General features: G+C 63.2%; 107 protein-coding genes and 1 pseudogene (1 of these 108 only partly in view). 51 read left to right on the top strand and 57 right to left on the bottom strand.

The window, feature by feature from the left end; translation table 11 throughout:
* Nucleotides 1–95: 95 nt before the first annotated feature.
* The 4 genes from FXB41_RS35865 to FXB41_RS35880 all read right to left on the bottom strand — a co-directional run bounded on the left by FXB41_RS35865 (nt 96) and on the right by FXB41_RS35880 (nt 5237).
* A complete protein-coding gene (locus FXB41_RS35865) occupies nt 96–1820 on the bottom strand; it encodes an FAD-dependent oxidoreductase (RefSeq protein ID WP_219685103.1) in 1725 nt (574 codons plus the stop codon).
* Between the two features lie 59 nt (nt 1821–1879).
* Nucleotides 1880–2899: a S1C family serine protease gene (locus tag FXB41_RS35870; protein WP_219685105.1), complete on the bottom strand. Its 1020-nt coding sequence runs from the start codon at nt 2897–2899 to the stop codon at nt 1880–1882.
* Nucleotides 2900–2990: 91 nt separating this feature from the next.
* Complete coding sequence (locus FXB41_RS35875) at nt 2991–3440, bottom strand: gluconate 2-dehydrogenase subunit 3 family protein (RefSeq protein WP_219685107.1); 450 nt, start codon at nt 3438–3440, stop codon at nt 2991–2993.
* Between the two features lie 198 nt (nt 3441–3638).
* Complete coding sequence (locus FXB41_RS35880) at nt 3639–5237, bottom strand: GMC family oxidoreductase (RefSeq protein ID WP_219685110.1); 1599 nt, start codon at nt 5235–5237, stop codon at nt 3639–3641.
* A 196-nt stretch (nt 5238–5433) separates the two neighbouring features.
* On the opposite strand from FXB41_RS35880, the gene FXB41_RS35885 reads away from it, so the two are divergent.
* Nucleotides 5434–6222, top strand: coding sequence for a thermonuclease family protein (locus tag FXB41_RS35885; RefSeq protein ID WP_007594078.1), 789 nt, complete (start codon nt 5434–5436; stop codon nt 6220–6222).
* A 219-nt stretch (nt 6223–6441) separates the two neighbouring features.
* Here the strand turns inward: FXB41_RS35885 and cyoD are convergent, their stop codons facing one another.
* Genes cyoD through FXB41_RS35905 form a run of 4 tightly spaced genes read right to left on the bottom strand, consistent with a single transcriptional unit; the run spans nt 6442 to nt 10292 of the window.
* Nucleotides 6442–6831 (bottom strand): cytochrome o ubiquinol oxidase subunit IV, encoded by a 390-nt coding sequence (gene cyoD, locus FXB41_RS35890; RefSeq protein WP_007594086.1) that lies wholly within the window; start codon nt 6829–6831, stop codon nt 6442–6444.
* On the bottom strand, nt 6828–7469 hold the full coding sequence (locus FXB41_RS35895) for a cytochrome (ubi)quinol oxidase subunit III (RefSeq protein WP_007594087.1): 642 nt from the start codon (nt 7467–7469) through the stop codon (nt 6828–6830). The genes cyoD and FXB41_RS35895 overlap by 4 nt, the downstream gene beginning before the upstream one ends.
* Entirely contained in the window at nt 7469–9469 is a 2001-nt protein-coding gene (cyoB, locus tag FXB41_RS35900; RefSeq protein WP_007594088.1) for a cytochrome o ubiquinol oxidase subunit I, read from the bottom strand. The genes FXB41_RS35895 and cyoB overlap by 1 nt, the downstream gene beginning before the upstream one ends.
* Entirely contained in the window at nt 9459–10292 is an 834-nt protein-coding gene (locus FXB41_RS35905) for a cytochrome ubiquinol oxidase subunit II family protein (RefSeq protein WP_007594089.1), read from the bottom strand. The genes cyoB and FXB41_RS35905 overlap by 11 nt, the downstream gene beginning before the upstream one ends.
* A gap of 224 nt (nt 10293–10516) precedes the next feature.
* Between FXB41_RS35905 and FXB41_RS35910 the strand changes: the two genes are divergently transcribed.
* Genes FXB41_RS35910 through FXB41_RS35920 form a run of 3 tightly spaced genes read left to right on the top strand, consistent with a single transcriptional unit; the run spans nt 10517 to nt 12714 of the window.
* Nucleotides 10517–11338: an SDR family NAD(P)-dependent oxidoreductase gene (locus FXB41_RS35910; RefSeq protein WP_246649457.1), complete on the top strand. Its 822-nt coding sequence runs from the start codon at nt 10517–10519 to the stop codon at nt 11336–11338.
* Nucleotides 11339–11357: 19 nt separating this feature from the next.
* Complete coding sequence (locus tag FXB41_RS35915; RefSeq protein ID WP_007594091.1) at nt 11358–11912, top strand: carboxymuconolactone decarboxylase family protein; 555 nt, start codon at nt 11358–11360, stop codon at nt 11910–11912.
* Nucleotide 11913: 1 nt separating this feature from the next.
* Nucleotides 11914–12714 carry an SDR family NAD(P)-dependent oxidoreductase gene (locus FXB41_RS35920; RefSeq protein WP_219685112.1) on the top strand — a complete coding sequence of 267 codons (801 nt, stop codon included), beginning with the start codon at nt 11914–11916 and terminating at the stop codon, nt 12712–12714.
* A gap of 182 nt (nt 12715–12896) precedes the next feature.
* On the opposite strand, the gene FXB41_RS35925 is transcribed toward FXB41_RS35920, so the two are convergent.
* Nucleotides 12897–14207: a PQQ-dependent sugar dehydrogenase gene (locus tag FXB41_RS35925; RefSeq protein ID WP_246649458.1), complete on the bottom strand. Its 1311-nt coding sequence runs from the start codon at nt 14205–14207 to the stop codon at nt 12897–12899.
* 262 nt (nt 14208–14469) lie between these two features.
* Here FXB41_RS35925 and FXB41_RS35930 point away from each other — a divergent pair, with 262 nt between their 5' ends.
* The 3 genes from FXB41_RS35930 to FXB41_RS35940 all read left to right on the top strand — a co-directional run bounded on the left by FXB41_RS35930 (nt 14470) and on the right by FXB41_RS35940 (nt 17018).
* Nucleotides 14470–15660, top strand: a complete 1191-nt coding sequence (locus FXB41_RS35930; protein ID WP_219685117.1) for a urate hydroxylase PuuD — start codon at nt 14470–14472, stop codon at nt 15658–15660.
* Nucleotides 15661–15805: 145 nt separating this feature from the next.
* Nucleotides 15806–16663, top strand: coding sequence for a VOC family protein (locus tag FXB41_RS35935; protein WP_219685120.1), 858 nt, complete (start codon nt 15806–15808; stop codon nt 16661–16663).
* 79 nt (nt 16664–16742) lie between these two features.
* Nucleotides 16743–17018: a hypothetical protein gene (locus tag FXB41_RS35940; protein ID WP_007594098.1), complete on the top strand. Its 276-nt coding sequence runs from the start codon at nt 16743–16745 to the stop codon at nt 17016–17018.
* Here the strand turns inward: FXB41_RS35940 and FXB41_RS35945 are convergent.
* Entirely contained in the window at nt 17015–18049 is a 1035-nt protein-coding gene (locus FXB41_RS35945) for a L,D-transpeptidase family protein (protein WP_219685122.1), read from the bottom strand. The genes FXB41_RS35940 and FXB41_RS35945 overlap by 4 nt on opposite strands.
* Nucleotides 18050–18249: 200 nt before the next feature.
* Here FXB41_RS35945 and FXB41_RS35950 point away from each other — a divergent pair, with 200 nt between their 5' ends.
* On the top strand, nt 18250–19206 hold the full coding sequence (locus tag FXB41_RS35950; RefSeq protein WP_219685123.1) for a lytic transglycosylase domain-containing protein: 957 nt from the start codon (nt 18250–18252) through the stop codon (nt 19204–19206).
* Nucleotides 19207–19255: 49 nt separating this feature from the next.
* On the opposite strand, the gene FXB41_RS35955 is transcribed toward FXB41_RS35950, so the two are convergent.
* The gene (locus FXB41_RS35955; RefSeq protein ID WP_219685124.1) at nt 19256–20380 is read right to left on the bottom strand and encodes a DUF1236 domain-containing protein; all 1125 of its coding nucleotides are present in this window, start codon (nt 20378–20380) and stop codon (nt 19256–19258) included.
* 102 nt (nt 20381–20482) lie between these two features.
* Between FXB41_RS35955 and FXB41_RS35960 the strand changes: the two genes are divergently transcribed.
* Complete coding sequence (locus tag FXB41_RS35960) at nt 20483–20968, top strand: NUDIX hydrolase (RefSeq protein WP_219685125.1); 486 nt, start codon at nt 20483–20485, stop codon at nt 20966–20968.
* Here the strand turns inward: FXB41_RS35960 and FXB41_RS35965 are convergent.
* On the bottom strand, nt 20955–21929 hold the full coding sequence (locus FXB41_RS35965; protein WP_219685126.1) for a Bug family tripartite tricarboxylate transporter substrate binding protein: 975 nt from the start codon (nt 21927–21929) through the stop codon (nt 20955–20957). The two genes, FXB41_RS35960 and FXB41_RS35965, sit on opposite strands and share 14 nt — an antisense overlap.
* Before the next feature lie 441 nt (nt 21930–22370).
* On the opposite strand from FXB41_RS35965, the gene FXB41_RS35970 reads away from it, so the two are divergent.
* Complete coding sequence (locus tag FXB41_RS35970) at nt 22371–22973, top strand: hypothetical protein (RefSeq protein ID WP_219685127.1); 603 nt, start codon at nt 22371–22373, stop codon at nt 22971–22973.
* A 29-nt stretch (nt 22974–23002) separates the two neighbouring features.
* Entirely contained in the window at nt 23003–23260 is a 258-nt protein-coding gene (locus FXB41_RS41615) for an HGGxSTG domain-containing protein (RefSeq protein WP_007594111.1), read from the top strand.
* 52 nt (nt 23261–23312) lie between these two features.
* Here FXB41_RS41615 and FXB41_RS35975 read toward each other — a convergent pair whose 3' ends face one another.
* Complete coding sequence (locus FXB41_RS35975) at nt 23313–23489, bottom strand: hypothetical protein (RefSeq protein ID WP_007594113.1); 177 nt, start codon at nt 23487–23489, stop codon at nt 23313–23315.
* The gene (locus tag FXB41_RS35980; RefSeq protein WP_219685128.1) at nt 23486–23749 is read right to left on the bottom strand and encodes a hypothetical protein; all 264 of its coding nucleotides are present in this window, start codon (nt 23747–23749) and stop codon (nt 23486–23488) included. Before FXB41_RS35980 ends, FXB41_RS35975 begins: the two co-directional genes overlap by 4 nt.
* A gap of 372 nt (nt 23750–24121) precedes the next feature.
* Between FXB41_RS35980 and FXB41_RS35985 the strand changes: the two genes are divergently transcribed.
* From FXB41_RS35985 to FXB41_RS35995, 3 genes are all read left to right on the top strand, one after another.
* The gene (locus FXB41_RS35985) at nt 24122–25633 is read left to right on the top strand and encodes a CYTH and CHAD domain-containing protein (RefSeq protein ID WP_219685129.1); all 1512 of its coding nucleotides are present in this window, start codon (nt 24122–24124) and stop codon (nt 25631–25633) included.
* Nucleotides 25634–25702: 69 nt separating this feature from the next.
* A complete protein-coding gene (locus tag FXB41_RS35990) occupies nt 25703–27322 on the top strand; it encodes an inorganic phosphate transporter (protein WP_219685130.1) in 1620 nt (539 codons plus the stop codon).
* Between the two features lie 715 nt (nt 27323–28037).
* A complete protein-coding gene (locus tag FXB41_RS35995) occupies nt 28038–28448 on the top strand; it encodes a hypothetical protein (protein WP_007594128.1) in 411 nt (136 codons plus the stop codon).
* Nucleotides 28449–28531: 83 nt separating this feature from the next.
* On the opposite strand, the gene FXB41_RS36000 is transcribed toward FXB41_RS35995, so the two are convergent.
* On the bottom strand, nt 28532–29671 hold the full coding sequence (locus FXB41_RS36000) for a lysozyme family protein (RefSeq protein ID WP_219685131.1): 1140 nt from the start codon (nt 29669–29671) through the stop codon (nt 28532–28534).
* A 251-nt stretch (nt 29672–29922) separates the two neighbouring features.
* Here FXB41_RS36000 and FXB41_RS36005 point away from each other — a divergent pair, with 251 nt between their 5' ends.
* Together FXB41_RS36005 and FXB41_RS36010 are read left to right on the top strand one after the other, a co-directional pair.
* Nucleotides 29923–31200 carry a L,D-transpeptidase gene (locus FXB41_RS36005; protein WP_311985943.1) on the top strand — a complete coding sequence of 426 codons (1278 nt, stop codon included), beginning with the start codon at nt 29923–29925 and terminating at the stop codon, nt 31198–31200.
* A gap of 368 nt (nt 31201–31568) precedes the next feature.
* A complete protein-coding gene (locus tag FXB41_RS36010; RefSeq protein ID WP_219685132.1) occupies nt 31569–32543 on the top strand; it encodes an alpha/beta hydrolase family protein in 975 nt (324 codons plus the stop codon).
* A gap of 268 nt (nt 32544–32811) precedes the next feature.
* Here FXB41_RS36010 and FXB41_RS36015 read toward each other — a convergent pair whose 3' ends face one another.
* From FXB41_RS36015 to xylB, 4 genes are all read right to left on the bottom strand, one after another.
* On the bottom strand, nt 32812–33759 hold the full coding sequence (locus FXB41_RS36015; RefSeq protein ID WP_219685133.1) for an ABC transporter substrate-binding protein: 948 nt from the start codon (nt 33757–33759) through the stop codon (nt 32812–32814).
* Nucleotides 33760–33857: 98 nt separating this feature from the next.
* On the bottom strand, nt 33858–34913 hold the full coding sequence (locus FXB41_RS36020; RefSeq protein WP_219685134.1) for an ABC transporter permease subunit: 1056 nt from the start codon (nt 34911–34913) through the stop codon (nt 33858–33860).
* Nucleotides 34906–36435 (bottom strand): sugar ABC transporter ATP-binding protein, encoded by a 1530-nt coding sequence (locus FXB41_RS36025; RefSeq protein ID WP_219685135.1) that lies wholly within the window; start codon nt 36433–36435, stop codon nt 34906–34908. The genes FXB41_RS36020 and FXB41_RS36025 overlap by 8 nt, the downstream gene beginning before the upstream one ends.
* Nucleotides 36436–36645: 210 nt before the next feature.
* Nucleotides 36646–38091: a xylulokinase gene (xylB, locus tag FXB41_RS36030; protein ID WP_219685243.1), complete on the bottom strand. Its 1446-nt coding sequence runs from the start codon at nt 38089–38091 to the stop codon at nt 36646–36648.
* Between the two features lie 111 nt (nt 38092–38202).
* Between xylB and FXB41_RS36035 the strand changes: the two genes are divergently transcribed.
* The 6 genes from FXB41_RS36035 (at nt 38203) to FXB41_RS36060 (ending at nt 44730) form a co-directional block, all read left to right on the top strand.
* Nucleotides 38203–39453, top strand: coding sequence for an MFS transporter (locus FXB41_RS36035; protein WP_219685136.1), 1251 nt, complete (start codon nt 38203–38205; stop codon nt 39451–39453).
* 31 nt (nt 39454–39484) lie between these two features.
* Nucleotides 39485–40312 (top strand): PhzF family protein, encoded by an 828-nt coding sequence (locus FXB41_RS36040; RefSeq protein ID WP_219685137.1) that lies wholly within the window; start codon nt 39485–39487, stop codon nt 40310–40312.
* Between the two features lie 108 nt (nt 40313–40420).
* Nucleotides 40421–40780 (top strand): Rid family hydrolase, encoded by a 360-nt coding sequence (locus FXB41_RS36045; protein WP_246649460.1) that lies wholly within the window; start codon nt 40421–40423, stop codon nt 40778–40780.
* Between the two features lie 137 nt (nt 40781–40917).
* On the top strand, nt 40918–42111 hold the full coding sequence (locus tag FXB41_RS36050; RefSeq protein WP_219685138.1) for a M20/M25/M40 family metallo-hydrolase: 1194 nt from the start codon (nt 40918–40920) through the stop codon (nt 42109–42111).
* Between the two features lie 115 nt (nt 42112–42226).
* Nucleotides 42227–43315, top strand: a complete 1089-nt coding sequence (locus tag FXB41_RS36055; protein WP_219685139.1) for a mandelate racemase/muconate lactonizing enzyme family protein — start codon at nt 42227–42229, stop codon at nt 43313–43315.
* Between the two features lie 266 nt (nt 43316–43581).
* Nucleotides 43582–44730 (top strand): amidohydrolase, encoded by a 1149-nt coding sequence (locus FXB41_RS36060; RefSeq protein WP_219685140.1) that lies wholly within the window; start codon nt 43582–43584, stop codon nt 44728–44730.
* A gap of 184 nt (nt 44731–44914) precedes the next feature.
* On the opposite strand, the gene FXB41_RS36065 is transcribed toward FXB41_RS36060, so the two are convergent.
* Entirely contained in the window at nt 44915–45499 is a 585-nt protein-coding gene (locus FXB41_RS36065; RefSeq protein WP_007594171.1) for a DUF1349 domain-containing protein, read from the bottom strand.
* A 320-nt stretch (nt 45500–45819) separates the two neighbouring features.
* Entirely contained in the window at nt 45820–46035 is a 216-nt protein-coding gene (locus tag FXB41_RS36070; protein WP_007607539.1) for a hypothetical protein, read from the bottom strand.
* A 94-nt stretch (nt 46036–46129) separates the two neighbouring features.
* On the opposite strand from FXB41_RS36070, the gene FXB41_RS36075 reads away from it, so the two are divergent.
* On the top strand, nt 46130–46915 hold the full coding sequence (locus FXB41_RS36075; protein ID WP_219685141.1) for a DUF72 domain-containing protein: 786 nt from the start codon (nt 46130–46132) through the stop codon (nt 46913–46915).
* On the opposite strand, the gene FXB41_RS36080 is transcribed toward FXB41_RS36075, so the two are convergent.
* Nucleotides 46912–48099, bottom strand: a complete 1188-nt coding sequence (locus FXB41_RS36080; protein WP_219685142.1) for a CaiB/BaiF CoA transferase family protein — start codon at nt 48097–48099, stop codon at nt 46912–46914. The two genes, FXB41_RS36075 and FXB41_RS36080, sit on opposite strands and share 4 nt — an antisense overlap.
* Before the next feature lie 163 nt (nt 48100–48262).
* On the opposite strand from FXB41_RS36080, the gene FXB41_RS36085 reads away from it, so the two are divergent.
* Entirely contained in the window at nt 48263–49150 is an 888-nt protein-coding gene (locus FXB41_RS36085) for a VOC family protein (RefSeq protein ID WP_219685143.1), read from the top strand.
* A 151-nt stretch (nt 49151–49301) separates the two neighbouring features.
* Here the strand turns inward: FXB41_RS36085 and FXB41_RS36090 are convergent, their stop codons facing one another.
* The 4 genes from FXB41_RS36090 to FXB41_RS36105 form a co-directional block, all read right to left on the bottom strand.
* Nucleotides 49302–50648 (bottom strand): carbohydrate porin, encoded by a 1347-nt coding sequence (locus FXB41_RS36090; protein ID WP_219685144.1) that lies wholly within the window; start codon nt 50646–50648, stop codon nt 49302–49304.
* Nucleotides 50649–50786: 138 nt separating this feature from the next.
* On the bottom strand, nt 50787–51848 hold the full coding sequence (locus FXB41_RS36095) for an ABC transporter permease (RefSeq protein ID WP_007594180.1): 1062 nt from the start codon (nt 51846–51848) through the stop codon (nt 50787–50789).
* Nucleotides 51845–53371, bottom strand: coding sequence for a sugar ABC transporter ATP-binding protein (locus tag FXB41_RS36100; protein WP_219685145.1), 1527 nt, complete (start codon nt 53369–53371; stop codon nt 51845–51847). The genes FXB41_RS36095 and FXB41_RS36100 overlap by 4 nt, the downstream gene beginning before the upstream one ends.
* A gap of 51 nt (nt 53372–53422) precedes the next feature.
* Complete coding sequence (locus tag FXB41_RS36105; protein ID WP_007594182.1) at nt 53423–54388, bottom strand: sugar-binding protein; 966 nt, start codon at nt 54386–54388, stop codon at nt 53423–53425.
* A gap of 254 nt (nt 54389–54642) precedes the next feature.
* Between FXB41_RS36105 and FXB41_RS36110 the strand changes: the two genes are divergently transcribed.
* On the top strand, nt 54643–55905 hold the full coding sequence (locus tag FXB41_RS36110; RefSeq protein WP_219685146.1) for an ROK family protein: 1263 nt from the start codon (nt 54643–54645) through the stop codon (nt 55903–55905).
* A 394-nt stretch (nt 55906–56299) separates the two neighbouring features.
* Here FXB41_RS36110 and FXB41_RS36115 read toward each other — a convergent pair whose 3' ends face one another.
* From FXB41_RS36115 to FXB41_RS36135, 5 genes are all read right to left on the bottom strand, one after another.
* Nucleotides 56300–57631: an LLM class flavin-dependent oxidoreductase gene (locus tag FXB41_RS36115; protein ID WP_219685147.1), complete on the bottom strand. Its 1332-nt coding sequence runs from the start codon at nt 57629–57631 to the stop codon at nt 56300–56302.
* Nucleotides 57632–57634: 3 nt separating this feature from the next.
* Nucleotides 57635–58060, bottom strand: a complete 426-nt coding sequence (locus FXB41_RS36120; RefSeq protein ID WP_219685148.1) for an OsmC family protein — start codon at nt 58058–58060, stop codon at nt 57635–57637.
* Nucleotides 58061–58090: 30 nt separating this feature from the next.
* On the bottom strand, nt 58091–59173 hold the full coding sequence (locus tag FXB41_RS36125; RefSeq protein WP_219685149.1) for an ABC transporter substrate-binding protein: 1083 nt from the start codon (nt 59171–59173) through the stop codon (nt 58091–58093).
* A 20-nt stretch (nt 59174–59193) separates the two neighbouring features.
* Nucleotides 59194–59853, bottom strand: a complete 660-nt coding sequence (locus FXB41_RS36130) for an ABC transporter ATP-binding protein (protein WP_311985940.1) — start codon at nt 59851–59853, stop codon at nt 59194–59196.
* 65 nt (nt 59854–59918) lie between these two features.
* Nucleotides 59919–60848, bottom strand: a complete 930-nt coding sequence (locus tag FXB41_RS36135; protein WP_219685151.1) for an ABC transporter permease subunit — start codon at nt 60846–60848, stop codon at nt 59919–59921.
* Between the two features lie 458 nt (nt 60849–61306).
* Here FXB41_RS36135 and FXB41_RS36140 point away from each other — a divergent pair, with 458 nt between their 5' ends.
* Genes FXB41_RS36140 through FXB41_RS36155 form a run of 4 tightly spaced genes read left to right on the top strand, consistent with a single transcriptional unit; the run spans nt 61307 to nt 66558 of the window.
* Nucleotides 61307–62959 carry an ABC transporter substrate-binding protein gene (locus FXB41_RS36140; protein ID WP_219685152.1) on the top strand — a complete coding sequence of 551 codons (1653 nt, stop codon included), beginning with the start codon at nt 61307–61309 and terminating at the stop codon, nt 62957–62959.
* A 40-nt stretch (nt 62960–62999) separates the two neighbouring features.
* Nucleotides 63000–64010 (top strand): ABC transporter permease, encoded by a 1011-nt coding sequence (locus FXB41_RS36145; protein WP_219685153.1) that lies wholly within the window; start codon nt 63000–63002, stop codon nt 64008–64010.
* Nucleotides 64007–64855, top strand: a complete 849-nt coding sequence (locus FXB41_RS36150) for an ABC transporter permease (RefSeq protein ID WP_219685154.1) — start codon at nt 64007–64009, stop codon at nt 64853–64855. The genes FXB41_RS36145 and FXB41_RS36150 overlap by 4 nt, the downstream gene beginning before the upstream one ends.
* Nucleotides 64834–66558 carry an ABC transporter ATP-binding protein gene (locus FXB41_RS36155; RefSeq protein ID WP_219685155.1) on the top strand — a complete coding sequence of 575 codons (1725 nt, stop codon included), beginning with the start codon at nt 64834–64836 and terminating at the stop codon, nt 66556–66558. The genes FXB41_RS36150 and FXB41_RS36155 overlap by 22 nt, the downstream gene beginning before the upstream one ends.
* A 25-nt stretch (nt 66559–66583) precedes the next feature.
* On the opposite strand, the gene FXB41_RS41255 is transcribed toward FXB41_RS36155, so the two are convergent.
* Complete coding sequence (locus FXB41_RS41255; protein WP_311985941.1) at nt 66584–67597, bottom strand: DUF2891 domain-containing protein; 1014 nt, start codon at nt 67595–67597, stop codon at nt 66584–66586.
* Complete coding sequence (locus tag FXB41_RS41260) at nt 67594–68517, bottom strand: bile acid:sodium symporter family protein (RefSeq protein ID WP_246649461.1); 924 nt, start codon at nt 68515–68517, stop codon at nt 67594–67596. The genes FXB41_RS41255 and FXB41_RS41260 overlap by 4 nt, the downstream gene beginning before the upstream one ends.
* A gap of 89 nt (nt 68518–68606) precedes the next feature.
* Between FXB41_RS41260 and FXB41_RS36165 the strand changes: the two genes are divergently transcribed.
* On the top strand, nt 68607–69500 hold the full coding sequence (locus FXB41_RS36165; RefSeq protein WP_219685157.1) for a LysR family transcriptional regulator: 894 nt from the start codon (nt 68607–68609) through the stop codon (nt 69498–69500).
* A 178-nt stretch (nt 69501–69678) separates the two neighbouring features.
* Entirely contained in the window at nt 69679–71037 is a 1359-nt protein-coding gene (locus FXB41_RS36170) for an FAD/NAD(P)-binding protein (protein ID WP_219685158.1), read from the top strand.
* On the opposite strand, the gene FXB41_RS36175 is transcribed toward FXB41_RS36170, so the two are convergent.
* The 4 genes from FXB41_RS36175 to FXB41_RS36190 all read right to left on the bottom strand — a co-directional run bounded on the left by FXB41_RS36175 (nt 71030) and on the right by FXB41_RS36190 (nt 74909).
* The gene (locus tag FXB41_RS36175; RefSeq protein WP_219685159.1) at nt 71030–71812 is read right to left on the bottom strand and encodes a class II aldolase/adducin family protein; all 783 of its coding nucleotides are present in this window, start codon (nt 71810–71812) and stop codon (nt 71030–71032) included. The genes FXB41_RS36170 and FXB41_RS36175 overlap by 8 nt on opposite strands.
* Before the next feature lie 16 nt (nt 71813–71828).
* Nucleotides 71829–72821 (bottom strand): NAD(P)-dependent oxidoreductase, encoded by a 993-nt coding sequence (locus FXB41_RS36180; RefSeq protein ID WP_219685160.1) that lies wholly within the window; start codon nt 72819–72821, stop codon nt 71829–71831.
* Between the two features lie 136 nt (nt 72822–72957).
* On the bottom strand, nt 72958–73341 hold the full coding sequence (locus FXB41_RS36185) for a 4Fe-4S dicluster domain-containing protein (protein ID WP_219685161.1): 384 nt from the start codon (nt 73339–73341) through the stop codon (nt 72958–72960).
* The gene (locus tag FXB41_RS36190; protein WP_246649462.1) at nt 73338–74909 is read right to left on the bottom strand and encodes an FAD-dependent oxidoreductase; all 1572 of its coding nucleotides are present in this window, start codon (nt 74907–74909) and stop codon (nt 73338–73340) included. Before FXB41_RS36190 ends, FXB41_RS36185 begins: the two co-directional genes overlap by 4 nt.
* 490 nt (nt 74910–75399) lie before the next feature.
* Here FXB41_RS36190 and FXB41_RS36195 point away from each other — a divergent pair, with 490 nt between their 5' ends.
* From FXB41_RS36195 to FXB41_RS36205, 3 genes are read left to right on the top strand one after another with little or no spacing between them, the layout of a single operon-like run.
* Complete coding sequence (locus FXB41_RS36195) at nt 75400–76407, top strand: ABC transporter substrate-binding protein (RefSeq protein ID WP_246649463.1); 1008 nt, start codon at nt 75400–75402, stop codon at nt 76405–76407.
* Nucleotide 76408: 1 nt separating this feature from the next.
* Complete coding sequence (locus FXB41_RS36200; RefSeq protein ID WP_219685163.1) at nt 76409–77224, top strand: ABC transporter ATP-binding protein; 816 nt, start codon at nt 76409–76411, stop codon at nt 77222–77224.
* Nucleotides 77217–78041 carry an ABC transporter permease gene (locus FXB41_RS36205; protein WP_219685164.1) on the top strand — a complete coding sequence of 275 codons (825 nt, stop codon included), beginning with the start codon at nt 77217–77219 and terminating at the stop codon, nt 78039–78041. The genes FXB41_RS36200 and FXB41_RS36205 overlap by 8 nt, the downstream gene beginning before the upstream one ends.
* Here FXB41_RS36205 and FXB41_RS36210 read toward each other — a convergent pair.
* From FXB41_RS36210 to FXB41_RS36235, 6 genes are all read right to left on the bottom strand, one after another.
* Nucleotides 78038–78439 carry a DUF3088 domain-containing protein gene (locus FXB41_RS36210; protein WP_219685165.1) on the bottom strand — a complete coding sequence of 134 codons (402 nt, stop codon included), beginning with the start codon at nt 78437–78439 and terminating at the stop codon, nt 78038–78040. The two genes, FXB41_RS36205 and FXB41_RS36210, sit on opposite strands and share 4 nt — an antisense overlap.
* 27 nt (nt 78440–78466) lie before the next feature.
* Nucleotides 78467–78787 (bottom strand): 4Fe-4S dicluster domain-containing protein, encoded by a 321-nt coding sequence (locus FXB41_RS36215; protein ID WP_219685166.1) that lies wholly within the window; start codon nt 78785–78787, stop codon nt 78467–78469.
* A complete protein-coding gene (locus FXB41_RS36220) occupies nt 78784–80412 on the bottom strand; it encodes an FAD-dependent oxidoreductase (protein ID WP_219685167.1) in 1629 nt (542 codons plus the stop codon). The genes FXB41_RS36215 and FXB41_RS36220 overlap by 4 nt, the downstream gene beginning before the upstream one ends.
* A 62-nt stretch (nt 80413–80474) precedes the next feature.
* Nucleotides 80475–80726, bottom strand: coding sequence for a hypothetical protein (locus FXB41_RS36225; protein ID WP_219685168.1), 252 nt, complete (start codon nt 80724–80726; stop codon nt 80475–80477).
* 29 nt (nt 80727–80755) lie between these two features.
* Nucleotides 80756–81553, bottom strand: coding sequence for a MetQ/NlpA family ABC transporter substrate-binding protein (locus tag FXB41_RS36230; protein WP_219685169.1), 798 nt, complete (start codon nt 81551–81553; stop codon nt 80756–80758).
* 34 nt (nt 81554–81587) lie between these two features.
* A complete protein-coding gene (locus tag FXB41_RS36235; RefSeq protein ID WP_219685170.1) occupies nt 81588–82913 on the bottom strand; it encodes an O-acetylhomoserine aminocarboxypropyltransferase/cysteine synthase family protein in 1326 nt (441 codons plus the stop codon).
* 254 nt (nt 82914–83167) lie between these two features.
* On the opposite strand from FXB41_RS36235, the gene FXB41_RS36240 reads away from it, so the two are divergent.
* A complete protein-coding gene (locus tag FXB41_RS36240) occupies nt 83168–84577 on the top strand; it encodes an LLM class flavin-dependent oxidoreductase (protein ID WP_219685171.1) in 1410 nt (469 codons plus the stop codon).
* Between the two features lie 13 nt (nt 84578–84590).
* Here the strand turns inward: FXB41_RS36240 and FXB41_RS36245 are convergent, their stop codons facing one another.
* Nucleotides 84591–84764 carry a hypothetical protein gene (locus FXB41_RS36245; RefSeq protein WP_219685172.1) on the bottom strand — a complete coding sequence of 58 codons (174 nt, stop codon included), beginning with the start codon at nt 84762–84764 and terminating at the stop codon, nt 84591–84593.
* A 5-nt stretch (nt 84765–84769) separates the two neighbouring features.
* Between FXB41_RS36245 and FXB41_RS36250 the strand changes: the two genes are divergently transcribed.
* Nucleotides 84770–85735, top strand: coding sequence for an aliphatic sulfonate ABC transporter substrate-binding protein (locus tag FXB41_RS36250; protein ID WP_219685173.1), 966 nt, complete (start codon nt 84770–84772; stop codon nt 85733–85735).
* A 43-nt stretch (nt 85736–85778) separates the two neighbouring features.
* Complete coding sequence (locus tag FXB41_RS36255; RefSeq protein ID WP_219685174.1) at nt 85779–87119, top strand: LLM class flavin-dependent oxidoreductase; 1341 nt, start codon at nt 85779–85781, stop codon at nt 87117–87119.
* A gap of 13 nt (nt 87120–87132) precedes the next feature.
* On the opposite strand, the gene FXB41_RS36260 is transcribed toward FXB41_RS36255, so the two are convergent.
* Nucleotides 87133–88224 (bottom strand): LLM class flavin-dependent oxidoreductase, encoded by a 1092-nt coding sequence (locus tag FXB41_RS36260; protein ID WP_219685175.1) that lies wholly within the window; start codon nt 88222–88224, stop codon nt 87133–87135.
* 345 nt (nt 88225–88569) lie between these two features.
* Between FXB41_RS36260 and FXB41_RS36265 the strand changes: the two are divergent.
* From FXB41_RS36265 to epsC, 6 genes and pseudogenes are all read left to right on the top strand, one after another.
* Nucleotides 88570–89367 (top strand): annotated as a pseudogene (locus FXB41_RS36265) (ABC transporter permease subunit).
* Nucleotides 89364–90092 (top strand): ABC transporter ATP-binding protein, encoded by a 729-nt coding sequence (locus tag FXB41_RS36270; protein ID WP_219685176.1) that lies wholly within the window; start codon nt 89364–89366, stop codon nt 90090–90092. Before FXB41_RS36265 ends, FXB41_RS36270 begins: the two are co-directional and overlap by 4 nt.
* A gap of 18 nt (nt 90093–90110) precedes the next feature.
* The gene (locus tag FXB41_RS36275; protein ID WP_219685177.1) at nt 90111–91115 is read left to right on the top strand and encodes an NrtA/SsuA/CpmA family ABC transporter substrate-binding protein; all 1005 of its coding nucleotides are present in this window, start codon (nt 90111–90113) and stop codon (nt 91113–91115) included.
* 24 nt (nt 91116–91139) lie between these two features.
* Nucleotides 91140–92372 carry an acyl-CoA dehydrogenase family protein gene (locus tag FXB41_RS36280; protein WP_219685178.1) on the top strand — a complete coding sequence of 411 codons (1233 nt, stop codon included), beginning with the start codon at nt 91140–91142 and terminating at the stop codon, nt 92370–92372.
* A 45-nt stretch (nt 92373–92417) separates the two neighbouring features.
* Nucleotides 92418–92978 (top strand): flavin reductase family protein, encoded by a 561-nt coding sequence (locus FXB41_RS36285; protein ID WP_219685179.1) that lies wholly within the window; start codon nt 92418–92420, stop codon nt 92976–92978.
* Nucleotides 92968–93885, top strand: a complete 918-nt coding sequence (epsC, locus tag FXB41_RS36290; protein ID WP_219685180.1) for a serine O-acetyltransferase EpsC — start codon at nt 92968–92970, stop codon at nt 93883–93885. The genes FXB41_RS36285 and epsC overlap by 11 nt, the downstream gene beginning before the upstream one ends.
* On the opposite strand, the gene FXB41_RS36295 is transcribed toward epsC, so the two are convergent.
* Genes FXB41_RS36295 through FXB41_RS36310 form a run of 4 tightly spaced genes read right to left on the bottom strand, consistent with a single transcriptional unit; the run spans nt 93882 to nt 97605 of the window.
* Nucleotides 93882–94748, bottom strand: a complete 867-nt coding sequence (locus FXB41_RS36295; RefSeq protein WP_219685181.1) for an ABC transporter permease — start codon at nt 94746–94748, stop codon at nt 93882–93884. The two genes, epsC and FXB41_RS36295, sit on opposite strands and share 4 nt — an antisense overlap.
* Complete coding sequence (locus tag FXB41_RS36300; protein ID WP_219685182.1) at nt 94741–95601, bottom strand: ABC transporter ATP-binding protein; 861 nt, start codon at nt 95599–95601, stop codon at nt 94741–94743. Before FXB41_RS36300 ends, FXB41_RS36295 begins: the two co-directional genes overlap by 8 nt.
* Nucleotides 95598–96656 carry an ABC transporter substrate-binding protein gene (locus FXB41_RS36305; protein ID WP_246649464.1) on the bottom strand — a complete coding sequence of 353 codons (1059 nt, stop codon included), beginning with the start codon at nt 96654–96656 and terminating at the stop codon, nt 95598–95600. Before FXB41_RS36305 ends, FXB41_RS36300 begins: the two co-directional genes overlap by 4 nt.
* 22 nt (nt 96657–96678) lie before the next feature.
* Nucleotides 96679–97605: a TauD/TfdA dioxygenase family protein gene (locus tag FXB41_RS36310; RefSeq protein ID WP_219685183.1), complete on the bottom strand. Its 927-nt coding sequence runs from the start codon at nt 97603–97605 to the stop codon at nt 96679–96681.
* Between the two features lie 502 nt (nt 97606–98107).
* Here FXB41_RS36310 and FXB41_RS36315 point away from each other — a divergent pair.
* The 6 genes from FXB41_RS36315 (at nt 98108) to FXB41_RS36340 (ending at nt 102625) form a co-directional block, all read left to right on the top strand.
* Entirely contained in the window at nt 98108–99451 is a 1344-nt protein-coding gene (locus tag FXB41_RS36315) for an LLM class flavin-dependent oxidoreductase (RefSeq protein WP_219685184.1), read from the top strand.
* Nucleotides 99452–99496: 45 nt separating this feature from the next.
* Nucleotides 99497–100312 (top strand): MetQ/NlpA family ABC transporter substrate-binding protein, encoded by an 816-nt coding sequence (locus tag FXB41_RS36320; RefSeq protein WP_219685185.1) that lies wholly within the window; start codon nt 99497–99499, stop codon nt 100310–100312.
* Between the two features lie 38 nt (nt 100313–100350).
* Nucleotides 100351–100677, top strand: coding sequence for a hypothetical protein (locus FXB41_RS36325; RefSeq protein WP_219685186.1), 327 nt, complete (start codon nt 100351–100353; stop codon nt 100675–100677).
* Nucleotides 100678–100876: 199 nt separating this feature from the next.
* A complete protein-coding gene (locus FXB41_RS36330; RefSeq protein ID WP_219685187.1) occupies nt 100877–101029 on the top strand; it encodes a hypothetical protein in 153 nt (50 codons plus the stop codon).
* Between the two features lie 55 nt (nt 101030–101084).
* Nucleotides 101085–101594 (top strand): Lrp/AsnC family transcriptional regulator, encoded by a 510-nt coding sequence (locus FXB41_RS36335; protein WP_219685188.1) that lies wholly within the window; start codon nt 101085–101087, stop codon nt 101592–101594.
* Between the two features lie 638 nt (nt 101595–102232).
* Entirely contained in the window at nt 102233–102625 is a 393-nt protein-coding gene (locus tag FXB41_RS36340) for a RidA family protein (RefSeq protein WP_219685189.1), read from the top strand.
* Nucleotides 102626–102699: 74 nt separating this feature from the next.
* Here the strand turns inward: FXB41_RS36340 and FXB41_RS36345 are convergent, their stop codons facing one another.
* From FXB41_RS36345 to FXB41_RS36375, 8 genes are all read right to left on the bottom strand, one after another.
* Nucleotides 102700–103119, bottom strand: a complete 420-nt coding sequence (locus tag FXB41_RS36345) for a cupin domain-containing protein (RefSeq protein WP_219685190.1) — start codon at nt 103117–103119, stop codon at nt 102700–102702.
* A gap of 50 nt (nt 103120–103169) precedes the next feature.
* A complete protein-coding gene (locus tag FXB41_RS36350) occupies nt 103170–104153 on the bottom strand; it encodes an ABC transporter substrate-binding protein (RefSeq protein WP_219685191.1) in 984 nt (327 codons plus the stop codon).
* 56 nt (nt 104154–104209) lie between these two features.
* Nucleotides 104210–105004 carry a creatininase family protein gene (locus tag FXB41_RS36355; RefSeq protein ID WP_219685192.1) on the bottom strand — a complete coding sequence of 265 codons (795 nt, stop codon included), beginning with the start codon at nt 105002–105004 and terminating at the stop codon, nt 104210–104212.
* 203 nt (nt 105005–105207) lie between these two features.
* Nucleotides 105208–106023, bottom strand: coding sequence for an ABC transporter permease (locus FXB41_RS36360; RefSeq protein WP_246649465.1), 816 nt, complete (start codon nt 106021–106023; stop codon nt 105208–105210).
* Entirely contained in the window at nt 106020–106853 is an 834-nt protein-coding gene (locus FXB41_RS36365) for an ABC transporter ATP-binding protein (protein WP_219685193.1), read from the bottom strand. Before FXB41_RS36365 ends, FXB41_RS36360 begins: the two co-directional genes overlap by 4 nt.
* Before the next feature lie 78 nt (nt 106854–106931).
* Complete coding sequence (locus FXB41_RS36370; protein ID WP_219685194.1) at nt 106932–108050, bottom strand: hypothetical protein; 1119 nt, start codon at nt 108048–108050, stop codon at nt 106932–106934.
* Nucleotides 108051–108286: 236 nt separating this feature from the next.
* A complete protein-coding gene (locus FXB41_RS42105; protein WP_376707536.1) occupies nt 108287–108535 on the bottom strand; it encodes a 2OG-Fe(II) oxygenase family protein in 249 nt (82 codons plus the stop codon).
* Nucleotides 108487–109299 carry a 2-oxoglutarate and iron-dependent oxygenase domain-containing protein gene (locus FXB41_RS36375; RefSeq protein WP_219685195.1) on the bottom strand — a complete coding sequence of 271 codons (813 nt, stop codon included), beginning with the start codon at nt 109297–109299 and terminating at the stop codon, nt 108487–108489. The genes FXB41_RS42105 and FXB41_RS36375 overlap by 49 nt, the downstream gene beginning before the upstream one ends.
* A gap of 147 nt (nt 109300–109446) precedes the next feature.
* On the opposite strand from FXB41_RS36375, the gene FXB41_RS36380 reads away from it, so the two are divergent.
* Together FXB41_RS36380 and FXB41_RS36385 are read left to right on the top strand one after the other, a co-directional pair.
* Nucleotides 109447–110361, top strand: coding sequence for a LysR family transcriptional regulator (locus tag FXB41_RS36380; RefSeq protein WP_219685196.1), 915 nt, complete (start codon nt 109447–109449; stop codon nt 110359–110361).
* A gap of 529 nt (nt 110362–110890) precedes the next feature.
* A protein-coding gene (locus FXB41_RS36385) for an FAD-binding oxidoreductase (protein ID WP_219685197.1) crosses the window boundary here: on the top strand, nt 110891–112026 show its 5' portion. It continues 202 nt past the right edge of the window; 1136 of the gene's 1338 nt are visible here — the first part of the coding sequence; its start codon is at nt 110891–110893; its stop codon lies off the right edge, out of view.

A 112026-nucleotide genomic window follows, 5' to 3' on the forward strand; every position in this document is an offset into this window, starting at 1 on the left:
GGGCGATCCAGTACTCCGAGCCGGTTGTGATTAGTCGATGGGCTGCGGCGTACTGGATGCCCCGCCTTCGCGGGGCATGACAGCGGTGGTAAAGGCTAGACCAACGCTGTGGCCGCACTCGCCCCGGCCACACTCCCCTCCGCCAGATGCCTTCCCGCGATGTAGCCGAATGTCAGCGCCGGCCCGAGCGTGATGCCCGGCCCGGGGCAATTGCCGTTCATGATCGAGCCCATGTCGTTGCCGCAGGCGTAGAGGCCCGCAACCGGCGTGCCATCCTCGCGCAACACGCGGGCCTGGGCATCGACCTTCATGCCGATCGCCGTGCCGAGATCGGCTGGATAGATGCGCATCGCAAAGAACGGCGCGCAGAGGATGGGCGCGACGCAGGGGTTCGGCTTATGGCTGATATCGCCGAGATATCGCTGATAGATGGTGCTGCCGCGACCGAATTCCGGATCTCGGCCGTCCTTCGCATCGGAATTGTAATTTGCGATCGTCGCCGCGAGTGTCGACGGCTTGATGCCGATCCTCGCTGCGAGCTGCGCGATATCAGCGGCCTCGATTAACTCGCCGCCCGCCGCATAGCGCCTGATATTGCGCGTGAACGGCCTGATACGGCCTAGGCCGTAGCTCCACAGGAACGGACGGTCGCAGATCAGATAGAACGGCCGGTCCGGGTCGCCATTGCCATCGCGCAGCATGGCGAGCACGAACTCGTGGTACGACAGCGCCTCGTTGACGAAGCGCCGGCCGGCTGCATTGACCGCGATCACGCCGGGCTTGGCGCGGTCGGTCACAATGTGCGGGAAAACGCCTCGGCTCCCATCGGCGCGCCGGAGCAGCGAGGCCGGCACCCAATAGGCCGGGCTCGTCGCATCCGTATTGAGCGCGGCGCCGGTTGCAGTCGCAAGGCGGAGCCCGTCGCCAGTAGCGGACGTGTGGGTCGCCGAGATGAATCCGGCCGCGGGTGGGAAGAAGTGTTTTCGCAAGGTCGCGTCGTGCGAAAAGCCGCCGGTCGCGAGCACCACACCGCGCCGCGCGGCGATCAGGCGATCGCGCGCGCCATGACGGATAATTACACCGCCGACGCGCTCGCCCTGCATCGACAAATCCTCGACGTCCGCACTGAAGAGAATCTCGACCTGCCGCGCCAGCAGCGAGGCATACAGTCGTGCGGCGAGCGCATTGCCGAGATGCAGCGTCGTGCCGCGCGAGCTCCGCAGCCGCTGCCACGCATACTCCGAAACCAGCCGCATCGCGCGAACAGTCGAGCGCAGCGATCTTCCGGCCCGGCGCAGATGCGGGATGTCGAGGCGGTTGACCATCATCCCGCCGAATCGCGTGAACTCCGGCAGCGGTGCGCGCAGCCGCGCGAAATGCGCGCCCAGCCGCGTGCCGTCGAAGACGACCGGCTCGAGCACGCGCCCGCCCGCGGTCGCGCCCAGCCGCTCCAGATAATAGTCCGGACAGGCTTTCACCGGCTGGAGCCGCACTTGCGTGTTGGCTTCGAGATAGGCGACCGCCTCCGGTCCGCGCGCGAGGAAAGCGGCGCGGAGACCCGCATTGGCGGGCTCGGGCACCGTGTTCGACAAATATTGCACGGCGTCTGTGACGCTATCGGAGAGCCCCGCCTCTTTCATTTTGGCATTGGCGGGAATCCAGATCATGCCGTCGGACCAAGCGGTGGTGCCGCCGGCGAAAGCGGTCTTCTCGATCACTAGCACGCGCAGGCCCTCAGCGGCGGCGACGGCCGCAGCCGTCATGCCACCGGCGCCGGCGCCGACGACGATGACGTCGTAGGTCTCATGTGCCGGCATCATGCGGCGGGGTTCCCGAAGCGAGGCATGACACCGTCATACCTCGCTTCGGCGCCCGCACGCTAGCGGGCCGGCTTGCGCTCGACCGGGTCGATCTCGATCGCCCGCAGACGGCCGAGCCGCAGCACGTCCATAGCCAGCCGCCGGCCGATCCGGTCGCGGTCGAGCACACGGATCAGATCGTCCACGCCGTTGATCTCGACGCCGTCGAGGCCGATCACGACATCGCCGGACAACAGGCCCGCCTTCGCCGCCGGCCCGTCCGGCTCGATCTGCGCCAGCAGCGCGCCCATTTTGTTCTCGACGCCGGCCAGCACCGCGTGCCGCCGCGGGATCGGCGCGGTCTGGCCGGCCACGCCGATATAGGCGCGACGGACATAGCCGTGGCGGATGATCTCCGACAGCACGAACTGCGCGGTGTTGCTGGCGACCGCAAAGCAGATCCCTTGCGCGCCATTGATGATCGCGGTGTTGATGCCGATCACCTCGGCATTCGACGACACCAGCGGCCCGCCCGAATTTCCGGGATTGAGCGCAGCATCGGTCTGGATCACGTCCTCGATGGTGCGGCCACTGACCGAGCGGATCGAGCGCCCGAGCGCCGAGACCACGCCGGCAGTGACGGTCGATTCAAAGCCGAGCGGATTGCCGATCGCGATGACGAGCTGGCCGCGCCGCAAGGTCTTGGAGTTGCCGAGCGCCGCATAGGGCAAGTCCCGCACACCGTTGGCGCGAAGCAACGCAAGATCAGTGTCGGGATCGACGCCGAGCACCCGGGCGTCGCCGACATGGCCCTCAACGTCGCGTAGCCGGATCTCCTTCGACGAGCCGACCACGTGGCTATTGGTGAGCACGAGCCCGTCCGGCGAGATCACGATGCCCGAGCCGAGCCCGCCGCGCTCGCGGCCGTTCGGCACCTTAGGCCCGGTCTCGACGCGCACGACGGCCGGACCGACGCGGTCGGTCACGTCGATCACAGCATTTGAGTAGGCGTCCAGCAGGGCCCGGTCATCGACCGGAGCGGCCGCTTCCGTTCGCGATGACGCGGCGCCATCGACGATATCTGAGGTGAAATCCAGCATGATGGGAGTCCTTGAGGCTCACACAGATGGTGGCCTGCTCCGTCAGGCGCAAGGGACCCGTCCGGGGCGCAAGGCTGGACTGCCCAGGTGGCTAGGGCACTCGCCGCAGCGTGCCTGCCCTTGCCTTGACCGGATCGAGCAGCGACCAGTCGCCGTCAGGGAGCACGTAGCCCTTGGGAAAAGGTGCGCGCAGTTCGAGACCGAGCGAGCGCAGCACCCGATCGTCGCGGTAGTAGCATTGCAGCACCACGCGGACGAGCGTGGCCGCAGCCGCACCGCCGGAACTGCGAAACTCCTGCGCCACCGCGTCGCGCTTCGCCGCATCGAGCTCAGTCAACGGCTGGCCCGCGAGCCGCGCCAGATAGTCCAGCGCCGCCACCACCAATTTGGCGTCACGTCCGAGCGTCGCCAGCATGTCGGCCTGGATCGCGGGGTCGTCGGCGCCCGGCACCTTGTACTCGTCGCTGGCGGGAACGATCATCGCGGCGATAGCGCGGAGGTCGTCGCGCTGCCGCGGCGAGAGGGAGAATTGATCAGGCATTGTGTCCTCTCGTCAGAACTCTACAGCTGCGGTGACGGTGCGCTCCCTCCCCCGCTTGCGGGGGCGGGTCGGGGAGAGGGTCTCTCCGCAGAGAGACTCCCGCAGAGGAGAGAACCCTCACCCGGCCCTTTGTGCCGACCTCTCCCGCAAGCGGGAGAGGTGCATCGAGCGCGCGGTCAGGTTTGAACATCATCTTTCTCAATCGAACAAATTGGCGAGGCGCTGCTTCATCTGGTCGGCGATGTAGAGCGCGAGGGCCTGAATGGTGGACGTTGGATTCACGCCGCCCGAGGTGACGAAGATGCTGCCGTCGACGATGAAGAGGTTCTTCACGTCGTGCGTGCGGCCCCATTCGTTGACGACGGAGCGTTCGGGGTCGGTGCCCATGCGTGCCGTGCCGAGCAGGTGCCAGCCGCCCCACGGGATCGGCGAGTTGACGCAGATGTCGCTCGCCCCCGCGGTTTCGAGAATCTCGCGGCCGTGCGCCAGCGCATGCTCCATCATCTTCCGGCTGTTCTCGCTGATCGTGTAATTGATCTTCGGGGCGGGAATGCCGTGGCCGTCCTTTAAGACCGGATCGAGCGTAACCTGGTTATGCTCCTCCGGCAGGTCCTCGCAGATCGCGGAAAAGCCGAGCCGGTGGCCGTTGAGCTTGCGGAAGACGCGGTGGTGATCGGCGCCCCACGGCAGAATGCCCTTCTGCTCGCTGACGACAGCCTCGAACACCGGCCCGGCGCCGCGCACGAACTGAACGCCATAGCCGCGCACGAACCCGCGCGAGAGGTCCGTGTCATACCATTCCTTGCTCCACAGGCAGGTCGGCGGTGCGCGGTTGCTATCGGTCGGCTCCTTCACATAGCCGTAGATCTGCGCATAGGGGTGGAACATCAGGTTCTTGCCGACGAGGCCGGAGGAATTGGCAAGCCCGTTCGGAAAGCGGTTCGACGCCGAGTTCAGCAGCAGTCGCGGCGTGCCGACGCCGTTGCAGGCGATGATGACGACATGCGCCGGCTGGAACTGCTCGGCACCGTCCTTGTCGTAATAGACCACGCCGGTGGCCATGCCGCTCTCATCGGTGGTGATCTCGCGCACCCGGCAGTGCGTACGCAGCTCGACGCCGGCGCGGACCGCGTGCGGCCAATAAGTGATGTCGGTCGAGGATTTTGCGCCCTGCGCGCAGGCCGGCGTGCAATGGCCGAGATTGATGCAGCGCGCGCGGCCCTCGTAGTCCATGGTCGCGACCGTCGTGTCCGAGGGCCACCAGTGCCAGCCGAGCTTGTTCATGGCCTTGCCGATGATCGCACCGGATAACCCCATCGGCTGTTGCGGCATCGGCGGATGCGTCAGCGGCGAGAGCGGGTCGCCCGACAGGCCGGACGTGCCCATCATCCGGTCGTTCTCTTCAAAGAACGGGGTCAGCGCGTCGTAGTCGATCGGCCAGTCGTCGGCGACGCCGTCGAGCGTCCTCACCTTGAAATCGGAGGGATGCAACCGCGGCCAGTGCGCGGTGTACATCACCGTCGAGCCACCGACCGCATTGTAGTTGACGACCTTGATCGGCGAATTGTCGTCGTTGATCGGATAGTCCTCGGGCCGACCGCGGACGTTGGGGCTGGACGACCACTCGCCGTAGAACTTGGCCTCCCAGTCCCGGCCCGTGCTGGGATATTCCGCCGGGTTCATCCAGCCGCCCTGCTCCAGGCAGAGAATGTGCATCTTGGTCTCGGCCAGTGACCACGCCACCGCCGCGCCTGAAGCGCCGGCGCCGATGATCAGGACGTCCACGGGGTCTTTCATCGCGAAATTTTCCTCCCTTCGCCGCTTCCCGGGCGATTCGGCCTCCGCTCTGCAAGGCCGGCGAACGATAGGATCAGAGCTACGGCCGAGTAAAGCCACGAGGCCGGAATGTCGCACTTCGCGGGGCGCAGACCATTGGTATCGCCACATCCGGATGCTAGGAACAAGGCGCACGAGCCATCGATAGCGAGACCTTATGTCCTTCCGAAACTCCTTTGCCAGCGCCCGCGCTTTTGCGTTCGTTTCCTTTCTCGCCCTGTCCGGATTTCTGGGCACCACCGGCCCCGCCTCCGCGCTGACCGCCGCAGCGACGGTCCGCGACGGCAACGCCATCCAGCTCGGCGACGTCACCTATCGTCTCGACGGCGTCGACGCGCCCGAGCTGGACCAGGTCTGCATCGACGATCACGCCGATCCCTGGACCTGCGGCATCGAGGCCCGAGATCAGCTCGCCAAGCTGATTGGCAAGCGATCGGTGCGTTGCGACGATGTCGGACCGGAAAAGAGTTTCGGCAAGCGGCACCGCGCGATCTGCACGGCCGAAGGCGACAAGACCAGCTTGAACGAGCAGCTGGTCAAGCTCGGCTATGCCATTGCCCGCGAGCCGGTCAAGGCGAACGTCAAGTCGGCCGCGGCCGACGCAAAATCGACCTCGGCCGGAATTTGGAAGGGCTGTTTTGTCGCACCGCAAGAATTCCGCACCGGCAAGAAGGATGGCGCGCTGCTGGGCGCCGCCTGCCGCGCCGACCGCGACAAGGAGATTCGCGCGGCGTTATTTCCCGAGGATCTGACGATGCCGCCGAGCTGTGGCATCAAGGGCAAGCTTGCGGTGCGCGCGCGCGTGACCGGCAATATCGGCATCTACCATTTACGGGGCTGCCCGAGCTACCCCGCGACCACCAAGCCGGATCGCTGGTTCTGCTCGGAAGACGACGCCCAGGCTGCGGGCTTCCGCAAGGCCTACAATTGCCGACGGCCGAAATGACGAAGCTCATCACGCAGCCGTGAGCGCAAGCCGGAGACAGTATTCATCCGGAATTGAACTCCATCGAGAGTTTCTGCATTTGTAAGCGTACGCGAGCGCTTTGCGCGAGCGTTTCCTTGGCGGCAATCCGGCTCTGGCCCGATTGCTTTGCTCGGGCGTTTCCTCCCTAGACTTGGGCCGCTTGTCACAACAAGCGGCTCTTCTTTTTTGCATAATGCGCTAGCGGCGCATTGGCATGATCTGATCCATGGCTGGCATGTTCGCATTCAGATGCGCCATGATCCAGACGGTGCCACCGACCACCAGGAACACGACCAGCAGCCCGAAGGCGAGCGCCAGCACGTTGTTGGTGTTATCGGGGCCGGTGGTGATGTGCAGGAAGAACACAAGGTGCACGCCCATTTGCGCGATCGCCAGCACGATCAGCGCGACGGGAATGGAAGGCTGCCAGACCAGATCCGTGCCGGCGATGAAGAACGAGGTCGCCGTCAGCAGCAGCGCAAGCACGAGACCGACCACATAGCCGAGAATCCTGGTGCCGACACTGTGTTGCTCTTCCTCGCCCGGCGCGAGGTCGTGTTCGGTCCGCATATGTGCCTGATCGCTCATACGCCACTCCCAAGCAAATAGACGACGGAGAAGACCCCGACCCAGACAATGTCGAGTGCATGCCAGAACAACGCAAAGCACATCATCCGGCGCAGCACGTCGGCACGAAAACCCTTTGCGAAGACCTGGGCCATCATGGTGAGGAGCCACAATATGCCGGCCGAGACGTGGAGGCCGTGGCAGCCGACCAGGGAGAAAAACGCAGTCAGGAACGCGCTGCGCGATGGGCCATAGCCTCGCGCGACGAGATCGGCGAACTCGCGAAACTCGATGACCAGAAAGATGAGGCCGAGCAAACACGTCACGGCCATCCCGAGATAGAACCAGAGCCGGTTGCGCACATCGGCCGCGATACTTGCCATGCCACAGGTGAAGCTCGACAGCAGCAGGCAGACCGTCTCGATCGCGACGTTTCGCTGCTCGAATATCTCCGAACCCTTCGGGCCGCCGGCGGTCTGGTCGGCCAGCACCGCATAGGCCGCGAAAAAGCAGGAGAACATCACGATGTCGGAGAGCAGGAAGACCCAGAAGCCATAGGCGGTCACGATGCGCTTCGGCGCCGGGCCGGGATGCTCGATGACGAGCCCGATGTGGTGGGGATCGGCGTGCGCACGGCCGGCGGTCGCGGTCATTGACATCAGACTGTCCCCGCCATGCTGACAAGACTGCGCCGCTCCTCGAGATTGACGCGGTCTATCGCTGCGACTTCCTCGGCCGGAATGACGTATTCGTCATGGTCGCGCCAGGCGAACACGACGAAGGTCGCGAACGCTCCGATACCGCCCAAAATCACCATCCACCAGATGTGCCAGATCAGCGCAAAGCCCATGACCGTGGCGAAGAACGCGCAGACGAACCCGGTCGGCGAGTTCCTGGGCATCTCGATGTCATGATACTCGGGCGCATCATGCTGGAGCGATTGCTGCTTGGCATGGGCCTTCAGATCCCAATAGGCATCCTCGCCGCGCACATCGGGATTGAAAGCGAAGTTGAAGACCGGCGGCGGCGACGACGTCGCCCATTCCAGCGAGCGGCCGTCCCAGGGATCGCCAGTGTGGTCGCGCAGGGCCTCGCGGTTGCGGATGCTGACCACGAGCTGCATGATCTGGCAGATCACGCCGATCGTCAGCACGGCCATGCCAACGGCTGCAACCAGCATCCAGGGCCGCCACGCCGCGACGTCATAGTGCTGCATGCGCCGCGTCATGCCCAGCATGCCGGCGACGTAGAGCGGGATGAAGGTGACATAGAAGCCGAGGAAAGTGAACCAGAACGCGAGCTTGCCCCAGCGGTCGTTGAGGCGAAAGCCGAACGCCTTCGGAAACCAGTATTCGAAGCCGGCGAAAGCGCCGAACAGCACGCCGCCGATGATGACGTTGTGGAAGTGCGCGACCAGGAACATGCTGTTGTGGAGGATGAAATCGGCCGGCGGCACCGCGACCAGCACGCCCGTCAATCCGCCGATAATGAAGGTGACCATGAAGCCTATCGACCACAGCATCGGCGTCTCGAAGCGGATGCGGCCGCCATACATCGTGAACAGCCAGTTGTAGATCTTCACCCCGGTCGGTATCGCGATGATCATGCTGGCGATGCCGAAGATGGCGTTGACGTCGGGGCCCGCGCCCATCGTGAAGAAGTGATGCAGCCAGACCATGAAGGAGATGACGCAGATCGCCATGGTCGCCAGCACCATCGAACGATAGCCGAACAGCGCCTTGCCGGAGAAGGTCGAAACCACCTCGGAGAAGATGCCGAAGGCCGGCAACACCAGGATATAGACCTCGGGATGTCCCCAGGCCCAGATCAGGTTCATGAACATCATGACATTGCCGCCGGCCTCGTTGGTGAAGAAGTGGAAGCCGAGATAGCGGTCGAGCAGCAGCATCGCGAGGGTGGCGGTCAAAATCGGGAAGGCCGCGACGATGAGAAGATTCGAGGCCAACGTGGTCCAGCAAAACATCGGCATGCGCAGATAGTTCATGCCTTTGGTGCGCAGCTTCAGCACCGTCGTCACGAGATTGATACCGGCCACCAGCGTGCCGACGCCGGATATCTGCAGCGACCACGCGTAATAGTCGACACCGACGCCCGGCGAGTAGGACAGCTCCGACAGCGGTGGAAACGCGAGCCAGCCGGTGCGGGCGAACTCGCCAATCACGAGCGAGAGATTGACCAGCAGCGCACCGGTCGCTGTCAGCCAGAAGCCGACCGAATTGAGCGTCGGGAAAGCGACATCCCGCACGCCAAGCTGGAGCGGCACGATGAGATTCATCAGCCCGATGACGAACGGCATCGCCACGAAGAAGATCATGATGGTGCCGTGCGCGGAGAATATCTGGTTGTAGTGCTCCGGCGGCAGATAGCCCTGCGACTGGTACGCGACAGCCTGCTGAATCCGCATCATGATGGCGTCGCTGCCGCCGCGCAGCAGCATCACCGAGGCCAGCAGGATGTACATCACGCCGATTCGCTTGTGATCGACGCTGGTGATCCACTCGTGCCAGAGATAGGGCAGATGCCCCTTCACCACGACCCAGGCCAGCACCGCGAGAATCCCGACCAACACCACCGCGCCAGCGATCAGGGGGATCGGCTGATCGAACGGAATGGCCGACCAATCGAGCTTACCGAGCATCATGGCCTCCACTTTGCGACCGGCCTGCTTCGGATGCGAGCTCTGGGCCCGGCCCCGGCGGAATGTGCTGGGTCGCGATCAGGTCGAACAGCCGGGGATCGTCGAGCCGGTAGGTCGGCCTGCCCTTCTCGACGCCCTGCTGCATCAGCTTCTTGTAGCTGTCCTCATTGAGGACGGCATCGCTTTTCGCCGTGGTCGCCACCCAATCCGGAAAGGCGAGCGGCGAGATCACGTTGACGTCGAACATCATGTCCGGAAACCCGTCGCCGGAGAAATGCGCCGACAGGCCCTGCAGCTTGCCCTCGTTGTCGGCGCGCAGGTTCAGCTTCGTCACCATTCCGTTCATGGTGTAGATCATGCTGCCGAGCTGCGGGATGAAGAACGTGTTCATCACGCTTGACGACGTCAGCTGGAAATTCAGTTCGGCGCCCGCCGGCACCGTCAGGGTGTTGACGGTGGCGATGCGCTGGTCCGGATAGATGAACAACCATTTCCAGTCGAGCGAGACGGCCTGAATGCGGACCGGGCTGCCGGTGCCAGGCACGGGTGCTGCGGGATCGAGCTGATGCGAGCCGATCCAGGCGACGCCGCCGAGCAGGATCACGGTGAGCGCGGGGATCGCCCACACCACCATTTCCACCCGCCCGGAATAGACGAAGTCCGGCTGAAATTTTGCTTTCGGATTCGAGGCGCGAAACCAGAATGCAAAAGCCAGGATCGCGAAAATGGTCGGCACCACGATCGCGAGCATGATGAAGACGGAATCGACCAGGATGGTGCTGTTGGCCGCAGCCACAGGCCCTTGTGGATCGAGCAGATTCATCGGCAAGCCACTGGCGGTTGGGAAGCCCCGGGACAGAGCCTAACGTGGGAACGGTTCCGGCAGCAAACGCGATCGTGTGAGGTCGGTTCCTAACGGGGCAGGTCGATCGTTCGCCCTTCTCGCGCGGCGGCATGCAATTCCATGCGATGTCAATGACATGAAAGCTGGAGCCCGGCCCTTCTCTCCGCTCGGGGCGATTGCTAGAGTGCACGAAAATATTCGGGATGAACGACATGCAGGGGCTCGAGGACGATCCCGGTCTCGCCGGCAAGGTGGCGCTGGTCACCGGCGGCGGCGCTGCGGGCGACGGCATTGGCAACGGCCGCGCGGCCGCAATTCTGCTGGCCCGCGCCGGCGCCAAAGTTCTGGTGGCCGATCGCGAGCTCAAGCTCGCTGAACGAACCGTCGAGATGATCGCAGCCGAAGGCGGCACGGCCGCGGCGCATGGCGGTGACGTCACCAGCGAGAGCGATTGCAGGACGCTGGTCGAAGCCACGCTTGACCATTGGGGCCGGCTCGATTTCCTCGACAACAATGTGGGCATCGGCAGCCGCGGCAGCGTGGTGGACGAAGCGCCCGAGCAGTATCGCCGCGTCATGCAGGTCAATGTCGAGAGCATGTTCCTGCTCTCCAAACACGCTATCCCTGCGATGATCAAGACCGCGCGGGGCGGCGCGATCGTCAACATCTCGTCGATCTCGGCGCTGCGGCCGCGCGGGCTCACGAGCTACACGACATCGAAGGCCGCCATCATCGGTCTCACCCGCGCGATGGCGGTCGATCACGGCCGCGACAACATCCGCGTCAACTGCATCTGCCCCGGGCCGATGTACACGCCGATGGTCTATGGCCGCGGCATGAGCGAACAGGCGCGCGCTCAGCGGGCCAAGGCGTCTTTGCTGAAAACGGAAGGCACCGGCTGGGACGTCGGCCACGCCGTCAAATTCCTGCTCAGCAATTTTGCGCGCTATATCACCGGACAGGTGCTGCTGGTGGACGGCGGGGTGACGCTGCAAGCGCCCGAACGCGAGTCACAAGAACACTAGCAAGGAAGGAAACACAGGGATGGCCCGCCTGCCCTATCTCGAGGCCGACCAGGTCGCGCCCGAATATCGCGACATGCTCAAGCGCAACACCAATTTGCACAAGCTGTTGGTCAACTCGCCGGAGATGGCGCGCGCCTTCAACGGCATCGGCGGATACATTCGCTTCAAGAGCAAGCTCGACCCGCGCCTGCGGGAGCTTGCGATCCTCCAGGTCGGCTGGATGGAGAAATCGGAATACGAGTTCACTCACCACGTGAAGATCGGCAAGGAGTTCGGCGTCACCGACGATGACATCGCCGGCCTGATGGCTGAGACCGACGGCAAACCCTCGACGCTCGAGCCACAGGCGAAGGCGATCCTGAAAGGTGCCCGCGAGATGGTACGCGAGCTCGCGATGTCGGACGCAACCTTTACCGAGATCAGGCAGCATCTCTCGGACGAGCACATGGTCGACCTCGTGCTGACCATCGCCTTCTATTGCGGCGTGGTGCGCGTGCTCGCCACCATGAAGATCGACAACGAGCCATATTACAAAGAGGTACTCCAGCAGTACCCGATCCCGGGAGTGAACTGACATGCGCGTGAAGGACAAGGTTGCGATTATCGTCGGCGCCGGCCAGAGCCCCGGCGAAGGCATGGGCAACGGCCGCGCCACCGCACTGACCTTCGCGCGCGAGGGCGCCAAGGTGCTGTGCGTCGATCATCATCTGGAATCGGCACAGGAAACCGCCGCCATGATCGCCGCGAAGCATGGCACCGCCGCGGCGTTCAAGGCCGACGTGACCAAGATCGCCGACATCGAGGCGATGGTCGCGGACGCGCAGGCGCGCTGGGGCCGGATCGACGTGCTGCACAACAACGTCGGCGTCAGCCTGTCCGGCGGCGACGCCGAGTTGCTTCAGATCACCGAGGAAGCCTTCGACCGTATCGTCGCGATCAATCTGAAGAGCTGCATTTGGGCGGCGAAAGAGGTGGTCCCGATCATGCGCGCGCAAGGAAGCGGCGCGATTATCAACATCTCCTCGATGGCGGCGATCACCACCTATCCCTATGTCGCCTACAAGGCGACGAAGTCGGCGATGATCGCCTTCACCGAACAGCTCGCCTACCAGAACGCGGAACACGGCATCCGCGCCAACGTCATCCTGCCGGGCCTGATGAACACGCCGATGGCCGTCGACACCCGCGCCCGCGAATGGCACAAGACCCGCGCCGAAGTCGAAGCCGAGCGCGACAGCAAGGTGCCGCTGCGCAGGAAGATGGGCACGGGGTGGGACGTCGCGAATGCCGCGCTGTTCCTGGCGTCGGACGAGGCCAATTTCATCACGGGCGTGACATTGCCGGTGGATGGCGGGGCGAGTGTGAGACGGGGGTAGGCGCCGCAAGCGCAGTGCCTCTTCCTTCTCCCCTTGCGGGAGAAGGTGGCGCGAAGCGCCGGATGAGGGGTTCTCTCCGCACATGCACAAGGAGTTCGCGGATAGAACCCCTCACTCGTCTCGCCGCTATGCGGCGAGCCACCCTCTTCCCGCAAGGGGCGAGGGTACACCTCCACCGCGGCTCAGCGCACGCTTGTCACCCGCCAGATTGTCCCGTTGCCATCCTCCGACACCAGCAGCGATCCATCCTTCGCCACAGCAACACCGACCGGCCGCCCCCACACCTCGGTGTCGCTCACCACGAATCCCGTGACGAAATCCTCGTACTCGCCGGTCGGCTTGCCGTCCTTCATCCGGATGCGGATCACCTTGTAGCCGGTGCGCTTCGACCGGTTCCAGGAGCCGTGCTCGGCCGCGAAAGCATCGCCCTGGTATTCGGATGGAAACTGCGTGCCCTGATAAAAGGTCATGCCGAGCGAGGCCGAGTGCGGTTGCACCAGCACATCGGGTATCGTCACCTTGTCCTTGAGGTCCGGCCGCGCGCCGGCATGGCGCGGGTCTTCGTTGCCGCCGATATAGAACCACGGCCAGCCGTAGAACGCGCCTTCCTTCACGCTGGTCACATAGTCAGGCACGAGATCGTCGCCGAGCCCGTCGCGTTCGTTGGTCGAGCACCACGGCAGCCCGGTCTGTGGCTGGACCGCGAGTCCGACGCAGTTGCGGATACCAGTGGCGTAGATCTTCCGCTCCTTGCCATCAGGATTGAAGGCCAGCACGGCGGCGCGCTCGGTCTCGCTCGCCCACGCCGCACCAAGCGGATGGGTTTTCGACCACACATCCAATCCGCCCGGCGGCGTGCCCATGCCCTCGGCGACGTTGCTGAGCGAGCCGACCGACACCAGCATGCGCTTGTTGTCGGGCGTAAAGACGATGTCGCGGGTGGAATGACCGCCGTCGTGGGGCAGGCTTGCCACGATCGTCTCCGCCTTGCCACGCGCCTTGAGATCACCGGCCTGATAGGGAAAGCGGACGATGCTGTCGGTGTTGGCGACGTAGACCCACTGCGGATTGTCGCCGTTTGGGAAGAAGGCGATGCCGAACGGCTGCCGCAGCCCACTGGCGAACACCTCGTTGGTCGCGGCCTTGCCGCCTTCGCCGGCGCGCAACACGCGGATGTTGCCCGCGCGCGTCTCAGCGACGAAGACATCGCCGTTCGGCGCCACGCGCACGATGCGCGGGGCGCGCAGCCCTTCGGCGAACAGCTCGATCTTGAAGCCGGCCGGCACCTGAAGCGCCCCCTCCGGCGGGCGCGGCACCACGCGCGACGAGCTCGCAACCGACCGCGTGGCGCCGGGCCTGACCAGATCCTGCGGCCGGATCAACCTGACCGTGCCAGGCTTGTCGGCCTGCCAATCGCCGTAGGCATCCTTGCCCTGCAGCACCGGCTCCGCCTGGGCGCAGCTCGCGACCGCGACCAGCCACCCGGCGGACATCGCTACGAACGAAATCCTGTTCCTCAAATCGTTTCCTCCCGGCCGTCACGTCTGGCGCACCAACGCCGATCGACGCGCAAACGTTCTGCGACAGGCCAAATGCCTGCCGAATCCCACGTCAGCTCATGCCCGCACGATGTGCATCAGCCGCAGCCCATCGTACTGGAAAATGCGGCTGATCGGTGCGACACATTGTAAGGGCGGGGCCGCCGGTTGCGGTCATCAAGGCTGCGGCATTGGGGCTGCATCTGTTGGGGTGATCATGTGGGGATCCATCATATCGGAATGGGCGAGCCTGCTGCTCCGCTGGCTGCACGTGGTCGCCGCGATCGCCTGGATCGGCAGTTCCTTCTATTTCATCGCCCTCGACCTCAGCCTTAGGCCCCGGCGCGATCTCCCCGACGGCGTGCAAGGCGAGGCCTGGCAAGTCCATGGCGGCGGCTTCTACCGGATCATGAAATATCTGGTCGCGCCTGCCCAGATGCCGGACGAGCTGACCTGGTTCAAATGGGAGGCCTACACCACCTGGCTGTCCGGCTTCGCGCTGATGGTTGTGGTGTATTATCTCGAGGCCGATTTGTTCCTGGTCGACAAGTCAATCCTCGACCTCACGCCATTCCAGGCCGGCCTGTTCAGCCTCTGCAGCCTCGCGCTGGCATGGCTGCTCTATGAAGGCGCCTGCCGCACCGGGCTCGCGCAACGCGAACTGCCCTTCGCCATCGGCGGCTATCTGTTCCTGGTCGCATTGACCTATGCTTTCACCCACGTGCTGAGCGGGCGCGGCGCATTCAACCAGATCGGGGCGATCATCGGCACCATCATGGTCGCCAACGTCTTCACGCTGATCATCCCGAACCAGAAGAAGATCGTAGCCGCCCTGCTCGCGGGACAGGCGCCCGATCCGAAGCTCGGCAAGTCAAGCAAGGAGCGCTCGGTTCACAACAACTATCTAACGCTGCCTGTCGTCGTGCTGATGATCAGCAACCACTATCCCCTGCTCTATGCCACGCGCTTCAACTGGATCATCGTTGCCATCATCCTGGCGCTCGGCCCCGTGATCCGGCACTTCTTCAACGAGGGGCATGCCGGGCGCAAATCGCCGTGGTGGGTGTGGGGCATCGCAGCGGCGGGCGTGATCGCGATCCTCTTCCTCTCCGCGGCCGGCCCGCGCGAGGTCAAGACAAGCGCGCTGTCGGCGCCGGTCACGGTGGCCAATGTCGAGGAGATCGTGATGTCCCGCTGCAGCATGTGCCACGCCGCCGAGCCGGTCTGGGCCGGCATCGTCACCGCGCCGAAGGGCATCTTGCTCGACGCGCCCGAGCACATCCATCGCAACATCCGCTTGATCGGCCGCGTCGCCGCCTGGTCCAATGCCATGCCGCCGGGCAACATCACCGAAATGACCAGCGAGGAGCGCGCCATCCTCGCCGCCTATCTCGAGCAGGCGCGCTGACACCATTGCGCGTCGATATCGCCTTTCGCGGAATGAAATTTCCGCATGTCCCGCCGATTTGAAAATGACTTGACCGCCTATCCGGCGTAGACAGGATTTGTGGCCGTCAACGGCGGTCCAGTCAGTTTGCATCCGGGGAAGAACAGTGGCTCTCAAGAACGTCATCGGTATCGACCACGCCGTGGTCATGGTTCAGGACCTCGACAAGGCCGCCGAGAATTACCGGCAGCTCGGCTTCACCATCTCGCCGCGCGGCACTCACAGCGCACATATGGGCACCGGCAACTACACCATCATGTTCGACCCGGATTATATGGAGCTGCTCGGCGTGCTCGCGGCGACCGAGCACAACGCGCCGGCGCGTGCCTTCCTCGACAAGCGCGGCGAAGGCATCGAGCGCATCGCCTTCACCGCGGTCGATTCCACCGCCGGCGCAGAGGAAATCCGCGCACGCGGCCTGGAGCCGATCGGCCCGACCGATTTCGAACGGCCCGTGACGCTGCCTGACGGCACGATCTCGGCAGCGAAATTCCGCACCTTTATGTGGCCGACCGCGGAAGCGCCCGGCGGCGTGCGCATTTTCGCCTGCCAGCACAAGACGCGCGAGACGGTGTGGATTCCCGCGCTGATGAAGCACGCCAATGCGGCCAAGCGGATCAAGCAGACATTGATCGCAGCGCCCGAACCCGCGAAGGAAGCCGCGCATCTGGGGCGGCTGATCGACCGCGAGCCGAAGAATGAAACCGACGACGCTGTGACCGTGGCCTCCGGTGGCGATCGGGCCGATTTCGTTTACTTGACGCTGGAGCAGCTCGGCAAACGCTATCCCGGCGTGCCGCTCGCGGGTCTTTCCGAACGCGGAGGCGCTGCCCTGGTGCTCGTGAGCGGCGATCTCGCGGCCACCGAGAAGGCGCTTGGTTCGGCAGCGGTGCGCAGCGGGTCTGCGATCTGCGTGCCGCCGGCCAAGGCGAACGGCACTCTGCTCGCCTTTGTTGCCGGCTGATTTGAACTAATTCTTTAACAAGCGTTTTACCGGGCCGTCCTAGGCTTCTGGGCTACCCGCGCCTTCAGGGGCCAAGCGCATGTTCAAAGAGAAATCGCCGATCGCCTATGACGCGCCGGCCGAACTGAAGAAGTGGCCGTCGCTGAAAGGCGAGAGGCAGAAGGATCGAGGTCCGCCCTATCTCGTCTACGACGGCACGCTCGCCGACTGCGTCCGCGAGCTCATGGGCAAGCCGATCAAAGGCATCTCGCTTTACGACATCATGACGAGGCCGCAAGCAGCGTTCGACCAGACCGTGCTATCGCCCGGCGATGCCGCCGAGATCGCGATGCGCAAGGACTTTCCCAAAGACTAGTTCGAGGCGCGCCTGCCGACGGACTTCCGCCGCTGCTCGGACGAGGAGTCCGTCGGCGCATCCAGGAAGACCACCGGTGTGCCGCGCTTGACGTGCTCGCCCAGCGCGCGCACGTCCCAATTGGTCAGCCTGACGCAGCCATGCGACGCCGACTTGCTGACCCTGTCGGGCTCCGCCGTTCCGTGGATGCCGTAACCCTGCGCGGACAAGCCGATCCAGTATGCTCCTACCGGATTGTTCGGGCCCGGCTGAACATCGAACGGCTTTTTCGATTTGACGCTTCTGAACTTGTAGTCGGGGTTGTAGTGATAGACCGGATTCTCGTGGGCGCTGGTGACCTTGAGCGTACCGCTCGGCGTCGGACGATCCGGACTTCCGATTGACGCAGGATAGAATGCGATGAGGGTGCCGCCCTCGTCGAATGCTTTCAGCGTGCCGTTCTTCTTGTCGATGTCGAGCCGCGCGATGTGCGGCAGCTCTCGCCGCGCCGGAACGTTTGCAACGACGATGGTCACTCCGGCCTTGTCGAAGGCCTTGTCCGGGTTGAGCGCCCTGAGCAGATCTGCGCTCATGTGGAATTTCTCGGCAAGCCCTTCGAGCGGACTGGTGTAGCTCAGCGCCTTCAGCGGCTTCATGTCATCAAGCTTGCCGGGCAGCTCCTTCAGAAACGGCCCCTTCACATCCGCATCCGTGATCTTGTATTCGATCAGGACCGGGCCTTCGCTCGCGGCGTTCAACTTATCCCAAAGCTCCGGTGCGATCGTTTTGTCGGATGCAACGCCGTTCTGCTCGGCGAATGCCTTCAGCGCCTTCTGCGCGTTCTCCCCGAGCTTGCCGTCGATCTCCCCCGGCGAGAACCGCGCACGGTCGAGCAAAATCTCAAGCTTCACGATCGATGCGTTGAGCTTATCGGCAGCAATTTGCTTTGCGGGACGCGCAGCGTCGTTCACCGCTGCTGCATCGAGGTTGCCTGCAAGCGCCGCAGAGATCACCGACAGCGAAATCACCGCGCCAAGCATCCATTGCATCATCTCGCTCGTCCCAATTCGCCATGCCCGCAAATTCGCGGAGACAGCAAATTCGCGGAGACAAGAGTTTTCCCGGCGGGAACACCGTAGTAACACCGGCGGAACCGGTGAGACCGCAGCTTTGCCGCAATCGCACGGTTAAGAACTCCTTATCGCCGGCGCACCGCTGGCCGTTCACCCACAGTTCGAGGTTGCTCCAGCAAATGCGATTTGTCGTCGCGGCTTGCGCCGCGTTCATGATTCTGATGTGCGACTTCGATCCGTCGGTGTCCCGCCAAACGTCAGCCTTCGATCACACCGTTCTTCAAAACACTCAGGCCTCGCCACTTGTTCCGGTGGTCGAACTGTTCCTCGCAAGCGTGCAGGCGCTTGAGCTCGCCAATGCGCGTGCGGCCTATGAGGAGATACCCGAGCCGCCGGATACGGTCGAACCCGTCGCGCAGGCGCCGGTTTCGCCGACGGAGCGCTTCTGCCACGCGCTTCGCGGAGCGGCCGAAGCCAGCGGCATTCCGGTGCCGTTCTTCGCACGTTTGATCTGGCAGGAGAGCCGCTTCAAGTCGAACGAGGTCAGCCAGGCCGGCGCGCAAGGCGTCGCACAGTTCATGCCGCAAACGGCAGCGGAGGTCGGGCTGGATGATCCGTTCGATGCGATGAAGGCGCTGCCGGCGTCGGCCAAATTCCTGCGCAAGCTACGCGACGATTTCGGCAATCTCGGACTTGCCGCAGCCGCCTACAACGCAGGCCCCGGCCGGATCCAGAAATGGCTTGCCAAAGAGAGCGAGCTGCCGCGTGAGACACGCGACTATGTCCGCATCATCACCGGCACCAGGGCCGAGGACTGGACCGAGCGCGCGGAAGCCCTCGCGATCCGGATCGACCTGCCGCGCGAAGCTCCCTGCGAGGGCATCGGCAGCCTGTCCAAGACGAAAGACGTCGCCTGGGTTCCGGTGAACCTGACGCCCTCGGTCACGACCATCATTCGCAAGGCGGAGCAACTGGCGGCGCGATTGACGGCCAGCCGCGCACGCAAGCGGCTCGCGTCCCTGATCCGGAAGAGCACCCACGGCAAGGCACGCAACATGATCGCCGCGCGCGCGGCGGGAAAGAGCGCGAAGGCCCGCGCCATCCGTTTTGCAGCGCGCGAACGATCTTCGGGCTGATGCGAAATCCGGAAGCCGCTCGATGGAGCGGCTTCCGGTGGTCCGCGAACTAGTCGATCTCCTCGATGATGCGGCGTTCGCTGGGCTCGACGACATAGGTCCGTGTATCGCGGTGAATGTAGCGGTATTCGCGCAGGTCGGGGGCGTCCCGGTAGACGCTGCTCGGGAATTCCTCGACCTCGACACTCTCGGGAACGCGGTCACCAACATGGATTTCGGACCGCGCAGTGCTGCCGGTGGTCTGTCGTTCGCTCCGTCCCTCGGTGCGGGTCTTCGCATGCTTGCGGATCACTTCGCGATCGCGATCCGAAAACTTGCTGGCGCTGCGCTCGCGCGTGGTCGTCGTTGTCGCGGTGGATTGTCCCGAGTAAGGCAGCACCGTCACGATCTTGTATGTCGCCGGATCGACCACCACGATCTCATCCTTCACCAGCGCAAAGCTGTAGCCGCGATATTGCGGCACGATCTCGACCACGTCGGGCGGCAGCGTCGACAGCTGGACATCGCGCGGCACCACCGTGCCGACGTTGAGCGAGAAATTGACGCTGGTCAGCGGCCGCACGTTGAGATGGGAGATGGACGCGCTGATCTTGGTCTCCTGCTGCTTGTCGAGGTTGACGTTAGTGCGGGCGGCGGTCTGTGAATTGGCGCCGGTCCGCTCGCCCTGCGCCTGATTGCTGCTCGGCGCGTTTGGCGATTGCTGGGCCTGGTTGGTTCCAGATGCACCGGGCGCCTGCTGTGCCTGATTGGTATTGTTCGACGGAGGATTGGAGCGATCCTGCGTCTGGTTCGCGTTCGCCGCCGGCGGATTGGCGCTCTGCTGCGAGGCGGGCTGGTTGCCGGCCGCGTTCGAGTTTGCCGTACCGCTGGGCGGCCGGGAGGACGTGTCCGCGCTATTGGTAGCGTTGGTCCCGGACGGGGAATTGGCCGACCCGGAAGACGGAGTGGTCGCCTGGGTATTCTGTGTCGATGCTCCCGGCGTTGATGATTGCTGCGGCTGCGACGTGGTCTGTTGCGTTTGTGCCGCGCCAGAGGGCGACGTGTTGGACGGAGCTGCGGAATTCGACTGGGATTGCGGCGTCTGCTCGGATTTGGTGTTCGTGCTTGGCGATTGCGCAAAGGCGGCGTTCGCCAGCACCAGCCCTAAGGCTGTCGTTGCCAACAGGCGGATCATGGTTCACTCCCTTGTTCGGTCAAAGCGTTGGCTATTAACCTGCGCTAAAACCGTCTGTTCCACTTTTTCCCGGGCGAATGCGCCGCCTGCAGGGAACCTGCGATGCCATCGAAAAGCGCCGGGATCATTGCCTATCGGAAGCGCCGGGGAATCGAGGTTCTCCTCGTTCATCCCGGAGGACCGTTCTGGCGCAACAAGGACCTCGGTGCCTGGTCGATCCCGAAGGGCGAGTATGCGGACGAAGAAGACGCAGACATCGCGGCGCGACGGGAGTTTGCCGAGGAGCTTGGACTTGAGCTGTCCACGCCGCTGACTTCGCTTGGTCAGGTCAAGCAGCGCGGCGGCAAGATCGTCACCGCGTTCGCAGCCGAGTTCGACATCGATTTGCGCAGCATTCGCAGCAACAGTTTCGAGATGGAATGGCCGCCGCGCAGCGGCAAACGTCAGACCTTCCCGGAGGTCGATCGTGCCGAATGGTTCACGCTCGAAGCAGCGCACGAGAAGATCAACGCGGGACAGCGCCCGCTGCTCGAGCGGCTGGCTGAGGTGGTCGGCATCACGCCAAGCAGACGCCCTACTCCGCCTTGATGTTTGCCGCCGCCACGACTTCGGCAAGCTCCTTGGTCTCCTTCGCGATCTTGGCGGCATACTCGGCCGGACTGAGCACGCTGACGACGCCCTGCGTCTCCAGCCGCTCACGTAACACGGGATCGTTGGCGGCGGCGACGATCTCCCGGTGCAGCATGTCGAGCGTCGGCGCGGGCGTTGCCTTCGGCATGAAGAAGCCGACCCAGAACGAGATGTCGAAACCGGGATAGCCGGCTTCCGCGACGGTCGGCACATCCGGCAGCGCCGGCAGCCGCTCGGCTGAGGACACCGCGAGCGCGCGCAGCTTGCCGGCCTTCACCAGCGGCACGGCGGACAAGGGATCGAACACCGCCAGGACCTCCTGCGCGAGGATGCCGACCTCGGACGCCGCACCACCGCGATAAGGCACGTGGATCATCCTGACGCCGGCTTTCTGGCTGAGCAGCTCCATGGCGAGATGGGCAAGGTTGCCGTTGCCGCCCGAGCCGTAGGCCAGCGCGCCGGGCGCAGCCTTTGCCGCGGCGACGAGATCAGCGACGGTGTTGATGTTGGCCGTCTTGGGATTCTCCGGGTTGACCACGAGCACGAGCGGCGCCGACACGACGGTGGTGAGCGGCGCGAAGTCTTTTTCCGGGTCGTAGCGGATATCCCTGAACAGCGTCTTGTTGAGCGTGATCGTGGATGAGTTGCAGGCCAGCATCGTGTAGCCGTCGCCTTCTGCACGGGCGAAGCCTTCGGCTGCGATCATGCCGTTGGCGCCGGCGCGGTTCTCGACCACGAAGGCTTGCCCGAGCTTGTTGCTCAGCCGATCGGCGACGATGCGCGCGACGACGTCGACCGGGCCGCCCGCGCTGAAGCCGACCATGATCTTGACCGGCCGCACCGGATATTTTTGCGCAAGGGCCCCCGTCGGGGCGCACAATCCGGCGACGATCGCCAGCAGGCGAAGCGTTCGTTGCATTCGTTCTCTCCCCAGACGAATCGCGCCGCTTTGTCATGACGCGGCGGATTCGCGAATCATGATGAGCGGCCGTGCCGGATTTCGCAATCGCGTTTGCAGGCCGGCATTCCGTCGCGCGGCAGGTTGGAGCCGCTTCGAAACAAAAAACGCGAAAACAACCCCATGCACAGTAGCCGGCACCTGCAAGAACAAGGACTTGCACGAACGAGGATTTGTACGAACGAGGATTGCGCGCTTCGCAATCTTCGTTTGACTCGTCGGGCAAAACACCGGCAGAATGCCATCATCGCAACAATCGTCAGCGTCCACGCCGCCCGTCCACGGGGCGCCTCGCGGCGATTGCGCGTAAGCCCTTCATCAACATCCTGAAAATCCCACAGGCGCGCGAGCCGAGCGATCGATGTCGCGCGCAATGAGCCCGCTCGGGCAAGGACACAGCACATGACGACATCTGCGAAACGCCACAGCACGCTGCCGGTTGCGGCAAACGATCGCAGCGGCCCCGCCGCGAGCCCGCGGATCAAGCTCTACAAGCGGGGGATTGCGATCCTTCATGCCGACCCGCAAGCCGGCGAACGGCTGCTGGCCGATGCGCTCGGCGCCGCCGACCGCGACGCGCTGCATGGTCTGCTCAGCCAATTGGTGAAGGCCAGCGTGATCGGGCGCAAGCCCGATGAAGCCAACCTCGCCTTCCTGATCTCGCTGGTGAAGAATATCGCGCCGAAGGACTCGATCGAGGCCATGCTCGCAGTGCAGATGGTGTCCGTTCACGCCGCAGCGATGCGCTCCGCCTGCCGCCTCGCCCTCACCGATGACATCCCGCAGCAGGAGAGCCTCACACGCGCGCTGACCCGGCTGGCCCGCACCTTCGCAAGCCAGATCGAGGCACTGAGCCGCCACCGCAACAATGGCGAGCGCGCGATCACGGTCCGGAATTTGTCGGTGCAGGACGGCGGCAGGGCGATCGTAGGCAACGTCACGCAACACGCCAGCATGATCGTCGCGGAGCCGAACGTTGACGTAGAGGACGGCGCCATCGCATGAGCAGCGATCACGTTCGCAACACCAGCCCGATGCAAGCGAGCCGCCGCTGCGGCGCAAGGGCTCGTAGTGGTACCCCCTGTTGCGCGCCGGCGGTGCGCGGCAAGAGTCGATGTCGCATGCATGGCGGCGCCGCAAGGACAGGCGCGCCGCCCGGCAACCGCAATGCGCGGAAGCATGGGATGTTCACGGGGGAAGCGGTCGCGGAGCGGAACAACGTTCGGACGCTGCTGGATCAGGCAGGCGAACTGCTTCGCGAACTAAGCCGCGCCAGTCCGTCGGCGGAATGACAGCGAACGGCTGTTGCGCGTAGCGTCGATCGCGACCGTGGATATCCGGAGGTCACGGCGACCATCGATCGTGCTCCTCGCGGTAGGCATGCTCGTTGAGACGGTCGGCGATCTCCTCCGCCACCGGCTCGCTTTCGGCGTCCGCAAGCGGTTCGCCCTTGTTGGTCTTGACGGTCGTCTTGCTGGTCTCAACCGGGAAGTCATCTGGATGGATCGCGGGCTTTTTCATGGCTCGTCCTTCGGTGGCGGTTCGTCAACCAATTCAAACATCGGCTCGAGATCGTCTCTCGCCTGCCTCAAGACGCTGGCCGCGCGCTGCACATCGGCGCCGCCGCTGTCGACGAGATTCGCGTGCCAAGTCCTTCCCACGCCGGTGATCTCAACCGGCGTGATCGCGATCTCCTTCACGAGCTCGCAGTCTGGATGCGCATGGACAATGGCAAGCACCCCGGCCGTGAGGTCTCGAACGGTGATCGCGGTTCTGGACATCGACGTATTTGCTCTCCGGTCAATCGCTGCAGCAAGCCTGGCTCTCGGCAGGATCCGCCCGGCTCAATCCGACGCCGTCCTTGCCGAATCCGCGCGACTGGTACGGGTTCCTTCGCCGGTATCCAGACGATAAAGCGCAGCAGCACCGCCAGCGAGGATGAGCACGATGATCAGGATCGCAATTGCGTTCGTTCGCCTCAAGGCTGCCTCCTTCAATCGTGGTGCTGCTCCTCAATCGAGCACGCTGGCGCCGGGTTCCGTGAAGTTTCCATGACTTGCGGCGCCCCTAATCGCCAGCCGCTTTGAAATGCTCGCAGCATCGGAACTTCCCGCGGGTGCGCCACTTTGAATGGGCAACGGAAAGATCCAGCCATGAATGCAGAAACGGAACTGAAATTCCGGATTTCACCGCACAAACTGTCGTCGATTTTGCGGAGCGGCGCTGCGGGCCAGCGCCGCGACAAATCCGAGCAGACGCTGGTGTCGACCTACTACGATACGAACAGGCACAAGCTGAGGCGCCACGGCCTAACGCTACGCGTTCGCAAGATCGAGGACCGCTACGTGCAAACCGTCAAAGCAGGCAGCGCGGGCGGCATAAGGCGCGGAGAATGGGAGCACGAGGTCTCCGGCGCAAATCCCGATCTTGCCAAGACCAGCCATACACCGCTCCGGCGCCTTGCTACGGGGAAACTTCCCCGCAAGCTGAAGCCGGTATTCCAGACCGACATCCGTCGGATGGCGCAGGCCCGCCGCGTACGAAAGAGCCAGATCGAACTCGCCGTCGACCGGGGCCGCATCAGCGCCGGGCGGCGGTCACGGCCCGTTGCCGAACTGGAGCTGGAACTCAAATCCGGACATGTCGCGGACCTGTTCCGCCTCGCGCGCCATCTCGAACGCCGAACGGGGGCCGAGCTTGATCTGCGCTCCAAGGCCGAGCGCGGTTACCAGCTCGTCGCGAACAGCGGCGGCGGCGCGCAACATGCCGAGGCGATCGAGCTCATTCCCGAGCAATCGCCGCACGAGGCATTCCGCGTGATCGCGCATTCGACGCTGCGTCACATCACGGCGAACGCCGATCCGGTGCGTGACCTCGATGCCGAGGGCGTTCATCAGATGCGCGTCGGGCTGCGGCGCCTGCGCGCGGCGATTTCGCTGTTCGGCGACATCCTGCCGCGAGCAAGCACGGCGCGGATCAAGGCCGAGCTGAAATGGCTCACCGACGAACTGGCGCCTGCGCGTGAAATCGACGTGTTTCTGAAGGAGAGCATACAGCCGATCACCAGGCACGGCGTCCCGGCACGCGGCGCACGGGCGATCCGCGAGAGGTTCTCAAGGCAAAGGATGGCGGCTTTCAAGCGCGCCCGCGACGCGGTCGCGGCGGCGCGTTACCGCCGCCTGCTGATCGATACGATCGAGTGGACCGAAGCCGGACGGCCTCGCGTCGATGACGACCGCTCGATCGCCGCCTACGCCGCGGAGGTGCTGGATCGGCGCATCAGGAAGGCGCGAAAGCAAGGCAAGCGACTGAATGATCTCGATCCGGTGCAACGCCACAAGCTGCGGATCAAGATCAAGAAGATTCGCTATGCAACCGACTTCTTCAGCAGCCTTTACGGCGATCGCGGCCAGAGGGAGCTTGCAGCTCTTTCCGGCCGGCTGAAGCAGATTCAATCGGCCCTGGGATCGCTGAACGACTTCATGACACACCGCAAACTGGCGACCGAGGCTGCGCTGGCGGCGCCGCCTGCACACCGCCGCGCCCAGGCTTTCACATCGGGGGTCATCGTCGGCCAGGAACGCGAGGCCGCCGATGGCCTGATGAAGGACGCGGCAAAGGAGCTGCACCGGTTGCGCCGGCTGCGCGCCGTGCCCAGCGGCTGAGCTGAGGCTCCCATGGATTTCCTGATCCGCCGGGATCATCGCTGACAGACTGACCGCCGAGCAATCCCCATGTCCGATCTCGCACTCAACGATGCACGTCCGGCCGCGCAAGCCGCCGCCAAACCCGACCTCCACAAGAAACCCCATGTCAGCATGGTGGCGGTCTTCCTGCTCTTCCTCGTCAGCGGCATCGGCTATGCCGCCTACGGCATCTTCACCGATACGCAAAGCGTCGGCGAGCCACTCGCGATCAGTGCGCTGCTGCTGCTGGGCGTCGCCCTCATGATCGCACTCGGCTTCGAATTCGTGAACGGCTTCCATGACACCGCCAATGCAGTCGCGACCGTCATCTACACCCACAGCCTGCCGCCGCTGACCGCGGTGATCTGGTCGGGCGTGTTCAACTTTCTCGGCGTGCTCGTTTCCACCGGCGCGGTGGCCTACAGCGTGATCACGCTGTTGCCGGTCGACCTGATCCTCCAGGTCGGCAGCGCCGCCGGCTACGCCATGATCTTCGCCCTGCTGATCGCGGCAATCATCTGGAATCTCGCGACCTGGTCGATGGGCATCCCGAACAGCTCGTCGCACTGTCTGATCGGATCGATCATGGGCGTCGGGCTTACCAACGAGCTTCTCGCCCCCGCCGGGCAGGCCACGTCGGGGGTCGACTGGACCCAGGCCATGAGCGTGGGCAAGGCGCTGCTGTTCAGTCCGGTGGTCGGCTTCGCGTTGTCGGCCTTGCTGCTGCTGTTGCTGAAGGCCGTCGTTCCGGTGCCGAAGCTGTACCAGGAGCCGAAGGGCAAGACGCCGTGGTGGATCCGCGGCATCGTGATCCTGACCTGCACCGGCGTGTCCTTTGCGCATGGCGGCAATGACGGGCAGAAGGGCATGGGCCTCATCATGCTGATCCTGATCGGCGTGGCGCCGACCGCCTACGCTCTGAACCGGACCATGCCGGATTCGAGCACGCCGGCGTTCGTCGACATCACCAGCAAGGCGAAGTGGGTGTTCGCGGCGCATGCACAAGGCGCTCAGCAGGTCAGTCCGAACGATGCACGCGGCCTGATCGGGACCGCGCTCAAGACCCGGAACCTGAACCGGCCGGACGTGTTCGCAGCGCTCGCAAGCCTGTCCGACGAGGTCGCCAATGGCGTGAAGAGCTACGGATCGATCAGCCGGGTTCCGGCGGCGGCGACGGCCAATATGCGCAACGACATGTACCTGGCGGCCGACGCCATCCGTCTGCTGCCCGAGGCGGGCGCCAAGCTCGAGCCGGGCGATGCCGCGATCCTGAAGAACTATCGCACCAGCCTGGAAGACGGCACGCGCTTCATTCCCACCTGGGTCAAGGTCTCGGTCGCGATCGCGCTTGGCCTCGGCACCATGGTCGGCTGGCGGCGGATCGTCGTGACGGTCGGTGAGCGCATCGGCAAGCAGCACCTGACCTACGCGCAAGGTGCTTCGGCCGAGCTGGTGGCCGCCGGCACCATCCTCGGCGCTGAGTTTTACGGCATGCCGGTGTCGACCACGCATATCTTGTCAAGCGGCGTCGCCGGCACCATGGCGGCCAACGGCTCGGGGCTGCAGACGGGCACGATCAGGAACATCGTGTTGGCATGGGTTCTGACATTGCCCGCGGCCATGCTGATCGCCGGCCTGCTGTATATGATGTTCCACGCCGTGATCTGACCGTTCGCCATCTGCAACGATGGTCTGTCGGCGCGCCACTTGCGCACGGGCCGCCCGATCGTGTAACGCCACCGAAAAGCTGATCGGGACGGGACGCTGATGGGGACCGCGCCACCAACGACGCGGGCGGTGCCCGCGCGCTGATCCTTGCGTTGCTCGCATTGGAGCGAGATCAAAATAGCTGTCTTCTCACCCGCCGTGCACGGCAAGTCTCGCTGGCGCATGCACGGCGGCGCACGGAGATCAGGCGCGCCGAAAGGAAATCAGAATGCGCAAACGCACGGCGCATTCACGCGTGATGCGGCCGCTGAACGAAGGCAGCTTCACGAGGTGCTGGATGATGCGTTGAAGCTACTTGGGGAGCTGTCGCGAGTTGCCGAATAGATTCTCAAGCCAGCGTAGATCGCAATTGTTATTGACGAGGACGCTTGCAGAGACCCGCAACAGATGCCCTGCAGACTTGCACCGTGGGTCATTTTCTTAGAATCCCTGAGGGCTTTGCTCGGCTACGCCGTCACGAGCGGACAAGCTCGGCGCCAGCCTGGAGATCGGCTAAGGGTTGAAAAGCAGCAGTGGGCGCCAAGCAAATGCTGTTGGTCCACGCCTGGGCGCGGGCTACGCTGCGCTGGCGCGCCAGAAAGCCCTTGACGCAACAGAACACCATGGATTTGGATCGGTCGGAGGGCCTTGATTAGTCGATGGACGGAGCCGACCCTTGGGATTTTTGCTGAGAATTATGCTCGCAACCGCTTTCGTGAACCTTGCTCCAGCCGTTGTACAAGCGAAGAAAGCCGTCGCTTCTCCTGCCTTGCAGAAGGAATTCGATGCCTTCATCGAGAGGTTTCGCGCGGCGCTGAGGACAAACGATTCCGCCGCCGTCGCCGGTATGACACGATTGCCGTTCATGAACGACAGCGCAATTCGTGACGCCGCGCAATTTCGCGCCAAGACCTATCCGACCTCGTTCACGGCGAAAAACCGCGCGTGTATCCAGCGCGGCAAGGCCGTCTACGACCGCGATCAAGAGAACAATGACACTTACTTCGTCTTCTGCGGCGAGGTCATCTTCGTCTTTACCAAGACGCCGGCGGGGTTCCTTTTTACCGATGTCGGCGCGAATGACTGATCAGGCAACAATGTAAAGCGCATCCGCGCGACCAGCGACGGAAGGCCCGCTCGCCCGCGGGTGCGGCAACTCCTGCTAACCACTCAACGGGAGTTCACTGGTGCCTGCGCCCGCTCGGCGTCGGCGGTCGCGGTGCCCATGTATTTCGATTGGAAATGAGCAACCCGCTCGCGCCACATTCCGACGAACGCCTCCGACGTCAGCTTCTCCACGGATTTCCACGCCTCTTTGACGGCCGGAAGCGTATTGCCCCAGATCGCGCGCCTGCACCATTTTTCGCCCTTCTCCCTGCCTTCGCCGGTGGCGCACATCGATTTCCAGGCGATGCGATTGGGTTGGCTGAGGTGCTCCGCGGCGCCTTCCCAGCCCTGCTGATGGATCAGGTAAAGATCGTTCAAGTCCGGCTTCCTGTGCGTCACCCACTGGAATAGAATGCCTTCCGTGATGACCTTGTAGGCTGCCGCAACGGCATTATCGCGGGGGCTAAGAATGTCTCCGGAGCCGAATTTTCTGAACTCGTATTTGCTCAGCTGGAACAGCCCGATATATGACCCGGTGCGCTGCTTGGGATCGAAACCGGACTCGACCTTGGCCACGGCCTTCATGAAAGTGAAATCCAGACCGAAAGCGTCGGACGCGCGCTTGATCTCTTCCACCGGCGTTCCGACCGGGATGTCCTTGAACGAACGCAAGACGATCGCCGCCGGCTTCTCGGCAGGCGGCAGTTCGGACCAGACATAACAAATGAGATACCGGAAATCCTGCGGCCCCGTGCTGGAGGCACCGCCGGATGCACCGCACGTGGTCGGCGCCAGCTGGGCGACATCGTGGTGGCCCAAGTCCACCGAGTCCTGCGCAGGCGGTAAATCGGCCGACAGCGTTTGTGACGAATCGTGCAACGCGGCCACGACGATCGATTCCGATTTATCCGAGGCCGCCGTCGTGTCGGTGGCCGTCCCCGCCGCGGGCTCAGCGGCCGTCGCCACTTCGGCGCTAGCAACAGCGGCGTTCGCGGGTCCGGTGTTGCCCATTGCGATTGCCTGCGGTTCATCCGCGAGCATCGCGGTGGCGGCGAGAGATGCTGCGCGGTCCTGGATGGTCACTGCGCGGGCGTTCTCGGTGCCGGCCGGACCCAAGCCAGCCAGCCAGCCAGCGATCCACCCCGCGAGAACGACCGTTCCGCAAAACGTCGGCGCCACTATCGCAAATCGCCGCGGGTTCATGATGCCGTCGCCCCCATAGGCTCCACCGGAGCCGTGTAGAAAAGCCAAGCATGCGAAGAGGCTCATTCTTGGGTTCAATGTGGGTCGCGCAATGGCGCAAACGGCCGCTCGTCAATTTTTCCGAAACGTGTTGCCCGATTGCAACGCGTCGATCGCAAGCAATCGCGCCCGTCTCAGCGGCAACTCCCACGGTAATTGTGAGTACGGTCCAATTTTCGACCCACTGCGACCAGATTTGGAGGAGAGGCTTGGTGCGCTGTCAGGATGACGCATCAGGCTTCGGCTTCGCGCATCGTCTCGAAACGATGGAATCGCGCCTACGGGACCGGGCGATGCTCGTTAAGGAATTACCAGCAATGCAGCGCGCGATAACAACCGCTGTACTCGCCATTTTCATGCTCCCTGCGGGGATCGCACACGCTCAATTTCTGTTTGGACCCCAACACACGTTCTGGCGAAGCCAATACGCTCCGTACAAAGACAAGCACCACCACCGGCAGACAAACTCTGAAACGGCCAAGAGCGTTCGGCCCGAGCCCCTTCCGAAGGGCCCGCTCCAGATCATCATCTCGCTCGCAGACCAACGGGTCTCGCTGTTTGACAACGGGGCCCTGATTGCACGCTCTTCGGTGTCCACGGGAATGGAGGGGCATCCGACTCCCCTCGGCGTGTTCAGCGTCATCAGCAAAGAACGATGGCACCGTTCAAATATTTATAGCGCCGCCCCCATGCCCTACATGCAACGCATCACCTGGTCAGGGATAGCGTTGCACGCCGGTGTCGTGCCCGGGCATCCAGCGTCACACGGCTGCATCCGTTTGAAAAATGATTTTGCCGTTCGACTCTGGCATCTCACGAAGCGCGGCACGCGCGTGATCATTGCGCATGGTGATGTCCAGCCGGTCGAGATAACCAATCCGCATCTTTTTCAACCGAAAGCCGCGTCCGGTTCGTCCGAATTCCAGAGTGCCACCGTCGCAACCAAGAGCATCGGTGCAGCCGCGGCAACGCAGGGATCACTGGTGTCAAGCGCCGAGACTCCAGAAGCCGCCAGTCTCCAGGAGCCGGGCTCGGCTCCCGCTGCAAGCGTGCCTAAAAAGATCGTCCCGATCTCCATCTTCGTCAGTCGTAAGTTGAGCAAGCTGTTCGTGCGTCAGGGCTTCACGCCGTTGTTTGATGTCCCGGTCAAGATCGAAAATCCGGAGGAGCCGCTGGGAACGCACGTGTTTACCGCAATGGAATTCCAGAACGAGGGAACGGCTATTCGCTGGAGCGTCGTGTCGATTCCAGAGGAATTGCCCCGTATGTCCGAAGCTGCCACGAAACGGCGAGAAGCGCCCGCGAAGCAAACCGCGCCGGAACCGTTACCCGACAAAGCCAACGCGGCGCTCAACCGCATCGAAATGCCCCAGGATACGGTTGAGAAGATCTCTGAACTCCTGACGCCGGCCTCTTCGTTGATTGTTTCCGACAACGGAATTAGCCAGGAGACGGGAAAAGACACGGATTTCATCGTGGTAACGCATTGACGCGGCGGCGCACCCCACCAACACACGATGTCGCTGCGCAAGCCGGTGGAATTGTCCGATCGCAATTCTGGTGCAACTTGATGTCCGCACCTGAGCCAAAGCGGCGCGAGGTCGGCTAAGGGTCACAAGCGGTCATGGACCGGCTGCGCGGGACAGGTCAGCTATGGGCCAACATGCGACATTACAGGCCACCGGCTATCAACTCGTCCGCGATTCTGACAAAATACCTACGCTTGGCTGAATACATCTGACGCAACGATGAGGCAGCAATGGTGCAATGCGTTTTAGGCCGGCCTGGCCCGGTAGGCGACCCTTCGGTCGTCCGATCGCTGGGTCTTGATCGGATAGCCGGCTGTGTTGCTGTGCACATGCGTGCCCTGTTTCTCGTGCTCGCACTACTGGTCGCGGGCACATCCGCCCAAGCGGATCCGCAGCGCTTTCGCGCTGGCATCACGCGCATCACCGTGCAGGACGCCGTCCCGTTCGATGCATTGGTTGCGTATCCGACAGACGCGGCCGAAGTCTCCTTTCAGGATGGGCCATTCACAATCACTGCCAGTCGCGATGCGCAGATCGCTTCCGGGACGCGCTCTCCAGTTATCCTCTTCTCGCATGGTGGTGGGGGAACGATCAAAGCGGGGGGCAGTCCGTTCCCTTATGCCGCTCTTCTCACGTCCTTGGCGCGCGAAGGTTTTGTGGTGATCGCGCCGTTTCATCCTGGATCCAAGCGCCCTCGCGAAGCTCTCGAAGATCGACCACGTCAGATCCACAAGGCTCTTGATGCTATGTTGGCCGATCCACGCTTCGCGACGCATGCCGATCCTAATCGTCTTGGCATGATGGGATTTTCTTACGGCGGAGCCGTCGCGCTGATCGTCGCGGGCGGGGCTCCTAGCCTAGCTCACCTAGCGGCCTATTGCCGAGACCGGACAGACGATCCGATGGCCTGCGACGGCGTGCCGACCGATGGCTCCTTGGCCAACGCGGTCGGCAAGAGATCGGCGGATGCGCTCGCCGTGAAAACTCTCGTCCTGTTGGAACCGTTTGGTTCCTTGTTCGGTCGGGACGGGTTAACATCGGTCGACATGCCGACGCTCCTCTATCGCGCGGAAAGCAGCGCTCTCAAAGCTGAGGGCAATATCATCGCTCTCGCGGCGGCATTGCCCCATCCGCCTCGACAGGAGACCGTACCGGGCGGCCATTTCATATTCTTCGGTCCATGCCCTCCCGCGGTGGAAGCTGAGGCGCCTGCGGCCTGCAAGGATGCTCCCCGCGTCGACCGTGCATCGGTCCATCGACGTATCGAGGGTGAGATTGGATACTTCCTGCGTCGGAATCTATAGCAGCGCAGTATAGACCCCGGTGTCCGCTTTGGATCACAAGCTGAACTGGTGCATTGAAAGCCAGGGGCCCGCTTCGTGTCGAAAAGCGGACGTCGGGTGGTTGAGTCTGCGGGTATGATTAGGGACAGGATTTGAACCTGCGACCTCAAGATCATGAGCCTAACGAGAGCGCGGTCGACCCAGCCCCGGTCAAACGCTGCATGCCGAGCTAGCACCACGCCACGCAAGCCGGCCAGCGCCACATCCGGCGCCGGCCGTCTCGCGCCCGCTACTGCGACCGGTCCGAGGTCCAGCCCTTGTACTCGCCGACATTGTCGCGCGTCACGAGTTTCGACGGCAGCAGCTCGACCGTGGACGCCGGCTTCTGGCCGTTGAGGATGTTGACGCCGACCTGCACGGCGCGGCGGGCCATGAAGAACGGGTCCTGCGAGGCGGAGGCCTGGATCTGCGCCGCCTGCGGATCCTTGAGGGCTGCTTCGATATCGGGTGCGCCGTCGACCGCGGTGATGATGATGCCGGTGCGCTGCTGCTGGCGCGCGGCAAGGTCGGTGCCGATCGCCTGCGGATCGTTGATGGCGAAGATGGCGTCGATCTTGGCAAAGCGGGTCAGATAGCCTTGCGCCACCGTGAGGCCGCCTTCGCGCGAGCCCTTGCCGTCCTGGTCGTTGGACAGGACCTTGATGCCGGGGTTCTTGCCGAGCACGTTCTTGCAGCCGACGACGCGGTCGATCACCGCGGAGACCTGCGGGCCGTTCTCGATGATGACGTCGCCTTTGCCTCCCAGCTTGTCGACGATGTACTGGCAGGAGATCTCGCCGGCCTGGACGTTGTTGGTGGTCACCGTGGCGTCGGCGCCTTCGGCCGCGGTGTCGACGGCAACCACGACGATGCCGGCGGCCTGCGCCTTCTTGATCGCCGGTCCGACCGCCTTGGGATCGCCGGGGTTGAGCAGGATCAGGTCGACGCCGGCGGCGATGAAATTGTCGATCTGGGTGACCTGCTTGCCGAGATCATATTCGAAGCCGACGGTGGTGATCTTCACGTTGGGGTTGGTCTTCTTGGCCTCGAATTCGGCGCCCTTCGACAATGCGACGAAGAACGGATTGCCGAGCGAGCCCAAGGAAACGCCGATCGACTTGAGCTCCTTGGCGCCGGACGGCGCGGAACTCAGGACGAGCGCCATCGCGGCGCCGGCAAACGAGATCGACTTCAACATTGGCTTCCTCCCTGGTCTGTTTGAAGCTCCGGCACGGCGACCAGTTGCCGTGACGAAATGAACATGACGCTGCAGCGCCCGCTGCATTTTTTCCGCGCTCACGTGCGGGCCGAGCCCTGCAGCCGATAGCGGTCCAGCGCCACCGCGCCGATGATCACCAGGCCCTTGATCACATATTGCCAGACGTCGGACACGCCGATCAGGATCAGGCCGTTCGACAACACCGCAATGATCAGCGCGCCGACCAGCGTTCCCCAGATCGAACCGATGCCGCCGACGAAGGAGGTGCCGCCCAGGATCACGGCGGTGATGGCGTCGAGCTCGTAGGACTGGCCGAGCTGCAGGCCATTGGCGGCGTAGAGCCGCGCCGCCTGCATCGCGCCGCCGAGGCCCGCGAGCAGGCCGGACACGCCATAGACGAAGATCAGCACGGCCCAGACCTTGATGCCGGCGAGTCGCGCCGCGCTCTCGTTGCCGCCGACCGCGTAGATGTGGACGCCGAGCACGGTGCGCTTGAGCACCAGCCACGACACCAGGATGACCAGCAACGCGATCACCCAGAGCCAGGGAATCGACAATACGCCGGGAATGAGGGTCAAGGCGCCGTTGCCGATGAAAGCATAGGGGATCGACGGATTGAACACCGTGGTGTCGGCGCCGAGCAGCCGCGCCGCGCCGCGCACGGCGGTCAACGACCCCAGCGTGACGATGAAGGGCGGCAGGCGCAACAGCGCAATCAAGCCGCCATTGAGAATGCCGAAGACGGCGCCGGTGAGCACCGCGGCCGGCAACCACAGCACCCCGAGATCGGGGAATTTGGAGATGATCAGCCCGGCCATCGCCGACGCCGCCAGGATGGAGCCGACCGACAGGTCGATGCCGCCAGTGAGGATGACGAAGGTCATGCCTGCGGCCAGTACGGTATTGACCGCGGACTGCTGCACCACGATGCCGATGTTCTGGCCGGTGAAGAAGCGGCCGTCCGACAGCACGTGAAAACCGATGCACAGCAGCAGCAGCACCGGCAGCATGCCGACCGCGCGAATGATCATCCGCGTCCGCTGCCGCTTCGTCTCCTGCGCGGCGGCAAGACCGGGCGCGACGGGGACGGCTTTGGCGGGGGCGGTGGTGGAGGAAGCGCCGTTCTCAGGCATCGAGCTGCTCCGTTCCGGTGGCGAGGGCCATGATGTCCTCCTGGCTGAGCGGCGATGTCGCGTTGCGCCGGATCTGCCCGGCGATATGTCCCGCGCGCATCACGATGACGCGGTCGCAGATGCCGATGATCTCGGGCAGGTCGGACGAGATGACGAGAACCGCGGTGCCCGACTTCGCGAGATTGTCGATGATCGAATAGATCTCGGACTTGGCGCCGACGTCGACGCCGCGCGTCGGCTCGTCGAGGATCAGGATTTTCGGGCCGATCGCGAGCAGCCGCGACAGCAGCACTTTCTGCTGGTTGCCGCCGGAGAGCCCGCCGGCGGGAACAGCGACATTCGCAGCACGGATGCCGAGCCCCGCAAACGCGCGTTTGGCGCGGTCGCGGGCCTTGTCGCGGTCGAGGATGCCGCCGAATTTCGCATCCCGGCCGAGCACCGCGAGATTGATGTTGTCGAGGCAGGACATGTCGAGGAACAGGCCGAGCGCCTTCCTGTCCTCGGTGAGATAGGCAATGCCGGCATCCAGCGCCTCACCGGGCGTGCGGATCGAGACCGTGCGCCCCTCGATCTCGACATGACCGGAGATCATCGGCGCGGCGCCGATGATGAGGTGCGCAAGCTCGGTGCGGCCGGCGCCGACCAGGCCGGCAAGGCCGACGACCTCGCCCGCATGCACCGTCAGCGAACATCCCTTGACGCGCCTGCCGTCGGCGATGTCGACGGCCGCGAGCACGGGAGCTCCCGACCGCGCATCATTCCTGGGATCATGCTCCTTCTTGTAGAAGGAGGAGACGTCGCGACCCACCATCATCCGGACGATGGTGTCGGCGCGGATGTCGCCCTTGTCGAGCGAACCGACCAGCGTGCCGTCACGCAGCACCGTGACGCGGTCGCCGAGCGCATAGACCTCATCCATGCGATGCGAGATGTAGATGATGGCGAGCCCTTCGGCACGCAGCTGGCGGATCAGCGCGAACAACCTTTCGCTCTCACCGGCCGACAGCGCGGTGGTCGGCTCGTCCATGATCAGGATCCTGGAGCGGGCGTGCAGCGCGCGCGCGATCTCGACCAGTTGGCGCTGGCCCATCGAGAGATTGGCGACCTGCGTCTGCGGCGTGAAATCCGCGCCGAGCCGCGCCAGGATCGGACCGACGCCGGCCTGCATCGCCTCGCGCGCCAGCAAGCCGCCGCGGGAGACCTCGCGACCGAGATAGATGTTCTCCGCGACGCTCAGATTGGGGGCGAGCGAGAGTTCCTGATAGATGATCGCGATGCCGGCCGCGCGGCCGCCGAGCGGACCGCTGATCTGCACGGGCTGGCCGTCGATGCGGATTTCGCTGCCCGGGTCCGGCCGGTAGGCGCCCGACAGGATCTTCATCAGGGTGGATTTGCCGGCGCCGTTCTCGCCCATCAAAGCGTGGATCTCGCCCGCGTAGACGGTGAGGTCGACGTCGCGCAGCGCCTTGATGCTGAAAAACGATTTAGAGACCCGGCGCATCTCGAGGATGGGCTCGCTCATCACACCTCCCCGATGCGCCGACGGCGGCATCGCAATCTCACCCGCGTCTCGTTGGTCCCCGGCGCGGGTGCAAGCATTAAACAAAAGGTTGTGGCGCAGGGCAATACCTCACGCATGCCGACGAACGGTCCGGCGCTGCTTTTATCTTTTGCAGACGGAACCGATCCCGCGCGTGATGCCTTTTCTTCGCCACATCATCGCGTATCGCGATCAGCGCCGCGGCCGGTACAGGCGGCGCCATTGCGGAAGCCGCTCGGCATAGGCCTGCGCAAGCGCGGGCTCAGGCTCGAAGGTCTCGACGCGCCGTGGTGCAGTGCAGACGGCATCAATCGCCTCCCCGGTGACGGCGAGGCGGCCGAGCCGGGCCGCACCAAACGCCGCGCCGGTCTCGCCGTCGGCAAAGCGATGCATGGGGATGTTCAGGACATTGGCCAGCACCGAAAGCCAGAACCGCGACCGCGAGCCGCCGCCGATGACATCCGCCTCCGCGATCGCCAATCCGGTCTCGGCAAGGACGTCCCGGCAATCCGCCAGCGCGAAGGCAACGCCTTCGAGCACGGCTTGCACGATCGCATCACGATCGGTGGCGTGACTGAGCCCGTCGAGCATGCCGCGCACATCCGGATCATCGTGCGGGGTGCGTTCGCCGGAGAGGTACGGCAGGAAGCTGACCTGCGACGGCGCCCGCGGGCGGCACCCGAGCGGCGCCAGCAGGTCGGCCTCGGAAGTCCCCAACAGCCGCGCGATCCAGGCCAGGCACGACGCCGCCGAGAGGATCGCGCCGGCTTGTATCCACCTGTCGGGGACGGCGTGACAGAACGTGTGCACGACCCGCTCCGGATTGGCCGCGATCGTCTCGGTGGGCACCAGCAATGCGCCGGAGGTTCCGAGCGAAATGAAGGCTGCGCCGGGATTGATGGCGCCGATGCCGACGGCTCCCGCCGGATTGTCGCCGGCCCCGCCGGCGACCATCGGCCGCCCGGTCATGCCCCAGCGCTGCGCCAACTCGCTCTGCAGCCGTGCCGCCGGCGCGCAGCCCTCGACCAGACGCGGCATCCGCCGGCGCGACAGCGCGGTCGCGGCGAGCCCCTCATCCGACCAATCGCGGCTGACAACGTCGAGCCACAGCGAACCCGAGGCGTCCGAGACATCCTCAATCGCCTCGCCCGTCAGCACCAGGCGCAGATAGGCCTTGGGTTGCAGCACGAGTGTTGTCGCCGCGAAGATCTCCGGTTCGTGCCTCGCGACCCACAGCAATTTTGGCGCCGTGAATCCCGGCATCGCCTTGTTGCCTGTCGTCATTCGCAAGGCGGGCCAGCGCCGCTCCAGCTCGGCGCATTCCGCAAACGACCGTCCGTCATTCCAGAGAATGCAGGGCCGCAACGGCGTGTGACCGGCGTCGAGCAGCGTCGCGCCGTGCATCTGGCCGGACAGGCCGATGCCCTCGACCGCGGCCAGTTCGCGCGCGTGATCTGCCTTCAGCGCGTCCAGCGTCGCAAATGTGGCCTCGATCCACTGCGCCGGGTCCTGCTCGCAATGGCCGGAACGCGGCGAAGAGACCGTCAGCGACCGGCTGCGGCTCGCCACCACGCGCTGCGCGTCGTCGACCAGAACGGTTTTGACGGCAGAGGTGCCGAGGTCGATGCCGAGATACATGATGTCACTTGCCTTGTGCATCCATGACATTGCGGCCATGGCGTTCCCGATGTTGGCACGCACCCGTCAATCATGTAACCCCACCCGAAACCTTCTCGGGACGCAACGCCCATGACCGCCGCCGCCACCAACGACGCGGGAGCCACCCGCGCGCTGATCTTTGCGCTGCTTGCGCTGGCCTGCGGGCACATGCTCTCGACCTTACTGCGCACCATTCCGGCGGTCAGCCTCGATTTGATGGCGGCGGATTTCGGCATCGAACCGCAGGCGCTGGCGAGCCTCACCTCGGTCTACCCGTTCGCGTTTGCGGCCGCGCAGATCCCGGTCGGTGCGGCGATGGACCGCTTTGGCGTGCGGCCGGTGTCGCTGAGCCTGCTCGCGGGAACCGTGGTCGGCGCCATCGCATCGGGATTCGCAACGGGCCCCGAAAGCTTCGCGGTCGGTCAGGTGCTGCTGGGCGTTGCCACCTCCGGCATGCTGATGTGCCCGATGACATTGGCGGCCAAGCAATTGTCGGCCGCCCGCTTCGGGCTTTGGTCGGGCGCGATCCTCTCGATCGGCAATATCGGCATGCTGTTGTCGTCGAGCCCGCTCGCCTTCGTGGTCGACACCTACGGCTGGCGCGCCGGGTTCTGGATCTCGGCGCTCGGCGGCGTCGCCGTGGCGCTCGCGGTGTTCCTGCTGGTGCCGAACCAGCCGGCCGAGCACAAGGACGAATCCTCGCCGCTGTCGCAGATGATCGAGGTGCTCAGGCTCGGATTGTCGCGCCCCTTGCGCGGCCTGATCGCGCTGGCGCTGGTGTCGCTTGCGACCTCGCTGGTGCTGCGCGGCCTGTGGGGCGGGCCGTGGCTGATGCAGGTCAAGGGATTGTCGCGGGTCGAGGCCGGCAACCAGCTCGGCGCGTTCACGCTGGCGATGATTGCAGGTCCGCTTCTCGTCGGCATGATCGACCGCAGGCTCGGACGCCGCCGCGCGCTGGTGGCGGGAACACACCTGGCCGGCGCATTGCTGCTAGCGCTGATGGCGTTAGGGGCGCCGCACTATGCCGTCTCGATGCTGCTCGGCCTTCCCGTGATGCCGCCGCAATACGACCTCGTACTGTTCGTGCTCATTGGCTTGGCGACCTCGGCACAGCCGCTGCTGTTCGGCATGTCGCGGCAGCTCGTCGATGCGCAAGTGGCAGGCAAGGCGCTCTCGGCGATCAATCTCGCCTTCTTCCTCGGCGCGGCGCTGATGCAGTCGATCACCGGCGCGGTGGCCGCGTTCGCGGGACTGCCGGCGGTGCTGTTGTTCATGGCAGCCATGCTTCTGTTCGGTACGCTCATCTTTCTGGCCTATACGCGGACCGTCCAAAACCGGTAGGCTCGGAGTTCCTGGTCTTCTGGAGGGACGAATGGACGTGCAGCGGATCGCCGCTTTTTCGCAAGGAGAGAACGGGGGCAACCCTGCCGGGGTCGTACTCTGCGACGCGCTGCCTCCGGCCGACCGGATGCTGGCGATCGCGGCGGAGGTCGGGTATTCGGAGACGGTCTTCGCCGCGCCAAACCAGGATGGCTGGCGGGTACGCTACTTCGCCCCCGAGATCGAGGTGCCGTTCTGCGGCCATGCAACGATCGCGCTCGGGGCCGCGCTCGCCCTTGCCCATGGCGAAGGCACCTTCGCGCTCCAGCTCAACGACACAGCGATCACGGTGACAGGCTGGCGGAAGCAGTCCGCACTGATGGCGGCGCTGCAATCGCCGCGCACGCGCAGCGCGCAGGCGCCCGACGCACTGGTCGCGGCCGCGCTGGGCCTGTTTTCGTACAGCGTTGCCGATCTCGACCCGCGCCTACCTCCCGCGATCGCCGAGGCCGGCGCCCGGCATCTCGTCCTGGCCCTGGCGAGCCGGCAGAAGCTGGCCGCGATGCATTATGACCTGGAGCAAGGGCGGCAGTTGATGACTGCAGCCGGCCTCGTCACCATCAGCCTCGTCCATGCCGAGACCGACACGCTGTTCCACGCCCGCAATCCATTCGCAGCCGGCGGGGTCTACGAGGATGCCGCGACAGGCGCCGCGGCCGCGGCCCTCGCCGGATATCTGCGGGACCTTGGCTGGCCTCATGGCGGCACGATTGATATCGTTCAGGGCGAGGACATGGGCGTGCCGTCGCGGCTGCGTGCCGAGATCAGCGCCGAACCCGGCGCGAGCATCCGGGTCTCCGGGGCGGCCCGGCAGATGTAGCCGGCGAAGTCCCGGCAGGAGGATGTCAATTCGCAGACATCCGGTGCGGAAGGCGTGCTGATGTCGTAGATACAGACGTGGGAAATCGTTTTGATCAGGAAAAGCGTCATGTCCGGCTATCCTTTTGAGGACAGCTACGGCTATGCGCGTGCCGTCCGTGTCGGGGACCATGTCTTCGTCTCCGGAACGACGGCTCGTCCTCCAGCACTCGAAGGGGATGCGTACATACAGATGCTGGGCGCAATCGCGATAGTCGCCGAGGCGCTTGCAGATGCTGGAGCGGAGCTGCGGCACGTGGTGAGAACAGTCGTCTACGTTCTCGATATGGCGGACACACACCAAGTCGCCCGCGCCCATCGCGAAACATTCGGGGCGACGCGTCCGGCAAGCACGCTCGTTCAGGTAGCCGCTTTAACCCCCGCCCGGGCTCGTGTCGAAATAGAGGCGACGGCCATCGTGCACGACTGATCGGACGGGAATAGCGGTTGGTTCTGGGACCATGCGCGCACAGCAACGCGGCGCCACAGTTCATGCGTTGAGGCCGCCTTGCGAAACAAGTTGCCGCAGGGGATGCTGGCAGGCACCGTGCATCAAAGGGACATCTCATGCCTGTCGACACCAAAGCCGCCACCGACCGCCTCATGCGCTTTCTCGCCGTCGAGGGCGTCACCGGACAGGAGGCGGCGATCGGGCGTGAGCTCACGGCTGCGCTGAAGGAAAGCGGCGTACCGGCGAAGGCGATCCGGCTCGATGACGCCAATACGCGCATTCCGGTGTCGACCGAGACCGGCAACCTCATCGTCGATCTGCCCGGCCGCGGCGCGCTGCACAACCAGCCGCGCATCATGTTCATGACCCACATGGACACCGTACCGCTCTGCGCCGGCGCCAGGCCGAAGAAGTCGGGTCGCAAGATCGTCAACGAGGCCAAGACCGCACTCGGCGGCGACAATCGCTGCGGCTGCGGCGTGCTGGTGACGCTGGCGGCCGAGCTCGAGAAGCAGCAGCTCGATCATCCGCCGATCACGTTGCTGTTCTGCGTGCGCGAGGAGAGCGGGCTCTACGGCGCGCGCCACGTCAATCTCGACGAGCTCGGCTCGCCGGTGATGGCGTTCAACTATGACGGCGGCTCGGCCTCCAACGTCGTCATCGGCGCTGTGGGTGCCGACCGCTGGACCGTCGAGATCTTCGGCCGCGCCTCGCATGCCGGCGTCGCGCCGGAGCGCGGCATTTCATCGACCATGATCATGGCCCTCGCGCTCGCCGACGTGAAGGCCGGCGGCTGGTTCGGCAAGGTGGTCAAGCGCAAGCAGCAAGGCACCAGCAATGTCGGCCCCGTCACCGGCGGCGAGGGGCGGCCTGCGGGCGACGCCACCAATGTCGTCACCGACTACGTGCATGTGCGCGGCGAAAGCCGCAGCCACGACGGAAAGTTCTTCAAGGAGATCACGAAAGCCTACAAAGCCGCGTTCGAGAAGGCCGCCAAGAGAGTCACCAATGCGCAAGGCAAGTCCGGCAAGGTCAAGTTCAAGGCCGAGACCGATTATTTCCCGTTCCGCATGAAGGACAACCTTCCCGTCGTCAAACGCGCGGTCGAGGCCGTGTCCGCCATCGGCGGCACCCCGAACGTGCGCACCGCCAATGGCGGCCTCGATGCCAACTGGATGGTCCGCCACGGCGTTCCGACCGTGACCTTCGGCGCCGGCCAGAACGAGGCGCACACCATCGACGAGTGGATCAATCTCGACGAATACGATCGCGCCTGCGCGCTGGCCGTGCAGCTCGCAACGATGCGGTGAGCTAACTTCGTAGGATGGGTAGAGCGCAGCGAAACCCATCGCTACTTGCGAAGATGACGATGATGGGTTTCGCTGCGCTCTACCCATCCTACAAGAAAAAAATAAGGGAGGCTGCATGCCGCGCATTTCGACCATCGAGACCGGATTCTACCGGATCCCCCTCCCCGTCATGCTCTCCGACTCGACCCATGGCGACATCGCGGCATTCGAGCTGATCACCTGCCGCATCCGCGATGCCGATGGCGCCGAGGGCGTCGGCTACACCTACACGGTCGGGCGCAATGGCGGCGCCGTCGCCGACATCCTCAAGCGCGAGATCCCGCCGCTGGTCGAAGGACGCGAGGCCGATGATACCGAAGCGATCTGGCATCAGGTCTGGTGGGGCCTGCATTATGGCGGCCGCGGCGGACCGGCCGTGCTGGCGCTCTCGGCGCTCGATATCGCGCTGTGGGATTTGAAGGCGCGGCGCGCGAAATTGCCGCTGTATCGATTGCTCGGCGGCTTCGATGCGCGCGTGCCCTGCTATGCCGGCGGCATCGACCTCGATCTTTCGGTCGAGGCGCTGCTGAAGCAGACCGACGGCAATCTCGCCAAGGGTTTTCGCGCGATCAAGATGAAGGCAGGCCGCCCCGATCTGAAATCGGATGTCGCCCGGGTCGCGGCGATGCGGCAGCATCTCGGCGACGGCTTTCCGCTGATGGTGGATGCCAACATGAAATGGACGGTCGAGGACGCGATCCGCGCCGCCCGCGCGTTCCAACCCTACGACCTCACCTGGCTCGAGGAGCCTGTTATCCCCGACGATGTCGCGGGCCACACCCGCATCATGCAGGCCGGTGGCGTGCCGATCGCGGCGGGCGAAAATTTGCGTTCGCTGTGGGAGTTCAAGAACTACATCGTCGCAGGCGCGGTGTCCTATCCCGAGCCTGACGTCACCAATTGCGGTGGCGTCTCCGCCTTCATGAAGATCGCGCGGCTGGCGGAAGCGTTCAACCTGCCCGTCACCAGCCACGGCGCGCACGACATCACCGTGCACCTGCTCGCAGCCTGCCCGAACCGGTCGTATCTGGAGGCGCACGGTTTTGGGCTCGACAAATATATCGAGCATCCGCTGATGCTGCAGGACGGGCTGGCGCTCGCGCCGGACCGTATCGGCCACGGCATCAGCTTCGACTGGGATGGGCTGGCGAAGCTGTCGGCGTAGCGCGGAGCCACGGCCGCGAGTGCGACCCCTCTGCCGCTTGCGGGAGAGGGTTGGGGAGAGGGTGTCTCCGCAGTGAGATCCCCAATGACGATCGAGCCCTCTCCCGGCCTCTCCCGCAAGCGGGAGAGGTGAAGTGGAGCGCAGTCGGTCTGCCCCGGCAATCACTAACGCGTTGCTGCACGCGAGGCATTCGCTGACGCTTGATGCAAGCTGCGGTTATTCGGCTATGGTGTCGATGCCGACACACAAGCCGAGAGATTCCCGCCTTGACCCCCGAGCTGCACCAGAAACTGACGGCGTGGCGCCGGCATTTGCATGCGCATCCCGAACTGTCCCTCCAGGAGAAAGCCACCGCCGCTTTCGTGCAAGACAAGCTCACCGAACTTGGCATTCCCTTCGTGTCAGGCGTTGGCGGTCACGGCATCGTCGCGACCCTCACGCGAGGGGCTGCACAGGGCCGCGTCGGCCTGCGCGCCGACATGGATGCGCTGCCGATCACCGAAGATACGGGGCTAGCTTACGCTTCGCAAAATCCCGGTGTGATGCATGCCTGCGGCCATGACGGGCATACCGCTTCGCTGCTCGGCGCCGCCGCGCTGCTCGCCGCCGACACCAGCTGGAGCGGGACGGTCGATTTCATCTTCCAGCCGGCCGAGGAAGGTTATGGCGGCTCGCGTGCGATGGTCGCGGCCGGGCTGTTCGAGCGCTTTCCAATGGAGCGGGTGTTCGGTTTTCACAACTGGCCGGGGCTTGCCGCCGGCACCATCGCGGTCCATGACGGCGTCGTCATGGCCTCCGGCGGGCGCATCACCATCACCATCGATGGCCATGCCGGTCACGCCGGCATGCCGCATTTGACGCGCGATCCGGTGATGGCGGCCGGCCATTTGATCGTGGCGCTGCAATCGATCGTCTCGCGCAGCGTCGATCCGCTCGACACCGCCGTGCTCTCGCTCTGTACGCTCGAAGGCGGCACGGCACGCAACCAAATCGCCGGACGCGTCTCGATCGGCGGCACGCTGCGCTACCATCGCGATGCGGTGAAGGACACCGTCGTGGCGCGGATCGAACAGATCTGCGCCGGGATTGCCACGAGCTTCGGCGTCAAGGTGACGCCCGAGATCGTCATGGGCGTCGGCGTCGTGATCAACACGCCGGCCGAGGCGGATCTCGCCCGCCTCGCCGCGGACAAGGTACGGGCCGAGCTGCGGCGCGACCTCGCGCCCAGCATGGCAGGCGAGGATTTCGCCCACTTTCTCTCGCGGCGCCCCGGCGCCTTCGTCTGGATCGGCAATGGCGAATTGCGCGACGGCGCCGAGCTGCACGGCCCGCGCTATGATTTCAACGACGCGATCCTGCCGGTCGCATCGGGCTGGATGGCGGAAGTCGCCAAGGCGGCGCTGGCTTCGAACTAGACTGTGCATCCGTGAATGATACTGCACTTGATGCCCGCCATGCTTCCGACGGGTCAAAGGCGGCGGTCTGCACCGGGCAACGGCTTCTGCCCTACCCCGACTCCACACCTGCCGCTGCAATGCGCCAACCGACGGCGATGGGCGACTTCAGACTTCAGCGCTGCCTCCGGCCGCGCCAGCAGCCTCATTCTAGATCGTGAAGGTCCTTGCCGAGCGGCGCCGTCATCCGAAACTCCGAAAAAGCCACTTCCAGCCCGGCCCGCTCCGGCGTGCAAGCCATCGGTCCAACAAGATAGGAAGGTTTCTTGGCAAACGGCGCAAGCCTCATGAGAGGCCAAACCTTGCCATCGTTCGAAGCTTGCACACGAAGAACGCCATGAGCAACGGTTACCCGCAATCGGAAGTCACGTGCGTCGTGCTCATAGGGTGCTGTTGCCCAGTCCGACCGCCCATCCGTCAATACGCTCGAAAGCATGGCCCGTCCGTCCGCAAATTCGATTCCGGCCTTAAGCCAGCGATTAGCGTCTACGCGCACCATGATGCCGGCTTGATCGTAGAGCGCTTGGAAATTACCTCGCACCCGCAACTCGGCCGTGAAGGCATCCCCGGCCAGAAACCCGAGAAAATGTCCGTTGTCGCGGATAAAGCCGTAATGAGTCTCGCGCCAGAAGTCGGTGGCATTGTCAGTGACCACTTCAAGGCTGTTGCCCTCCTCGGTCCATTGTTTCGGCTCATTCAGCCAAATGCCGTCAGATCTGCCAAGTATCATTTTAACCTCGATGCAAACCATGTGACGGTCTCGACGAGCTTTCGGGTTTCGGCCCGACATCGCGATAGCGGCATCGAAGAACTGAACCTGAGCAAATCCAAATCCGTCATGCCTCGCTGAACGGGCCTCAACGAGGTGCGCCACTACTTCGTCGACGGACCAATTTCGAAAGTCGGCGATCAGCCGCCGCGGCGGATCATCTTGAGGCCCGACCGTCTTGCCGTGCTTCAAGCGATAACGAACTCACCGGGTCTTGCGCATTCATCCGGCTAAGCCTGGCTGCGCGTAGTAAGCTCACCGCCCTGCGAACACGCGCCCGCTCAAGAGATCTCGCGCGGCAGCTTCCAGCCCGGCTTCGGCTCGAACGTCTCCTCGACCTGCGCGACGTGATAGCCGGCAGGCAGAAGCCGGCCGCCCTCCTCGTCCGCGACCGGCACGTCGGTCACCAGCCCCTCGATCAAGGCGGCTTCCCACACCTCCTTCTCGGAGGGAAAGGGGTCGCCGATCTGCTTATTGCCTTCGAACAGCGCGTACATCGGTTCCGGTCCTGCGTTGATCAAGCTCACGAGCAACGTATCGGCCGCACGGACGTTCCCATCCGGCAAATCGCAACGGATGGACACGGCAAACATGGCGCGCGTTCTGATCGGAACTTCCGGCTGGCATTACGCCTCCTGGCGAGGCCCGTTCTTTCCCGAGGGCGTGACGCTGAAGCAGCAGCTGAGCTACTACGCCGGGCAGTTCGACACCACCGAGCTGAACGGCGTGTTCTACCGCACCCCGACGCCGGAGGCCGTCGAGGGTTGGCGGGCGCAGACCGGCCGCGATTTCGTCTTCGCCTGGAAGGCCTCGAAATTCATCACGCATTGGAAGCGCCTGTCGGACCGCTCGGTGAACAGCCTCGAGCTGCTCGAGGATCGCATCTCACGGCTCGGCGGCAAGGCCGGCCCGATCCTGTTCCAGCTGCCGCCGCAATTCGCAGCCGACGCGGACCGCCTCGCCGGCTTCTTCAAGCTGTTGTCGCGGAAGCGGCGTTACAGTTTCGAATTCCGTCATCCGAGCTGGTATCAGCCGCGCATCTTGCGGATGCTGGCCGACGAGAACATCTCGCTGTGCCTGTCCGACCATCACGACGCGTCGGCGCCATGGAAGCGCACGGCGGATTTCGTCTATGTGCGCGGACACGGGCCCAGCGGGCGCTATCACGGGCATTATGCGAAACCCACGCTCGCGCAATGGGCGCGGCGCATCAAGTCCTGGAAGCGGCAGGGCTGCGACGTCTATGTCTATTTCGACAACGACCAGAAAAGCGCGGCGCCGGCCGATGCGCAGGCGTTGAAGCAATTGCTCAGCGTGCGGCAAAGCCCGGCGATCACGACGGCAAGCCGCCGTGCAGGTGCCGTTGTTCACCGCTAGACGATGCCGCCTTGCCGGAGCGCCGCGATCGCGGCCTTGTCGTAGCCGAGCTCGGTCAGGATGAGATCGGTATGCTCGCCGAGCGTGGGCGGGCGCGTCGCGATTTCGCCGGGCGTTTCCGACAGGCGGACGGCGGCCCGCGCCACCGGTGCGGGCTTCGGCAGACCTGGATAGTCGACGTCCTGCATGAAGCCGGCGGCGCGGATGTGCGGATGGTCCAACGCCTGCTGCGGGCTCAGCACGGGGCCGGTCGGAATCATGGCCTTGCCCAGGGTGTCGACGGCCTCCTGCGTGGTGCGCTCGGCGCACCAGCGCGCCATCCGCTCGCTGACGACAGGGCCGTTGTTGCCGCGGCTGATGTCGTCGGTAAAGCGCGGATCGTTCAGCCAGACCTCCTCCTCGCCCATCAGTTTCGCCCAGCGCTTGAACAGCGGATGCCCCGTGACCTGGCACAGCACCCAGCCGTCCCTCGTGCGATAGATGTCGGCGGGTGCCGCGGTCTGGCCGAGATTGCCTGTCGGCACCCGATTGACGTTGATGACGGCCTGCTCGATCAGCGTGGCATTGGTGAAGGACAAGGCGGTGGCGAGCAATGCTCCCTCGACGATCTGCCCGCGCCCGGATTTGCCGCGCTCGATCAGCGCGGCGAGCGTGCCGAACGCGCAATGCAGCGCGGTCCCGAAATCGACCCAGTTGACCGCAGCCCGGTAGGGCGGATCGCCGGCGCCCGTCATGTACACCGCGCCCGACATGACCTGCCCGACGCCGTCGAAGCCGACGCGGTCGGACCATGGCCCCGGTCCGCCGAACGCGGTGGCCGTCGTCAGGATGATGTCCGGCTTGATCGCCTTGAGCGAATCGTAGTCGAGCTTCATCGCGCGCAATGTCTGCGGCGGCAAATTGGCGACGACCACGTCCGCGGTCGCAACCAGCCGGCGCATCACCTCCTGCCCTTCCTGCTTCATCGGATCGAGCGTGAGGCACTTCTTGTTGCGGTTGACCTGAAGGAACAGCGCGCCTTCGCCATTTTCGCCGACGGGCGCCACGAAGCGATCCTCGCTGCCGTCGCGCTTTTCCACGCGAATGACCTCGGCGCCGAATTCGGCCAGCAAGGTCGCGCAATAGGGCCCCGCGATATAGCGCCCGAAATCGAGAACCCGGACGCCGTCCAGAACCCCTCCCATTGATCTCTTCCTTTGTGCTTTTTGTCAGCTTACAGGGATTGGCATTTGCGGCAAGGTGGCAACGGACGCCATGCCCCACCCTCGAGATGTGATCGGCGAATCATTTCGACTGGCGGAAATTGTGCTCTAGTATGGACCTCCCTCCCCAATCAGAGCCCCGTCCATGCCGCAACAATTCGATCGATCCAAAGAAGATCTCGGCAACGCGATCCATTTCGAGCACGTCAACATCCAGGTCCCGGACCAGCGCCTCGCCACACTGTTCTATGTCGCAGGCCTCGGGCTCACCCGCGATCCCTTTCTGATGGTGTCCGACACCAACATGTGGATCAACGCTGGACGGAGCCAGTTTCATTTGCCGAGCGGCCGGCCGCAAGTGCTGCGCGGTCATGTCGGGTTGGTCATCGCAGGCCGCGAGGCGCTGCTGGCGCGATTGGCGTCAGTCGCGAAGAAGCTCGAGGGCACGGCGTTCGCCTTCGCCGAGCGTAACGACCATGTCGAAGCGATTTGTCCGTGGGGCAACCGGCTACGCTGTTACGAGCCCGACGCCGCGCGCTTCGGTCGCGTCGCGCTCGGCATTCCCTATGTCGAGTTCGACGTGCCGGTGGGATCTGCCGCGCGCATTTGTGCCTTCTACCCCGAGATCATGGGCATGCCATCCGAGTTGCGGAACGGCGACGGCACGGTTGCCGCCGTGAAGACCGGCCGCGACCAGCATCTGTTGTTCCGCGAGACCGATCAGCCGCAAGGCGACTATGACGGCCACCACGTGCAGATGTACATCACCGATTTCTCCGGCCCGTATCGCAAGCTGCTGGCGCGCGATTTGATCTCGCGCGAGGACAATCAGTACCAGTACCGCTTCTGCGACATCGTCGATCTCGACAGCGGCAAGCCGCTGTTCACGGTCGAGCACGAGGTTCGCAGCGCCACCCACCCGATGTTCATGCGGCCGATGGTCAATCGCAATCCGGCGCTGAACAATCGCAATTACGCATCCGGCCACGATCAATCGCTTTGGGCGATGGGGCCGGATCAATACGAGGGATAGGTGATAACCAAGTCCCGCGCCTAGCCGCAGCAACGTCGGAATGACCGAAGTCGCGGCCGGGCGGCTCCGCTGAGCGGAGCCGCCACATGTTGCGTGCGCTCCGGTGGGACGGGCATGCCCCACCTTTCGCATCAGACGGGTGAGCGTCCCGTCAGAAGTGGACCTCGGTGCGCATGCCAAGAACCACGGCATTGTCGGTCTTCACGCCCACCCCGTTATAGCCGCGCCCGCCGGGATTGATGACATACTGGGCGTCGAACTTGAGGTTCAGCCAGCCGGTCGCCTGCCATCCGTACCAGACTTCGAGCGGCACTTCGTTGCCGCCGGCGTTGGGACTGAGGGCCGCCGTGTTCACGTGGGTCGTGCCCACCGCGAAGCCGACTTCGTCCTGGGGACGCCAGGAGAACGTTCCGGTATGCCGGAAGCCCAGGGCGATCTGGTAATCCTGGTACGACGTCCGGTGATCGGCGACGGTCGTGTTGAGGAATGTGTACCAGCCTACCGCACCGGGACCGTCAACAGTCAATCGTTGCAGGATCGACTCGTAGACGCCGAAGCGGCCGCGTTGATCGCTGATATTTTGATCCGGCACGCCACCGACGCCCGGGATGGTGCTGATGACACCCGGAAGGCCGCCATCAATAGACGAGGCGCTGTCGTACCAGCCGCCAAGTCTCCAGGTCCCGGTCAAGGGCCCCTTCGGCGTCCAAACCAATTCCACCGGCACCATCACGCCACTGGCGCGATTCGAGGCGGGAATGCCGGGCAAGAAGTAGACGCCTGGGTCCGACGTCGTCAGGTAACCCGGATTGGCGTCGTAGACACCGACCGACACTGTGAATTCCGGCGCGATCTTGTAGTGGACGACCCCGGCCCATTGGCTCACCGGCCAATTGTAGATGTAGCCGCCCTGGATGTTGCCGGGCTGGCCGCCGCAGAAGGTCAGGTTGATGAACTCGCACAGGCCGAAGAAGAAGTCCGAGCCGACCGGAAGACGGCCGCCTTTGAGTTCAAGGCGGTCATCGAAAAGCTTCTGCGAGTAGTAGAGCTGCGTCAGGCGCAGAATATTGCCGCGGCCGAACACTTCGTTCGTCAGCTGCAGGGCGGGAATGTCCGCTTCGGTATTCAGATTCTTGCCGAAGCGGTCGACCAGCGTGAGACCGACGGTGCCGCCGGGGATGCCGGCGAGTTTCCCCATGTCCAGCTTCGCGCCAAACCACAACTGACCGGCGTTGGCTGCGGTGTTCCTGCTTCCACCGGAGAGATTGCCGACGGATTCGTTACCGAGCGTCAGGCCGATATCGATGCCCTGCTCCTTCAGCCTGGTCCTGCCGAGATCGCCGAACAGATACGGTCTCGTCCAGAAATCGTCAGCCGCATAAGGAACAGGTGCAGCTTTCGTCGAAAAATCGGCCGCATATACTCCACCGCAAAACAGCGATGAGAAAGCAATCCCCACACCGCACACCCCTGCGGTGTTTATAAACCTGCGCAACATTTGTCTCGTCCTCCCGCCGTCTCAGGCTTTGCTTGTTTCGCCTTCACGCCCCTGCCCAAAGCCCTCGAGCCTGGAACGCGCTCCCTCCCCCAGCGGCCGCCGACCAGGCGGCCTTGTGTCAACTGGAGCGTGGATCTGTCATGCCCGATCACCCGTTCTCGCCGGCAATGCATCCGCGGGGCGCGGTGACGCGCCTTGGACTTGCTCGGCCAATGTCGATTTCGGCGCCGCACGGGCGAGGCCGGCCAGCGCCAGCTTGCGGCGCCGTCGTGCCTGCAATTGCTGATCCGCCAACACGCCGATCAGAATGACCGTGCCCATCACCGCGAAGTTCAGCGAGTTGGGAATGCCCAGGATGTTCACGAGGTTCTGCAACACCTGCAGCAGCGCCGTGCCCAGCACGATACCGAGAATAGACCCCTCGCCGCCGCGCAGGCTGCACCCGCCCAGGACGGCGGCCGCAATCGCGTAGAGCTCGTAGAAATTGCCGAAGGAGCTCGGCGAGACCGAGTTCGTGTAGAACACGAACAAGACTGTTGAAACTCCGGCGAGCCCGCCGCTGATGATATAGGCGGTTGCGATCACGACGTTTGTGCTGATGCCCGAGAAGCGCGCCGCCTCCTCGTTCTTGCCGACGGCATAAAGCCAGCGCCCGTAGACCGAGCGGTGCAGCAGCACAGCGAGGATCAGCGCAAGGACGATCAGCAGGATGAAGGTGTTCGGGATTCCCGCCACATTGCCCGAGGCGATGTTGCTCAGTGTCGCCGCCTCGTCGCCATAACCGAAGCCGCGGGTCGAATCGCTCGTGTAGTAACGGGCGGCGCCGCGATAGATCAGCAACCCACACAGCGTCACGATGAAGGGCTGCATCTTCAGCCGGGTGATCAGGAACCCCTGGATGCCGCCAAGCACCAGCCCGCCCAGCAGCACGGCCGCCAGCGCCAGAGGCCACGGCACGTCGTAGGTCGTCAGAAGGTCGACGAACACGACGCCGAGCAGCGCAAACATCGAGCCGAGCGACAGGTCGATGCCGCCGGTGATGATCACGAGCCCCTCGCCGAGCGCGAACACACCGAACAGGCCGATCAGATTGGCCATGTTCAAAAGGTTCACCAGCGACAGGAAGGCGGGATTGATCGCGCCCGTGATGGCGGCGATCACCACCAGCAGCAATCCCAGACCGAGCTCTTTCCTGATCATGGCGCGGCCGCTTCCGCGGTTTCCTGCGCCTGGCCCATGGCCAGTCGCAATACGTTGTATTCGCTGAACTGCTCCCGCTCGAGCACGCCGCTGACGCTGCCTTCATGCATCACCGCCACCCGGTCGGAGACGCCGATGACTTCCTCCATGTCCGACGAGATCATCACGATCGCGACGCCATGGTCGGCGAGGTCGCGCATCAGCGCGTAGATCTCGCTCTTGGCACCGACATCGATGCCGCGAGTGGGCTCGTCGAAGAACATCACGCGCGGCTTCATGGACAGCCATTTGCCGAGCACGACCTTCTGCTGGTTGCCGCCGGAGAGCGTCACCACCTCCATGTCGATGCTCGGCGCCTTGATGGAGAGGCGCCTGACCTGCTCTTTCGCGACCTTGCGTTCGGCCGCGCCGCTGACCAGCCACATCCGCGCATGATCCAACAGGCTCGCCAGCGTCATGTTCTCGCGAATCGGCAGCTCCAGCACGAGCCCGGATTTCTTGCGATCCTCCGGCACCAGATAGATGCCTTGGCTGATCGCGTCGCGCGGCGATGCGATTGCGATCGGCGCGTTGTCGATCCTGATCTCGCCGCCCAGCAGCGGGTCAACCCCGAAGGCCGCGCGGGCAAGAGAGGTCCGGCCGGCGCCTACCAGCCCCGCCAGGCCCAGGATCTCGCCATGCCGCACGGAAAGATCAACCTGCCGGTCGGGAAAAGCCGATGTCACGACGCCGACGATGTCGCAGCCGCCCGGCTGCGGCGGGTATTTCGGCGGAGTATGCAGCGCTTTCAGGTCGCGGCCGATCATCAACCGGATCATCGCGGCATGGCTTAGCTCGTTCCGCGCCAGCTCTCCCACCGTGCGGCCGTCGCGCAGCACCACGACGCGGTCGGCGCAGGTCATGATCTCGCCGAGCCGGTGGGAGATATAGATCACCGAGATGCCGTGTGCCTTCAGGTCGGCAATCACCTCGAGCAGCCGTTCCGTCTCCGAAATCGTCAGGCTGGAGGTCGGCTCGTCCATGATGATCACGCGGGCGTCGATCGAGAGCGCCTTGGCGATCTCCACCATCTGACGCTCGGCGATGGACAGGTCTTCGACCAGCGTATCCGGCGCGAAATCCGCACCCAGCCGCTCCAGCAGCGGCGTCACGCGGGCGCGCATCTGCGCGCTGTCCACCAGCTTCAGCGGCCCGCCCATCAGCTTCTCGCGCCCGATGAAGACGTTCGCGGCGACGTCGAGATTCTCGAACAGGTTCAATTCCTGATGCACGAAGGCGATGCCGGCCTGCGTCGCCTCGTTCACCGTTATCCGCGCGTAGTCGTTACCGCCGATGCGGATCACACCCTCGCTCGGCGCGATCACGCCGCCGAGCACGCGCATCAGCGTCGACTTGCCGGCGCCGTTCTCGCCGATCAGGCCCAACACCTCGCCGCGGTACACCCGCAGGCTGACGTCATCGAGGGCCATGACCCCGGGATAGGATTTGCTGATCCCGGCGAGTTCGAACAGGATTTCCGCCATTCATTTCCTCCCGCACGACGCCCGGCGGACGTGCCGCCGGGCGCCTGATACTCACTTCTTGAGGAGGTTCTTCATGTCTGCGGTGAACGCCGCGACGTTGGCCTTGCTGATTACCTTGGTCGGCACGATCAGCTTGCCCCCCGCCGGGATCCAGGACTTGTCGCCGTTCAGCGTCTTGATGATGTTGGTGGCGGAGAGATAGCCGAACTCGTAGGGCTGCTGCACCACCGTCGATTCGATCGTGCCGTCGGAAACGCCCCGCAGCGTGCGCTGGTCCTCGTCGAAGCCGACGATCTTCACCTTGCCGGCCTTGCCCGCCGCCTTGACGGCGTCGTAGATCAGCGGTGTCTCGTAGCTCCAAAGGCCGGACAACAGCGCGATGTCGGGATATTTGACGAGCACGTTCTCCATGTTCGCCTTGGCCTTGGCGAAGTCCACCTGGTCGGTGAACACGTCGACCAGCTCGACCTTGGTGCCGGCGATCGCGTCCTTGATACCCTGCACCCGCTCGCGGGCATTGTCCGCATCCATCGTGCCGACGAACAGCGCGATCTTGCCGCCGTTCGGCAGCGCCTTCTTGATCTCCTCGCCTGCTTGGCGTCCGGCCGCGACGTTGTCGGTGCCGATATAGGCAAGGCGATTGCTCTGCGGCGCGTCGCTGTCCGTCGTGATCAGCACGGTCTTGGCCGCAACCTTGTTGAGCTCTTCGGTTGCGTGCGGCGCATCATCCACCGAGATGGAGATGCCGGCGACGCCGCGGACCAGCAGGTCGTCCAGCTCGCGCCGCTGGCCGGCCGCGGTGGCCTCGTTGGTGACGATCAACTGGATGTCGTATTCCGGGTGCTCCTTCTGAGCCTTCTCGAGCCCACGGCCCGCGATGGTCCAGAAATCGGCCGCGGCATTGGTGACGAGCGCAATGGTCTTTTTCTGCTGAGCCTGCGCCATCCCCGTGGCCATCGCGAGCGCGGCGGCGGTCGCGAGCAGCGGCACTATCAATTTCTTGATTGATCCGTTCATGTGTATCTCCCTTTGTTCACCCACTCCGGGGCTTCACAGCGCTTTTGCGCCCTTATTTTATTTACGCCGCGAAGAAATGACGCAGCGTAAAGTGTCAAGATCAGGATGTACGAGCGTCTTATTCAAGCGTAACTAGTACATAAGGTACGATATTAGTAAACATGGCGCCCAAAGACGTTTTCCGAATGTGCTTTTTACGCCACAGTACTGCACCGCGCGCATATTAAATTCACCAATAGAATTAAAGGGGCAACATGGTTGACCAGACTGAGCCGCCGAGACGCGTTTCAACCGTGGCCCGCGGCTCGAACCGTGGCCGCCTGGTCGAAGTCTTGCGACGCCAAGGGCCGTTGCCGCGTGTGGAGCTCGCCCGGAACACGGGATTGAGCTTCCCGGCCGTTTCAGGCCTGACGTCGCGGCTGATCGCGGAAGAGATGCTGTGCGAGACCGAGACAGCGGCAACCGCATGGTCCGACGATCCCGACGAAGAGGATGCGGACGGGCCGAATGGCCGTCGCCGCGGCCGGCCGGCCGTGCTGCTGACCTTGAACCCGGAGTTCGGGCGCATCGTCGCGATCTCCGTGCGTATGAACCTGATCGAGACGCTGATCGCGGATTTCCGGGGCTCCGGCGTGGCGCAGTCGCGACTTGCACTGTCGACGCGCGCGCTCGATGCAGGCGCGCTGCGCGATCTCGTGATCGCGCAGATCAATGCGCTGCTCGATGCGACGGCGACGCCGCGCCATCGGCTATTGGGAATCGGGATTGCGCTGCAAGGCATCGTGAACGTCGACACCGGCACGACGCTGTGGAGTCCCGCGCTGTCGATCACCGAAGTCGATCTGGCGACGCCGATACGTCAGGCGTTCGGGGTCGAGGTCGTGATGGCGAACGACGCTGTCGCGGTCGCGCTCGCCCTCACGTCCGCCGAACCGGCATTGGCGCAAGGCCTCTCGGCCACGATCATGGTCGGTCACGGCATCGGGATGGGCGTCGTTGCCGATGGTGAAGCACGCTGGGGCGCCGGCAGCGAGATCGGCCATGTCAAGCTGGCGCCGGACGGCCCGCAATGCCGCTGCGGCCAGCGCGGCTGCATCGAGGCTTATCTTGCCGATTATGCGCTCTACCGCGACGCCCGCACCTTTCTCGATCTGCCGCCGGCGGACTCGCAGCAGCCGTCCGAAGGACAGATGGCTCTGTTGCGCGAGCGTGCGCTGGGCGGCGATCCACGTCTCGAGCAGCTGTTCCTGCAGGCAGGTCGCGCCCTCGCCGAGGCGGTCGCCGCAACGATATCGGTGCTGCGCCCACACCATGTCATCCTGGCGGGTCCAGGCCTGATGGCATTCGACATGATGCGCCACGCCTATGAAGAGCGGCTCGAGCAGTCGGTGTTGCCATGGCTGCTCAGGTCCACGGCGATCCATCTGCGTCCAAGCGAATCGACGGTCATTGTCGAGGGCATGGTGCGGCGGACGCTGCGGGTCGTGGACCAAAACCACATGGAAGCGACCGAGTAAGCGCCGCGAGCTAAGCGCTGGCTGGGGCGGGAGGGATCGAACCTCCGAATGGCGGAATCAAAACCTGCTTGATTATATAGTGATTTCAAGGCGCATTTGGAAAAAACGGTCGAAACACACTCCAGTAGTTTCAATAGGTTGACTACTGTTTCCAAATGAAAATGGGCAGCTAGCGATCGATTGAGCAACGCAGCTGCCCTTCAGATTCGCTTGGGCGTGGCGCGCGCTAACACGCAGGCAAGTGCCCTTGAACAAGCATCTGAGGAGCCCGATAAAGCGGCTAATTAAGAGTCAGCTGGGAGTTCAGAACAATCAACGACTTAGTGGTCACACACCTGGGTTTGACCGACTGGAAATGGGCATTCGTCGCACGGTTATCACGGCCAAAGGGACCTCAGCTCGCCGGGCGCGGCAATCCCAGCAAGTCACGCAGGGTCGAACCGTCGTACTCGGTTCGGAACAGGCCGCGGCGTTGCAGCTCCGGCACGAGCCCCTCGACCAATTTCTCTAAACCGCCCGGAAGATATGGGACCTGCAACATGAAGCCGTCGCAGGCGCCGCCCTCGAACCACTCCTGCATGCGATCGGCCACCGTACCAGGCGTGCCGGCAAATCCGCTGGTGGTTCGCCCCGCACCGTAACGCTGCCCCAGCTCGGCGAGGCTCAAGCCCGAGCGCCGCGTCAATTCGGAGACCTCGCGGTAGTGCCCTTCGACACCGGGAACATCGAGATTCTCGGGCAGGACCTGATCCTGTGGGAAGCGCGAGAGATCGACGCCGAGATGATAGGACAATGTCGAGAGGCCGGACTCCGGATGCGATAATTCGTGGAGCTGGTCGTGCAGCGCCTCGGCCTGTTTGTCCGTCTCACCGATAACAGGGACAATGCCGGGCAGCACCTTGATCGTATTGGGGTCGCGACCGAAACGCACCGCGCGAGCGCGCAGGTCGTTGCGGAATTCGACAGCGACGTCGATCAGGCCTGGCGTCACGAAGATGATCTCGGCCCATCGCGCGGCGAAGTCGCGTCCGCGATCCGAAGCACCGGCCTGGATGAAGACCGGGCGTCCTTGCGGCGGCCGGCTGACATTGAGGGGCCCGCGCACATTGAACCATTTGCCGGAATGGTCGATCCGGTGCACCCGCGCAGGATCAGCGAACAGCGGCGCCTGGCGATCGCGGACCAGCGCACCATCCTCCCACGAATCCCACAGCTTGGTCACGACCTCGAGAAACTCGTCGGCGCGTTCGTAGCGCCCCTCGCGTGAGAGCTGCTCAGTCAGGCCGAAATTGCGAGCCTCTGCCTCCTGAAACGAGGTGACTATGTTCCAGGCGGCGCGACCGCCGCTGAGGTGATCGAGCGTCGCGAGCGCGCGCGCCAGGACATAGGGTTGGGCGTAGGTTGTCGAAATGGTCGCGCCGAGACCAAGATGCTTTGTCGCGCCCGCGATGATCGAGAGCACCACTAGCGGATCGAGCCGCAGCGCGCCCAGCGCACCATAGCGGAGCTGGCTGTCAACGCTGCCGCCCAGCGTGTCCGGGATTGCAAGGATGTCCGCGATGAAAAGAAGATCGAACCGCCCCTGCTCCAGCAACCGCCCGATGTTCTGATAGTAGGCAGCGGACAGCAGGTCGCCGTCGGCTTCCGGATGCCGCCATCCGGCGTGGCTTCCGGAGACGGGACCTGCGGAGACAAAGGCGGCAAGGTGGAGCTTCTTGTCAGGCATGCATCAGCTCACAGTCCAGGAGATCTCGACGGGACCGCCGCGCTTCAGCGTGTTGTAGATCGGGCAGTTGGCGGTGAAACCGGTAACAAGCCTCTCAGCCTCGCCCGCCGTGACGCCGGACAGGCGCACGACGATCCGTATCCATTCGTATTGCGTAGGATCGGTCGCGTGACGCCGGAACGAAACTTCGGATCCGGCCTCATGCAGCCGAATCCCCTGCTCTTTCGCCGTCTTCTGAATCAGTCCAAGCGAGCAGCTACCGAGCGACGACAGCAGCAATTCGCCGGCGTTGATCGCTTCGCCGGGACCGCCGACGGCGACGCGCTGGTCCGAGATGAAATGGTTCGTCCTTGCACTAAGCAAATAGCGGCCGAAGTGGCCAATCGTGGCAGAGGTGATCGACACCGTCTCGGCGGCCTGACTGCTCATGATGTTTCTCTCGTGTTTTCGTGTGGCCGCTTACGCGCCGAGCTCCAACGCAACGGCCTTCTTCGCGGCGTCGAACTGGGTGCCGAGCAGGAATGATCGGACGTCGACCTTATTCGGCAGCACGCCGAGCGCGTGGAAATTGTCGGCGAGATCCTGGGCCGACGCTGCCGCCGCATCATCGATCGGCTTGAGCGCAACCGCGGTCGACTCCGACAGCCTGGCATCGCGGACAAGTTTCTCGTAGACGGCCTGCTCGGTCCCGTTCGGCGGAAAGCCGCCCTGCGAGGCCCACAGCGCAACGGACTCGGCCGGGTGCGCGAAAATGTAGGCTTGTGTCTCCCGGATGATCTTCACGAACTTGGCGAAGAGCTGCGGATATTCCAACGCGACGTCACTGCGCGCGACGTAGAAGGCGTAGTCGTAGGTCTTCACGTCAGGCAGCAGACGGGACTTGCCGCCGAGCTTTGTCAGCGCCAGGGCCGTGGCCGGCTGCCAGTGAATCCAGCCGTCGATGCTTCCTTGCGCGAAGGCCGTGAACGCATCCGCACCGCTCAAGCTGACGGCCTGGACGTCAGACAATCGCAAGCCGGCAGTCTCCAGATATTTGATCAGGCTGTAGGTGCCCGTGGTACCGTTCTGGTGGGCGATCTTCTTACCTTTCAGATCGGCCGCTGTCTTGATCGGCGAGTTGGCCTGCACCAGGAAATCGACTTCATCGACTGGCAGCGGATAGGCCGCAAGCGGCACGATCGGTACGCGCGCAGGAACGGCGTTCACAACCGCGGTTGCGGTTGCAAAGGTGAAATCGACGGAGCCGGCCTTGATCGCCTCCATAACCGGCAGCGACGCGGTAAAGCCGGGTTGCCAGACGATCCTGGTGCCGAGCTCCTGCTCGAGATTGCGGCCACCCACGCCTGCGCGCAGCGATGCCCAGACGCCGGTGCGGCCGTCTCCGATCACTGCGACGGTCAGTTGCGACGGCGCCGGCTCCGCGGCCTTCGCGCGCGGCATCCCACCTAAACCTGCGGACGCCGCAGCAAGTCCCGCGCCGACCGACAACACCGTTCGCCGGGAGATACCAACGCGATCGCTGGTCGCGCCATTCAAAGTCATGTCGTCATCCTTTTGTCTATTCATGCAACGGCAGCCAAGTCGCGCTCGGCCGTCAGCAGACCGTCGAGCAGTTCCTCCTTCAGAGTCGCCAGCGCCGGATCGCTGCGATGCCGGGGACGCGGCTGATCGAAGATCAAGTCGCGTGCGATGCCTCCATCCTTGACCAGGAGCACGCGATCGGAAAGCAACAACGCTTCCTCCACGTCGTGCGTTACCAGCACGACGGTGCGGGGCCGCGCGACGAGCAACTGCTCCAGCAGCAACTGCATCGCAGCGCGGGTGATGGCGTCGAGCGCGCCGAACGGCTCGTCGAGCAGCAACAGGTCTGGCTCGTGGATCAGCGCCCTCGCCAGCGCCACGCGCTGGCGCTGGCCGCCGGACAGGCCCACCGGAAATTCACTTTCGCGCCCCTGCAACCCGACTGCGTCGAGGATACGCCCGGCGTCCCCCTTCCTGCCCTTGACGCCCAGCAATACGTTGCCGAGCACGGTCCGCCACGGCAGCAGGCGATCCTCCTGGAACATCAGGCGCACGTCAGCCTTGTGGCCCGTCGCGCGAAGCTCGATGCGACCGCGCGAGGGCGCGTCCAGACCTGCCACGAGGCGCAGAAGTGTCGACTTGCCAGCTCCGCTTGGTCCGATGATCGAGACGAACTGGCCGGCGGCGATGTCGAGATCCACGCCGTTCAGAACCGTGCGGCCGGCAAACGATTTTCCGACCGAGCGCAGGCTGACGCTGGCTCCGCTCATGCCTTCACCCGATCCGCATAGCTCGGATGCCAGCGGAGCAACCGCCGTTCGATCAAGCGCGTGACGAGGTCCGACAGCCAGCCTGCGATGGCGTAAAGGATGATGGCGAGCACGATGATGTCGATGCGCAGCAGCTCACGGGCGTTCTGTACGAGATAACCAACGCCGTCCCGCGACGCGATCGTTTCCCCCACGACCAGGGTGAGCCAGGCAACGCCGAGCGCATAACGCATGCCGACCAGGATCGGCTGCAACGCCGCCGGCAGAATGATCGACCAGACCAGTTCGGCGCGGCCAAGCCCGTAGGATCTTCCGAGTTCGATCAGTTTGGGATCGACGTTGCGGATGCCCCCTACCGTGTTGATGTAGACCGGGAAGAGCGAACCCATCGCCACGAGAATGAGCCGCGGCTCCTCCCCGATGCCGAACCAGAGGATCATCAGCGGGACCAATGCCAGGTGCGGTATGGTCCGGATCATCTGCAGCGACCGATCGAACAGATCGTGCAACAGCTCGAACAACCCGACGGCCAGGCCGAACAGCAGCCCACTAAGGGCACCGATGCTGAAGCCGATGGCGACCCGGCGAAGGCTGACAAGAATGTCGTGCTGCAGCTCGCCGCGCTTGGCAAGCTGCCGCGCAGCGTCCCAGATGTCGGAAGGAGCGGGCACGATGGCTGTAGACACAATTCCTGTCGCCGACAGGAATTGCCAGACCAGAAGCAGGCCCAACGGTAGAAACCAGGGCAGCACGACCGAACGCCATGCGAGCCCGCGCTGATGCAATCCCGCGGCCTTGGACAGGCGCGAAACGTCGGCAACCACCGTCACCACAGACTCACCGGCGCGCAAAAATGGTTCCGTGCGACCAGCTGCAGGCGCCGTTTTTTTATCGGCAGGCCCGGAAAGTAACGACGCATCCGTCATGAAATCGAACTTGCTCCGTCTCACGAGACGGCGCCACCTTCGCAAACTCCGGCGCGCAATTCGATGGTAGGAAAATCCGTTCTTCGGTCGCGGGCATTAGTGCGGTTCTACCGCGCGCGGGATTTTGCAGAATGTCCTTTCAATCCGGCGCTACCCTGCGCGAGTTGATGCGCTAGAAGAGGAGAATCTCGAAGCTGAACTCGAGTTGGCGTGCGATCGAAAATCGCGATTGATGCGTTTTCGGTCGTCAGCGGACCGCAATCGTGCACGTTCGCACGAAAAACAAAACGGCTGTCGCGCACGTGGCCCACTGCCGAGGCATTTGTTGTCCGTCTCACGCCAAATTTGGAATGGCCAGGTCTCTTCGTTTCGCTTCTCCTGAGCGGAAACTCCGATCGTGCCAAAGCATCTCCGGGAACCGTGACCCGATCGGCGCCAGCAATCATCAGGGGCTATCCATGACCGCACGCTTTTCTTCTCGCCCTCTCTCCCGGCGTCGCCTGTTGGCCGCGACCTCGATGGTGGCGGCCGTTGCCTTGACGGCAATGGCGGGCCTGTCTCCGGTTAAGAGTGCCGGCGGTCCGCGCGACGGCGGTGATATCACCTTCCTGATCGATTCCCTGGGCGGCACCTGGATTCCGAACAACAGCTCGATTTCCAGCTTCCAGGGCCACATCTGGGGCCACGTAACCGACAAGCTCGTCTATGTCGATGCCGACGGTAAAGTCAGTCCCTGGATCGCCGAGAGGTGGGAGCAGAGCAGCGACGCCACCCAGTTCACCCTGCACCTCAAGAAAGGTGTGACGTTCTCCGATGGCACCGCACTCGACGCATCGGCCGTCGTCGCCAATCTCGACATCTGGTACGCTGGGCGGAAGAGCGAGGCCATCAACCCGGTTGGCCTCTTCCCGAAGACCTACGACCGCGCCGAGGCCGTCGACCCCACCACTGTGAAGGTCTTCTTCAGGGCGCCGACGCTCGGCTTCATTCCGACCCTGGGCTATCACGGCTCAATTCTCATCTCCCCGAAGACGCTCGCGCAGCCCGCAGCCCAGCAAGCTGACCTCAGCAAGACATCCGGCAGCGGGCCCTATGTGGTCGCCTCCTGGAAGGAGGGCGACTTCGTCAAGCTGGTGAAGCGCAAGGACTACAATTGGGGCCCCGCGGCTGTCGGCCACACCGGCCCGGCCTATCTTGACTCGATCACCTACAAGATCGTGTCCGAACCATCGTTGCGGGTCGCCGCCGTCCAGTCCGGCCAGGCCGACATCGCCTACAGCCCCTCACCGCAGCAACTCAAATCGCTCAAGGATGCCGGCTTCACCACCGCAACGCCACGCTATCTCGGCTTCGTCAACGGCCTTGCGGTCAACACCAGGCTGGAGCCGTACAATGACGTGAAGGTGCGACAAGCGCTCCAGGCCGGGATCGACCGGAAGGAGATCATCGACACCATCTATACGCCCGACTGGAAGCTGGCGACGTCCTTCATCCAAAGCAACGTGCCCGGCGCGACCGACCACAGCGACCTCCTGGCCTACAACCCAGGCAAAGCCGAGAAGCTGCTCGACGAAGCTGGCTGGGTGAAGGGGGCCAATGGCATCCGCACCAAGGACGGCAAGCAGCTGTCGCTCACGCTTCACTCCAACCCCTACCTCGCGACGGCGAAGTCGATCGACGAGCTCATCGCCCAGCAGCTCGGCAGGATCGGCTGGAAAGTCACCATCCGCGCCTATGACGTCGTGACGTTCGGCGAGAAGGTGCGGTTCGGCGGGCCGGCGGTGCCGGCCTATGAGGTGACCCGCAGTTTCATCGATGCCGGCACGGTCGCCAGCATCCTCACCGATTCCAACAACGGCGAGAACTGGTTCAATCTCGGCGAGGGCGACAAGAAGCTCAACGAGCTCCGCGACAAGATTGCCGGCGCCTCCTCGCTCGAGGTTCGCAATCCGCTGCTCGATGAGTTGCAGACCTACGTCCTGGAGCAGGGCTACTTCATCCCGCGCACGCAGATCGTCCAGCGGATCTACGTACAGTCCCCGAGGCTCAAGGGCGAGGTCTACAACGGCATCGCCTACGCCAGCTATTACACGGCCACGAAGGGCGAGTGAGGCGCGCCATGCGAGCGAATAACGTGACGAGGGTGCCGGCATGAGCCATGCTTACCTTGCCGGTGCCGCAAAACGCATCGCGCAGGCCAACGTCGTGATCCTGCTCGCTTACGTCCTTACGTTCGTCGTCGTCAGCATTTTGCCGGGCGACCCCATCACGAACGTTCTGCGTGATCCCCAAAACGGGTTCGGCGAGGACGAAATCAAAGCGATCATCGCTGCCCAAGGCCTCGATCAGCCGATTCCGGTTCAGCTCTGGACATCGCTGTCCCATTTCGTCGTCGGCGACCTTGGTCTGTCGATGCGGTCCAGCCGCCCCGTCGCGACCCTGATCGCCGAGGTTCTTCCTTCAACGCTGATCCTCTCATCCGCCGCCTTCGCAATCGCGCTGCTGCTGGCGGTGACGATCGGCTACGGTACGCAATTTGTTCCGAAACGATTGGGCCAGGGTCTGCTGCGCGGCTTCCCGTCGTTTTTCCTGTCGGTGCCCAATTTCGTTATCGGCCTGGTGCTGATCCACCTGTTCGGCTTCCAGCTCGGCCTGTTCCGCGTGATCGCACCCAACAGCTTCTGGGCGACCTGCTTCGCCGCGGTCGCGCTCGGCATCCCCGTCTCCGCGCGGATCGCCGAGGTGCTGATTGCAAATCTCGACAAGGAGTCCGAGCAGGAATACGCCGCCGTCGCGCGCGGCCGCGGTCTGACGCAGATGCGCCTCTTTGCCAAACATCTGCTCAAGCCGTCTTCGCTCCCGGTCGTCACCGTCATCGCGCTCGCCATCGGCGAACTTCTCGGCGGATCGCTGATCACCGAGACGGTGTTCGGTCGCACCGGCATCGGCAGCCTGGTGCAACGCGCGGTGAGCACGCAGGACCTGCCCGTCCTGCAGGCGGTCGTCTCACTCGCGGCGGTCGTGTTCGTGCTCGTCAATTTGATCGCCGATCTCGTCTATCCGCTGCTTGACCCGCGCGTGAAGCTGGTCGGCGATTCCAGGGTGCGCCGGACCACCGCTGACGACAGCGCGATTGCCTCATCCGCAACGGTGACATCATGACGCTCGCCTCCTTCTCCTCCGCTTCGCGCGTCGCGTCGATCGGCCCGCCGACAGCTCTGCGGGTACCACCGACCGTAGCGCTTTCCTTTGCGGTCATCGCGATTGTGATCGCCTGGTCTGTGGCACCAAGCTTGTTCACGGGCCAGAGCCCGATCGTCGGCGTCCCCGCTGACAAGCTGCTCGCCCCCAGCACGGCGCACTGGTTCGGCACCGATCACCTCGGCCGAGATCTCTATACCCGCGTCGTCTATGGCACGGCGTCCTCGGTGACGAGCGCGCTCGTTGCCGTCGTCATCGCCACCTTTACCGGCGGCTTCATAGGGCTCCTGGCCGGCTTCCTCGGTGGCTGGGTGGACGTCGTGCTTGCCCGCCTGGTCGACGTGCTGCTGGCGATCCCGAACTTCCTGCTGGCAGTCATCGTCGTCACCGCGATCGGTTTCGACACAACGAACGCCGCGATCGCGACCGGCGTCTCGGCGGTCGCGGTGTTCGCCCGGGTGATGCGTTCGGAAGTCATCAAGACCCGGCAGGCGGTTTTCGTAGAAGCGGCGTTCCTGATGGGCGGCTCGCGCTGGCACATCCTGTTGCGACATGTGTTGCCGAATGCGTCGCGCTCGGTGCTCCCGCTCGCCGTGCTGCAGTTCGGCCTGTCGATTCTGGTGATCGCGAGCCTCGCCTTCCTCGGTTATGGCGATCCGCCGCCCGCATCCGACTGGGGCCTGCTGATCTCGATCGGCAAGGACTACCTCAAATGGCCGTGGCTGGTGTACGCGCCCGCCTTCGTCACGATCGCGACCGTCCTCTCCGTGAACAGGATCAGCCGATGGCTGCGCAAGACAGACTGACCACCAGCACATTCACACGCGCCGAGCTCGCCGCGCCGGTGCCGCTGCGTCCGATTCCGCTACTCCGGGTCGACGGCCTGTCGGTTTCCTACGGGCCGCACGAAGTCGTGACCAATGTGGGGTTCGAGCTCGGCCGCGGCGAGAGCCTTGCCCTCATCGGAGAGTCGGGCTCGGGCAAGTCGACGATCGCCCGCGCGGTGCTGCGGCTGCTTCCCAGCGGCGGGCGTGCCACCGGCCGCGTCGCCTTCGATGGCCAGGAGGTGCTGGGGATGTCCGAGCGCGGCTTCCGGCCGCTGCGGGGACGAGCCATCGGTTTCGTGCCGCAGGATCCCGGCAACGCACTCAACCCGGTGCGTACGATCGGCGCCCAGGCGCAGGAGGCGGCCGCGCTGCTCGACGAGCCCGACAAGGCGATCCGTAAGCAGCTCATCCTGGAGACGTTCGCCGAGGTCGGTCTCGACAATCCCCGGCGGGTCTACGATTCCTACCCGCACCAGCTCTCCGGCGGCATGCTCCAGCGCGTGCTGATCGGCCTTGCGATCCTGCCACGGCCGGCATTACTGGTCGCGGACGAGCCGACCTCCGCGCTCGACGTCACGATCCAGAAGCGGATTCTCGACCTGCTCACGCGGCTGCAGCACGACCTCAAGATCAGCTTGCTCCTCATCACCCACGATCTGGCGATCGCGGCCGAGCGCGCGAACTCGCTCGTGGTGCTCAAGGACGGCGTCATTCAGGAAGCCGGCCGGCCTGCTTCCGTCTTCTCCTCGCCTGCCTCGGCCTATGCCAGGAAGCTGCGCGCGGATGTTCCGGCGCTCAACCCTGATCGTTATGCAGCGCTGCGCGACACGGGTTTTCGTGCCCTCAAGACCGGCGGCGGCGACACGCCGAAGATTGGCGTCAGCGCCGTCACCAAGACTTTCACCGTCGACGGCAAGACGCTGACGGCGGTCGACGACATCTCATTCACGGTCCCGGCCGGCACCACGCACGCGCTGGTCGGCGAGTCCGGCTCGGGCAAGACGACGGCGGTACGGCTGTTGCTGGGCCTCGAGCAACCCGACACCGGGACCATCGCGGTGGCCGGCGAACAGATCACCGGTCGCTCGCCGGAGGCGCTGCGAGCGGCGTGGCGCCACCTTCAGCTCGTCTATCAGAATCCGTTCACCTCGCTCGATCCGACCTGGACCATCGAGCGGCTCGTGCGCGAGCCGCTCGACCGTTTCAATATCGGAACTAGCAAGGAGCGGGTCGCGCGCGTTCGCGAGGCGCTGGCCGATGTCGGGCTCGGTGAGCACCTGCTTTCGCGCAAGCCTGGAGCCCTGTCAGGCGGCCAGCGACAGCGCGTGGCCATCGCCCGAGCGCTGGTCCTCAAGCCTGATGTGATCGTTCTCGACGAGCCCACCTCCGCCCTCGATGTCAGCGTCCAGGCCGACATCGTTGAAGTCCTGCTCTCGCTGCAGGCCAATTTGGGCCTGACCTATGTGTTCGTCTCTCACGACCTGGCGCTGGTGCGCCAGCTCGCTCACACCGTTTCGGTGATGCACCGCGGACGGATCGTCGAACATGGGACCGTCGCCGCTATCTTCGATAATCCGCAGCAGCCCTATACGAGGTCGCTGCTGGCGTCGATCCCGTCAGGTGTCGCCGATCCCACGCAACTACCGCACGCGCGCCCTCGGCTGATGGCGACTGCGGATTGAGTGACCGCAGCAAGCTTCTGCTGGCTTACATCCCATCATCCAGCGCGAGAACGGCGAAGCTCGCGAGCCAGTGTTCGCCCATGTAATGCTCGGCGATATGCGGAAGGGCTGCGGCGAGATGTTCTTGTGCCGCCTTGTGAGCAATGGCGCGCCGCTCGTCGTCTGCCGGCAAGGCGTCGCCGAGAGAGCGCCAGCACCAGGCTCTGCTGAGATTAAGGCCGTCGAGGTGCGCGATCTTGCCGTCGGTGCGATCCGCGACCGTGGCAGGCCGGAACAGCGTCGCCGGCTGCCTCTCGGCCAATCGCGGCAGAAACCGGTCAAACCAGGGCAGGAACGTGTCTGGCGGCAACAGGCGCCGCATGCACTCGGCCTGGACGAGAGCCGAGGACTGGAAATCGTCACCACTCGGCTCACCCCAGGCCGGGCAGTCGCTGTCATCACCATACCAGCGCAGGCCGGTCTCGCGCAGCAGCTTCGCCAGTTCGTCATCCTTCCTGATATCGGCATAGTCGGCCGCCATCCGCAAACCGAATGCCGTGTTGAAATGCGTGCCGACGCGCACCGGATAAGTCGCCCGCGGCAGAAAGTCACGAAAGCGCTGGCCGATGATTTCGGCCAACGGCGCGAGATTGCTGCTCCATCGCGCATCGGGATGAAGGCTCAGCTCGGTGGCGAGCTTCAGGAGCCACGCCCAGCCATACGGCCGCTTGAAGCCGCGGGCGGTCGGCCGGGCAAAGTAGGCGCACTCGGCAGCAACCTTCTCGGACACGAACTGCGTGTCGAACAGCGCGCGGATGTCGGACGCTGAGGAAAGGTCAGGAAACCGACGCAGCAGCCGCGCCAGCATCCAGTAACTGTGGACGCAGGAGTGCCAGTCGTAGCTGCCATAGAAGATCGGGTGCAGCTCGCTGGGCGTGCGGGCGTCCGCAGATTCGGCGAGCGCGTGGTCCACATTGTTCGGATATTCGCGCCTGACATGGCCGAGCGCGATGCGGGCGAAATGCTGGGCGTGATCGAGGGAAAGACGGGGCGTGGTCACGGCTTGGCCTTTCGAGTGTGCCGGCTGATCAAAGTCTCGATCAGACGCGGCAGGAGGTAGATCGGAAATTGCGTCGCGGCGAAGTATAGGGCCATGCGCGGCGAGGCGGCAGCGCCCAGCGCCGACCAGACCAGGCCGACATTGCGATTGCCGAGAATGAGCCCGACTGTCAGGCGCTGGGCAAAAGTCTCCGGCAGCAAAGCGGCGCCCGCAACCTGAAGGGCGATATTGCAGGCGAAGGCAAGCACGAGACAGAGCGTTGCGGCCTGCAGATCGCCGGCGATCTGCGCACGGATACCGGACATCGTCGCCACAGCAAAGACGAGAAGTGCCGCGACGATGATCCCGTCGACCACGCCGCCATGGGCAGCCAGAACTGGCGCCGCATGCCGACGGAGCAGAAAGGCGATGCCCTCCGCGCTGCTGATCAACAGCGCCAGCCGCATCGCAAGCTCGGACGCGCTGATCTCGAGTCCGCCGAACCAGCCTGCGAGAAGCGGCACGGTGATCGGCGCCAGCACCATCGACAACACCGTCACGACGAGCGGCACCGCGCCGTCGAGCCCGAGCATGCGCGCCACCGCCGCCGTTCCGCTCGATGGCGGCGCCGACACGGCGAGCACGACCGCAAGCGCGAGTTCCGGAGCAAGACCGAGAGAGTGACCGGCAACACCGATCGCCAACGGGCAAGCAACCATGACAACGGCCGGCAAGAGCACGGACAGCGACGGCCGACGCAGCACGGCGACGACGGCCTCGCCATCGATCCGCAGCAGCGTCCCCAGCACGATCAGGAAGATCGTTGCCGGCATCAACGGGCGAGCCAGATCCGCGAACGCCGGACATACAAGCCCGAGCAGCACGCCAAGCGCCAGCAATGTCGGTCCACGCGGGATGAGGCGCAGGAGTGAGGGTCGCATACGCCCGGTCCAATCATGTCGTCTTCAGCAGAAGAGCACTCCCCGCATCATTCTTGAAATCGATTATTGCTATGGCTATCATCGGCTAAATGAATTTAGCTTCAATCGACCTTAACCTCTTGGTCGCCTTCGAGGCGCTGATGGAGGAGCGCCATGTGACCCGCGCCGGCGAGCGCGTTGGCCTGGCACAGCCATCGATGAGCAGCGCGTTGACGCGGCTGCGCACGCTGTTTCGCGACGAGCTGTTCGTGCGCTCGGCCTCCGGAATGCAACCGACGGCCAAGGCGCTGTCGCTGGCGCGGCCGATCAGCGACGCACTAGGGCAGATCAGGGGCGTGCTCGAGCCCAAATCGGCGTTTGATCCCGCAACAACCCGCCGTCGGCTGTCGATTGGCGCGACCGACTATGGCGATCTCGTCGTTGTGCCTCCCCTGGTCGAGGCGCTACGACGGGAGGCTCCGGCGGTCGATCTCGTGGTGCGCCCCATCATCGAGCCTGCGTTGAGTGTCGCGAGCCTCGAACGCGGCGACGTCGACGTGCTGATCGGCGGCCACCTTCCCGCCTCCCCGCGCATCACAAGATGCCCCCTGTTCAAGGAGAATTTCGTCTGCATTCGTGACGCCAAACGTGCCGGACGGAAAACTCGGCTCACCAGGGACGAGTATGCACGCCTTCCGCATGTCCTGTTCTCGTCGGCCGGCGGCGACGGGCTTCCCGGCGCCATCGATACGATGCTGAGCCGGCACGGGCACAAGCGCCGGATCGCGATCACGCTCGCCCATGTCGTCGCGGTGCCGTTTGCTGTCGCCGGAACCGATCTCGTGGCCACCATGGCCGAGCGCATCGCGCGCCGCTTCGCGGCCGCCGCCGGCGTATCCGTCGTTCCGGCTCCCTACGATGTGGAGGCATTCGCTATCGATTTGCTCCATACCCGCCGAGCCATGACCGACCCGGCGCTGCGGTGGTTCATCGAAATTGGTTAGCCGTGTCTGCAGACAAATCTGACACGATATTCCAACGAATGGCAGCTCGACAGAAAACGGCTGCCCTTGATGACCGAAGAAGAGAATATTGCACTTGTCTGACTATCAACGCATTTGAACGATAGAACCAACTCCAGTCTTGCGACGTTGACCACCAATCAAAACGGGGGGCGGCACGATGGGTCCGGAGGGGCGGCATGCGATCGTCATCGGCGGGGGTGCCAGCGGCGTGCTGCTGGCTTTTCAACTCCTCAAGACCAACGCACCTGATCTCCGCGTCACGCTGATCGAGAAGCGGGCGGAGATCGGACGCGGACTTGCCTATCACGCAGGCAATCCCGAACATCTCCTTAACGTGCGCGTGACGAATATGAGCGCGCTGCCCGACGATCCCGAACATTTCTGGAACTGGCTGTGCGCACGGGCCGCCGGGCCGCTGTGTCCGGATCCCTATTGCTTCGTTCCGCGGCAGACCTACGGGGACTATCTCGCCGATTTGATCGCGCCGCTGAAATCGCGCGACCGGTCTCACGGCCTCACCATCGTGCATGGCGAATGCGCGGCCATCCGGGAAACTCCGTCTGACGTCGCGGTCACACTTGCAGACGGAACATACATCACCGGGAGCACGGCTGTTCTTGCGACGGGGCATGACGCCGCAGCCCCGCTACTGGCGGGCCATGCCGAACCCTGGACCTCACCCACGGACGCCGGCATAGACCCGAACGCCACCGTACTCATCCTCGGCACGGGTCTTTCGATGGTGGACTACGTCCTGTCGTTGCTTCGCTGCGGACACCAGGGGCGGATCGTCGCAATGTCGCGGCGGGGCCTCCTGCCAAAGGCCCACCGGCGCGTCGACCCGATGCGCTTCGCCGAGCGGGAAATACCGTTCGGCGCCGAGATCGGACCATTATTGCGCTGGTTTCGCCGCCGCATCGAGCTGCACGCCACCGAGGGCGGTGACTGGCGCGGTGCCATCGATGCGATCAGACCCTTCACTCAGCGGCTTTGGCAGGAGCTGCCATTGAGCTCCCGGCGCCGTTTCCTGGAGCACGCCCGCGCCTGGTGGGATGTCCATCGCCACCGCACGGCGCCGGAAGTCGAGACTCGCATCGCGGAGGCTCTCGCGACGGAGCGGCTGACGGTCATCGCCGGCAAGCTCGCCGCCATCGCGCCGAACGTCGGCGGCGCGCTCGTTCGCTATCGCAGGCGGGGCCAAAGCGAGACGTCCGAGCTTCAGGTCGGAGCCATCATCGACTGCACCGGGATCGTCCGGGATCCCGGCGCCAGCACCAACCCGGCCGTCCGCAGCCTGCTCGACCAAGGCCTTGCCCGGATCGATCCGCTGCGGATCGGCATCGACGTCACGCCGGACTGCGCGATCGTCAACCGTGACGGATCCCCCTCGCGCCGTCTGTACGCCGTCGGCCCGCTGACGCGGGCCGCGTTCTGGGAGATCATTGCCGTTCCCGACATAAGGCAGCAATGCGCGGAGTTGGCTGGCCGGCTCCGCGCGTTCAACGGTCCTAGTTGAACAGATCCGGCTCGGCCTGCGTGATCCAGTCCCAGAGCGGCTGGAAGCTGAAATAGCCGCCCTTGTGCGTACCGACCTGCCGCGAGGTCAGGCTGGCGATCTCATGGGGGATCGGCTTTGGCGTACCGGCGGCCTCGGCGAGCAACTGGGCGCGCGCGGCGTTGTCCATGGCGATGTACCACCACGCAGCCGCCTCGATGGTGGGTCCGACCGTCAGCAGGCCGTGGTTCTGCAAGATGGCGGCCTTCTTGGATCCCAGCGCTTGCGCGATCTTGCGGCCCTCTTCCGCCTCCAGCACGACGCCGGAGAATGGGTCGAACAGCACGTGATCCTCGTAGAAGGCGCAGGAATCCTGCGTCAGCGGATCGAGCAGACGGCCCAGCGCCGACCAGGCTTTTCCGTAGGTGGAATGGGTGTGGGCGGCCGCGATCACCTCCGGATGCGCGGCATGGATCGCCGAATGAATCACAAAGCCGGCCTGGTTGATCGGCTTGTCGCCGATCAAAATGTTGCCGTCATGGTCGACCAGCTGAAGGTCGGACACCTTGATCTGGCTGAAATGCTTCGACAGCGGATTGATCCAGAACCGTTCGGGAAACTCCGGATCGCGCACGGTGACATGGCCCGCGAGCCCCTGATCGAAGCCGTAGCGCGAAAACAGCCGGAACGTCGCGGCAAGCCGCTGCTTGCGATGCAGCCGCTCCTCCTCGAACGTCGCCGCCGGCGTGTGCTCGACCAGGGAGTATTTCTTCGGCTTCTCGACGACCTTGTTCATTGTTCCGGTTCCTTTTCTAGTACTCGAGGTTCCTATCGAAGACGTCGGCCAGCGCCACGCCATGCGCATAGGCGTCGAGGTTGACCAGCGTCTTGTCGGCCAGCCGCCTGGCGTCCTCGCCACCCGTCCACGACACGTGCGGGGTCAGGACGACCTTGGGATGGTCATAGATCGGATCGCCCTCCAGCGGCGGCTCGGGATCGGTGACATCGAGCGTTGCGCCGGCAATCCGACCCTCGTCGAGCGCCTGCAACAGCGCCTTCTGATCAACGATCCGTCCACGCGCGACATTGATCAGGTGCAGCGATGTCTTGGCGCGTGCCAGCACGTCGGCGTTGATCAGGCGCGCCGTCTTCGTCGTCGCCGGCAGCGCAAGGACGAGATGATCGGAAACTTCGACCAGTTCCTCGATGCTATCGACCGGCTGGATGCCCGGAAGGACATATGGCCACGCCGAGCGCCTGAGAACCCTGATGTTGACGCCGAACGGCTTGACGCGCTCGACGACGGCGCGGCCGATCGCGCCGAAGCCCGCGATACCGATCGTCTTGCCGCTGAGCGAGCCCAGCGGGGTGATCTTCCATTCTGCACGGCTGCGCGGCCGGATCTCGTGGATGCGCTTCTCGAAACCAAGGATCGCCGCAAGGACATATTCCGCGATCGGATCGGCCGAAATGCCGCGGCCAACCGTAACCACCGGGCCATCGAGCAGCCATGCCGGAAAGAAATCGACGCCCGTCGATGCGGTCTGAATCCAGCGGAGGCCAAACGGCCAGCCCACCGGCTTCTCCGTAGGCGCACCGTGCCAGCCCGCCAGCGGCCGCGTCAGCAGCACATCGGCCTCGGGGGCGATCTCCCAAGGCGCGCGATCGGCGGGATGATCGATGATCAGCGGTCGCGACCAGTGATCGGCCAGCGCGGTCCGAATTTCCGGACCAAGCTGATTGACGATGATCGGTGATCGCACGCTGGTGGATACGCGCCGGCTTTCAATTCGGGGGGTATTCATGTCCTGCAGCTTTACGATGGCATTAACGAGGACATGCTATGCGCTCAGATCAAGATAGTCTTTTCAAAGATCGCCGCGGTCCTGCAACAACAGGACGACGCATCTCGGCACGACATAAGAGTTTGTCTCTCCGAACTCACTTCGTGCGGATAACGTCAGCAGACGTCACCTTCGCCTGAGCCGCCGCCTCGCCGGCACGGCGGAAGACGTTCTCCATCAGCCATTGCTCGTTGGGAAACTGCTCCGCCCACTCATCCCAGCCGGAATGCTTGCGATATTGGCCAAGGCGCCCGGACGCCAGCACGTCCTCGGTGCTCACGGCAACGCGGCGGTCGCAATCGGGCGCGACGTAGATCGCGTCTGCACGGCAATAGAGTTCGCACAAGAAACAAGTCTGGCAATCCTCGACGCGCGCGAGAACCGGCAAGCCGTCGCGGCCGGGATCGAGCACGTTGGCCGGGCACACCTCGATGCATGCCCCGCAATCGGTGCAGCGCTCCGCAACGATGAGTTCGATCATGACACCGCCTTGAGCTGACCGGGTTGGACGCCCGCAGAGCGACGATCCAGCGCGACCCAGACCCGATCCAATCCGCCGCTGAGCAGCCGCCCGGCCAATCGCGCATCCTGCACGGGATGATCCTCGCGACGGTGAAGTCCCCTGCTCTCATTACGCACTGCCGCCGTGGCGACGGACCAGCGTGCAGTGGCCAGCAGCGCCGCTGTCTCCCGCAAGGCGATCGAACTCGCCTGTCCGTGATTGGCCACCTCATTCCAAAAACCTTCGAGCGTTTGCGACGAGGCCGCGAGCCCTGCACCCGTGCGGAACAGATTCTTGTCAAACGGATGCATTTCGGCGCGCACGCCGTCCCTGGCTGCGGCCTTGTCAACGTCCTTTGGCCGGCCACGCGGACGCAGCCCGGCCTGCCCAAGCGGCGAGAGCTCCGTTGAGCGACTTTTCGTGCTGCGCGCCACGCGCGCGGCCGCGGCTCCCGCGAATACGCCGGACGACAATGCCCACGCCGAATTGACGTTGCCGCCGCCGGAAATCGCGCCCGCGACCTTTTCGCGCGAGGCGTTGTCGCCGGCGACGAACAGTCCCGGCACCGACGTCGCGCCATTCACATCATCGACGCGCACACCGCCGATGCCGCGGATCGTGCCGTCATTGTGCAGCGTGACTTCGAACCGGTCGCGGTAGGGATCAATCCCCCAGCGGTCGAACACCAGCGGCACGTTGGGCGAGATCGTGTGGAGCCTCGCCTTGATGTCGTCGGGGAGGCGATCGAGCGAACAGTAGACCGGTCCGCGTTGCAGCGCCCGCGCGAGACGGACGGTCTGTTCGGGACCGAAGGGAAGATCGAGCTCGTACCCGTCGACGTCGTAATAGGTCGCGAACGCATAGGCCATGCTTCGCGTCATCGTCGAATGCGCCGGCGCGATGGTGTAGGCCGCGGTAAACTCCATGCCGGACATCTCCGCACCCGCCTCGGCCGCCATGAGATAGCCGTCGCCCGTGTTGGTTTGCGACCCCAGCAGATGTGACAGGAAGCTGGTGCCGCCGGCCGCGAGCACCACCGCACCGGCTGCAATCCGATAGGCCCGGCCACCGACCTGCCGACGCTGACCACCCGCGCCGCCAATCGACCCATCGGACCGCGCTAACAACTCGAGAACGGGCGAGTGATCGAGAATGGTGACGCCGTGGTCCAGCACCTGCTGCCGCAACGCGCGCATATATTCAGGCCCGCGCACCGCGCGGTAGTTCACCCTCCCTTCGTCGTCCACGCCAAATTTGTAGTATCGAGCAAGCGTCGGCAGCGTGCGCCAGGTCTGATCGAGGATGCGATACATCCACTCTGTCTCGCCAAGGCCGAGGCCGGCGGCAATCCGACTGGCGACGGCCGTGTCGCGCGCCGCCGGAGGGTCCGGCGGCACCCACCAATGGCCCGGCCCCGCGGCCGCCGTAACGCCGCTGGTGCCGCAATAGCCCTTGTCAGCCAGCACCACCTTCGCCCCCGCCTGCGCGGCCGAGGTCGCCGCCCAGGCGCCCGCCATGCCGCCACCGACGATCAACACATCAGCCATCAGCGACAGTTCTTCAAGCGACGACGAAACCACCGTGGTCCTCCGGACAATGTGCGGCCGCCCTTCCGCGCCGGACGCAGAAGCGTGCCACCTTCTCGCGGCATGTTTGGGCGAGGCGGCGCGCAGGTCAATGAAAGGCAAAACTCTTTTCGCGGCTCAACGCGAGCAAGTCGTGCCGTCCTTGCCGGTGTCGGGGCGACGCCTGTTTCGTCGTAGAACAAGCTTCTCCAGCTGGGACGGCGGATAAAATGAAACTTCTCGGCCTAAGGCAGGCGAAAAGCGAATCAAAGCCTCTTCAAAACTCGAAAGAAGCTTCCTCATTGACACGCGATCGGAGAACAGATTCCCTACGAAGCGCAGCCACTCGAGCGCGATCGTTTCGAAATTGGCACAGCGACATCAGTTCACTGGACCGTCTGCCTGATTTCCTGAAGTGTGCCCCGCAAAGGCTCATGGCGAGCCGCTCGAACAGGAATTCAAGAGACATCAAATGAACGGATCGAAGCTTTTGCAGGCCGTGGCGCTCGCGCTGACGATCACGGCAGGTGGCGTAAACGGCCTCCGCGCGGAGACAGCTCAGCTTCGCATCGCCCAGCAATTCGGCATCGCCTATCTTCCGCTCATCGTCGCCAGCGAAAAGGGCCTGATCGAGCAGGAAGCCAAGGCGGTCGGCATTGCCGCGCCGAAGATCGAATGGCTCCGGTTGTCCGGCGCGGCGGCCATGAACGAGGCGCTGATTTCGGGCGGGCTCGATTTCGCCACGGCGGGCATCACGCCGATGATCCTGACCTGGGACAAGACGCGGACCACGGCCAAGATCATCGGCGTCGCCGCACTGGGCTCGATGGCCAACATCCTGACCACCAACAATCCGAACATCAAGACGCTGGCGGACTTCACCGAAAAGGACCGGATCGCGCTTCCCTCGGTGAAGGTCGGCTTTCAGCCGATCGTGCTCCAGATGGCGGCGGACAAGGCGTTCGGCAAGTACGACAAGCTTGACGAACTCACCGTCAGCATGCCGCATCCGGACGCGACGGCCCAGATCCTGTCGGGCCATTCCGAGATCACGGCGCACTTCACTTCGCCGCCATTCTCGCAGCAGCAATTGGCGAGCGGCAAAGTACATCAGGTCCTCAACAGCTACGACGTGCTCGGTGGTCCGCATACCTTCAACGTGGTCTACTCCACCACGAAGTTCGTCAATGACAATCCGAAAACGATCCAGGCGTTCGTCCGCGGTCTCGATCGGGCCAATGAGTGGATCAAGGCCAATCCGAAGGAAGCAGCCGCGCTCTACATCAAGGCGGAGGGTTCGAAGCTCGCGCCCGATTTCGTCGAGGGCATCATCCGCGACAAGGACGTCAACTTCACGACGGCTCCGGAAGGCGCCCAGAAGTTCGCGGACTTCGAGGCCAAGGTCGGCCTGATCAAGCAGGCGCCGGCATCATGGCGGGACCTGTTCTGGTCCGGCCTCGGAGAGAAGCCTGGAAGCTGACATGAACGTCGCTCCGCGACTGACGGGCCTCGCCGGCGACAAGGCGTCGCCAACGTTGCTTGAACTCGATCGCGTCAGCATAAGCTATCCGACCTCGGACGGGATTCTCACGGCGGTCGAGGACGTCAGCTTCAGGATTTCTGCCGGCGAACGGCTGGTGCTGCTGGGCCCATCCGGCTGCGGCAAGTCCACGCTGCTGCGCGCCGTCGGCGGCTTCCTCAAACCGAGTGCCGGCGAGGTCCGCATGAACGGTCGGCGCATCGGGGCCCCAGGCCCCGACCGTATGACCGTGTTTCAGGAATTCGACCAGTTGCTGCCCTGGCGCACGGTCCTCGGCAATGTGCGCTATGCCTTGGAGAGGGGAAGAGCGCTGTCCCGCCGGGACGCGGAGCAAATTGCCCGTCGCTGGCTCGAACGCGTCGGACTGAAGAATTTCGTCGACGCCTTTCCTCACACGCTATCCGGCGGAATGAAGCAGCGCGTTGCAATCGCGCGGGCCTTTGCTTTGGAGCCGGCGCTGCTGCTGATGGACGAACCCTTTGCTGCGCTGGACGCGTTGACGCGGCGCCAGATGCAGGACGAACTGCTCAGGCTATGCGAGGAGACGGGGAACACCGCCTTGTTCGTGACGCACGGCATCGACGAGGCGATCCGCGTCGGGACCCGTATCCTGGCCCTGACGCCACATCCCGGACGGCTGGCCGCGACGTTCGATGTCCCGCCGGAAACCCGGGCCCGTGGCACCGCAGGTTTCGGCGAGCTGGAACGGCGGATTCAGGAGACTGTGTTCTCTGCTCCGGAAATCGGCCATGTCTGACATCGGGGCTCCAAAACTCGTTCGCGCGCCTGCGTTGCGGCGCGCGCTCGCGGGAACGCCCTGGCGGCGCTTCATCATCCTCGCCGGCTTTGCTCTCGTCTGGGAGCTCTATGCGCGCTGGCTCGACAACGGGCTTCTGCTGCCGACCCTGGGCGCGACGCTCTCGGCGCTGTGGTCTGCCATCCTGTCGGGCGAACTGCCGAACCGCGCGTTGACCTCGCTACGGGTTCTCATCACCGGCTACGCGCTGGGCGTTGTCATCGCGGCGGTGCTCACGACCTTCGCGGCCCTGTCGCGCTGGGGCAATGAAGCCCTCGGCCTGTTGACCTCGATGTTCAACCCGCTCCCCGCGATCGCACTACTTCCCATCGCGCTGCTGTGGTTTGGTGTGGGTACGCCGAGCCTCATCTTCGTGATCGTGCACTCGGTTCTGTGGCCGGTGGCCCTCGCCTGCTACGGCGGTTTTCTCGCGGTGCCGCCGACGCTGCGAATGGCCGGCCGCAACCTCGGCCTTTCAGGCGGCCGGTTCGTCGCGGAAATTCTGGTGCCAGCAGCGTTCCCTCAGATCCTGTCGGGCCTGCGGATGGGCTGGGCTTTCGCCTGGCGCACGCTGATCGCTGCCGAGTTGGTGTTCGGCGTCAGTGCCCGCTCCGGCGGAATCGGCTGGTTCATCTACACCAACCGCGCGCAGCTGGAGACGGCGAGCGTCTTTGCGGGACTGCTCACCGTGATTCTGATTGGTCTCCTTGTGGAGGGCGTGATCTTCCGAACCCTGACGCGGATCACGGTGCAGCGTTGGGGCCAGGTGCAAACCTAGTGCGTGGCCGCCCCGGGAAGCGTCGGGTCGACGTCATGGCGATCGATGCCCTCGTGGTGAACATATGGGAATGCGTAGCGGTCTGCCAGATAGCGGAGTATCCGCTCCGAGGAATCGAGGAAGCGCCGGCCGTTGGCGACACCGGCATCCTCTGGCACCGGCTGGGTCTCGTCGAAGACCAGGACCGGAAGCGATTGATGTTGCTCGCCCAGAATCTCGACGAGCGCCGTTCGAGGCCGCAGGAATGGCAGCCGATGCACCTCGATCTGCGTTGCGAGACCGGGAAACGACGCCAGTAATCCCTCGATTGCGTTGCAGTGCGGGCAGACGAAGAAGCGCCCCGGCTGGTCGGGATCTTCAAATCCTGGCTTGAGCAGGAACAGGCGATCTCCACTCATGACCGTTCTCCGGATTCGACATGATCTTCAGTGGCCGAACAGCCGATAGCTCCGATCGGCCGCCCGCAAGTGGCAGCTTTCATCGACCCACCCGACGGCACGCCGGTAACTTCCCAACACAGCGGCTTCTTTCAGCGCAGCCACGTCGATCGCTTGCGGCGCATCGGCAAACGGCGAGACGAACAGCGCATCCTCCGGGCAATAGAGCTCGCACAGGAAGCAGGTCTGGCAGTCGCTCTGGCGAGCGATCGTTGGAATTCCGTCGGTCTTGTCGAAGACATTGGTCGGGCACACGTTGACGCAGATGTCGCAAGCCGTACAGCGCTCGGCATCAATGACCTCGATCATTCCGCGGCCTCCGAATATTGCGCCCAGACCAACGGACGCGCTGATGTCCAGACGTCGTCGAGCCCTCCGGACGTCACGTAGTGGCGGTAGCGGTCGTCCTGCTCGGGATAGTCGTCGCGGCGATGCATTCCCCGGCTTTCCTGACGCGCCAGCGCGCTGCGATACATCCAGCGCGCGGTCGCAAGCATGGCAGCGGCTTCCCGCGCACGCAGCAATTCCTGTTCGTCCGGCGAAGCCGCATGCGACGCCTCCGACCACAAACCGTCCAGCCGATTGAGCGACTCGCCCAGTCGCCCGGCCTCGCGGAAGTAGTTCAACTCGTAGGGAAACACCTCGTCCTGAACGCTCCGCGCAAGTGCGCCGCCCTGCAATGTCCGTCCATTGCCGGAGCGCAGACCAATCGTGCCGCGGCGGAACGCCTGGCGTCCAACTGTGGCGCCCAGTTGGCGCGCGAACTCGGCCGCGCCCTGGCCGGCCCAGTAGCCTGAAGACATCGCCCAGGCGGCGTTGTGGCTGCCGCCGCCGGTGAAACCGCCGCAGATCAACTCTCGGGTCGCAGCGTCACCTGCCGCGTAGAGACCCGGCACCGTCGTCGCACAGCTGTCGTCGACGATACGCAGACCACCTGTCCCGCGAACGGTTCCTTCGAGGCGCAACGTGATCGGAAAGCGTTGCGTGAAGGGATCGATACCGGTGCGGTCGAACGGAAGGAAGAAGTTCGGTTGGGAGACGCGCATGTGCCGCTGGGTCTCCGCATCAGCCTCATCGAGTTGAGCAAATACGGGGCCCTTGCGAAGCGCCCGTGCAATCACGGAGCGGCCGCCCTTCGACGACGCGCCCGGAATGACGCTGCCCTGCTGGTCGGTAAAACTCGCCCAGCTGTAGAACAGGGTCTTGGTCACCGATCCGAACGCCGGCGAGATCGCGTAGGCGTTGGAGAACTCCATGCTGGTGAATTCCGCCCCCGCTTCCGCGGCAAGGAGATAGCCGTCACCGGTCAGCACGTTCGATCCGAGCGTCTTGCTGAGAAAGGCGCATCCGCCGGTGGCGATCACCACGGCCTTGGCGTTGACCGCCCAGCGATCTCCCTTCTGGCGGCGCAAGCCTGCGGCGCCGGCCACCACGCCATTGCCATCGACCAGCAGTTCGAGCGCCGGCGAATGATCGAGGATGGTGACGCCGGCCTGCTTGGTCCGCTTGCGCATCAGGCGCATGTATTCGGGGCCCTGCAGCGAATTCCGCTGCGGCTTGCCGTCCTCATCTGCGGGATAAGGATAACCCCAATCGGCAAGCTGGTTGCTCTGGGCGTAGGTCCGGTCCAGCACGCGCGCCATCCAGCGGCGGTCTTGGAGATAACCACCCAGTTTCTCGCGACCGGCCATCGCGGCCTCGCGGTGTTCAGGGACGGGGTCGACATACCACACACCGGTGCCGGCCGCCGCGGTCGCGCCTGAGGTGCCGCAAAAACCCTTGTCCGCCAGTACGACGCGTGCACCGTGTTCGGCCGCACTGATCGCGGCCCAGGTGCCCGCGGGACCGCCGCCCAGCACCAGCACGTCGGCGTCGAACACAATCGATCCTGCCGAACTCGACAGCTTCTCGGCGCGGTCATATCGCTTCGTCATCACGCGTCTCCAAGTCATTTCTATGCGGCCCTTCAGCCGTCACGGGCAATGTGCTGCAAAAGCTAGGCGACGCGGGCAACCAGGACGTCCGCCGTGGCGTCCGCGAACTCGGATGACATGTCGTCGAAGAGAGCGAGCTCCCGAACCGTTGCAGCACGCGGACGAGGGTTCGAAGCCGCGGAGCCTCGCTGATTCAAGAAAAATCGGTCGAGCGCCCGCACGAACCCGGGCGAACCCGCTATGTCCGCGGCATGTCTCTCGCTTCCGGCCACGAAGGCAAAGCTCATCTGATTGACGTCGACGACATAGATCATCGCGCGATCTCCTTGCGTAGCGCGTCCGTCTAGCTGCCGAACCCGGCGGGAATGAAGGCCGGGATCTTCTCCTCGATGAACTGCTTCACCTCGGGAGAATTGAACACCTGGATGAATGCCTTCAAACGCGGATCGTCCTTCTTGTCCGGGCGCGCGGTGAACCGCAGCACGAGGCCTTCGTCGACCGTGCGATCGATGATCAGTGCCGATTTTGGGTCGCCCCCGGCGGGGATCAAATAAGTGATGTTGACGAGCGCAAGCGTCACGTCGTCCAGCGACCGATAGGTCTGCGCCGGATCCAGCTCGACGATCTTGAGATTCTTGGGATTGTCCGTGATGTCGAACTTGCTGACCGAGAAGCCTTTGCCCGGCGCCAGCTTGATCAGCCCGGCCCGCTCGAGCAGGATCAGGCCGCGGGCGCCGTTGAGCGGCTCGTTCGGAATGGCGACGCTGTCGCCGGACTTGATCTCGTCCAGCGTCTTGATCTTCTTCGAGAACAGGCCGACCGGGGCGATCACGCCGACCTTGTCGACCTGCACGAGGTTGAAACCCCGCTGCTTGTTCTGGAGCGCCAGATAGGTGGCGTGCTGAAACAGATTGGCGTCTACCTCGCCGCTGTTGACGACCTCGTTCAACACGACCCAGTCCGAGAGCTCGACGATCTTGACGTCTTGCCCCTTCTCCTTGGCGAGCTTGGCGGCAAAGGCCGCCAGCTGTCCGACCGGACCAGCGCTGGTTGCAATTTTCAACGGCTCGTCAGCGACGGCGGCAGCAGTGAGCGCAAGCCAAAGGCCCACGGCCTGGGCGGCTCGAAGAACAGTTCTCATTGTCTCAAGTCCATTCCAGTTCAGATGATGTGCTTCAGGCGGCCTTGCGCGCACCGGCGTCAGCGCCGGCGACTGTCAGTGCCTGACCGAGATCTGCAAGAATGTCGTCCGGATGCTCGATTCCGACGGACAGCCGGACATAGCCAGGCGTGACGCCCGCGGCGAGTTGATCTGCCGCAGTGAGCTGCTGATGCGTTGTCGAGGCCGGGTGAATGGCCAGTGACCGCGCATCGCCGATATTGGCGACGTGATAGAACAGCTTCAGCGCATCGATGAACCGTCGTCCCGCCTCGACGCCACCCTTCAGCTCGAAGCCGACGAGGCCCCCGTAGCCGCCCCTCAGATACGCATCCGCCCGGCGCTTGTTCTCTCCGCTTTGCAGGCCTGGGAAGATCACGTTCGACACCGAGGTGTTCTTGGCGAGGAAGTTCGCGACCTTGACCGCATTCTCGTTGTGCTGGCGGATGCGCAGCGGCAGAGTTTCGAGACCCTGGATGAACTGGAAGGCATTATGCGGCGCGATCGACGCGCCAAGATCCCGCAGCAGCTTGACGCGGGCCCGCAGGATGTAGGCGATCGGCCCCAGCGGCTTCGCGGCCTCCGTCCAGATCGCGCCGTGATAGGCCTCATCGGGCTTGTTCAGCAGCGGGAAGCGGTCCGCATGTGCCGTCCAGTCGAAATTGCCGCCGTCGACGATGGCACCACCGATGGCGGTGCCATGGCCACCGATATATTTGGTCGTGGAATAGACAACCACCGCAGCGCCATGCTCGAACGGGCGTGCAATCAGGGGCGACGCCGTGTTGTCGAGAATGAGCGGCACCCCGAGCGAGCGGCCGATGTCCGCGACCTCCTTGATCGGAAAGACATTCAGCTTCGGGTTTGGGAGCGTCTCGCCGAAATAGGCTCGTGTCTTTGCGTCCGTGGCGCGACGAAAATTTTCCGGGTCCGAGGGATCGACGAAGCGGACCTCGATTCCGAACTGCTTCAGGGTCTGCGACAGCAGTGTCCAGGTGCCGCCGTAGAGGTCCGTCGACGATACGATGTTGTCGCCGGCCTGGGCAATGTTGAAGATCGCGAAAGCGGAAGCCGTCTGTCCCGACGCAACGGCAAGCGCCGCCACGCCGCCTTCGAGCGCAGCCAACCGCGTTTCAAAGGCTTCCTGGGTCGGGTTGCCGATGCGGGTGTAGATCGGACCGAGCTGCTCGAGTGCGAACAGGCGTGAGGCGTGATCGGTGTTTTCGAACTGGAACGAGGTGGTTTGATAGATCGGAACCGCCACCGCGCCAGTGGCGGGATCGGTGCGGTACGATCCGCCATGCAACGCCAGCGTCTCGAAGTTCCGGGTCTCCAACGTCATCTGCAATTCCCTTTCGATCTCGAGAGCGCGCGCGTCGCGCGGCAAGCCGTGCCTGTCGACGAAAATGATGCGGTCGGATTCCGTGGCTGTCGAGCGGGTTGAAAAAATAGCGATGCGCGTGCTGCGGCACCGTCGCTTCGTAACGCGTTTCTTTCAGCTCTTTCGCTGAATTGGAAACAAACTCGCTGGCGCCAAATGTTAAGAACGGTCGTACGGAGCGAATGTGCTTCGCAATGCATGACCGGGCCCTGACCATGACGAGACCGCGCGAGCTGCGCTTCAACGCTTTCAACATGCCCGCGCCGAGCCACAACTGGGCGGGCCTGTGGTCTCATCCGCGCGATGCGTCCATCGACTACAACACGCTCGACTATTGGATCGACTACGCAAGGACCGCGGAGCGCGGACTGCTCGACGGCATCTTCCTGGCAGATGTGTTCGGCGTGTACGACGTCTATGGCGGCAATGCCGATGCCGCTGCACGGCATGCGGTCCAGCTTCCCAACGCCGACCCGACGCTGCTCGTATCCGCCATGGCGCTCGTCACCAGCCATCTCGGCTTCGGCATCACCTCGAACCTGACCTTCGAGCATCCCTATCAACTGGCCCGTACGTTTTCGACGCTCGACCACCTGACCAAGGGCAGGATCGGCTGGAACATCGTCACCGGTTATCTCGACAGCGGCGCGCGCGGCATGGGCCTTCCGGCCGGCCGGGCCCATGACGATCGTTATGACGCGGCCGAGGACTTTCTCACCGCGGCCTACAAGCTATGGGAAGGCAGTTGGGAGGACGATGCCGTACGCCGCGACCGCGGTGCCTGCATCTTCACGGACCCGGCCAAGCTCCATCGGGTCCTGCACGAAGGCCCCTATTTCAAGGTCGACGGCATCCATCTCGCCGAGCCCTCGCCACAGCGAACGCCGCTGCTGTATCAGGCCGGCACGTCGAAACGCGGCCGCACCTTCGCAGCCAGGCACGCGGAGGCTATCTTTCTCAACGGCCAGACCAAGCCGATCCTGGCGCGCGCCGTGCGCGAGATCCGGAGTGCGGCCAAGGACTATGGCCGCGATCCCTATGACATCCGCTTGTTTGCCGGCGCGACCGTGATCGTGGCGCCGACCCGTGCCGAGGCGAACGATCTGCTCGAGGACTATGCGCGGCATGTCGATCAGACCGGACAGCTCGCTCTGCTGTCGGGCTGGACCGGCATCGATTTCTCGACTTATCGGCCCGACCAGCCGATCGAATATGTCGAGAGCAATGCCATTCAGTCCATGGTGGAGAATTTTACAGTGCGGAGCGATCGGCCGGTCAATATCAGCGACCTCGCAAGATTGAGCCGTGCCGGTGCGCGGTCGCCGTTCTTGGTCGGCTCGCCGCAGGACGTCGCCGACGAACTGATCGCCTGGGCTGAGGAGACTGATGTCGACGGCTTCAACCTGTTCCGGCTGGTCGTGCCGGAATCGCTGAACGCGTTTGTCGATCTGGTCGTGCCGGAACTGCAATCACGCGGTGTCTACAAGACTGCCTATCGTGAGGGTACGCTGCGCCAGAAGCTGTTTCCTGGACGCGGTCCGCGATTGCACGCAACGCACTCCGGCGCGAGCTTTCGCCGTGCGCCTACGACCGCCAAAACGCTCCGATCCGATGCCGCTGAGTAGCGGGCGTCCGATTTCACGCAACAAGTGGCGTTGCATGGAAAATTCCGTTCTCGGATTGCGACGGGCCGGGAACGCTTTGTTCTCCAACAGCGTCGTAATGTGAAATTGCAACGCGGCCGTGATTGCCGGCACATTGCGGCCTGTAGTTTGCCAACGCGCCGCCAAGGCGGCTGAGCTTCAGGATCATTGTTCATGTCTCGTCTCACCTCCCGCCTGCGGGCCCTCGCCGCAGCCGCGCTCGGCATCTTCGCCATGGCGTCCATTCAGCCCGCCATGTCCGAGGAGATCCGCATCGGCTATCAAAAATCCTCGACGCTGACGGCGATCCTCAAGACGAACGGGGAGCTGGAGAAGGCGCTCGCGCCGCTCGACGTCACCATCTCCTGGCACGAATTCACCAGTGGCCTGCCGCTGCTGGAGGCGATCAATATCGGCAGCATCGATTTCGGCGCGGATGTCGCCGACACCGTGCCGATCTTCGCGCAGGCCGCCGGCGCTAAGCTCGCCTACGTCGCGGAGGAAGCCGCCTCGCCCGCGGCGCAGGCGATCGTGGTGCCGGAAGCGTCGGCCATCAAGACCACCGCTGAACTGAAGGGCAAGAGGATTGCGGTGAGCAAGGGCGCCGGCAGCCACTATCTTCTGCTTGCGGCCTTGGCGAAATCCGGGCTGAGCTTCAAGGATATCACCCCTGCCTATCTGACGCCGGCCGATGGCCGTGCGGCCTTCGTCAGCAACAATGTCGATGCCTGGGTCGCCTGGGATCCGTTCCTGACCAGCGCCCTCCACCAGACGAAAGGTCGTATCCTGTCCGACGGCAGCAATGGCCTCGCGAGCTACAAGCGCTACTACCTCGCTTCGGCGGCCTATGCGGACAAGCATGCCGAGGTGCTCAACGTGATCTTCGCCAAGCTCTCGGCGACCGGCAAATGGGTGAAGGCGCAGCCAAAGGACGCGGCCACGTTGCTTGCCGGGCTCTGGGGTATCGACGCAGCAACTGTCGAGGAAGCCAACAGCCACCGCTCCTATCAGGTGGGCGCGGTGACCGGGCCGGGCCTGTCGGAGCAGCAGCGCATCGCCGACGCATTCCATGGCGAAGGCCTGATCCCGGTGAAGCTCGACACCACCGACATCAAGATCTGGTCGCCGAAGGGGTCTTGATCCTCGTCACTTGCGGCTTCAACCGTCGACTTTCGGAATCCCTATGTCGCCCCGCCAACTGCACTTGAACGTCAACCTGCTTCACTCCGGCGTCTATCCGTCTGCCTGGCGGCTGCCGGACAGCGATCCGCGCGCCTTCTTTGATCTCGGGCATTATGTTCGGGTCGCGCAAATTGCCGAACGCGGGAAATTCGACGCGATCTTTCTGGCGGACTCGCCAGCCGTCAACGACCGTATCGACTATCGGTCGTTCACGTCGCTGGAGCCGACCATCATCCTGGCGACGATCGCAGCCGCGACGAAGCATGTCGGGCTGATCGGGACGGTATCGACGAGCTACAACGAGCCGTACAACATTGCGCGCCGCTTCGTGTCGCTCGATCACGCGAGTGGCGGACGCTCGGGGTGGAATGCCGTCACGACAGCAGATGCCGCTTCAAGCCGCAATTTTGGGCTCTCGGGTGCACTGGAGCACAGGGCCCGCTACGAGCGGGCCAAGGAGTTTACGGAGGTCGTCCACGCGCTGTTCGACAGCTGGGAGGACGACGCCTTCGTCGGCGACAAGGCGAGCGCCAGGTTCGCCGATACGACGAAAGTACATCCAATCGCCCACCGCGGCCCGCATTACTCGGTCGCGGGCCCCCTGAACGTGCCACGCTCGCCGCAGGGGCGACCGGTGACGGTGCAGGCGGGCGGCTCGAATGACGGCCGCGATTTCGCAGCTGCCTATGCGGAGGCCGTGTTCACACTGGCGCAGTCGGTCGAGGAAGGCCTCGCCTATGCACGCGATCTGCGCACGCGTGCAGCGGCATACGGACGGTCCGGCGATTCCATTGTCATTCTGCCGGGGCTTGCGACCGTCATCGGCAGCACGGAGGCCGAAGCAAAGCGTCGGCAGGACGAACTCTGGGAGCTGGTCCCGATCGAATACAGCCTCGCGCGTCTCGCCGGCACACTGCAGATTGATCCCGCACAGCTCGAACTCGACAAGCCCCTGCCCGATCCACTGCCATTGCCGGTCAACGCAAATCACACGATGTTCCAGGGCACGGTGAACCTCGCACGGCGCGGCAACCTTACCGTCCGTGAGCTCATCCACGCGCTCGGAGGCGGTGTCGGACATCGCGTCATCGTCGGTACGCCGGAGCAGATCGCCGACGACATCGAGGCTTGGTTCAAAACGGGTGCCGCCGACGGGTTCAATCTCATGCCGGACGTGCTTCCGTCCGGGCTGGAGACCTTCGTCGATACCGTCGTGCCTATTCTGCAGAAGCGCGGGCTATTTCGCAGCGAGTACACCGGCTCGACGCTGCGCGATCATTTTGGCCTGCAGCGACCGGCGAGCCGATACACCAAGCGGCCGCCGGAGGTCGCATCGGCCTAGCCGCCCCGACTATCTACCCCAGCGATCGGGTCCGCCCGTCGGCGGACCCGGCCGATTGCCTGCCTCGCACACGCGGCATTACCTCGCGCGCAAAGCGCCGCATCTCGGCCTCGAACGGCTGGAATTGCAGCATGAAGAGCTCAATGCCGGCCGCATGGAACGCTTCGATGCGCTCCGCCACCTCGTCATAGCTCCCGACCAGTCCCGCTGCCGTACCACCGTTGCTGCCAACGCGCGGCGTCTTCTGCATGGTCTGCATCATTACGACCTTGGGGTCAGTGTTTTGCTTCTCGACCGCCTTCATCGGTGCATCCTTTGCGGCGAGGTTCAGCAACCGCTCGTGAGCGGCCTCCGCCTGCTCCCGGGTTTCGCGAGCAATCACGAAGGCCGAAAGCCCGAACCGCAACGGAGCGGCGCCCTCGCGCGACCGCGTCGCGACATTGGCGATCAGGCCGGCCACGTCCTCCAGCGGCTGGCCGTTGATAAACCAGACGTCGCCATGGCTGGCGACCAACGATCGCGCCGGCTCCGATTCACCGCCGACGTAAATCAGCGGGCGTTTGCGATACAGGCTCGTTGGCCTAAGTGCGTAGTCTCGCACATTAAAATGCTCGCCGGTGTAAGTGAGACGCTCACCCTCCATCAGGCGCGAGACGACCGAGATCCATTCACGGCCGTAAGCGTAGCGTGCATCGTGCTCCGGAAATCCGATCCCGGCCTTGTCTAGCTCCGGCCGGTTCCAGGCATTGACCAGATTGATCGCAAATCGGCCACGGCTGATGTTCTCGATTCCGAGTGCGAGCTTCGCCAGCACCACCGGATGATAGAGATAGGGCTTGATCGCGGCGATGATCTCGATGCGCTTCGTGAGCGCCGCGAGCGCCGCCGCAGCACTCCAGGCCTCAAGCTGATCGAGATCCTCCTGATGTGGATTGATCGTATGTTGGGCGATCAACGTGGAGTCATAGCCGAGCTCTTCGGCTGCAAGAATGAGATCGCGATTGCGTTCCCAGGACGCGTCATAGGGCTCTTCGGGATCCTGATGCGCCGCGCGCGGCCCGTGCACCAGCGCCCAAATGCCGAAGCGAATAGGTGCGGTCGCCATCGTGCTCTCCTTTAATTTTCCCTGGCTATGTCATCGATCGTGACCAGTTCTCGCCAACGACTGATGCAAGATCAAGCACATCCATCCCAAAAGATTTTCTTTGTCGCGGAGCGGCGCCGCAACGACAGCAGATCACTCCGTATCGAATGACAATTGAAATAGCGCTCTATTTCTGTCGAGCCGATTTCGTGGGACATTTTCTACGAACGGCAGGTCATTGCCGTCGCATCTGCCGCATCGGATGCGGGAGATGGAACGAGGTCTCGCATCTTGAGCAATATCGAACTGAGCCAAATCGACCGCTCGGCGATCGGCGCGGATCACGCGCCGTCATCGCGGGGCAGCATCCAATCGCCGACGCAAGCATACAAGCTTGGCGCTCGCGCCCTCCAGCTCCTATCCTGGATCGCGCCCGTGTCGCTCCTGATTGTCTGGGAAGCGCTCGCATAGGCCGGATGGCTTTCGCCCCAGGTTCTGCCTGCGCCGAGCAAGGTGGTACGGACAGCGTTCAAGCTCGCGGCCGGCGGGAGCCTGTTGAACGACCTCGGCGTCAGCCTCCTGCGCGCCGCAGCGGGCTTTGCGATCGGTGCTGCAGTTGGCGCCACGCTGGGCGTTCTTGTCGGCTTCTCGCGGGTGGCGGAGGCCGCGATCGACCGCAGCGTGCAGATGATCAGGGCCATCCCTTTCCTCGCCGCGCTGCCCCTCGTCATCGTCTGGCTGGGCGTCGGCGAAGCGGAAAAGATCTTTCTTGTTGCACTCGGCGTCACGTTCCCGATCTACATCAATACCGTACTTGGTATCCGCCAGGTGGATCCCAAGCTGCTTGAGCTGGGACGGGTCCAGGGCCTGAGCTCGCTGCAACTGATTCGCCGGATCATCCTTCCCGGTGCAATGCCGTCGATCCTGACCGGTGTTCGTTATGCTCTTGCCACCGCGTGGCTCGCGCTGGTGGTGGCCGAAACCATCGGCGCCCAATCGGGCATCGGCTTCCTCGCGATGGATGCGCGCGAATTCCTGCGCACCGACGTGATCGTCCTGACGATCGTGATCTACGCGCTGATCGGCGTCGCGGCCGATGCCATTGCCCGCTTTCTCGAACGTCGTCTCCTCGCCTGGCATCCGAACTACGGAGCGCCGCGATGAATCTGCACGTCGCTCCGCAGTCTTCCACGCCGTTCGAATCCGGACCGGCCGTCGTAGTCAGCAACCTCGTCCGCAGCTACGGCAGCCGCGTCGTGATCGAAAAATTGAACCTGCGAATCGGTCGCGGCGAGTTCGTCGCCCTGCTCGGCGAGAGCGGGTGCGGCAAGACAACGCTGTTGCGGGCGCTGGCTGGGCTGGATCCCATCCAGGGCGGCCGTATCGTGGCGCCGCGCCGCCCGGCCGTGGTGTTCCAGGAACACCGGCTACTCCCGTGGGACAGTCTCTGGCGCAACGTCTCTCTTGGCCTGCAAGCGCCGGCCGCGCGCGAGCGCGCCGCCGAAGCGCTGACCGAGGTCGGTCTCGGCGATCGTCTCGACGACTGGCCCCGCAATCTCTCCGGCGGGCAGGCCCAGCGTGTTGCGCTCGCCCGTGCGCTGGTTCAGCAGCCCGAGCTTCTGCTGCTCGACGAGCCGTTTGCAGCGCTGGATGCGCTCACCCGTATCCGCATGCACGAGTTGGTCCGAGAGCTCGTCGCCAATCATCAGCCGGGCGTCCTGCTCGTCACCCACGACGTCGATGAAGCCATCGCGCTTGCCGACCGCATCCTGGTGATGCGTCACGGCGCGATCGCCTACGAGCACCGCGCGTTGCGCGACGGCTCTACGCCCATCTCGCGCGCCGAACTTCTCGGCGAGCTCGGCGTGATTTCCCGTTCCCCCAACTGATTTGTCCGGAAGGCCAATATGTCCGACTCCCCAATCGCCAAACCATCCCGGCGCAGCTTTCTCGGCTCCGCAGCTTTCGGCATTGGCGCGCTCGCCGGCATGAACATCAGCGAATTCGCCCAAGCCGCGCCTGGTCGGACCACCGACACCGTTCGCCTGACCTGGGGCCTCAGCGGCCTCAATCTGATCGCCAAGGAACGCGGTGAGTTCGAGAAGCTGCTGGCCAGGGACGGCATCAAGGTCGAGTGGCTCGGCCCGTTCCCGAACCACGCGCCGACCTTGCAGGCTGTTACGGGCGGCAGCGCCGATTTCAGCTTCGGCGGCAGCACCACGCCGGCGCTGGCCGCCATCATCGCCGGCTCCCCCCTCGTGTTCACGCAATTCGTGGTCTACGAGCCACGCACCACCGCGATCATCGCCAAGGACGGTTCCGGCATCGACAGGATCGAGGATCTGGTCGGCAAATCGGTCGCAGTCAATCGCTCGGGCCTCGGCGAATTCCTGCTGGTCGCAGCCCTCGAGAAGCACAAGGTGGACCGCTCCGCGGTCAAGTTCGTCTATCTCAATCCGCCCGATGCTGCGCCCGCGCTCGCTTCGGGTAAGGTCGATGCGTGGTCGATGTGGAGTCCCGGCGTCGACATCGCCCGGCGCGAATACAAGGCGCACGACATTTTCCTGGAAGGCCGCGACCTCGACTTCCAGATCGACTACACGTCCTATCTCACCACCCGCAAATTCGCGACCGACAATCCTGCACTCGTCCGCGCCGTGAACGAAGCGTTCCGCGCCGAGGGCAAGTGGATCTCGGAGAACAGCAAGGACGCCGAGTACATCGCGCAGAAGGCGGGCAAGTACAGCGACGAAGTCCGCGACCAGTTCATCGCGCTGAAGCGCCGGTATCGCTACTTCGCCGTGAAGGACGAGCGGTTCATCAGCGAGCTGCAAAAGGCCGCCGACTGGCTCGTGACGCGCAAGGTTTTGCCCGATCCGGTCAAGGTGATCGAGCATCTCGCCCAGCTCTAAGAACGTGACCTGCAGGCCAAGACAATGAACAAGACCGTATCCACACCCTCCCTGACGCCATCCGAGCCGCTCAAGACCGGCTCGCCGGAACTGGAGGCTCTGCTCAACCAGATATCCGAAGGGGCCAGTGACCGCGAGCGCGACCGCGTCCTGCCTTTCGAAGTCATCGATCTCATCCGCCAAGCACGACTCGGCGCACTGCGGCTTCCGGTGAACGCCGGCGGTGCCGGCAGCACGATCCGCGATCTTTTCGCCTTCGTGATCCGGCTCGGCGAGGCCGACGCCAATGTCGCGCATATCCTGCGCAACCATTTCAGCGTGGTCGAGCGACTGGTGCGTACACCCAAGGACGAGCAGAGCCGGGAATGGCAGAAGGCGGTCGCCGAAGGAGCCATTATCGGCCTCGCCACCACCGAGCTCGAAAGCCCGCGCGTCGGCAATGTCACGCCGGGCACGGCCTTCACGCCCGACGGCAACGGTGATTATTTGCTGAACGGCACCAAATATTACTGCACCGGCACGCTGTATTCGGATTACGTCCTCGTTCGCGCGGCCGATCCGTCCGGCGCGACCGGTGCCACGATCGTCCCGGTCAAGCGCGACGGCATCGAGCTCGTGGACGATTGGGACGGGCTCGGGCAGCGGCTCACGGCGACCGGCACCACGCACTTCCGCAACGTCAAGGTCAAGCGCGAGGAGGTCGTGTTCGACACGCCGGACGGCGGCTATGGCGTGCCCTATTCCAACACGTTTGCACAGCTGTTTCTGACGGCGATTGTGGCAGGTATTGCGCGTGCGACGCTGCGCGATGCGACAGCCCTGGTCCGCTCGCGCAAGCGTACGTTCTACTATGCACCGACCGAGATCCCGACTGATGATCCGCTATTGCAGCAGACGGTCGGCCAGATCGCCAGCGGCGCCTTTGCGGCCGAAACCGTCGTGCTGGCGGCCGCCGAGGCGCTTGACATCGCGACCGACGCATTCGATGCCGGCGCTGCGAACGCAGCAGATGCCGCGCATACGGCTGCCCTGCTCTCGGCCAAAGCAAAGATCATCGCCGACGATTTCGCCATTCGCGGCGGCAGCCTGCTGTTCGATGCCGGCGGCGCATCGGCGACCAAGAAGGTCACCAATTTCGATCGCCATTGGCGCAACGCGCGGACCCTGTCCTCGCACAATCCCACCACCTACAAGGCGCGTTCGATCGGCGAATACGAGCTCAACGGCACGCCATTGCCCGCGAAGGGCTTTTTCTGAGAGAGAACAGGTCAGATCCACGGCGTCCGATGCGAGGAGCGGCAGATGGGAAAGTCCGACATTCATCTGGTCAGCGGCGATGACGAGGTCGAGCGCCAGTTTCGAGCCGTGATGCGGCGCCTGGCCGGCGGCGTCACCATCATCACGGCCGGCCACGACGATGATATCACCGGCATGACGGTGACGTCCCTGACGTCGCTCAGCGCCAGTCCGCCCCGGTTGCTGGTCAGCGTCAACCGGCAGGCCTCGTCCTTCGCTCGCATCGCGCGTTACGGCATATTCGGCGTCAACATCCTGGGATCGGGCCAGCAGGCCCTCGCCGGGCGCTTCAGCGACGGCAGCCTGAAGGGCCACGAGCGCTTCGACGGGATCCGATGGTCCGGCGTGCCGCTGCTTGGCGATACCCTCGCGACCATCGAATGCAAGGTCGAGGAAATCATCGAACGGCATTCGCATGGCATCATCATTGGCAGCCTGCTGAGCTTCGAACTGTCCCACGAACTGTCCGGCCTGGTGTACTGGAACGGCCAGTACATCAGGATCACGCATGACTTCGACCTCGACCTCCTCGCCGAGATCAGCATTCCGTTGGCCCATGTCAGATAACCCGCCGGAACCGCCCAGCGGCGGGCGCTGGCAGCTTGACAGGATTGTCGCCGAGCTTCGCCTCTCGCGCGAGGAAACACACAGCATAAGGCGCGACGGAGAGGCGCGACGCGCCCCCTCGCGTGAGGCGCTTCAGGCCATTCTGGATGGCCTCACCGAGGCGCTGTTTCCGAGGCACTACGGTCAGTACGATCTCGACGGCGAGAATATCGACTATTTCGTCGGCAATCGCCTGAGCATCGCCCTCGACGGCCTTTGCGACCAGATCCACCGCGGCGCGCGATTCGTCGGCGACGAGCTGATCCCGGGCTACCGGCGCGAGGACGCGATCGAGCTAACGCGGCAGTTCGGCGCGCGCCTGCCGGTGGTGCGCGGTCTCCTGATCTCCGATCTCAGAGCCGCCTTCGTCGGCGATCCCGCGGCCAGGAATTTTCCGGAGATCCTGATCGGATATCCGGGCATGACGGCGATCATCCATCACCGGCTGGCACATATCCTTGATGGGCTCAATGCGCGCTTGATCGCCCGGCTTGTCGCGGAGATTGCTCATACGAGAACCGGGATCGACATTCACCCCGGCGCCAGCATCGGATCCGGCTTCTTCATTGATCACGGGACCGGTGTGGTGATCGGTGAAACCGCGATCATCGGCGACAACGTCCGTATCTATCAGGCCGTGACGCTCGGCGCGCGCCACTTTCCGACCAACGACGATGGCCATCTGATCAAGGGCGATGCACGGCATCCGATCGTCGAGGACGACGTCGTGATTTACGCCGGCGCAACCATCCTGGGACGGATCACGATCGGCCGGGGCGCGACGATCGGCGGCAACGTCTGGGTCACGCAGGACGTGCCGCCGAACAGCATCGTGACGCAGGCCACCGCCCGCAACAAGCAGGGTTAGGCGGCCGGCGCCTTCCAGCGCATCAGGCGGCGTTCCAACCCCTCGAGGATCGCGTTGAAGACGAGGCCGATCACGGTGATAGCCAGGATACCAAAATACATCTGCGGGATCAGGAAGCTGTATTGGCTGTTGATGATGAGATAGCCGAGCCCGGATTTCGCGCCGACCATTTCTGACGCCACCAGGACCAGCATTGCGGATGCGCTCGCCAGACGGATGCCGACGAAGATCGTCGGTAATGATGCCGGCAAGATCACCTTCCGAAACAACTGGCTCGGCGTCGCGCCCATGGTCCGCGCAGACTTGACCAGCAGCGGATCGACCTGGCGCACGGCAGCGATCGTATTCAGCAGTAGCGGCCAGGCGCAGCTATAGACCACCATGGTGACCTTCGAGAGCTCCCCAATGCCAAGCAGCAGGATGAAAACAGGGAGCAGCGCAAGTGGGGCCGTGTTGCGTGCGACCTCGATGATCTGATTCAGGAAATCGCCGAGCCTTGCGTACCATCCTGTCAGCACACCCAACGGCACGAACAGGACAATGGCGACCAGGAAGCCGCTCAGGGCTCTAAGCAGGCTTGCGCCGACGTCGTCATAGAGTTCACCGCTCTGCGCGAGCTGCCAGCCCGCGGCGATCACCTCGGAGAACGGCGGCAGGAACGTCACATCGATCAGCCCGAGGCGCGGCGCCGTCTCCCAGACGGCCAGAAACACCAGCAGCAACAGGCATCGTTGCCCGACGATGCCGAGCCATCGCACCAGGCTGCCCGTCGCGGCGGCAACCGCGCCCGGCCGTGGTCTGGCCCGGTGTTTCGGGCTGCCCTCGGCCAGTTCCAGCAGCGTCAGGACTTCCAGATTAGACATGGGCCAGCTCCTTCGCCTTTGCGATGGGCTCACCGTCCGATGCCGCCATTTGGGAGCCCTGCGCCTTCAACACCTCGTCGCGCAGCAAGGACCACACCTCGTGCCTGACATGCCCGAACTGGGGCAGCGAACGGACGTCCTCGGTCTCGCTATGCAGCTCATCGGGAACATCGATGACCTGCTTGATGCGGCCGGGGCGCGAGGTCATCACCGCCACGCGCTGACCAAGGACCACGGCTTCGTCAATGCCATGGGTGATGAACAGGATGGTCTTTCCCGTGCTACGCCAGATCCGCAGCAGCTCTCCCTGGAGAGTTTCGCGCGTCTGTGCATCGAGCGCCGCAAACGGCTCGTCCATCAGCAGCACCTCCGGATCGTAGGCAAGGCTCCGAGCGATGGCGACGCGTTGTTTCATGCCACCGGAGAGCTCGTGCGGATAACGGTCGGCAAAGCCGGACAGTCCGACAAGATCGAGGTAATGTAACGCCTTCTCCCGCCGCTCCCGTGCTTTGAGGCCGGCGATATCGAGCCCGAACTCGACATTCTGCGCAGCCGTGCGCCAGGGAAACAGCGCGTATTGCTGGAACACGATGCCACGGTCGCGCGCCGGCCCCTCGATGACCTTGCCATCCAGCAGGATGCGGCCGCTGCTCGGTGTCGTCAGGCCGCCGAGCAGGTCTAGCAAGGTCGACTTGCCGCAGCCGCTCGGTCCGACCAGCGCAAGGAATTCGCCAGCACGAACATCGAGGGTGACGTCATCCAATGCGGTAAATTGCTGCACAGGCCCACCATCCTTGCCGCGGATGGTGAACTCCTTGCGCACATGCTCGAAGCGGATCTTGGCCATGGTCATTTGGCCTCCGCAGTCTTACCGGGACGGAAATAATTGAACTCGTTGGTGTAGAGATCCGACGGCTTGAGCTGATCCGGCTTCAGCAGCCCGTCCTTGACCAGCCAGTCGATCCAGACCTGAAGCTCGCCATCGCCGATCACACCGCCCTTGGTCGCAACGCCCGTGCTTTTCCAGTACTTGATCGGCGTGGCGTCCTCGTTGCGCTTGCGCTCGGCGATGATGCGTTCGAACCGGGCGCGAACCTCTTCCGGCGGCGTCGTCTGCGCCCACTCGATGGCATGGGAGACGCCTTCGATCAGCTTGCGGGACGTGTTGGGATTGTCCTTGATGAATCTGTCCCGCAGCACGTAGGACCCGCCGGTGAAGTTCCCGAAGATGTCCGTATCCGCAAACAGCCTGCGGATGCCGCCGCGTTCCAGCGCCTTGTCGCGCAGCACGCCGTTGAGCGTGCTGACCTCGACCTGCCCTTGCCGCAAGGCCTGCTCGCCGGTGACCGGCGGGATCGCGACCAGCGTCACCTGCTTTGCTTCTGCCGGGGTCAGCCCGTTGCGCGCGAGGTACTCACGCAGCACAAATTCGAGGTGCGCCCCCAACGTGTTGACCGCGACGCTCTTGCCGATCAGATCACGGGCGGATTTGATCGGGCTGTCCTCCTTCACGTAATAGCCATTGTAGGTGTTGTGGTCTGAGCCGTAGTAGCCGACGACCGCCTTGATCGGCGCCTTGGCGGCGATCAGCTTGATGATCGCGCCATAGAACGCACCGCCGATATCGATATCGCCGGTGACGACGGTCTGGATGTCCTGAGGACCACTGATGGTGTTGCCGACCCATTTGAGCTTCAGGGGCGCGAGATAGCCGAGATCGTCGGCCAGCTCGATGAAGGTTACCTGCCCGGCCCATCCCTGGTAGAGGATCTCGGTCTTTTCGAGCTGCGGCTCGGCGATGGCGCTGCCGGCCAGAGCTGTCAGGCCGAGACCGGCCAAACCAAGTTGCCGGCCTGTCGCCGGCAGGCCGGCAACCAGGCGACGCAACGCAGAGATGGCGATCTTCATTGTGTTCACTCCCTTGCTCATTTCAGGCGGCCTTCGCCTGCGGCTTCGGCGCCTTGACGCGGGTCACGCTGTGCCGTCCATCGATGCTCACTGGCACCTCGCCATCGATGGTGGCGCGCCGGACCACGCGGTGCTGGTCGCCGTAGTCGTTCACCGCGTAGTGCTGGGTCGCCCGATTGTCCCAGATCACCACGTCTCCCTGCCGCCAGCTCCACCGCACCGTGTTCTCGGGTGCCGTGATGTGCGATTGGAACAGGTCGAACAGCTTCTGGCTGTCATATTTCGACAGGCCGACGAAGCGCTGCACGAAGTTGCCGAGCACCAGCGTCCGCTCGCCGGTCTCGGGATGGATGCGAACGACCGGATGCTCCGTCTCGTAGACCGTCGCCGTGAAAACCTCCTCGAACTGCTTCCTGTCGGCTTCGCTCGCCCGGGTCTTGACCGCATAGTCATAGGCGTTGCTGTGCACGGCCCAGAGTTCGTCGGCGAGCTTGCGCAGCGGCGCCGGCAGGTCGAGATAGGCCGCAGCCGTGTTCGACCAGATCGTGTCGCCGCCGAATTCGGGAATCACGACGCCGCGCAGAACCGAGATCTTCGGATAGGCATCGACGAAGGTGACGTCAGTGTGCCACTGGTCGGCGCGGCCGCCGCCCCGTCCGGAATCGAGCTCCAAAATCGACGCCGTTCCCTTTGTCGCGCCAACCGTCGGATGCGGCACCAACTTGCCGAGCCGGTGGGCAAACCGCTCCTGCTCGGCATCATCCAGATGGTTCTGGTCTCGGAAGAAGATGACTTTGTGCTCGAGGAGAACCTGGTTGATCACCGCGACCGTCTGATCCGGCAGATCGCCGGAGAGCTTGATGTTCCTGATTTCGGCGCCGATGCGGGCCGACCGCTTGACGATATCCGAACGCGGAATGACGTTGGCGATGGTGATTCCGTCAGTCATGTCATCTTCCCCGAGACTGCGATCCGTTTGGACAAGGCTCCGCCGTTCGCCGATCGCTGATGCGGCGGCGGAGTGAAAGACAGTAATGTTGCGATCGATCCTCTTGCGGAATGCCGTCTGCTCTGACGGCACTCGTGTCTGGTGGGATCTTCCGTGGAGCTGCATCAATGCAGCCTGTGTTCAGTTGCACGATGCTAGCGCAAGGACTTCGGAAATAGCTTCCAAAGTTCGAACGGCGTGGGGAATGGTTGCATTCGCGAAATCGACCAAAGCGAACGCAGAACCGCACTCGCTGGAGAGCACAGCATCGTCGCCGCCCGCGACGTTCGTCTGGCGATGCACTTCCCCAATACACCCTACGGGTGGACGGCGCTCGATCTACGTTTGCACGTTTTCTCGCAAATTCATGCTCGCGCCGAACTCAACAACGCAAATCCATTCCATCGACAACGATGTGAGCGCCGACATAGATTTTGCGCAGGTCGACCAGGAACATTTCGACATGAGCAACCAACGGCAGCTTGTACTAAATCTCTTTATCTACCCCGGCGGCCACCACGAGGCCGCGTGGCGCTACAAGGGATCTGAACCGGACCGCATTCTGGACATCACGCATTATCAGGAGCTGGCGCAGCGCGCCGAGGCGAGCAAGTTCGACGCCATCTTCTTTGCCGATGGCCCGGCGTTGGCCGACAACGTCCGCTATGCCCAGCGCTTTCGCTTCGAGCCGATCACCTGGCTTGCCGCCATCGCCGCAGTGACGAAACGCATCGGGCTGATCGCAACCGCATCGACGACCTATACCGAGCCGTACAATCTGGCGCGCCTGTTTGCCTCGCTCGATCATCTCAGCCGAGGCCGCGCCGGCTGGAACATCGTCACCACCAGCGCGCCCCAGGCCGCGCAGAATTTTGGGCTGCCCGAGCATCCGCCTCACCAGGAGCGCTACGAGCGCGCCCGCGAATATCTCGACGTCATCTCGCGGCTCTGGGACAGCTGGGAGGACAACGCGCTCGTCAACGATCCCTCCTCCGGCATCTTCGCCGACACAAGTAAGATCCACACGCTCGACCACGTCGGCAAGCATTTTCGTGTCCGTGGCCCGCTGAACATCTCGCGCCCCCCGCAGGGCCGGCCGGTCTATGTGCAGGCCGGCGCCTCCGACGACGGCCGCGCCTTCGCCGCCCGTTATGCCGAGGCGATCTTCACGGCGCATCAAACCCTGGACTCGGGGAAGGCGTTCTATGCCGATATCAAGCGCCAGGCCCGCGTCTTCGACCGCGCTCCCGACGAGATCAAGATTCTGCCCGGTATCAGCCCCTTCATCGGCAGCACGCAAGTGGAGGCCGACCGGCTTCAGGACGAATTCAACGCACTGATCCAGCCCGAATATTCGCTGACGCAATTGCGCCAGATGATCGGGGTCGATCTCACCGGCTACGATCTCGACGGTCCTGTCCCGCGCCACCTCATCGACACCGCGAGCGCGCGCGGCGTCGCCAGCCGCTTCAAGCTCGTCGTCGACATCGTCGACCGCGAGAAGCCGACCATTCGCCAGCTGGTGCAGCGCCTCGCCGGCGCGCGCGGACACTGGGTGATTGCCGGCACGCCGGAAAAGATCGCCGACAACATCCAGAGCTGGTTTGAGAGCGGCGCTGCCGACGGCTTCAACGTGATGCCACCCTGGCTGCCCGGCGGCTTCGACACATTCGCCGAGCAGGTCGTCCCGATCCTGCGCAAGCGCGGCCTATTCCGCGAGGACTACACCGGCACGACGCTGCGCGAGCATTACGGTCTCGCCCGCCCTGCCAGCATCTACTCCAACGCGGTCAAGGCGATTGCCTGACACCGCGTCCGCACTCACATCTCAGCTTGAGACCAGTTAGAAGACATGAAGGCAGCGTTGTTTCTCCTCTCCGGCCTTTTGGCCCTTTCTCCCCTCGCCGGCTGGAAGGCCCGGGCACAGCAGCCCGCCAAGCCTGAACTGCGGGTCGGGTTCGTGCCGGGACCGTATATCGACGAATTCAAGATCGGCGTCGAACCCGAGTTGAAGAAGAAGGGCTACAAGATCCGCTACGTCGAGTTCTCGACCGGCCTTGAAGCCAACAATGCGGTGTTCAAGTCTGAGATCGACGCCAATGTGATGCAGCACACAATCTTCCTCGAATCCTACAACGAGCGGCAGAAGACCGATCTCGTCGGCATCGTCCACGTTCCGACACCACCGATGGGCCTCTATTCGAAGAAGCACCCGCTGGGTACGCCGATCAAGCCGGGCTCGAGCGTCGCCGTGCCGAACGATCCCGTCAATCTGCAGCGCGCACTGTGGGTGCTGCGCGACCTGGGCCTGATCGAGATCCGCGACAGCAAGCCGGTCGACGTCACCGAGCTCGATGTCATCAAGAACCCCGGCGGCATCAAGATCGTCCCGCTCGAAGCCGCACAGGCGCCGCGCGCGCTCGACGATGTCGATTTCGCCGCCGTTCAGGGCAATTTCGCGATCTTCAGCGGGCTGAAGCTGACCAACGCCTTCGCGCTGGAAAAGATGACGACGCCCTACATCAACGTGCTCGCGGTCAAGAACGCCAATGCCAATGCCGAATGGGCCCAGGATATCGTTGCCGGCTACAAGTCTCCGGCGTTCAAGACGGCAATCCAGGCCGATCATTTCTATGACGGCTTCACCTTGCCCGACTACATGAAGTGAACGTTCGCAAAACAGCAGCGGTAACACACGGCACCGGCATGTTCGAATTCACACTGGAATGGACCGGTCTTCGTTCTACCGCCGACCGGGCGATCGATGCGAGAGCGGTCACGGATCGCATCGGCAAGCATGCAGCATTGATCCTCCCGCTGGTCCTGTTGATCGCGTTCCTGCTCGTGCTTGGCCTCATGACGGGAGCGCATCTTTACCAGCGCGCTGACCGGAGCCTGCTGTATGCATCGTTCGGCAGCATGGGGTTGCCTATCCTGCCCATGGCGTCGGGCTCGTGCCGGTGGCCGCTAAAGGCCGGTTCCACGCCCCGCTTGCGGCATGCCGACCTGCTCGCGCTGCTCGCGAACGACTGATCCAACGCCTCCGCGTCAGGTACACCGCATGAAAATCGTCCCTTGCGAAACGGCGCCATGGAATTTTCTACTTGAACAAATGACAGCTTCAGCACGATCCAACCAAACTGATCGATGCCAGCGTCTGGCGATGTTCAACGTCACGTCGCCCGTGATAACCTTGCCGGGTTCTCGCCCCACAACGTTGTCCGGAGTGAGCATGAGCTACGTCGCCTCGCTGCATCTCAGCCTCGCCAGCTGGCTCGAACAGGCACGCGGATGGTTCCGGCGATCGCTGCGGCCGCAGACAGGCGGCGAAAGCGGCGATCAGGACGACCTCTACGAGATCTTCCTGTTCGGGCCCCACGGCTGAGAGTTTTGCCGAAGTGCCGGCCCTCGAGCTTCGCCTGACACAAAGGTAATCGAACATGACCGACGCTGCGTTGCAGCTCGCCGAGACGGGCCGCCGCCTCGATGCCATCGACCGCAAGATCCTGACGGTGCTTCAGGAGGACGCCTCACTATCGGTGGCCGAGATCGGCGACCGGGTCGGCCTGTCGTCCACACCGTGCTGGAAGCGCATTCAGCGGCTGGAGGCTGACGGCGTGATCCAAAAGCGCGTTGCGCTGGTCGACCAGAACAAAATCGGCCTCGGTCTCTCCGTGTTCGTCTCCGTGGAAAGCTCCGATCACTCCGACGTCTGGCTTAAGCGCTTCGCAGCTGCCGTTAGCGCCATGCCCGAGGTGATGGAATTTTATCGGATGGCCGGTGACGTCGACTACATGCTGCGCGTCGTCATTCCGGACATGCAAAGCTACGACGTGTTCTACAAAAAGCTGATCCACGCCGTACCGCTCAAAAACGTCACCTCGCGCTTTGCGATGGAGAAGATCAAGTCGATCACTGCGCTGCCGATCCCGCTTGTGGTGGCGGACTAAGAAGCGAGCCCTGCATCGGTTGTCCGATTTGTTCGCCGCACTAACAACCGATACCGACATTCGCTGATGGTAGCCGTTTGATGTGAGCTACTCCTTGCGTCCCGAATGCAGTGAACATCTTCTAAGTTGTTGATTTTTCTCTGATTGGCAGGTGCTTCCGTCCCGTTTTGTTCACGCTCGTTTCACCCAATTCGTTGCGGCGGCAGCGAGGGAGAACGGTGCTCGGCGCGTTATTGGGATCTTGGACTTGCGCCGGAGCAGCCGAGGCCTGCGAGGGTAAGCGTATTAGACTAGGCGGTGATCTGTCGGGGGTTCGAGTCACTAGACCGCTACCGCTTTTCCCCACACCAGCCGAAACTACGATATTTTCTGCGGGCGTGCGCCTAGTGCCTCCGATCCCATCGAGTTGAGTTCAAATCGGGGACCTGTAACCATTTCAAATGCTATTTCGAAGATGGTATTCGCGGTGCTGGACTTTAAATCAGCTCAGCTACAGACGCCGATCGACACGACAAGTCTTTGATCCACATGACATCAAAGGTCATGCGTCGGCGCCAATTTACACTCGAAAGACAAGACCGCGGAAAGCTGCTTAAATGCGCCACATCGACTCGGCGGTTTGAGCCATCCTTGGAGTAATGAATTTGCGCGCACTTTCACCGGCTTCGATCAAAGCGCCTCTTGCGCGCTACAGTCACGGCATCGCTATCTCGGCCGGGCAACGCTTGGTGTTCACCTCTGGCCAGCTCGGTATTCGCGGTGATGGAATAATTCCTGCCGATTGCGAAGCACAGGCTGATCTTTGCTTTGCAAATGTCGCGGCAATCCTGGCCGAAGACGGCATGACGCCGGCCGATATCGTTCGGATCAACGCCTACGTTACCGATCGCGCGCACATGCAAGGCTACATGCGCTCACGTGACCGGCAATTTCCCGGTACGCCGCCGGCGTCGACCTTGCTCATTGTATCAGGCTTTACGCGGCCGGAATTTGTCGTCGAGATCGAAGCTATCGCAGCGGCTCCTGACTGACGAGGCCGGTTCGGTACGAGATACGCCGAAGATATCCAGCAGCGACCTCATGCTGGTCACCGATGCCCAGCTTTTCAAAGGCCTTGCAAGATCCTGACATCATCGGCATCGAGCTGCACCCGGTCACCGCCACGAATCAGCTCGGCAAAACCTTCATTTGGCGTCATCACCGTGAGCGTGTAGAGCTTATCGATCCCAACATTCTCGATCACATGTTCCGAGCCCGGATGCAACAGCAGCGAGTCGCCTTTCTTGATTGGAATCGTCTTGCCCTCGCAGCGCGCGACACCGTCGCCATGCAGCACGTGGAAAAATTCGTGCGCGGCGGCATGCTTGTTAGGTGGCGTCGCACCGCCTGCCTTGAATATTTCGATGACGAAAATATTGTCAATAGCATCGCTGCTCCTGTCGAAAAGCATCACGAAGTAATTGGTGTCAATGGGCGAAATGCGGAATGCCTCGGCCTCAGAGATATCGGCAACGCTGAATGCCATCAAAAGCCCTCCTGGCTGCAGACAATCGTTCGGTACGGGCGCAGTATCCTTCAAGGCAAAATCTTGGCACCGGCAACGAATTGCGTGGTGTAAGTTTGATCGAGAGATACCTTTGACGCATCGATTAGGCCAAGACTTACGAAGGTATCGTAGGTCGCCTTCATCCGGTCATCGGTTATCGTTCCTATGCCTTGCGCGATGGCATCTCCGCCCGTCACGAGCTTGGTGTCTCTCACTGCCTTGAAAGTGTAATCGATATCTGCCGCAGTTTGCTTCGGATTTTCACTCTTTAGAATTGCGTTGCCTGGATCGGGATTGGCAAGATAGCTTTTGTACCCTTCGGCCGTCGCTTTGATGAAGGCCGCAATTTGAGGGCCGCGTTGCGCGATAGTCTTGTCCAGGCAGGCGATCACGGTCGAGTAGGTCGGGTAGCCATAGTCACTGATAAGGAATCTATTGAATTTTACTCCGAGCTTCTCAATCATGCTCGGATCGGTTGTGACATAGCTCTGAGTCGCTGCATTTTCGTCTGCAACAAAGGGTTGGAAATTGTTCGTGAACGGCCTGGTCTGATCGTCAGACAGTCCGTATTTCGCCTTGAGCCATAACCAGTAGCCGGTGCGCGCACCGGTACTGATCAAAACTGTCTTGCCTTTGAGATCGGCCAAGGACTTCACGTCGTCATGCGCAATAATGGCAATCGCTTCTTTCTGAAAGACGGCAGCAACGGTCTTGACCGGTAGGCCGCTTGAGCGCAGTTGCATAACCTGGATTTCGTTTGAACCCATCACGCAATCTGCCTGTCCGGCCGCCATCAGCTGATAAACGTTGATTTGCGGCCCACCCATTTTGATGGTCACGTCAAGGCCATGCTTTTTATAGGTACCCTCTGCCAAGGCCTGATAGAAGCCACCGTGTTCAGCCTGCGCAAACCAGTTGGTTAGAAACGTAAACTGTTCATCCGCCCGTGCAGGAAGGCATGCCATCAATGAGGCTGTCGCCATCACAACAGCTGATCGGAGGCTCTTTTGCATCAGTGATCCATAAGTTAGGGAGGAGGAACGATGCGTCAGAATTTGCAATCTGCGCTTTATGCCGTCGCCAATTTTCCGAGATCGAATCGGTTCATGTCTTTGAGCAATTCGATACACTCCGAGATCTGATGCCCGGCGATTGCAGAACCTATCTCGGAGGTTCCCGCTGCGGCATCCCCCACGGCGCCGTCCCGGTTCATGTCGTGGATGATCCAGCCCATATTGTGCTGACCGGTCGCGCGGAGATGCTTAAATGTGGATTCCATCCACCGCGTCGCCGAAGCGAAATTGCGAGCCTTTTCCATCCGGACGAGATCGGGGCGAAAGTGCAGCATGAGGGACGTCTCGACCTTGCCCGCATGGATCCCGTAGCGTTTCTCTTCGTCATCGATCAATCCTGCCGGTGTTCCAAATCGACTCCATTGAGTCGCTACGGCGAGCATCGCAAACCTGACACGCAGCTCTCGCGCTACGATGTCCATGATTGCGTTGTTTCCGCCATGTGAATTGACGATAAGTATTTTTCGAAGGCCCGTTCGATACACTGCAGCACCGATGTCGCGCCAGGCCGAAATCAGCAACTTCGGGTCAAGTGTCAGTGTTCCCGGCCCCAACATGTGCTCGTTGGATTTTCCTATCTTCTGATGCGGCAACACGAGCACGGAGACATCGACCGGCAAACGGTCCTTCAGCAACTCGATCATGCCGACCGAAATGGCGGAATCCGTAGCGACTGGCAGATGAGGCCCGTGCTGCTCTGTTGCGGCGATGGGCAGGATTGCAATGGTCTCGGGGTTAACCGACGCGAAATCTTCCGTCGTCATGTCTTCCCAATAAAACGGACGGGGCAAGTTGTTCTCCTAAGCGATACGTCCATACTGGCGGCGGGCGATGCGTCGTAAAAGCATCAAATTAGTCCCATGGGCATCTCTTTTGAGCATCACTCGAACACGTATTCTTCGCGTCGCGCGAGGAGTGATCCTTCGGCAGTAGACAAGCTACCTCGTGGTGGAGGCGGACGACGCAGCCCCTCAAAATACCGCAGCAATCCGGTTTAGCTGGAATGCCATGATCCCAGAGCGAGCCTGCTGAGCCACGCCATCACCGCGAACAGGGCCACCCCCGTCAAGGAAATCAGGAGCAACGCCGCAAACATTCTCGGAATGTTTAGTTGAAAGCCAGATTGCAGGATCTCGTAGGCCAGTCCTGCACCAGCCCCGCCGGTCCCGGCGACGAATTCAGCGACCACGGCGCCGATCAGGGCAAGGCCGCTCGATATTCGCAACCCGCCGAAGAAGTACGGAAGAGCACTGGGTATCCGAAGTCGCACCAATTGCTGCCAGCGCGTCGAATTGTTGAGAGTGAAATAGCTCTTGAGATCGGGGTCAATACTGCGCAGCCCGAGGGTGGTATTGCTGATAATCGGGAACAGGGCAACGAGGCTGGCGCAAACGACCATGGCGGCGGTCTGGTTCTTAACCCAGATGATAATCAGCGGAGCGACGGCGACGATCGGTGTTACCTGCAACAGCACAGCGAACGGGAAAAGAGCTTCTTCGATCACTTCGCTCTGGACGAACACAAACGAGATCAGCACACCTAGGAGAGTGGCGAGAGCGAAGGACAGCAATGTTATTTTAAGCGTCGACAATAGTGCCAGGCCCAGCGGTACAAACTCGGTGACGAGCGTCTTGAACATGAGCAGCGGCGTCGGCACCAGGTAGGTAGGAACCTTCAGCGCAGTCACGAGGAACTGCCAGACCATCACGAGAACTATGCCGACAAAAAGCGGCAAGATTAATCGGCGGAAACGCCTGTTGCCAGCTCGCTTGACCGGCCTCGTGGCCGCACGCATTGTCGTCGCGCTCATACGGCTTCCTCTTCCAGTCCGGCGCTAGCGCTCAGAAGGCTGTCCTGAAGCCGTTTGGCGTAACGGGCGAATCGCGGAGACACCATGAAGTCGGCAGTACGCGGATAAGGTTCATCGATGACAATCTGTTCGACGACTCGGCCGGGCCGGGCCGCCATCATGATCACACGCGTCGAAAGGAACACCGCTTCGTGGATCGAGTGCGTCACGAACATTATGGTGAGTCTCTTCTCAAGCCAGAGATTTAAGACTTCCGCATCGAGCTTGAAACGCGTGATCTCATCGAGCGCGCCGAATGGCTCGTCCATCAGCAGAAGATCCGGTTGCTTCACCAAGGCACGCGCGATCGACACGCGCATCTGCATGCCGCCGGACAGCGCGCGCGGGACAGCGTCTGCGAAATTGCCCAATCCGACCAGATTGAGAGCCTCCGTCACGCGTTGGTCGGCGTCGGCCCGGCAGATACCTTCGAGGTCGAGCGGCAGCCGGACGTTGGAGTGGACTGATGCCCATGGCATAAGGGTCGGCGATTGGAAAACGAACGCGAGTTTGCGGCCGGTGTTGATCAGGCTCTTCACCGGCTTGCGCCAGAGTTGAAGCCTGCCGTCGCTCGGTTCGAGCAGTCCCGCGATCATCTTGAGCAGTGTACTCTTGCCGCAGCCAGAAGGACCAAGCAGCGATATGAATTCGCCCTCCGCCACCGAAAGGTCGACGGGAAGCAAAGCCTGAGTCCCGTTCGGGTACACCATCTCGGCCGACAACACCTCGACCGCCGGTATGGCGGACTGGTCTTTTGATAGTCGTGTCAAATCGGAAACGGCGTGATCCATGGCAGATTTCTCGTCGGTCGAAGCGGGGCGCGTCAAGCTCTATGTTCCGGATCAGGCCGGTGGATAGCAAAGGAAGCGCTAGAACTTGACCGAGACGCCCGCGCTGGCGGATTTTTCTGTACAGCTATTGGTGCTGACGCCCGTTGCCGCGACGGTGCAAGTTCCGGGAGTGGCGTTGCTATCGAGGCCGTACTTATTGTGCCAATATCGATAGGCAACCCAGAGGTCGACGAAGTGGCCGTACTTGGGGCCGATGAAGGCCTTGCCGGCATCAAAGGTCAGGCGGATCGGTTCGCTGTTCAATTCGATTTTGCTGTTGGTGCTGAAACGTCCGACGCCAGACAGCGCCGGGAGGGTGTTGATATCGCCTTTGGCTCCAGTCATCGAAACGCGGCCGCTAATAGCGAAGTACCTCACGCTTTCAGGGAGAAAGCCCAGATCCATGTAGTAATTGGTCTCAATCTTCCAGGTGGGCGGGAATACCCTGTTCCCGTCCGCAAGGCAGGTTACCCCAGGCACGCCCGGATTAAAGAGACCGCACTGAAGAAATGATTTGTGGCTTGCCAGCCCGTAGACGACCAGGGGCGCCAGATTGACATAGCCCTTGTACGGAAGGTCGAAGGCAAATTGCAGACCGGCGACGACGTTGTTCGTCGTAGGAGCATAATAGCTGTTTGCCGCTCCGAGATCAGCGCCAACTTCGAACGAAATATTTCGCAGCGGCCCTATCTTGAAAGCCTTGGTCTTGAATATCTCATTCCAGCCGAACGTGCTGCGTTCGATGCCGTAGAATTCCGTCGCGCCGGCGCAAGCGCCTGGCGGCCCGAACGGCAGGGTACCAGTGGGCTGGCAAGGCGAGGCAGGATCGTTATGGGTGGATTTCAACAGATCGACGTTGAAGAAGTTCGTGCCATAAGCCCACACATCGAAGTGGGTGAACGAATAAACCTGCTTTGCAGTGGTGCCGTTGATGGTCCCGTTCGGCCGGGTGCTGTAAGCACCGGGATCAGTGGCCGTAAACTGGTAAGAGTATGTCAACCGGTTATCATTAACGCTGAAGAATGGGGCATCCGTTATCAGACTTGCCTTGACAGGCATCGCGGGCGGGTCTGCTGCGTTTGCAAAGCTTGTCGAGGCGAGTATGGCGAGCGGAGCAAGCGATAGCAGGAATGCTGAATTTTTGGTACGATGCGGCATGACTCTTCTTTCCCCAAAATTGGCGATAATGAACGCGCCGGATAGTTTGGACTAAAGACCTGAGCACCTGCCGATACGCAGCGTCAGGAAGCTTTCAAGGTCGCTCGCAGTATCGGACTGCGATTTATCTTAGGCGAGCCTCGATCCAATTTACTCCGCCCTGGCGAATTTTGCTGAGCAGCTGTTTGTCTCTCGTGGACGCACCTCGAAACAATTTGCCGGCTCTCTCCTTGTATTCACCTTGCCGCCGTTGAACCCGGCAAGTAACCGTATGATCGCTTGAACATTTCAGCGGTGTGCTCCTCTGTCGTGCAAGACGGGAAAAGAGGTGGAGCCCCGTCGCCGACGCAAGTCGGAATCGCCTCAATCACAGACCGGGAATCCGGGCTGTAGAAAAATGGAGTGGAGTAGCGATCGCGATTGGCAGTGTTGTTCTTCACCCGATGAAAATTCGATTTGTAGATTCCGTTCGTCCACCGCGCCACCAAATCCCCGAGATTGATGACGAACGTATCGGGAATCGCGAAGGCCTGGATCCACTCGCCGGCAACATTTGAACCTCGAGACCACCAATGCTGACCTGTGCGAGGATGGTGATCCCACCCCAGTCGGTATGCGCACCGGCGCCTAATTGGTTCGTTACGGCAGCTTCCTGCTGGGGAGAATATTTGATCAACCGCAGCTTTGCGCCCGCTGTCGCGAAATGCGGAGCAAACCAGTTCGATTGCAGGTCGAGCGACAGCGCCATCAGCTCCAAGATGGTGTCGCCCAGGCGCGCTACGCGGCACCATAGGCTAGCATCTGCTCGCGAAACCGTGCGATACCCGCCGGGCACTGGTTTTCCCAAAACCCCTGAAGCCGGCGGTGACGTAAGGATGATCGTCTGGCAACTCAGCTCCGCAGTAAAGCTTTCCTTCAAGTCCGGCGGCGCAGCCTTCTGCGTCGCGTCCTGACTATCGAGCGCTTGACCGCCTATCGGTTCGTAGCCACTCGCTGCAGAGGAACTCTTCATCCAGATCGACATCTTTTCTTTGATCGGCAGGTCAAAGAACTTCTTGGTAAAGTCAAACTGCTTTTCGATCAGAGCGGAATCAATGCCGTGGTGGGAGACGTAAAAGAAACCGGTTCGAACGTACGCTCGGTGGATTTCGGCGGCAGCCCCCTGTCGAGCTGAGGCGCCGAAATGGAGCCTACCCAGATCAATCACGGGGATGGATCTCGGCACTTTAGGTGGGGTATAGGTATGCATGGGCGCCGCCTCTGAGACTAACCCTGACTTCGATTTACGCAGTCAATACGGGAGCGGCTATTCCGAAAAGCATTGTTTTAATGCCGCACCGATGACAAAATGAGAGCGCTCTCTGCCCAAGAGGTTCGCATAATGGTGCACTCACGTATGCTCCGATATCTGGATGAAGTCGTCCGGGCGGGCTCCATTCGTCAGGCCGCAGAGAGATTGAATGTGGCTTCTTCAGCTATTAACCGGCAAATCATAGAACTTGAGACCCAATTCGGGACGCCGCTGTTCACGCGTCTGCCACGAGGTCTGCGTCTGACTGCGTCTGGCGAAATTCTAATCAGCCACATCCGGCAAGTGCTGAAGGAATATGACCGCACTCGTGAACGCATGCTAGACCTTGAAGGTCTCAAAGCCGGAACCGTGGCCATTGCCGCCATGCACGGGCCCGCGGAAGCGCTCGTGCCATATATCGGCTCGCGTTTCCGGGAAAAATTTCCGCGTGTCACGATCAATGTTCGTGTCGCGAATGTCGAAGAGATCGTGCGGCTTGTCGATGAGGGCGACGTAGATATCGGATTATGTTATAATCTCCCTTCGCAGCATGGCCTTCACGTGATGCAGACCTATCCAACCAGGCTAGGCGCCGTTGTCGCAGCGAAACATCCCTTGGCGTCGAAGCCGTCAATACGTTTGTCTGACTGCATCAGCTACCCGATCGTATGGGCGGATTCCGAACTTACGATCAGCCGAATGATGCGAGCGGCTTTCCATCGGGCAAACATTGCAGTCAGACCGGCGTTCATCAGCAATTCAACAGCCATGATGAAGGCTATCATTCGTGACGGGATCCATCTGACATTTTTGACCCAGCCCAACGTCTATTGTGATGTAGGTGACGAAGCGTTCGTCTATGTCCCGATTGTAGGCAGCAATCTGCCGCTGCATCCGCTTTCGCTTGTCCATAGAGCCAATTCCACACTTGGCCTTGCAGCCAGCATGGTTGCGGAGCAAATGCGTGCATCGCTTGAGAGAATGGTCTCAAAGAATGGGGCACCAGCTGAGGGTGCCTGACGTGAGCGGCAATGCCCGCGCAACTCGGGTTATGCGTGCGCTTGGTTCGGAAAAATAAGGCGCTCTGAAGATGTTGGCTTTCGGGTCCTCCGAGAGGGATTGATAAATTCGTAACCAGGTTTGACGACACGACCTCCGAAGATCTTAGTCCGTTCGGAGGCGGCGACGACCTCTTCCCGAGAGGTGACGTCGATCTGGCGTCCGCGCGAGACAAAAGCATCGTACTGCGCGCAGGGCGCTCCCAAATTGTGGGCAGGCTCCACTGCCTTTTCGGCATTGGGCCGAGCTTATTTCAGCGCTGTACGCGGACGGTATCTGCTGAGATGCTCCGGTATTCCGGCGGCAACAGAATGGCCGGACGTTAGTCGAGAACCCATCACCATCCAAGCCGATCGCGCACGGAGCCCATTCATGACGGATGGAAGGGGATTCGGGTTTCAGATCCTTTCACACCGGGCCGATAGTCCAGACAGGGCCACATGGTGAACAACCGGCACGATCATTCGCTTTTGTACACTGGAAGCTCAATATGACATCCGAAGTGATTGAAAAGTTTCGTCAAGATATCGGAAGCGTGTTTTCAACTACGGAAGAGCGGATGCTCGCCAGAAAATCGCGAGACTTCCACTGGTATAGTCCGGTATTGACTCCGCAGCTCCAGCACTATCTCGCCGATGTAGTGGTTCAGCCGCAGACTGAGCAGGAGATAGCAGCTATTTCGGCCGCGGCAGCGAAGCGCTGCATTCCGATTACGGTTCGCGGGGGAGGTACCGGAAACTATGGGCAGTCAGTCCCCCTCCGCGGCGGTATCGTCTTGGACATGACGCGCTTCAACCAAGTGAACTCTGTCGAAAGTGGATCCATTCGCATTCAGGCCGGAGCTATTATCAAAACGGCTCTTACTGCAGCCCTTGGAACGGGGCAGCAGCTCATGATGTACCCGTCGACTCTGCAGTCGGCCACTATCGGCGGCTATTTAGGCGGCGGCTTCGCAGGCATTGGTTCCGTCAGGCATGGCGTTATCCGGGATTCGGGCATGATCCAATCGCTAAAGGTCATGACTATCGAAGAAAACCCGGAGATTCTGACTCTATCGGGCGATGATGTAGGGCTCGTGTTTCACTCTTGGGGAACGACAGGCATTATCCTTGAGGCCCAACTCCGACTGGTACCAGCCGAGACCTGGATCGATTGCATAGCCACGTTTCCAACTTATGGCGAGACCATCGCATTCGGCAATGCCGCCTTTGCAAGCGATTTGGATCTTTTTCTGCTAAGCGCCGTCGAAAAGCGCTTCGCGCCATTTTATAAGCGTACACGAGCCTACTTTGACGGAACGCGAGATGCGATGTTCTCAATGGTAAATGAAAAGGACGTTGACGCCTTCTTCGCATTGGCTGCTGAATTCAACGGTGTTAGATCAATGGCCGTAAGCGAGACAGAACGTGCGAATGCGAATCTACGTGCAATTCATGAAACGGCCTTCAATCACACAACCCTCATGGCATTACAGGTCGACCGAAGCTGGACGTATCTGCAGGTCGTAATGCCGGACCCATTTGAACCTGACTTGGCGGAGGCGCAGCTGGAGCGGTTCGGTGATGAGGCCTTGATGCACCACGAATACACGAAGGAGCATGGGCGCCCGAGAATTGGCGGTCTTCC

The organism is Bradyrhizobium canariense (assembly GCF_019402665.1).
Taxonomy (GTDB): Bacteria; Pseudomonadota; Alphaproteobacteria; order Rhizobiales; family Xanthobacteraceae; genus Bradyrhizobium; species Bradyrhizobium canariense.

Excerpts from the sequence above, each read along its gene's own strand:
- FXB41_RS36380 (WP_219685196.1), top strand. The coding sequence starts at position 109,447 with ATGCTCCGATATCTGGATGAAGTCGTCCGGGCGGGCTCCATTCGTCAG.
- FXB41_RS35910 (WP_246649457.1), top strand. The coding sequence starts at position 10,517 with ATGAACGACATGCAGGGGCTCGAGGACGATCCCGGTCTCGCCGGCAAG.
- FXB41_RS36010 (WP_219685132.1), top strand. The coding sequence starts at position 31,569 with ATGCGTGCCCTGTTTCTCGTGCTCGCACTACTGGTCGCGGGCACATCC.
- FXB41_RS36225 (WP_219685168.1), bottom strand. The coding sequence starts at position 80,726 with ATGATCTATGTCGTCGACGTCAATCAGATGAGCTTTGCCTTCGTGGCC.
- FXB41_RS36025 (WP_219685135.1), bottom strand. The coding sequence starts at position 36,435 with ATGAGCGAGCCCATCCTCGAGATGCGCCGGGTCTCTAAATCGTTTTTC.
- FXB41_RS36300 (WP_219685182.1), bottom strand. The coding sequence starts at position 95,601 with ATGACCATGGCCAAGATCCGCTTCGAGCATGTGCGCAAGGAGTTCACC.
- FXB41_RS35885 (WP_007594078.1), top strand. The coding sequence starts at position 5,434 with ATGTCCTTCCGAAACTCCTTTGCCAGCGCCCGCGCTTTTGCGTTCGTT.
- FXB41_RS35945 (WP_219685122.1), bottom strand. The coding sequence starts at position 18,049 with ATGATGCAATGGATGCTTGGCGCGGTGATTTCGCTGTCGGTGATCTCT.
- FXB41_RS35915 (WP_007594091.1), top strand. The coding sequence starts at position 11,358 with ATGGCCCGCCTGCCCTATCTCGAGGCCGACCAGGTCGCGCCCGAATAT.
- FXB41_RS36245 (WP_219685172.1), bottom strand. The coding sequence starts at position 84,764 with ATGATCCTGAAGCTCAGCCGCCTTGGCGGCGCGTTGGCAAACTACAGG.
- FXB41_RS36165 (WP_219685157.1), top strand. The coding sequence starts at position 68,607 with ATGAATTTAGCTTCAATCGACCTTAACCTCTTGGTCGCCTTCGAGGCG.
- FXB41_RS35970 (WP_219685127.1), top strand. The coding sequence starts at position 22,371 with ATGACGACATCTGCGAAACGCCACAGCACGCTGCCGGTTGCGGCAAAC.
- cyoD (WP_007594086.1), bottom strand. The coding sequence starts at position 6,831 with ATGAGCGATCAGGCACATATGCGGACCGAACACGACCTCGCGCCGGGC.
- FXB41_RS36280 (WP_219685178.1), top strand. The coding sequence starts at position 91,140 with ATGAACAAGACCGTATCCACACCCTCCCTGACGCCATCCGAGCCGCTC.
- FXB41_RS36275 (WP_219685177.1), top strand. The coding sequence starts at position 90,111 with ATGTCCGACTCCCCAATCGCCAAACCATCCCGGCGCAGCTTTCTCGGC.
- FXB41_RS36320 (WP_219685185.1), top strand. The coding sequence starts at position 99,497 with ATGAAGGCAGCGTTGTTTCTCCTCTCCGGCCTTTTGGCCCTTTCTCCC.
- FXB41_RS36075 (WP_219685141.1), top strand. The coding sequence starts at position 46,130 with ATGGCGCGCGTTCTGATCGGAACTTCCGGCTGGCATTACGCCTCCTGG.
- FXB41_RS35960 (WP_219685125.1), top strand. The coding sequence starts at position 20,483 with ATGCCATCGAAAAGCGCCGGGATCATTGCCTATCGGAAGCGCCGGGGA.
- FXB41_RS36120 (WP_219685148.1), bottom strand. The coding sequence starts at position 58,060 with ATGAGCAGTCAGGCCGCCGAGACGGTGTCGATCACCTCTGCCACGATT.
- FXB41_RS36045 (WP_246649460.1), top strand. The coding sequence starts at position 40,421 with ATGTCCGGCTATCCTTTTGAGGACAGCTACGGCTATGCGCGTGCCGTC.
- FXB41_RS35940 (WP_007594098.1), top strand. The coding sequence starts at position 16,743 with ATGTTCAAAGAGAAATCGCCGATCGCCTATGACGCGCCGGCCGAACTG.
- FXB41_RS36065 (WP_007594171.1), bottom strand. The coding sequence starts at position 45,499 with ATGATACTTGGCAGATCTGACGGCATTTGGCTGAATGAGCCGAAACAA.
- FXB41_RS36195 (WP_246649463.1), top strand. The coding sequence starts at position 75,400 with ATGAACGGATCGAAGCTTTTGCAGGCCGTGGCGCTCGCGCTGACGATC.
- FXB41_RS36090 (WP_219685144.1), bottom strand. The coding sequence starts at position 50,648 with ATGTTGCGCAGGTTTATAAACACCGCAGGGGTGTGCGGTGTGGGGATT.
- FXB41_RS36330 (WP_219685187.1), top strand. The coding sequence starts at position 100,877 with ATGAGCTACGTCGCCTCGCTGCATCTCAGCCTCGCCAGCTGGCTCGAA.
- FXB41_RS36270 (WP_219685176.1), top strand. The coding sequence starts at position 89,364 with ATGAATCTGCACGTCGCTCCGCAGTCTTCCACGCCGTTCGAATCCGGA.
- FXB41_RS35920 (WP_219685112.1), top strand. The coding sequence starts at position 11,914 with ATGCGCGTGAAGGACAAGGTTGCGATTATCGTCGGCGCCGGCCAGAGC.
- FXB41_RS35870 (WP_219685105.1), bottom strand. The coding sequence starts at position 2,899 with ATGCTGGATTTCACCTCAGATATCGTCGATGGCGCCGCGTCATCGCGA.
- cyoB (WP_007594088.1), bottom strand. The coding sequence starts at position 9,469 with ATGCTCGGTAAGCTCGATTGGTCGGCCATTCCGTTCGATCAGCCGATC.
- FXB41_RS36110 (WP_219685146.1), top strand. The coding sequence starts at position 54,643 with ATGGTTGACCAGACTGAGCCGCCGAGACGCGTTTCAACCGTGGCCCGC.
- FXB41_RS36375 (WP_219685195.1), bottom strand. The coding sequence starts at position 109,299 with ATGCATACCTATACCCCACCTAAAGTGCCGAGATCCATCCCCGTGATT.
- FXB41_RS36035 (WP_219685136.1), top strand. The coding sequence starts at position 38,203 with ATGACCGCCGCCGCCACCAACGACGCGGGAGCCACCCGCGCGCTGATC.
- FXB41_RS36020 (WP_219685134.1), bottom strand. The coding sequence starts at position 34,913 with ATGCCTGAGAACGGCGCTTCCTCCACCACCGCCCCCGCCAAAGCCGTC.
- FXB41_RS35955 (WP_219685124.1), bottom strand. The coding sequence starts at position 20,380 with ATGATCCGCCTGTTGGCAACGACAGCCTTAGGGCTGGTGCTGGCGAAC.
- FXB41_RS35865 (WP_219685103.1), bottom strand. The coding sequence starts at position 1,820 with ATGATGCCGGCACATGAGACCTACGACGTCATCGTCGTCGGCGCCGGC.
- FXB41_RS35875 (WP_219685107.1), bottom strand. The coding sequence starts at position 3,440 with ATGCCTGATCAATTCTCCCTCTCGCCGCGGCAGCGCGACGACCTCCGC.
- FXB41_RS36285 (WP_219685179.1), top strand. The coding sequence starts at position 92,418 with ATGGGAAAGTCCGACATTCATCTGGTCAGCGGCGATGACGAGGTCGAG.
- FXB41_RS36315 (WP_219685184.1), top strand. The coding sequence starts at position 98,108 with ATGAGCAACCAACGGCAGCTTGTACTAAATCTCTTTATCTACCCCGGC.
- FXB41_RS36345 (WP_219685190.1), bottom strand. The coding sequence starts at position 103,119 with ATGGCATTCAGCGTTGCCGATATCTCTGAGGCCGAGGCATTCCGCATT.
- FXB41_RS36190 (WP_246649462.1), bottom strand. The coding sequence starts at position 74,909 with ATGGCTGATGTGTTGATCGTCGGTGGCGGCATGGCGGGCGCCTGGGCG.
- FXB41_RS35925 (WP_246649458.1), bottom strand. The coding sequence starts at position 14,207 with ATGTCCGCCGGGTGGCTGGTCGCGGTCGCGAGCTGCGCCCAGGCGGAG.
- FXB41_RS35990 (WP_219685130.1), top strand. The coding sequence starts at position 25,703 with ATGTCCGATCTCGCACTCAACGATGCACGTCCGGCCGCGCAAGCCGCC.
- FXB41_RS36230 (WP_219685169.1), bottom strand. The coding sequence starts at position 81,553 with ATGAGAACTGTTCTTCGAGCCGCCCAGGCCGTGGGCCTTTGGCTTGCG.
- FXB41_RS36365 (WP_219685193.1), bottom strand. The coding sequence starts at position 106,853 with ATGGATCACGCCGTTTCCGATTTGACACGACTATCAAAAGACCAGTCC.
- FXB41_RS36095 (WP_007594180.1), bottom strand. The coding sequence starts at position 51,848 with ATGATCAGGAAAGAGCTCGGTCTGGGATTGCTGCTGGTGGTGATCGCC.
- FXB41_RS36175 (WP_219685159.1), bottom strand. The coding sequence starts at position 71,812 with ATGAACAAGGTCGTCGAGAAGCCGAAGAAATACTCCCTGGTCGAGCAC.
- FXB41_RS36255 (WP_219685174.1), top strand. The coding sequence starts at position 85,779 with ATGTCGCCCCGCCAACTGCACTTGAACGTCAACCTGCTTCACTCCGGC.
- FXB41_RS36135 (WP_219685151.1), bottom strand. The coding sequence starts at position 60,848 with ATGACGGATGCGTCGTTACTTTCCGGGCCTGCCGATAAAAAAACGGCG.
- FXB41_RS35965 (WP_219685126.1), bottom strand. The coding sequence starts at position 21,929 with ATGCAACGAACGCTTCGCCTGCTGGCGATCGTCGCCGGATTGTGCGCC.
- FXB41_RS41615 (WP_007594111.1), top strand. The coding sequence starts at position 23,003 with ATGCAAGCGAGCCGCCGCTGCGGCGCAAGGGCTCGTAGTGGTACCCCC.
- FXB41_RS36210 (WP_219685165.1), bottom strand. The coding sequence starts at position 78,439 with ATGAGTGGAGATCGCCTGTTCCTGCTCAAGCCAGGATTTGAAGATCCC.
- epsC (WP_219685180.1), top strand. The coding sequence starts at position 92,968 with ATGTCAGATAACCCGCCGGAACCGCCCAGCGGCGGGCGCTGGCAGCTT.
- FXB41_RS36340 (WP_219685189.1), top strand. The coding sequence starts at position 102,233 with ATGAATTTGCGCGCACTTTCACCGGCTTCGATCAAAGCGCCTCTTGCG.
- FXB41_RS36145 (WP_219685153.1), top strand. The coding sequence starts at position 63,000 with ATGAGCCATGCTTACCTTGCCGGTGCCGCAAAACGCATCGCGCAGGCC.
- FXB41_RS36180 (WP_219685160.1), bottom strand. The coding sequence starts at position 72,821 with ATGAATACCCCCCGAATTGAAAGCCGGCGCGTATCCACCAGCGTGCGA.
- FXB41_RS35980 (WP_219685128.1), bottom strand. The coding sequence starts at position 23,749 with ATGTCCAGAACCGCGATCACCGTTCGAGACCTCACGGCCGGGGTGCTT.
- FXB41_RS36115 (WP_219685147.1), bottom strand. The coding sequence starts at position 57,631 with ATGCCTGACAAGAAGCTCCACCTTGCCGCCTTTGTCTCCGCAGGTCCC.
- FXB41_RS36250 (WP_219685173.1), top strand. The coding sequence starts at position 84,770 with ATGTCTCGTCTCACCTCCCGCCTGCGGGCCCTCGCCGCAGCCGCGCTC.
- FXB41_RS35950 (WP_219685123.1), top strand. The coding sequence starts at position 18,250 with ATGCGATTTGTCGTCGCGGCTTGCGCCGCGTTCATGATTCTGATGTGC.
- FXB41_RS35905 (WP_007594089.1), bottom strand. The coding sequence starts at position 10,292 with ATGAATCTGCTCGATCCACAAGGGCCTGTGGCTGCGGCCAACAGCACC.
- FXB41_RS35975 (WP_007594113.1), bottom strand. The coding sequence starts at position 23,489 with ATGAAAAAGCCCGCGATCCATCCAGATGACTTCCCGGTTGAGACCAGC.
- FXB41_RS36055 (WP_219685139.1), top strand. The coding sequence starts at position 42,227 with ATGCCGCGCATTTCGACCATCGAGACCGGATTCTACCGGATCCCCCTC.
- FXB41_RS35895 (WP_007594087.1), bottom strand. The coding sequence starts at position 7,469 with ATGTCAATGACCGCGACCGCCGGCCGTGCGCACGCCGATCCCCACCAC.
- FXB41_RS36235 (WP_219685170.1), bottom strand. The coding sequence starts at position 82,913 with ATGACGTTGGAGACCCGGAACTTCGAGACGCTGGCGTTGCATGGCGGA.
- FXB41_RS36105 (WP_007594182.1), bottom strand. The coding sequence starts at position 54,388 with ATGAACGGATCAATCAAGAAATTGATAGTGCCGCTGCTCGCGACCGCC.
- FXB41_RS36185 (WP_219685161.1), bottom strand. The coding sequence starts at position 73,341 with ATGATCGAACTCATCGTTGCGGAGCGCTGCACCGATTGCGGGGCATGC.
- FXB41_RS36100 (WP_219685145.1), bottom strand. The coding sequence starts at position 53,371 with ATGGCGGAAATCCTGTTCGAACTCGCCGGGATCAGCAAATCCTATCCC.
- FXB41_RS36200 (WP_219685163.1), top strand. The coding sequence starts at position 76,409 with ATGAACGTCGCTCCGCGACTGACGGGCCTCGCCGGCGACAAGGCGTCG.
- FXB41_RS36305 (WP_246649464.1), bottom strand. The coding sequence starts at position 96,656 with ATGAAGATCGCCATCTCTGCGTTGCGTCGCCTGGTTGCCGGCCTGCCG.
- FXB41_RS36170 (WP_219685158.1), top strand. The coding sequence starts at position 69,679 with ATGGGTCCGGAGGGGCGGCATGCGATCGTCATCGGCGGGGGTGCCAGC.
- FXB41_RS41260 (WP_246649461.1), bottom strand. The coding sequence starts at position 68,517 with ATGCGACCCTCACTCCTGCGCCTCATCCCGCGTGGACCGACATTGCTG.
- FXB41_RS36050 (WP_219685138.1), top strand. The coding sequence starts at position 40,918 with ATGCCTGTCGACACCAAAGCCGCCACCGACCGCCTCATGCGCTTTCTC.
- FXB41_RS36215 (WP_219685166.1), bottom strand. The coding sequence starts at position 78,787 with ATGATCGAGGTCATTGATGCCGAGCGCTGTACGGCTTGCGACATCTGC.
- FXB41_RS36335 (WP_219685188.1), top strand. The coding sequence starts at position 101,085 with ATGACCGACGCTGCGTTGCAGCTCGCCGAGACGGGCCGCCGCCTCGAT.
- FXB41_RS36310 (WP_219685183.1), bottom strand. The coding sequence starts at position 97,605 with ATGACTGACGGAATCACCATCGCCAACGTCATTCCGCGTTCGGATATC.
- FXB41_RS36015 (WP_219685133.1), bottom strand. The coding sequence starts at position 33,759 with ATGTTGAAGTCGATCTCGTTTGCCGGCGCCGCGATGGCGCTCGTCCTG.
- FXB41_RS36240 (WP_219685171.1), top strand. The coding sequence starts at position 83,168 with ATGACGAGACCGCGCGAGCTGCGCTTCAACGCTTTCAACATGCCCGCG.
- FXB41_RS36125 (WP_219685149.1), bottom strand. The coding sequence starts at position 59,173 with ATGACTTTGAATGGCGCGACCAGCGATCGCGTTGGTATCTCCCGGCGA.
- xylB (WP_219685243.1), bottom strand. The coding sequence starts at position 38,091 with ATGTATCTCGGCATCGACCTCGGCACCTCTGCCGTCAAAACCGTTCTG.
- FXB41_RS36205 (WP_219685164.1), top strand. The coding sequence starts at position 77,217 with ATGTCTGACATCGGGGCTCCAAAACTCGTTCGCGCGCCTGCGTTGCGG.
- FXB41_RS36295 (WP_219685181.1), bottom strand. The coding sequence starts at position 94,748 with ATGTCTAATCTGGAAGTCCTGACGCTGCTGGAACTGGCCGAGGGCAGC.
- FXB41_RS36000 (WP_219685131.1), bottom strand. The coding sequence starts at position 29,671 with ATGAACCCGCGGCGATTTGCGATAGTGGCGCCGACGTTTTGCGGAACG.
- FXB41_RS36070 (WP_007607539.1), bottom strand. The coding sequence starts at position 46,035 with ATGTACGCGCTGTTCGAAGGCAATAAGCAGATCGGCGACCCCTTTCCC.
- FXB41_RS36220 (WP_219685167.1), bottom strand. The coding sequence starts at position 80,412 with ATGACGAAGCGATATGACCGCGCCGAGAAGCTGTCGAGTTCGGCAGGA.
- FXB41_RS36080 (WP_219685142.1), bottom strand. The coding sequence starts at position 48,099 with ATGGGAGGGGTTCTGGACGGCGTCCGGGTTCTCGATTTCGGGCGCTAT.
- FXB41_RS36360 (WP_246649465.1), bottom strand. The coding sequence starts at position 106,023 with ATGAGCGCGACGACAATGCGTGCGGCCACGAGGCCGGTCAAGCGAGCT.
- FXB41_RS36040 (WP_219685137.1), top strand. The coding sequence starts at position 39,485 with ATGGACGTGCAGCGGATCGCCGCTTTTTCGCAAGGAGAGAACGGGGGC.
- FXB41_RS36150 (WP_219685154.1), top strand. The coding sequence starts at position 64,007 with ATGACGCTCGCCTCCTTCTCCTCCGCTTCGCGCGTCGCGTCGATCGGC.
- FXB41_RS36155 (WP_219685155.1), top strand. The coding sequence starts at position 64,834 with ATGGCTGCGCAAGACAGACTGACCACCAGCACATTCACACGCGCCGAG.
- FXB41_RS35985 (WP_219685129.1), top strand. The coding sequence starts at position 24,122 with ATGAATGCAGAAACGGAACTGAAATTCCGGATTTCACCGCACAAACTG.
- FXB41_RS36325 (WP_219685186.1), top strand. The coding sequence starts at position 100,351 with ATGTTCGAATTCACACTGGAATGGACCGGTCTTCGTTCTACCGCCGAC.
- FXB41_RS36350 (WP_219685191.1), bottom strand. The coding sequence starts at position 104,153 with ATGCAAAAGAGCCTCCGATCAGCTGTTGTGATGGCGACAGCCTCATTG.
- FXB41_RS36370 (WP_219685194.1), bottom strand. The coding sequence starts at position 108,050 with ATGCCGCATCGTACCAAAAATTCAGCATTCCTGCTATCGCTTGCTCCG.
- FXB41_RS35930 (WP_219685117.1), top strand. The coding sequence starts at position 14,470 with ATGTGGGGATCCATCATATCGGAATGGGCGAGCCTGCTGCTCCGCTGG.
- FXB41_RS36085 (WP_219685143.1), top strand. The coding sequence starts at position 48,263 with ATGCCGCAACAATTCGATCGATCCAAAGAAGATCTCGGCAACGCGATC.
- FXB41_RS35880 (WP_219685110.1), bottom strand. The coding sequence starts at position 5,237 with ATGAAAGACCCCGTGGACGTCCTGATCATCGGCGCCGGCGCTTCAGGC.
- FXB41_RS36140 (WP_219685152.1), top strand. The coding sequence starts at position 61,307 with ATGACCGCACGCTTTTCTTCTCGCCCTCTCTCCCGGCGTCGCCTGTTG.
- FXB41_RS36260 (WP_219685175.1), bottom strand. The coding sequence starts at position 88,224 with ATGGCGACCGCACCTATTCGCTTCGGCATTTGGGCGCTGGTGCACGGG.